Origin of the sequence: Rhizobium sp. Pop5 (genome assembly GCF_024721175.1) — a bacterium.
Classification (GTDB): domain Bacteria; phylum Pseudomonadota; class Alphaproteobacteria; order Rhizobiales; family Rhizobiaceae; genus Rhizobium.
This window is the reverse complement of sequence record NZ_CP099399.1, coordinates 1302343-1414094: the sequence shown is the minus strand read 5'-3', so window position 1 is coordinate 1414094 and position 111752 is coordinate 1302343. Positions and strand designations below refer to the sequence as shown.

The following is a 111752-nucleotide window of genomic DNA, read 5'->3' as shown; positions in this document are numbered from 1 at the left end:
CAGGTTCCGGCTCGGTGACGGCCACTCTCGGCGCTTCCGCAAACACTGGCTCGACCGGCTGTTGTTGGACCGGAGCATATTGAACCGGCGCCGGAGCAACCGGGAAAACAGGCGGTACCGGTTGTGGCTGCCGCTGCGGCGCTGCGGCGCGCGGCGGCTCCGGCATCAGGGCCGGCTGCGGCTCGGGCTGACGGAAGGCGCTCGGGATTTCACGCAGCGCCTGTCCTGCCTGTGCGGCGCTGCGCTCGGAAGCGGCGCGCACGCGGGCGGCGACGTCGGCAAGCGACAGCGCGCGGGCCGGCGCTTCAGGTTCGGGGGCGGTGCCGGCCGAATTGGCGGCGACGAAACGCGGATCGGAAGAGCGCATGGTCGGCTCGGGAAATTCGACGCCTGCATAGGTTTCGTCAACAGTCAGGTGGATCTCGGAACCGTTGTCATCCTCGTCGGCGCCGTAGACCGGCGGCAGTGATGCTGAAATCGCCTTGCCGGCGCCCGGCTCATTGCTTTCGATAATCTGGCGGATGGAGGCCAGAATTTCTTCCATGGACGGTTCACGCGCTACACTTGGCTGAGCCATATCTATCCCCGTTATCCCAAAACAACGACCGGATGGTGTGGAGCGTTCATCCGAATCACCACGACCTTAGAATACCGCAGGCGCGAAAAAAATCATCGCGAATCAAATGAATGCGGCCATGCACAGTTTTGTTACCCAATGTTTGCCACGGCGAAATCTATGGTGATTTCACGGGCGGCGGCAGGCATGAAATGGACGTCGATGCGCACCGCATCTTTCCGGTCCGGCGCGGCAACTTCAGGATAAAGGATGTTTGTGAAGGCTTTCCAGCGGCACAGACAAAAACGGGCGCTGAAGGCGCCCGTCGCTGAATTCATCGATGAAAACGGTCTTAGAAAACGAATTCGCGTGCCTTGGCAAAACCCGGCAGCGGCTTGACGGAAGCATTGAAGAATACGTTTTCCGAAACGGCGCCGCGCTCGGCGACGAAGACCTTGGCGCGGGCGGCATTGCCGTAACCCTCGACCGTCACCAGACGGCCACCATCACGCAACTGACCGAGAAGGGCCGCGGGAACTTCTTCGACTGCGCCATTGATGAAGATCAGATCGTAAGGAGCGCCGGCAGCGTAACCCTTTTCGAGCGGGCCTGTCACGACCTCGATCTTGCCGTAGCCGGCAAGCTGCGTCTTCGCTTCGGTCGCGAGCTGCTCGTCACATTCGAGCGCGATAACCGAGCCGGCAATGATCGACAGCAGCGCCGAGGTGTAACCCGAGCCGCAACCGACTTCGAGGACGAAATCGTCCTTTGTGACCGCCGCGAGCTGCAGCAGCTTGGCAAGAGGCGATGCCTCCATCAGGAAGCGGGCAGGCTTTCCGGGAGCTGCGGCTGATATCTCGACATCATTGTCGATATAGGCCAGCAGCTTCGCCTTCTCCGGCACGAAGGCCTCACGGGGCACCGTGAGAAACGCCGTCAGCACGGAATGCGACGTAACGTCCGTCGTGCGAACCTGGTTGTCGACCATCTTTGCGCGCGCTGCTTCGAAATCCATCATGTCCTCTCGCTCTTTGAAAGCGGTTCCTGTCCCTGCGTCTCTTAATCTCCGCCACGAATGCTTTCAAGGCTTGGCAACCGCCAGCGAAAAGAATCCGACGAGCGCTTCTTTCGCGCCACAGCACGCCCGACGGCCATTGCGACCCGAACGTGGAACCCTCCGCCTTGCGATGTTATTATCCCAAACGGAGGAAATGAGGAGGAGCAGGCCATGTCTGCGATTTTCGAATATTTCACGCTGTTCGATTTCTTCATCGTCGCAGCGCTCATCGGCATATTTTGCTGCGGGCTGCTGGACGGTGAAAGAACCTAATGCGACGGAGTGCCGAGAAGCGCTCGAAAATATCTCCCGCATCGCGTCTGCGCAATCTCCTGCCGGCGAAAACAGGGCCGGCATGCGCGCGGTTGCCTTGATACAGCGGCCCTTTTCCCTCGGTCACCTTATGCGCATTAAGGTTACGTCAACCATTTTGTTGCAGCGCCCTCACCTTTCGCTATGGGTGCGCGCATGCAAACCTTTCTGATCCAATCGCGCGGTATAGAAGCGCTCCGCTACAATGCCGATGTGCAACTGCTGCTGATCAAATACAGCAGCGGCGAGATCCGCAGCTTTACCCGCATTTCGCAAGAGGGCCTGCGGCGGCTGCTCGGCGCCGACACGGAAATCGATGAGGGATCCAAACTGAGCGATTCCGAATATCAGGCAGAATTCCGCAAAGGCGGCCTGAAAGCGCTCTATCACTTCACTGGAATCAATCCGGCGCAGTTCGATTTTTCAGCAGGCCCGCGGATCTGGTAAATGCAACTGAACACATCGACGCCGCTCCGCCGAGCGAGCATCATTCCAGACCGACCATGTCATGTGGGAAATTTTTTGGAGGCCTCGCCCGGAATTGAACCGGGGTACAAGGATTTGCAGTCCTCTGCGTCACCACTCCGCCACGAGGCCTCACGTGCTCGTTATCTGAGCCGTGGCGAGCGTTTAGAATGATCGTAAGGAAATCGCAAGAGGGCATTTCGGAAAAACGCCGTTCCGTCACTGCCGAAAATCGCCCATCGCTCAATTCCGGGACGGCCGCGCGCGGACGAAAATTTCCATGACGGCGACGATGTCCCATTTCCTGGCGACGATCATATTTGAAACAAATCCCAAACTTGACTTCGACCGGGGGCCGGACATGTTATCCACCGGGAGGGCAGGAAAGTTGCATTGGAGCTACTATGAACTGGGCTGCCCTCAAATCGAAGCACATGCGGGCGGCATATGATGCCGAAACTCGTGATCTACTTGTAAAATTTCCCGGTTCCAGGCCGGCGAAATACGCAGACATTCCGGAGCATGTTTACCAGAACCTGCTGGAAACGGATGATCCGCACTTCTACTACACATACTATATCGCTCCGTCTCGCGTGCCACAGCGCCATCGACGACCGTTATCCGCCGTGTCCTACGCATTGAAGCTCGTGTTCTTCCTTATCGCCTGCAGCCTATTGACGGCGAACGACCTCGATCCCAGCCACGACGGGACTTTCGAGGCAAGCGAACTCCGGTCGAACTGAACCCGAATTCGCTGGGGCGTTACGCAGCCTGATCGCCGAGAACAGTATTCAGGCTGAATCAGGTGCTGGATTCTGATCGAATCGGCACGGCCCCGCCGGTCTGCCTGTCGCTTCTTCTTTGATCACGATAGCGACGATTGTCCCGGTCGCGATTTTCTCCGTCGCGTTCGTTCCGGCCATTGAAATTGCGATAGTTTCGAGGTCCGTTGGAGCCGCTTTGGCCGTGCTCGACCACGCATCCTTCAGGGCGGCGGCAGATGCCGCGGGCGTCGAAACCACCGCTATCGACCCCTTGAGCCTCTGCGGGAATTCCTGAGAGAATGGCCGTCGCCGACAGGACGGCCACGAAAAAAGCCTTCATTTCCTCACCTGGCTCATTGCGAAGCGTTTAATCTCCATAAACCACGAATGCGAAAAGCGATCCACCGTCTCGCTCGGCTTCTTGCGGGCCGCTTCAGCCCGCCGGCTTGCCTCGCCTGTGCCACCAGACCGCCAGCCGCCGCCGAAGCCGGCGCGCAATCGGCAGATCGTGCGAGAGAACCAGGAAACCAAGCGGCAGCATCCAGAAACCGAGGATGGGCAGGAAACCAAGGAATCCGCAGAAAATGAGGGCAATGCCGATTGCCATCCTCGCAATCCGCGAACGCGGCAAACCGATGCTGAAGGAGCCGAGCACAAGCCTGCCGCTTGCGTGATCTATGCCGAAGCGTCCCTTCACATTGCGCTCCGCGTCGCCGTTCGTCTCTTCACGATCATTCCCATTCGTCATGCTTCAGAGATGGGCGCGGGCAACCCAAATACAAGTTCATTTCATTTTTTTGAAAAAACCGCTTGGCAAATCGGGCAAGCATTTGTATTAGCCCACTCACACCGCGCCAAGCAGTGATCCCTGGTAGCTCAGCGGTAGAGCATTCGACTGTTAATCGACAGGTCGCCGGTTCGAATCCGGCCCGGGGAGCCATCTTTCAAAATATCGTCCGTTTTGTTGAGAAGTCCGAAACGGCTGCTGCCGCTACTGGTATTCAATAGAAATGCCAGGTTAGCCGCGTATCTCCGCCCAGCGGACGCGCTAGTAGCTGCACGAACGGCCTTCACGGGGTCGGAATCCATCTGCGCAAGCCGGGTTCATTGAATCTCCCGGCACATATCCAGATGCCGAGCCGTATGAATTCGGCGGGGTCGAGCAGGCCGAGGCGATGGCGGCAAGCGTGACTGCTCCAGCTGCTACAAATGCCCGAAATTTATTCATCGATGCTTCTCCAACTTACGCTGCGACTGAGCGACGAGGCACTCCCTGGGATCGTCGGGAGAAATCTTCCCGAAACTCATCCTCCCAGATCACCTTATGCCTCAAGATATATGCATTCTCCTCGGCCGCCGTCAGCTCCGAACGTGCAAGATTCTCATCGATCTATATGGCCCCGCAGTGGCGTCGTATCGGAACGTGTCAGCAACACTCCCGGAGGCAACGTGAGCCAAGGCGGCCGGGAACAAACGTCGCCGTTAAAAGTTGAGTGGCCCGCAAGCACGTAACGTCGGTTTTCGACAGGAGGTCTATCATGGGTCGCGGCATTCTACTTTGGCTGCTCGGTGTTCCACTGCCTATCATCATCCTTCTGGCCCTGTTTATGCGATAGGATGAGATGATGTCGGTTTCAGTGACAGATTCCGGAGAGGTTGTCGCTCCGGTCGAATCCTCCAAATCCGCCATGACGTGGGGCCCCATCTTTGCGGGCGCAGCCGTTGCAATCGGCGTGACCCTCATCCTTCTGCTTCTGGGGTCCGGCGTCGGCCTGACGATGGTTTCGCCTTGGTCGGATCAAAGCAGTTCCCTTGGCACACTCGGCGTCACGGCGGCCATCTGGCTCGTGGTCGTGCAATGGCTCTCTTCCGCGCTCGGAGGCTATATCACCGGCCGGCTGCGCACGAAGTGGGCGGCTGTGCACACGGACGAAGTCTTCTTCCGCGACACCGCGCACGGTTTCATCAGTTGGGCGCTGGCGACGATTTTTGTCGCCGGGTTTCTGACGTCGTCGTTAACATCACTCGCCGGCGCGGGCGCACAGGCCGTAGGTGCGGCCGCACAAACCGTGGGCTCGACCGCAACGGTCGCCGGGACGGTGGCAGCATCGTCGGCAACGGACTTGCCTACAGCCTATTTTACCGACGCAATGCTGCGTCCCGATCAGGCGCGCACGCAGGCAACGTCCAATGACGCCGCGGCGACATCCGAGGTGTCACGGATCCTTCTGAACGGTGCCGCCCAGGGCCAGATTCCGGAAGATGACAAGGCCTATCTCGCTAAAGTCGTGGCGTCGCGTACCGGCCTTTCCGAAGCCGATGCACGAGCGCGTGTCGATACCGTGCTGAAGCGCATCGATGAGGCCAAGGTCGCAGCGCAGAAGGCCGCCGACGAGGCGCGCAAAGCTGCCTCCACGACGGCATTGCTCGGCGCATTGTCCCTTCTGATCGGAGCTTTCATCGCCTCTGCCGCCGCAGCGCTTGGCGGATCGCAGCGCGATGAAGAGGAAGACCTGATCGTTACCTCGCGGCGCTAATGACGAGCCGGACATGGGCGGCCAGCACGCGGCGGGCCGGGCGGCAGGCGGCCTGCTGGCGGATAACGGCGGCCCAACAGATTCCGGGTAGCCAAGCCGGCCGGAGAACCTTCGACCCGGCGTGATTGCCGCTATCGCTTTTGAGATTTGGCGACCGCCCGCTTTTCGTGGCTCAGGACGAGTTCAATCTGGACATCTTCCTGGAACTGCATCACCCGCTCGCCGGCATCGCGCTCCGACATTCCGGCCGCCAGAAGCTGATCGGCGAGCCGGCGGCATTCGGCCTTCCAGAACTCTATTGCATCCGCGCCATGCCGCCGGCCGAGTTCACGGGCACAGCGCTCAACATTGGCGGTTCCGGTACCGGAGGGAAACGCGATAATCCGGCCTTCATTGGAGACGGGGCGGCGGGTCATTTCACTAGCCATCGAACACGGGTTCCTTTGATCCTGTTCGTTGTCTACGGGAGTATGGTTAATGCTTTCTATTCGTTTCGTATTCGTGTCCGTTCAAAGTGTCCACCGCGGTCAATCTGCCTCGCCTTCGACCTTGACGCGGGTACGCCGATGCGCTGACAGTCCGCAGCACGACCGATAGCCGAGGCAGACCACGATGACGATCTCCGCCCCCCGCGATTTTCTGAAAAGCCTGTTCGATGCAGCGGTTCGCGCTGCCGATCCGCTGACCGGGATCAAGGCGCATCTGCCCGGCAAGCCGAAGGGAAGAACCGTGGTGATCGGCGCCGGCAAGGGTGCGGCACAGATGGCGCGAGCGCTCGAAAACGTCTGGGACGGAAGGCTCGCGGGCCTGGTCGTCACTCGCTACGGCTATGGCTGCGAGACACGTGACATCGAGATCATAGAGGCCGCACATCCGGTGCCGGATGCCGCAGGACTTGCCGCGGCAAGGCGGTTGATGGAAACTGTGCGTGACCTTTCAGAAGACGATCTCGTCATCGCGCTGATCTGCGGCGGCGGCTCGGCGCTGCTGCCCTCCCCGCCGGAGAAATTGACGCTCGAAGACGAAATCTCATTGAACGAGATGCTACTCGCTTCCGGTGCGCCGATCTCGGCGATGAATGTCGTGCGCAAACATCTCTCCACCATCAAGGGCGGCAGGCTTGCGGCGGCGACCAAAGCAAGGGTGGTCAGCCTCATTGTCTCGGACATCCCGGGAGACAACCCGGCCCATGTCGCCTCCGGACCGACGGTGCCCGATGGTTCGACGCGGCACGATGCCCTGGAGATTGTCCGGCAATACGGGCTGAAGCTACCGCAGGCGGCGCTCGATCATCTGAACTCATCGAAGGCAGACGCACCGCAGCCGGGCGATCCGGTCTTTTCAAGGCACGAGCACCACATCATCGCCTCGGCTGGCGTCTCGCTTGAGGCGGCGGCCGCCGTCGCAGCATCACAAGGCATCACGCCGGTTATCCTTTCGGATGCGATCGAGGGGGAATCGCGCGACGTGGCGCTGGTGCACGCGGCAATCGCCCGCGAGGTGCTGGGCCGCGACCGGCCGTTTTCCAAGCCCGTCGTCATTCTTTCCGGCGGCGAGACGACGGTGACGCTGAAAGCCAAGGGCGGCAAGGGCGGACGCAACGGGGAATTCACGCTTGCCACGGCGCTGGCGATCGATGGCCAGGAGGATATTCATGTGCTGGCAGCCGATACGGACGGCATCGACGGTTCGGAAGACAATGCCGGCGCCTTTGCCGACGGAAGCACCGTGAGGCGCCTGCGCGCCGCCGGCCTCGACCCTCGCCGGCAGCTCGACGGCAATGACAGCTATTCCGCCTTCAAGGCCATCGGCGACCTCTTCGAGACCGGCCCGACCGGAACCAACGTCAATGATTTCAGGGCGATCCTGATCCGTTAAGAGTTCGATCGGGTCCTGATCTTCCCCTGCCCGATCAGCCAGCCGACCGATTCTTGCACCGCCTGCAGGGACGTATATCGCGGGGTGTAACCAAGAAGCCGCCGGGCTTTGGCGATCGAGCAATTCGGGCTGCGGGCGATATGCTCCCATGTCGCCGTCGCATCCTCCTGTGTCTGGCCTTCGGCCCAGATGTCGAATGGCGCGAAGCTGAGCTTCGGCTCATGCCCGAACCATCGCGACATGGCTTCCGCGTAACCGCGAAGCGTCAGCGCCTGTTCCGAAACCGCGTGAAAACTTTCGCCGATCGACGCATTCCAATTGGCGATCGCCCCCATGAACATCGCTGCGACGTCATCGGCATGGACGTGGTGCACGGTCTCCAGGCCGAAATTGGGCAGCGCCAGAGCCTCGCCGAGGGCAAGCGTCGAGAAGACCTGCGGATTGAAATTGCCGGCTGGATTGAGCGGCGCCCATCCAGAGCCGACAATGTGGCCGGGATGGATGATGGTTGCCGGAAATCCTCGAAGTCTGGCCTGCTGCAAGAGATAGGTTTCGATCGCGGCCTTCTGTATGCCGTAGTCACCAAAAGGAGACTTTGGTGCCTCCTCCACCGTCGGCACGGTCATGGGATAGCCATGCGTCCATATCGTGCCGGTATGCAGGAAATGTCCGACATGCCCCGACAGGGCCGTCGCCAGATGCTCCGCGCTTTCCAGCGTGAAGCATATCATGTCGATGACGATGTCGGCCTTCAATGCACGCACGGCCGGACCGAATTCACCGGTCCGCTCCATCTCCGCACGGCCCATCTGCCGCTGATCGACAGCCCCCCAGGCGCCGTTTGCCGCATAGGGCTTTGCCACGCCGCGGCTGATCGTGACGACGTCATGACCGGCCTCCACCAGGCGGGGAACCAAATAGGTTCCGACATGGCCCGTCGCCCCGATAACCAGAACCCGCATGATCGTTCCTCCCTTTTCATTTTCGCGCCGAATATGATGCGCCATCCCGCGATCCTGCAAGCGAACTTTTCGTCATCGAAAGCGGGCGACAAGCCGTTATCGATTCTGAAAACCAGACAGCTGCCGCCGCGCTTCCTGATCTGGCTGCAGACATCATTGGCTTCCACGCGCGTCTGGCGAGCGATGCGGGCCGCATAACGCGGTCGAAAACCGAAGCTGCGGTCCCGCTGACGCAGGATCAGCGGCTGCTCCGCATTCAGCGGCGCGGGCAGATCCTGGACGGCATCGAGAAACAGACGCCGGGCGACCGCGACATCCGCATTCGCCGCAAGCTGGACGCCCCAGGGGGCCCAGATGCCCTCCTGTCGCCAGGGCGTGTCCTTCAGCGTCCGCCTCTCTGCAAGGGCCACGCAGCCATCGAGAAAGGGCTTGTCCTTGTCGAGCGGAGCTGCCGCGTCTTCCGGCGGGTTATCCTTCCATTCCTCGACCGTATGTGCGGTGATCGCCATCACGTAGCTGCGCGTCTCGTAAGGTAATGTGCCTGCTGTAAGGTAAGTTGCGAGGCCGTTTTCGCCGGCATTATAGGCGGCGGCTGCCAGGCCGAGATTGCCGAAACGATTGCGCAATTCATCGAGATACTGCGCCGATTTCCGCAGCGCTTCCAGCACCTGGTAACTGTCTTCAAGGCCGCGGAGTTTGGCCGTTCCCGGCATGAATTGCGCAATGCCCAGCGCTCCCTTGATGCTGACCGCGTCGGGGCGAAAGGTGCTTTCCCGCCAGATGAGGCGGGCGAAATAATCAGGCGGCAATTGGTTGGCCTCGGCGAAATGCTCGATCGCGACGCAGAGATCGCGGTTGAAACTCTCCTTACGAATGCAAAGCGTCTCGCCCGATGGCGACGCCGAAGGCCCGGAATAGAGACAGGCCGGTGTCGCAGTGCTGCCCTCCGGCTGGGCCCTTGTCGTCTCCGCTTCAGAAAACAAAAGGCAGAGCGAAAGCATGGCCTTCGCCAATCTCCTCCCAATGCCGGACTGATGCTTTCGCCCTATCATCGGATCTCAGGTTCGAACTTCCATCGCGACGCTGAATTCTAGATAGCATCGATGGGGGCGCAAAGCTTCCCCCAATCAACGTCGGCATTCGAATTGGTGCTCTGACAGCGCATTCTCCGGCATACCCATGAAAAAGCCGCCGGGCCATATGGTCGCGGCGGCGCGAGGAGCAGCTGAAGCCGACGATCAGGCCGTCGGCTGCTTGGTCTTGCGGAGATACGGCAGAACCGTGTCGAAGGAGCCGAAACGGGTGATCGCGTCTTCGTTGGAAACCGCGGCTGTGATGATGACATCCTCGCCCTGGTTCCAGTTCGCCGGTGTCGCCACCTGGTGTTTCGCCGTCAGCTGGATGGAATCGATGGCGCGCAGGATCTCGTTGAAATTCCTGCCCGTCGTCATCGGATAGGTCAGGCTCAGCTTGATCTTCTTATCGGGACCGATGATGAAAACCGAACGCACCGTCGCATTGTCGGCGGGCGTGCGGCCTTCCGAGCTCTCACCGGCGCCGGCCGGCAACATGTCATAGAGCTTGGCGACTTTGAGGTCCTTATCGCCGATCAGAGGATATTCGACGTCGAAGCCGGTTGCGGTCTTGATATCGTTCTTCCACTTGCCGTGGCTTTCCACGGGATCGACCGAGATGCCGATGATCTTTACGCCGCGCTTGGAGAATTCCTTCTCCAGGCCTGCCATGGCGCCGAGTTCGGTGGTGCAAACGGGCGTGAAATTCTTCGGGTGCGAGAACAGGACCGCCCAGCCGTTGCCGATCCAATCATGGAAGCTGATCGGTCCCTGCGTGGTGTCGGCGGTAAAATCGGGGGCAATGTCGTTGATACGCAAGCTCATGGTCGGCCCTCCAAGCCTTGTGTTAAATGTTATTCATCTCAAATCGAGGCCATGGGACCTGCCCGCCGGAAGCGGTCACAAGATTGCGGTCATCGCGATCGCGCCAGCCAAATGTAAAACTTCCCATCCCAGGATTTTAACTAGGTTATATACCACGATAACCAAAGGCATGCTCTTTCGATTTCCGGCCTGCCGCCGCATTATTTTTCCCGCGGACACCTGCACCAAAAGACTGATGGTTCTCCGCCGGCGCTATCGGAAGCAGGTGCAATAGTCGGCTCCCGCTCCGAAGAGCCGGATCGGGATCGGTCCGGTCCATGCCACGTCCGGCATGCGGCTGTGCCAATGCGTGGCCTCCAAAGTCCCTGCCCTAAAAGCGGCAAGTTGATTATTTTTTAGGCGACTTTATTCATGCACACTTTTCAGGCGAACACCTTGCAAAAATTGCTGCGGCGCGTCATAAATATGGGCATGACGCATCGCGATCTTACAATTCTTGTGATCGATGAAAATGCCATTCGCGCCTCCATCATCGAGGAGGGCTTGCGCGAGGCAGGGCATGCGCGCGTGACCGTGGTGCATGAGGTCCACGGCATTGCGCGCACCATCGAAACACTCATGCCCGACGTGATCATCATCGATATCGAAAATCCCAACCGTGACATGATGGAGCATCTTTTCCAGCTGACGCGGACAGTCTCCCGCCCGATCGCCATGTTCGTCGATCGCTCCGACACGGCCTCCATCGAGGCTGCGGTCGATGCAGGCGTCTCGGCCTATATCGTCGACGGCCTGAAGAAGGAACGCGTCAAGCCAATCCTCGACATGGCGGTCAGCCGGTTCAATGCCTTCAACCGGCTGCGGCGGGAACTTGCCGATGCCCGGTCGGCGCTGGAGGAGCGCAAGCTGATCGAGCGCGCCAAGGGCATACTGATGAGGATGAGAGGCCTGCCAGAGGAAGAGGCCTTCGCACTGTTGCGACAGACGGCGATGAACGAAAATAAGAAGATGTCGGAAATCGCCCAGAGCGTTGTCACCGCCGCGGGACTTTTGATGTGATGGCCGGCTTGGCGAATTTCCGGAGGAAACCGGAGTGGATATGATGACTGATATCGCCGATGTTAGCGGTGGGCTGCCCTTGCCCGCGCGCGTCAACAGCGAAGGCGCAAAAGTGCTGCGGGCGGGCTTCATTCCGCTGGTCGACGCATCGGTGCTGATCGCAGCCGCGGAATTCGGATTTACCAGGAAAGAAGGCCTGACCCTCGATCTCGTCAAGGACGTTTCCTGGGCCAATGTCCGCGATCGCCTGGCGTTCCGCCAATACGATATCGCCCATATGCTGTCGCCGATGCCCATCGCCTCCATGCTCGGCCTCGGCTCCAATCCCTCGCCGACGATCACACCGTTTTCCCTTGGGCGCGGCGGCAATGCAATCACGCTTTCGACACGGCTCTTCGAGAGGATGCGGGACGATACCGGCCTATCGGAATCGGCAAGCGCGCTCGACAACGCTCGCGCCCTCGCAAAAACCATCGCGGCGATGAAAGCGCACGGCGAGCCGCTGCCGACATTCGGCGTCACCTATCCTTTCTCATCCCACAATTACGAATTCCGCTACTGGCTGGCGGCCGGCGGCATCGATCCCGACAAGGACGTCAAGTTCGTCGTGGTGCCGCCGCCGCTGACGTCGGAGGCGCTGGAGGCCGGCGCCATCGATGGCTTCTGCGTCGGCGCGCCGTGGAACATGATTGCCTCGGAACGGGGCGTCGGCCGCATCGTCGCAGCCAAGCAGGACATTTGGCCCTCGGCCCCGGAAAAGGTGATCGGCATGCGGCCGGATTGGGCGGAAAGCCGTCCGGAAACCGTTTCACGATTGATCGTAGCGCTCGACGCTGCGGCCCGCTGGTGTGACCGGGCTGAAAACCACGACGCGCTGGCAGCCGCCCTCGCCGATCCCCGCTATATCGCCGCTCCCGTCGATATCCTCCGTCGCGTGCTCGCCGGCGAATTCAGCCTTGACGCCAGGGGCAACCGGCGCGTCATCGCCGATTATTTCAAGTTTCATTCCGGCTTTGCCAATTATCCGAGGCCGAGCCAAGCGCTGTGGATCTACAGCCAGATGCTGCGTTGGGGACAGGCGGAGGCCAGCCTCAACCACGCGCGGGCCGCCGCCTCGGCCTATCGTCCGGATCTCTATCGCGCCGCTCTCGGCGACAAAAACGCGCCCGAGGATGCCGATATCCGCATCGAGGGCGGCGACGAGGGCGACCGCTTCATGGATGGCCACGTCTTCGATCCCACAACATTGCCGGATTATGTCGCAGGCTTTGCCGTCAGAAGCGCCCTGTCCTTCGCTTGCGGCAGCGACGAGATTTGATCCCGCGCTGCTTAAAACGCCAGCACGGATCTGCGCGCAGCCTATCGCAACGCACAAAAGATTTGCATGACCGTCGAGCGCCCGAAAAGGTGCAGACACGATACTTGTGAAAAACCTTTTAAATTCAACGCACTGAAACAGACGGAGCGAATTGGCACGGCATTTGCTTCGTTATTATTATACCGATCAAAGACGATCGGAGCAGAGTGAGCGCGGGATGGCTCACGAAACATAGAGATGTATCCTTGAACAATCCGGCATAGGGATCGCTTCAAGGCAAACGGCCGGAAGGCCATGAGTTCGGCGTCCAACGGCGGACGCCACCAGCAAAGCCGCTGATCAGGATATTTCGCGCGCCTCGTGCAAGCGCGTCCTGACCAGCGGCTTTTTGTTTTAACCCTCAGCAATGGATCGGCACGACCTTGTCGGGCCACGGAGAAGCCATGTCTGTCATCGAAAAAGCGCAGCCCATGTCCGCCGGCCAACCAGCCAAAGCACTGTGGATATCCACGGTGGCCTTCACCCTCTGTTTTGCCGTCTGGACGATCTTTGCGATCATCGGCATTCGCATCAAACAGGATCTCGGGCTGAACGAGGCCGAGTTCGGATTGCTGATCGGAACCCCTGTCCTCACCGGCTCTCTCGTGCGCATCGTTCTCGGCATCTGGACCGAACGCTACGGCGGCCGTCTCGTTTACACCCTCACGATGCTGGCCGCCGCATTGGCGACCTTTCTGCTCTCCTATGCCCAAACCTATCCGCAGATGCTGATCGCCGGCCTCGGCGTCGGGCTTGCCGGCGGCTCCTTCGCGGTTGGCGTCGCCTACGTTTCGCCTTTCTTCCCGGCGGAAAAGCAGGGAACGGCGCTCGGCATATTCGGCGCCGGCAATGTCGGCGCGGCCGTGACCAAATTCGCAGCTCCTTTCGTGCTCATCGCATGGGGCTGGCAGGCGGTCGCCGAGATCTGGGCTGCCAGCCTGGCGCTGATGGCCGTCGTCTTCTGGCTCACCACGACTGACGATCCGGCCTTCCGTCTTCGCCGCGAACGCGGTGTCGCTTCGAAGAGCCTTGCCCAGGAATTCGCGCCGCTGCAGAACATTCAGGTCTGGCGCTTCTCGCTCTACTACTTCTTCGCTTTCGGCGGCTTCGTTGCCCTGTCCCTGTGGCTGCCGCGTTATCTGGTCGGCGTCTACGGTTTCAATCTCGAAACTGCAGGCATGATCGCGGCCGCCTACTCGATCCCGGGCAGCATCTTCCGCGCCTTCGGCGGCATGGTGTCGGACAAGAAGGGTGCGCGCAGCGTGATGTATGCGATGTTCGCCGTATCGGCCGTGGCCACGCTCATCCTGTCGCTGCCTGCTGCCACCATCACGCCTGTGATCTTCATCGCCGTCATCTTCGTGCTCGGCTTCTTCATGAGCCTCGGCAAGGCCGCCGTCTACAAGCACATTCCGGCCTATTACCCCGAAAGCGTCGGCGCCGTCGGCGGCATCGTCGGAATGATGGGCGGTCTCGGCGGCTTTATCCTTCCGATTGCCTTCGGCTTCCTCAAGGACATGACCGGCCTTTGGTCGAGCTGCTTCCTGCTGCTCTTCGCGATTGTCGCGATCTCGCTCATCTGGATGCACCTGTCCGTCAAGCAATTGTCGCGCCAGAGCCATTCCGCACCCGTGGCTGCAACCTAATCTCTAAGGACCTGGAAGCATGACCGAAAAACTCGTCATCATCGGCAATGGCATGGCGCCCGGGCGCATGCTGGAGCACCTCCTCGAACGGGCGCCCGGACGCTATGAAGTTACGATCTTCAATGCCGAGCCGCGCGTCAATTACGACCGCATCATGCTGTCGCCGGTTCTGTCAGGCGAAAAGGACTACGAGCAGATCATCATTCATGGTGACGGCTGGTACATCAAGCACGGCATCATGCTCTACAAGGGTCACAGGATCGTCAACATCGATCGTGACGCCAAGACCGTCACCTCCGATCACGGCGTCACCGAAAGCTACGACAAGCTGGTGATTGCAACCGGCTCCGTTCCCTTCATCATCCCCGTTCCGGGCAAGGATCTGCCCGGCGTCATCACCTATCGCGACCTCGACGACGTGCAGGCCATGCTGCTTGCCGCCCAGTCACGCGAAAAGGCCGTCGTCATCGGCGGCGGCCTGCTTGGCCTCGAAGCGGCGGCGGGCCTCGCGCAGCGCGGCATGGACGTCACCGTTCTGCACGTCATGCCGACGCTGATGGAGCGCCAGCTCGATCCGGCCGCAGGCTATCTCCTGCAGAAGGCGGTCGAAGAACGCGGCATCAAGGTCATCTGCAAGGCCAATACCAAAGCGATCATCGGCAATGGCAAGGTCGAGGGCATCGAGCTCGACGACGGCCGCATCATCCCGGCAACGCTTGTTGTGATGGCCGTCGGCATTCGCCCGAGCGTCGGCCTGGCAAAAGACGCCGGCCTTGCGGTCAATCGCGGCATCGTCGTCGATTCCGGAATGCAGACCTCGGACGGCGATATTCTGGCGCTCGGCGAATGCGCCGAGGTGGGCGGCATGGTCTACGGCCTCGTCGCGCCGCTCTATGAGATGGCCCGCATCGCCGCCGCGCATCTCTCCGGGGATCGCTCGCCCGCTTTCGTGCATGCGGATACGCCGACGAAATTGAAGGTCACAGGCATCGAGCTCTATTCCCTCGGCGATTTCGCCGATGGCGACGACCGCGAGGAGATCGTGCTGCGCGATGCAAGCGCCGGCGTCTACAAGCGCCTCGTATTGAAGGACAACAAGATCATCGGCACTGTGCTTTACGGCGAAACCGCCGATGGCGCCTGGTTCAATGATCTGAAGAAGAAGGCCACCGATATTTCGGAGATGCGCGAGACGCTGATCTTCGGACAGGCCTACCAGGGAGGGTCGCCGCTGGACCCTATGGCGGCCGTTGCAGCCTTGCCGGATGACGCGGAGATCTGTGGCTGCAACGGCGTATGCAAGGGTAAAATCACGTCGACCATCACCGGTAAGGGACTGACGTCGCTCGACGACGTGCGCGCTCATACGAAGGCATCTGCCTCCTGCGGCTCCTGCACCGGCCTCGTCGAGCAACTGATGGCACTGACGCTCGGCGATGGCTACAATCCCGCTGCCGTGCAGCCGATGTGCACCTGCACCGAGCTCGGCCATGACGATGTCCGCCGGCTGATCAAGGCGAAGGGGCTGAAGACCATTCCGGCCGTCATGCAGGAGCTGGAATGGAAGACCTCCTGCGGCTGCGCCAAATGCCGGCCGGCGCTCAACTATTACCTCGTCTGCGACTGGCCGGACGAATATGCCGACGACTACCAGTCGCGTTTCATCAATGAGCGCGTCCACGCCAACATCCAGAAAGACGGCACCTACTCCGTCGTTCCCCGCATGTGGGGCGGCGTCACCAATTCGAGCGAGCTGCGCGCCATCGCCGATGTCGTCGACAAGTTCGAAATCCCGATGGTCAAGGTGACCGGCGGCCAGCGCATCGACCTGCTCGGCATCGAGAAGGAAGACCTGCCGGCCGTCTGGGCCGATCTCGGCAAGGCCGGCTTCATCTCCGGCCAGGCCTATGCCAAGGGCCTGCGTACGGTGAAGACCTGCGTCGGCTCCGACTGGTGTCGCTTCGGCACCCAGGATTCCACCGGTCTCGGTATCCGCATCGAGAAGTTCATGTGGGGCTCCTGGACACCCGCCAAGCTGAAGATGGCCGTCTCCGGCTGCCCGCGCAATTGCGCGGAAGCAACCTGCAAGGACATCGGTGTGATCTGCGTGGATTCCGGTTTCGAGATCCATTTCGCAGGAGCGGCCGGTCTCGATATCAAGGGCACGGAAGTGCTCGGTCTCGTGAAGACCGAGGACGAAGCGCTGGAGCATATCGTGGCGCTGACGCAGATGTACCGTGAGCAGGCCCGCTACCTCGAGCGCATCTACAAGTGGGCCAAGCGCGTCGGCCTGGACGAAATCCGCCGCCAGATCATGGACGATGCCGACAAGCGCAAGGCCTATTACGACCGCTTCGTCTTCAGCCAGAAATTCGCCCAGGTAGATCCCTGGTCGGAGCGCGTTTCCGGCAAAGACAAGCATGAATTCAAGCCGATGGCGACGATCGGCTATCCGCAGGCCGCCGAGTAAGGAGATGACTATGAATTGGATTGCAATCGGCGACATCTCCGACATCCCTTTACGCGGCGCACGCTGCGTGAAGACGCCGCAGGGCAAGATCGCCGTCTTCCGCACGGCCGAGAACGAGGTCTTTGCCATCGAGGATCACTGCCCGCACAAGGGCGGCCCGCTCTCCCAGGGCATCGTGCATGCCAAGGCCGTCACCTGCCCGCTGCACAACTGGGTGATCTCTCTTGAAACCGGCAAGGCGCTCGGCGCCGACGAGGGCGAGGTCAGGACCATCCCGGTCCGCAATGAGGACGGCGCCCTCTTCATCGCGCTCGAAAGCATGATGATGGCGGCGGAATAGATGATGGCCGAGGTCAAGACCACCTGTCCCTATTGCGGCGTCGGCTGCGGCGTGACCGCCGCGGTCGACGAGGCCGGCACGGTCAGCGTCAAGGGCGATCCCGAGCATCCGTCGAATTTCGGCCGGCTCTGCTCGAAGGGCTCGGCGCTTGCCGAAACGATCGATCTCGACGGCCGGCTTCTCTATCCCGAAATCGCTGGCGAACGGAGCGGCTGGGACGAGGCGCTTGATCTCGTTGCCCGGCGTTTTTCCGAAACGATCGCCGAACATGGGCCTGATTCCGTCGCCTTCTACGTCTCGGGTCAGTTGCTGACCGAAGACTATTACATCGCCAACAAGCTGATGAAGGGCTTCATCGGCTCGGCCAATATCGACACCAATTCGCGGCTCTGCATGTCCTCATCGGTGGCGGGACATCGCCGCGCCTTTGGCGCAGATACCGTGCCCGGCACCTATGAGGATATCGAGCTGGCGGATCTGGTGGTCTTGACCGGTTCCAACCTCGCCTGGTGCCATCCCGTCATCTATCAGCGGCTCGCTGCCGCGAAAACGGCGCGGCCGAGCATGCGGGTCGTCGTCATCGATCCTCGCCGGACGATGACATGCGACATCGCCGACCTGCATCTGGCCATCCGCCCGGATGGCGACGTCGCGCTTTTCATGGGGCTGCTGGCTCATCTCGCGACGAGCCCGGCGATCGACCAGAACTATATTGCCGCCCATACGGAAGGGTTTGCCGCCGCCTTTGCGGCGGCCGCAGCACTCGATATCAACGAGCTCCTGGAACGGACCGGCCTGCCGGCCATGCAGATCCGGGAATTTTTCCGGCTGTTCGAGACGACCGAGAAGGTCGTCACCTGCTACAGCCAGGGCGTCAACCAGTCCTCCTCCGGCACCGACAAGGTCAATGCCATCCTCAACTGTCATCTGGCGACCGGCCGCATCGGCCGCCCGGGCATGGGACCGTTCTCGCTGACCGGCCAGCCGAACGCCATGGGCGGGCGCGAGGTCGGCGGTCTCGCCAATATGCTTGCCGCCCACATGGCGATCGAAAACCCTGAGGACCGGGACCGCGTGCAGCGCTTCTGGAACTCGCCTGTTATTGCCGCAAAGCCCGGCCTGAAGGCGGTCGACATGTTCCGTGCGGTGGCCGACGGGCGCATCAAGGCGCTCTGGGTCATGGCCACCAATCCCGTTGTCTCGATGCCGGCTGCCGACAGCGTCGAAAGCGCGATCGCCGCCTGTCCCTTCGTCGTCGTGTCCGACATCCTGAAAGAGACGGATACGACCCGGCACGCGCATGTGCTTTTGCCCTCGCTCGGCTGGGGCGAGAAGAACGGCACCGTCACCAATTCCGAGCGGCGCATCTCAAGGCAGCGGCCTTTCCTCGACATCCCCGGCGAGGCGAAGGCCGACTGGTGGCAGCTTGCGGAAGTCGCCCGCCGCATGGGATTTGCCGATGCCTTCGACTTCGATGCGCCGGTCGATATCTTTGCGGAACATGCCGCGCTTTCCGCCTTCGAAAATGACGGCAGCCGCGATTTCGATATCGGCGCCCGCGCCGATATTGCCGGTGCCGCCTATGATGAACTGTCACCTTTCCAATGGCCGCAGGCGGCAGGGACCGCAGGCGGCGTCACCCGTTTCTTCGCCGAGGGCGGTTTCTTCCATCCCGACCGCAAGGCACGCTTCGTCGCGGTGGAGCCGCCCGCAACGGATCGCACCAATGCCGACTTTCCCTTCACCATGAATACCGGACGCATCCGCGACCAGTGGCACACGATGACGCGGACCGGAAAGAGCGCGCGGCTCTCAGCCCACATCGCCGAGCCTTTCGCGGAAATCCATCCGCGCGATGCGATCGAGACCGGCATATCAAGCGCCGGTTTGGTGGAGATCGAAAGCCCGCACGGCAAGGCTGTCGTCCGTGCCTTGGTGACCGATCGCCAGGCGCGCGGCGGCATCTTTGCGCCGATGCACTGGAACGATCAGTTCGCGGCAAAAGCGCGGATCGACGCCATGGTTGCGCCGATCACCGACCCGTTTTCCGGTCAGCCGGCGTCGAAGAACGTCGCCGTCGCCGTCCGCCCCTTCCGCGCTACGCATTATGGTTTCGCCGTCTCGGCCGTAAAACCCGCCACGCCCGACGCGGGCTATTGGGCGCTGGCGAAAGCTGTCGGCGGCTGGCGGCTGGAGCTTGCCTTCAGCGAGGCCATTGAAGACTGGGTCTCTTGGTGCCGCGCGGTTTTCGCCATTCCTGATGAAATCGAGCCGCTCGGTTATGCCGACCGGCAATCCGGCGACCTCAGGCTTGCCTTCTTCGATGGCGAGACCCTGCTTGCCGCGCTGTTCCTCGCACGCGAGCCGGTCGCCGTCGCGCGCAACTGGGCGATCTCGCAACTTACCGCCTCGCATGGCGACCTCAGGAAACGCTTTGCGCTGGTCGCCGGCCGCCCCGGGGCCGGCAGGCCGGACCCGGGCGCGACCGTCTGCTCCTGTTTCAGCGTCGGAGTGAATCAGATCGCCGCCGCCGTGCGCGGCGGGTGCCACAGCGTCGAGGCGGTCGGCAAGGAAACAAGCGCTGGAACCAATTGCGGCTCCTGCCGTGGCGAAATCGGCAAGATCATCGACCGCTGTCTTGCCGCAGCCGCGGAATGAAGGGCCGGAAACCGCCGACGCGGCCCAGCGGTATCAGACCGCGCTGGGCACGATGAATATCTTATGGTCGGCGGAAATGCGGACCGAGATTTCGTCATAGGATGCCAGGCTCGGATGCACCGTCTCCATCTTGTGCTGATGGGTCGCGGTGACGACCATGACATCGGCACCGGCCGCCTCGCCGGCGGCGATGCCGGCTGCAACATCCTCGAATACAAGGCAATCATGCGTGCTGACGCCAAGGCGCTCGGCGCCAAGAATATAACATTGCGGATCGGGTTTCCCGACCGTCACGTCTTCCGCCGTCACCATGAATTTAGGCCGCGGCAGACCAGCCGCCTCCAGCCGCCGGTGAGCAAGGCGCAGCGGCGAGGAGGTGACGATCGCCCAGCGGTCCGGCGGCAGCGAACTTAGGAATGCTGCGGCACCCGGAATGGCACCGACATCATTGACATCGGCAATTTCGGCCTCGGTCACCAGTTTTGCTTCGTATTCAGGATCGACGCCGGGCAGGTTCAGCCGGGCGATCGTGTCGATGCCGCGCGAGCCGTGCATCTTCGGCAAGAATTCAGCGACATCGAGCCCATGACGCCTCGCCCAGTCGCTCCGCTCAGCCGCCAGGATCGAATTGAGGATGGTGCCGTCCATATCGAACAGGAAGGCGGCATAGGGCTTCTCGAAGCCGCGGGGCATCGGCAGGGACAAAGGCGGATCCTTTTGGGAAGAGCATCGGTGGTTGTCGCTATCGTCCGATCAGACGGCAAATCATCGCCTTTTGCAAGCTTTGGCCAGGAGATATCTCCCATGTCTCCGCTCGGCGACATCCATCAACGCAGCAGCTTCAACGAGCCCGTCAGCGAGCGGATCCATTTCGTCGGGCCGGCGAGACCAACGCCGTCGATGGTTTCCGAGGAAAGGTCGCGCTCAGGCATCGAAGCCTCGTAGTCGGCATAGACATGCAAGGCGCGGGCGAAACGCGGGAACGGCACGACGAGCGCACCTTCGGGCGCCGGCAAAGCCTTCAGCAACAGCGATCTAAGATCCATGGCCGCCGCCTGCAGCACCGGAACCGGCTTGTTGGCGCTGATATGAAATGTCCGGCCCCCTTGATCGGTGAGCCGCGCGCCGGCAAGCGCGGGAGCTGCCGCGCCAAGGCCGATCGACAGTACTGCAACGGTATTGGCGAGTTCGCCGGCCGGCAGCCCCGGCTCGACAATCACCGCGACACGCCAATCCTCACTTGTCATCCATCGCCTCCGTTTTTCGTTCGTTTTCCGAACTTATCGAAAGCCGGAGAAATATCCTGCCTATTCCTGTCGCCAGACCCGCCAATTTGGTAGGACTTACCTAATTGCAAGCAATAATCGAAAGGACATGCCGATTATGGAATTCGAGCCGGGAGATATCCGCATATTGAAGGCGCTACAGAGCGAGGGCCGGCTGACCAACCAGGAGCTTGCCGAGCGCGTGGGAATGTCGACCTCTCCCTGCTGGCGTAAGGTGAAGCGGCTGGAGGAGGCCGGCGTTATCCGCGGCTATCAGGCCGTCGTCGATCGCCGCGCCGTCGGCCTCGGGGTTCTTGCCTTCGTGCGTGTGCAGATCGACACACATTCTCATGACGAGGCCGAACGGTTCGAGCGTGAGGTCGGAGAACTGGAGGCGGTCATCGCCTGCTATTCGGTCGCCGGCGAAGCAGATTTCCTGCTGCAGGTGGTCGCGGCCGATCTCGACAGCTATGCCGAATTCGCCATGACAGTCATCCGTCGCCTGCCCGGCATCAAGGAGATGCATACGATGTTCGTGCTGAAGGACATCAAGGCGTCGACGATCCTGCCCGTACAGCTATCGACCGCCGGCCGTTCGCGCTGAGCTGCCTAGAAGGCCGTGCCGGTTGCCATCAAGTCGCAGGAGAGGCGAAGGCCGATCTGGTCGTGACACAGCCCATCGGCGCCATCGGCAAGTAGCAACCCGGCGGGAGCATCGGCGCGCAGATAGGCCTGCGTTGCCGGGTCGACGCGCATCGGGACGGCCGTCCATAGCGAGGGACGGCTGACGTCGAGCGCCGATATCGTAACTTTCTCGCCGCCCATGGCAGAAGATGCGATCGCCATGCCGGCTACCGTCAAGGCGAGTGCAATCGCGATCTGGAGACCGAGATCTGCGGCCTCGCGCGGGGAAACGAACATAGCGGCCTCATGCTGCGGATTGGCGTTTCGCCATGCCACTAAGGCAGACGGCGACACCGATCCAGCGGCTTCGGCCGTTAAGGTTTATCCGTAACCACGCCGACAGGCCGCGGGGGGATCGGCAGGTTTTCGATAAATTTCGGAACAATGATTCCAAAGGGCAGTTACCCAGAGGTCATCCAAGATGAAAATCAAAGGAGGGTATCCTTATGACCAAGTCCCTTATCGCCGCTTCGCTACTTGCGATCGGCATGGCATCGTCGGCATTTGCCCAGTCGAATCCGGACCCGATCGGCCCGACCAACGGCGGCTCGACCGATCCCAGCTCGGGCACCTATTCGTCCGATTACACCAACAGCGACAACGGCATTCATCCGGTGCCCATCTCGCCGGTCGATCCGACAACCACGCAGAGCATCGGCCAACCGCAGTCGATGGAATGCCCCGGCATGCCGCAGCAGATGTCCGGCGTCGACACGCGCGGTGGTGAAAGCGGCGCGTCTATCAGCGAGGCCTGCCGCGAATACGACAATTAAGCGGCAATCTTCCGTTGAGAGAAAAGGCCGGTTCATGCCGGCCTTTTTCATGCCGTGGCGCAGACAAAAGCTTTTCCCGTCGATGAAACTTTTGATCCGGCCGTTCCGTACATCCGTAGCAAGTGAAAGAACACGGACGGGGGAACGGCTTCATTGACTAAGGACGCGACAAAACCTGTCATTCTCTGGTTTCGCAAGGATTTGCGCCTTGGTGACAACAAGGCACTCGATGCAGCCCATCTCTCCGGGCGGCCGATCATCCCCTTCTACATAAGGGAGCCCGAAGCAGCAGGCACGGGGCCGCTGGGCGCTGCGCAGTGCTGGTGGCTGCATCATTCTCTGGATGCGCTCGACAGCTCGCTGCGCGAGCGGCAGGGACGGTTGGTGCTTGCCGGCGGCAGGGCCTTGGAGGTGCTCCGCGCCGTCATCGGGACAAGCGGCGCCGACGCCGTCTTTTGGAACCGACGCTACGATCCGGCAGGAATGTCCATCGACATTCGCATCAAGCATGAACTGGAGAAGCAGGCGATCGAGGTCCAAAGCTTCGGCGGCCAATTGCTGCACGAACCTTCGAGGCTGGTGACCGGCGGCGGTACCCCCTATCGCGTCTACACGCCGTTCTGGCGCGCGCTGGAGAATGCCGGCGAACCGGAGCCGCCCATGGACGCACCGCCGAAGCTGCATCTGGCTCAGGAGCTTCCGGCATCGGACATGCTGGACAGCTGGGGGCTGCTGCCGAAAAAGCCGGATTGGGCACGAGATTTCGCCGACCTGTGGACGCCGGGCGAGCAAGGCGCGCGGGAGAAGCTTCGCGCCTTCGTCGAGCACGGTCTCGCCGGCTACAAGGAAAACCGCGACCATCCGGCGAGGGACGCGACCTCGATGCTGTCGCCGCATCTGGCGCTCGGCGAGATCTCCCCTGCCCGCATCTGGGATGAGACGCGCGGCCTGTCCAAGCAAGTGCCGGCAGCCGACATCGTGCATTTCCGCAAGGAAATCGCCTGGCGCGAATTCTCCTATCACCTGCTCTTCCATTTTCCGCACCTTGCCTCGGCCAACTGGAACGATCGTTTCGACGGCTTCGAATGGCGCAACGACGGCGAAGATTTCAAAGCGTGGCGCCGTGGCATGACCGGCTATCCGATCGTCGATGCCGGCATGCGCCAGCTCTGGCGCCACGGCTGGATGCACAATCGCGTGCGCATGATCGTCGCCTCCTTCCTGATCAAGGACCTGATGATCGACTGGCGCCGAGGCGAGGCCTGGTTCCGGGATACGCTGGTCGATGCCGATCCGGCCAATAACGCGGCAAGCTGGCAATGGGTCGCAGGCTCCGGAGCCGACGCCTCGCCATTCTTCCGCATCTTCAATCCGGTGCTGCAAGGCGAAACCTTCGATCCCGACGGCGACTATGTCAGAAACCACGTGCCGGAGCTTCGGGGACTTGACGCGAAATACATCCATCGGCCGTTCGAGGCGCCGAAGAGCGTCCTTAACGAGGCCGGCGTCACCCTTGGTGAAACTTATCCGAAACCGATCGTCGACCATGCCAGCGCCCGCGACCGCGCGCTCGCGGCCTACAGAGCCATAAAGGACGCCGCATGAACGCGCATTTCCGCCCTGCTCCGCGCCGCCTGAAGATCGCCGTCATCGGCTCCGGCATTTCGGGCGCCGCTGCAGCCTGGGCACTCAATCCCGTGCATGACGTTATGCTCTATGAGAGCCAAGCCCGCGCCGGAGGCCATACGGCGACGGTCGACGTGGACTACGACGGAGTTCGGATCGCAGTCGATACTGGCTTCATCGTCTATAACGAAGCGAATTATCCGAACCTGACGGCGCTCTTCGCCGAGCTCGGCATCGCCACGCATGCGAGCGACATGAGTTTTTCGCTCTCGCTCGATCGCGGCAGGCTGGAATGGAGCGGCGGCGGGCTATCCTCCATCTTTGCGCAGAAGCTCAATCTGTTGCGGCCCTCCTTCCTTTGGATGATCCGCGAAATTCTGCGCTTCAACCGCATGTGCCTCGAAGACCGGGCCGCCGGCCATCTCGCCTCGCGCTCGATCGGCGATTATCTCGACTGGCGCGGCTTCTCGCCCGGGTTCACCAACAACTATCTCGCACCGATGGCAGCGGCGATCTGGTCGACGCCATCAGCCCGCATGCTGCAGTTTCCGGCGGAGCATTTCGTCAATTTCTTCGACAATCATCGCCTGATCTATCGCCGGCAGCAACAGTGGCGCACGCTGACCGGCGGCAGCCGCACCTATCTCGACCGGCTGCTGCAGCCGCTCGGCGAGCGGGTGAAGCTTTCCTGCGGCGTGCGCGGCGTGATCCGCGGCGAACACGGCATCACGATCATCGACGAAACGGGCAGCGAGCGCCCATTCGACAAGGTGATCTTCGCCTGCCACAGCGATCAGACGGCACGGCTGCTCTCCGATGCCACCGACGGGGAAAGCAGGCTTCTAGCCGCCATCCCCTACCAGCCGAACCGCGTCGTCCTTCACCGCGACGAGGCGCTGATGCCGCGGCGGCGCAAGGTCTGGGCCTCGTGGAATTATCTACGCTCCAGCCGCGAGGATGGAAAGGCAGGCGTGGCCGTCACCTACTGGATGAACCGGCTGCAGAACATCGACCACAGGTTCCCGCTGTTCGTGACGCTCAATCCCGACCGCGAGCCCGATCACCGCAAGGTGTTTGCCGAATTCACCTACGAGCATCCGCAATTCTCGGCCGAGGCCATGGCGGCGCAGCGGGCGCTTGCAGCCATTCAGGGACAGAACAATTGCCATTTCGCCGGGGCCTGGATGGGATATGGATTTCACGAGGATGGACTCGTTTCCGGCTTGGCGGCCGCAGAGGCTCTCGGCGGGTTCATACCCTGGCGAGCGCCTCGAGCTTCTTGGGAAACCCAATCGGACGTGGCGGCATGAGGACGCGACGGAAAGGACGTGGCGTCAACGCCGCCGACAATGGGGCTCCGCCAGGTGCTGCGGCAGCACTCTATGTCGGTGAAATCATGCATCAACGAATAAAACCATTCGGCCATCGCTTCCGCTACCGCGTGTTCGCACTGCTTGTCGATCTCGACAGGCTGGACGAGGCCTCTGATCTCTCGGCACTTTTTTCCGTCAACCGGCGCAATCTTGTCTCGTTTCGCGAAAAGGATCATGCCGATGCGGAGAGCTCGACACTGCGCGCTTACGCCGATCGGCTGCTCTCCGAGGCGGGCCTCGAGCGCGCCGAAAGGATACTGCTCGTCTGCTATCCCCGCATACTCGGCTATGTCTTCAATCCGCTCTCCGTCTACCATGCCTATGATGCGAAAGGCGTGCTCGTCGCAATGATCTACGAGGTGCGCAACACTTTCGGCGAGCGGCATAGCTACGTCTGTCCTGTCGGCCATGGCGAGATGTCCGAAAGCGGACTTCGCCAGAGTTGCGACAAGCTCTTCCACGTCTCGCCTTTCATGGCCATGACCGCGCGTTATCATTTCCGCATGTTGCCGCCCGGTGAGGAAATTCGCTGGCGTATCCTCGAAACCGACAGTGAAGGTCCGCTTCTCTCGGCAACCTTTTCAGGACGACAGGTGCCTTTGACCAGCGCTTCGCTGCTGGCGCTGACGGCGCGCATTCCCTTCCTCACCTTCAAAATCCTGGCGGGCATCCATTGGGAAGCGCTGAAGCTCTGGTTGAAGGGAGCGCGTTATGTCAGGCGCCCGGCGGCTCCACCTGAAGTCAGCATCCACCAGCCACACGCGCTTGCGGACGCAGCGGAATAACATTAGCTTTTTGCCTAATGGCCGGAGGCCGCCCGAGCACATCGTCACTGATGATGTGTCGTCGTCCTTAACCGGCAAGAAAATGCTGGAGGAGGAAAGATGAGCAAGGCGCAGGATTGGAATCTGCTGGCACGCGACGCTGTGACGCTGACGGCCGAAAACATATCCCGTCTGGTGAAGGGTCTACCGTTCAAGGCGAAACTGGCGCTGCGCGGACTTCTGCGCATGCAGCATGGTTCGCTTGCCGTCACCCTGCCCGACGGTCGCAGGCTTCTCATAGAGGGCGAGAAAGCTGGGCCGAAAGCGGCGCTCAGCCTCAATAACTGGAACCTCGCCTATCGGGCGCTGACCAGCGGCACGATCGGGGTTGCGGAAACCTATATGGACGGCGACTGGGACAGCCCCGACATCACCGCTTTCCTGGAACTTTTCCTCGTCAACGGCGAGGCCGCGTTCAGCTATGCGCACGGCAAGAGTGGTGTCGGCCGCCTCTTCGAACGCGTCCGCCACTGGATGAATGCCAACACCAAGACAGGCTCGAAGCGCAACATCTCCGCCCACTACGATCTCGGCAACAACTTCTACCGGGAATGGCTCGACCCGAGCATGACCTACTCCGCCGCGCTCTATTCGACCGGAGCCAACGATCTGCAATCGGCACAGAATGCCAAATACCGCGCGCTCGCCGAGGCGACCGGCATCCGCCCGGGGGATCACGTGTTGGAGATCGGCTGCGGCTGGGGCGGTTTTGCCGAATTCGCCGCAAGCGAGCTGAACTGCAAGGTAACCGGGCTGACGATCAGCCGCGAGCAGCTCGCCTTCGCCGAGGAGCGCATTCGCAAGGCAGGCCTCGAGGACCGCGTCGAATTCCGCTTCCAGGACTATCGCGACGAAGCGGGACTCTACGACCGGATCGTCTCGATCGAGATGTTCGAGGCGGTCGGCGAGAAATATTGGCCGTCCTATTTCTCCAAGCTCAGGCAATGCCTGAAGCCGGGCGGCAAAGCCGGCCTGCAGATCATCACCATCAGGCCGGAGTCTTTCGACCAGTATCGCAGCAATCCCGATTTCATTCAGAAATATGTCTTTCCCGGCGGTATGCTGCCGACGCGCAATCATCTCGCCGAACTTGCGGGCAAGGTTGATCTGTCGTTGGTCAAGGATTTCGGCTTCGGGCTCGATTACGCCCGCACGCTCGCCGAATGGCGCGAGCGCTTCTGGTCGGTCTGGGAACGCATCCGCTCTATGGGCTTCGACGAACGCTTCAAGCGGCTTTGGGAATTCTACCTGTTCTATTGCGAGGCAGGCTTCCGCGCCCGCAACATCGATGTGCGCCAGGTCGTCTTCTCGCGCAGCTGATCATTCCGCCGGATGCGGTGTCACCGGATGGTGACTCGTTTCCGACGATCGCTCCTGCCAGCCGGTCACGCGGTTCACCAGCGCGAAATAGGCGCCGTAGGGAAGCAGCCGCGCCAGCTTCAGCATGAGGGTGAAGCGCTTCGGGAAGCTGATCTCGAACGCTTGCGATTTCAATCCAGCGGCAATGTGCCTGGCGGCGTCTTCGGCCGATACCAGGGCCGGCATCGGAAAAGCATTCTTCCTCGTCGCCGGCGTATCGACGAAGCCGGGGCTGACGAGTTGGATGCGGATGCCCATCTTGTCGAGGTCGAATTTCAGGCTTTCGGCCATATTGATCAGCGCAGCCTTGGTGGCGCCGTAAGCGGCCCCCGTCGGCAGGCCGCCATAGCCGGTGACGGAAGAGACGATGGCGATCTGCCCCTGCCCTTTCGTCTTCATATGGCGGATCGCCGGCAACAAGCAGTTGACGACGCCGGAAAGATTGACGGCAAAGCTCTTCTCGAAATCGGCGCGGTTGAGATCCTCGGCATGAACAGGCAGATAGACGCCGGCATTGAGGATCGCCATGGCAAGTGTCCCGTGCTCATATTCGATCGAGGCCATGACATGCTCCATGTCCTCTGCATCGGTGACGTCGCCGTCGAGAACGATGATGCTGCCGGAAAGGTCGCTGGCCTCGACCTGAAGCTCGACCAGCTTTTCATGGTTTCTGGCGGTGACGGCGACCTTGTATCCTTCGCCGGCGAGCGTCAGCGCAAGCGCGCGGCCGATACCCGAGCTCGCGCCCGAGATCCAGACAATTCCATGTTCGGGACGGGCGATGAAATCACGCATGACATGTTTCTCCAGGACTGCCTATCAACATCGAAAACAGCGCCGGAAGTCCCTCTATCCCTCCGGATTTATGGCTCTATCACACCATTGTGGCTGCTTTCAGCCGATCAGGTCGATCATCATCTGACGAAAGGATCCCGTGAGCCTGACCGGTCCGTCCGAAACGGCGAAGGCGATGCAGGGCCGGTCCTTTTCGGCGACCGGTCGATGATCAACCGTCTCGTCGGCAATGGAGATGTCGCCGGGCCCAAAACGGCCGCGTTCATCGTTGAAGGCGCCGTCGAGGATGAGGATCAGCTCCATGCCTTTGTGGGTGTGAGCCGGCAAGGCGCGGCCCGGACGGATCCACATCAGGTTGACCTCGCAGCCGTCCATGTCGAGCGAATATTCCTTGAAGCCCGGCAACCGCTTGCGCCAGGGCACGTCCTCGACCTCGAAGCCGACGAAATCTCGCAATGCCCGTGGAAACAGGGTGTGTCGCGGCCGCGCGACGGGCGCCGGGACAGAAGAACTGGAGGCAAAAATTGCCTGCAGCCGCCGCTCCCGGTCGGCGATGGCAACGCCAGGCGCGTTTTCCAGCGCCTCTCCGGCCAGCAGTTCGAGGCCGTTCACAAAGCTTCGATTGTCCGGCTTCATTTCGAGGTGGGACTGAACGAGCACGCGCGCCGGCTCAGGCAAGGAGCCGGCGACGTAGTGCGCCATCAATGCATCGATCGTGTCGATATGCTCGTGAACCATCCGGCTTTCGGTCACGCCCTGTTATCGCGCTCCGTTTCGCTTTTTCGTCATCCGTACGGGGAAAGTCAATCTTCGGATCACCCTAACGGGGAGCGATGGCGGACGGTACGCCATTTCAACTGGGGAAAGCCAAATTTTATCGCGTCCGCCACGGGCATGGAATAGCATTTCTTGCCAACACAGCCTTGTGAAGGGAAAAGACCGTTCCTAAAGTAAGAGTTCGAAAGAGGCAGATTCCATGACCTTCCATCCTTCCGTCCTTGAAGCCATCGGCAACACGCCCCTGATCAAACTCAAGGGAGCCTCCGCGGCGACCGGCTGCACCATTCTCGGCAAGGCGGAGTTCCTGAACCCCGGCCAGTCGGTGAAGGATCGCGCCGCGCTCTACATCATCCGCGACGCCGAGCGGAAAGGCTTGCTTCGGCCGGGCGGCGTCATCGTCGAAGGCACGGCCGGCAATACCGGCATCGGGCTGACGCTGGTCGCCAAGGCGCTCGGCTACCGCACGGTCATCGTCATCCCGGAAACGCAGAGCCAGGAAAAGAAGGATGCGCTGAGGCTGCTCGGCGCCGAACTCGTCGAAGTGCCTGCCGTTCCCTACAAGAACCCGAATAACTACGTGAAGGTATCCGGGCGGCTCGCCGAGCAGATGGCGAAAACCGAGCCGAACGGCGCAATCTGGGCGAACCAGTTCGACAACGTCGCCAACCGCCAGGCGCATGTCGAAACGACTGCTAGGGAAATCTGGAAAGACACCGACGGCAAGGTCGACGGCTTCATCTGCTCCGTCGGCTCCGGCGGTACCCTGGCAGGCGTGGCTGCCGGTCTTAAGGCCTTCAAGCCGGACATCAAGATCGGCATCGCCGATCCCGACGGCGCGGCCCTTTATGAGTTCTACCAGAACGGCACGCTGAAATCCGAAGGGTCCTCGATCACCGAAGGCATCGGTCAGGGCCGCATCACCGCTAATCTCGAAGGTTTCACGCCTGATTTCTCCTATCGGGTCTCCGATGCCGAAGCGCTTCCTTATCTCTTCGACCTCGTCGAGAACGAAGGCCTGTGCCTCGGCGGTTCGACGGCGATCAACATCGCCGGCGCCGTCAAGCTCGCCCGAGATCTCGGGCCTGGTCACACGGTGGTGACGATCCTCTGCGATTACGGCAACCGCTATCAGTCGAAGCTCTTCAACCCGGATTTCCTGAAGTCGAAGGGCCTGCCCGTTCCGGGCTGGATGGCCACGTCGACCGAGATAGACGTTCCCTACGAGCCCGCGTGAGACCCCATGCCCGTCAATGCCCTCTATCGTGACGACTTCTACCTCTCGACGTGCGAGGCGGTCGTCACAGCCGTTCACGAAGATGGGGGCATTGAACTGGACCAGACGTGCTTTTACGCGACATCGGGCGGACAACCCGGTGATATCGGCGAGCTTGAACGCGCCGACGGCAGCAAGATCGCGCTCGGCCAAACGAAGCATGGTGCCAGCAAGGATATCATCATCCATGTCCCGCTCGACGGCGCTCCGCGTCCGCAAGTCGGCGAGACGCTGGTGCTGCACGTCGACTGGCCGCGCCGCTACAGGCTGATGCGCATGCACACGGCCTGCCACCTGCTTTCCGTAATCTGCTCCTATCCGATCACCGGGGCAGCCGTCGGCGAGGAGGAAAGCCGCGTCGATTTCGACATGAGCGAGACGATCGACAAGGACGAGGTGACATCAAAACTGATGGAACTGGTGGACCAGAACCATCCCGTCTATCTGCAATGGATCACCGACGAAGAGCTTGCGGCCAACCCCGATATCGTCAAGTCGAAGAATGTGCGCCCGCCGATCGGCCTCGGGCGCGTCAGCCTCGTCTGCATCGGCGAGAACTCCTCGATTGACAGCCAGCCTTGCGGCGGCACACATGTTTCGGAAACACAGGAAGTCGGCCAGATTCACATCGCCAAGATCGAGAAGAAGGGCAAGGAGAACCGGCGCTTTCGCATCCGCTTCGGCACGCCCGGCGACGAATCCTGACCATCAAGGGAGACCACAATGAGTGAGACCAAGAGCCGTTTCGTCGTCTCGGCCGACTGGCTGCAGGCCGAACTCGGCAAGCCGGATCTGCGCGTGCTGGATGCCTCCTTCTATCTGCCGGCGCAGAAGCGCGACGCCGATGCCGAATATGCGGCCGGCCATATTCCCGGCGCCATCCGCTTCGACCAGGACAAGATCGCCGATCATTCGACGTCACTGCCGCATACGATCCCCTCGCCCGAGTATTTCGCCGCGGAAGTCGGCAAGCTCGGCATCAGCGAAACCGATCGCATTGTCGTCTATGACGGCATCGGCGTGTTCGCTTCGCCGCGCGTCTGGTGGCTGTTTAGGGTGATGGGCGCAAAGAACGTCTTCGTCCTCGACGGCGGCCTCGACGGTTGGAAGGCCGAGGGCCGTCCGCTGGAAACCGCCGCACCCAACTATGCACCGGCGACCTTCACACCCGACTTCGACGAGAGTCGCGTGGTGACGCTCGAAACGATGCGCGACATTGTCTCGAGCGGCGCGATGCAGATTGCCGATGCCCGCAGTGCCGGCCGCTTCGCAGCCGCCGAGCCCGAGCCGCGCCCCGGCATGCGCTCCGGCCATATGCCCGGCGCCCGCAGCCTGCCGTCAGGCGTCTTTGCGAACCAAGGCCGGTTCAAGTCGCTGCCCGAACTCCGGCAGACGATCGAGGATGCCGGCATCGATCTTTCGAAGCCCGTGGTGACATCCTGCGGCTCCGGAATTACCGCCGCGATCATTACGCTGGCGCTGGAATCGCTCGGCCATCACGACAACAAGCTTTATGACGGCTCGTGGAGCGAATGGGGCAGCCGTGAGGATACGCCTATCGTTACCGGCCCACCGACGCCAGTCAAAGTCTGATCGCCATGGGGAAGACACCAGCTTCGCTCAAAGCCCATATTACCCGGCTCGAAATGACGGCGCCGCCGAAGACGAGCCTGCCGGTGCCCGTCAATATCCAGACCGCGATCATGCGCGCTCCCGGAATCCCGCTGCCTTTCTATCGCTACCTCTACCGGCAGGTGGGCGCGCGCTGGCAATGGGTGGACCGGCTGCGCATGGGCGACGAGCAGCTTGCCGAAATGCTGAACGACAAGCGTAACAATATCAGCGTCCTCTATGTGAACGGCGCGCCTGCCGGCTTCTACGAATATTTCTGCGAGGACGAAGATACGATCGAGCTCTGCCATTTCGGCCTGATCGAACATGCGCTCGGCCTCGGCATCGGCAAATGGTTCATGCTGCAGGCGCTCTACGCCATCTGGGCGCTCAATCCGAAGCGCGTCACCACCACTACCAACAATCTCGACCATCCGCGCGCGCTGCAGCTCTACCAGATGTTCGGCTTCTCTCCGGTCTCGACCGGCACCGGCATCGTCCGGCCGCTCAGCGACAAGGAACTGCTGGAGATTGCGCGGAAAAGCTGACAGCTTGCCGACGTAAAGGAAGGCGATTGACGCTCCGCCGCCAAGCCGGCAAGGCGATCATTCACAAGCGACGGCTTCGCAAGAATCGGGTGGCTTGCGCGGTCGTCAGGGTGCATCTCATGGCAATCACAACGGAGATTTGCCATGACCGCCTTGCGTTTTGTATCCATGCCGACCGCCGACGCCGAACATTTGTGGAACGGCGGCCGCGACGCCAATGACAGGTTGCCGGAGACCATGGTTTCCGATGGTCCAGGCCACCCCTGCCGCCATTGCCTTGAGAATATCGATGAGGGCGAGGAATTGCTGGTCTTCGCTTACCGGCCTTTCCCGGAACTGCAGCCCTATGCCGAAACCGGGCCGATCTTCCTGCACAAGCAGCCTTGCCGGCGCTATGCCGCCGAGGAGATCCTGCCGCCGGTGCTGATGACGAGCCGCGACTTCATTCTTCGCGGCTACAACGAGGATAACCGCATCGTCTATGGCACCGGTGCTGTGACCCTTATCGGCGAGATTGCGACCTACGGCGAAAAGCTGCTGGCGCGGCCCGACATCGCCTATGTGCATGTGCGCTCTGCACGTAACAATTGCTTCCAATGCCGGATCGACAAAGTAAAGGCGCCGGCTCTTGCGGAGGCCGACGCCTGACCTAGGGTCAGTTGTTTTACGCTACGTTCAGCACGCTCTCCGGCGCGAAGGCCTCGTAGCCCAGCGCCTCGGCGACCGGCCTGTTGGTGATGCGGCCCTTGTGCACGTTAAGGCCGTTTCTCAGATGCTTGTCTTCGGCAATGGCGCGCAGGCCGCGATCGGCAAGCGCCAGGCCGTGGACCAGTGTGGCATTGTTCAGCGCATGCGCCGAGGTGACGGGCACTGCGCCCGGCATATTGGCCACGCAATAATGCACGACGCCATCGACCTCATAGGTCGGGTCGGAATGGGTGGTCGCATGCGAGGTTTCGAAGCAGCCACCCTGGTCGATGGCGACGTCGACGATGACGGCGCCTTTCTTCATGCCGGAAAGCATTTCACGGGTGACGAGCTTCGGCGCGGCAGCGCCAGGGATCAGCACGGCGCCGATAACGAGATCGGCCGAGAACACCTCCTCCTCCAATGCCTGAATGCTGGAATAACGGGTGTGGACGCGGCCCGCGAAGATATCGTCGAGTTGGCGCAGGCGCGGCAACGACTTGTCGAGAATGCTGACATCAGCACCGAGGCCAGCGGCCATCCGGGCGGCGTGAAGGCCGACGACACCACCGCCGATGATCGCAACCCTGGCCGGCAATACGCCCGGCACGCCGCCAAGCAGGACGCCGAGACCGCCATTGGCCTTTTGCAGAGCGGTCGCGCCCGCCTGGATCGACAGGCGTCCTGCCACTTCCGACATCGGCGCCAGCAGCGGCAGGCCGCCGCGCTCGTCGGTCACCGTCTCATAGGCGATCGCGGTGACACCGGAAGCAAGCAGGCCCTTGGTCTGCTCGGGGTCTGGCGCCAGATGCAGATAGGTATAGAGAAGCTGACCGTCTCGAAGCTGAGCCCATTCGGAGGGCTGTGGCTCCTTCACCTTGACGATCATGTCGCACTTTTCGAAAATATCCTTGGCGGAGGCGGCGATCTTCGCGCCAGCCGCGGCGTAGGCGGCATCATCGGCGCCGATGCCGGCGCCCGCTTTGGTCTCGACCCAGACCTCATGGCCGTGGGCCACATATTCGCGCACCGAAGCCGGCGTCAGGCCGACGCGATATTCATGATTCTTGATTTCCTTCGGGCAACCGACACGCATTTGCGTTCCTCTCATATTGTCTCCGCGGTCGCGGATCTCCTCTGACGATGAATCCAACCACCAAGAGCGCGAAATGTCCTTGCAAAGAGGATTTGCCAAACGGCCTCTTTTCGACGATTATTGCGTCATTTCTCTCCTTTTTCGAAGGTACTTCGAATGGCCGATCTCGATACCATCGATCTTACGATTCTGAAGGTGCTGCAGGCCAATGCCCGCATCACCAATGCCGAACTCGCCGAAAAGATCGGATTGTCGCCTTCGGCCTGCTCGCGACGGCTCGACATCCTCGAGCGAAGCGGCGTCATCGCCGGCTATCATGCGCGGCTTTCGCATAAGGCGCTCGATTACAAGATGATCGCCATCGTGCATATCTCGCTCTCCGGCCAGTTCGCCAAGACGCTGGCGGAATTCGAGGCGGCGGTGAAGCTCTGCCCCAATGTGCTCGTCTGCTATCTCATGTCAGGCGAATACGACTATATCCTCAGGGTCGCCGCCCGCGACCTCGAGGATTACGAGCGCATTCACCGCGACTGGCTGTCGGCCCTTCCCCACGTCGTCAAGATCAATTCCAGTTTCGCCCTCAGAGAAATCATCGACAGGCCGAATGTCGGGCTTTGAGGCCTTGCATATTCGCGGAAAGCCTGACCAGACTTTCGGTGCGCGCGGGCGTTTCCCGCTTTTTGGCATGTGATGAAATCGAAGACCCAAGGCTATATTTTCGCCCTGCTGGCGCTCACCATCTTTTCGCTGCAGGACGCTATCTCGAAACATCTGGCATCGACCTACCCGCCGATCTTCGTGACGATGATCCGCTACTGGGCCTTCGGGCTTTTTACGGTCATTCTCGCTTCGAAGATGCGCGGCGGTCTCAAGGCGACGGCCCGCACCAAACGCCCCGCCCTGCAGGTGGCGCGCGGTGTGCTTCTTTCCGTCCAGGTGGTTCTGGCCATCACCTGCTTTGCCGTGATCGGCCTTGCCCGTTCGCAGGCGATCTTTTCCGCGACGCCGATCCTGATCGCTCTGCTGGCGATGCCGATCCTCGGAGAGCGGGTTGGGTGGCGGCGGTGGACGGCGATCGGCGCCGGACTTTTCGGGGTCCTGCTGATCCTGAAGCCGGAAGGCGATTTTTTCGACGTCAAGCTGCTTCTCGCCGTCCTTTCCTGCTTCAACTTCGCCTTCTACGTCATCATCACCCGTCTCGTCAGCCGCGACGATTCTTCGACGACCAGCTTCTTCTATACCGGCATCGTCGGCGCCGTCGCGATGACGCTGATCGGGCCGTTCTACTGGAGCTGGATGTCACCGGGCGATTGGGGCTGGATGGCGCTCGTCTGCATGACCAGCATTTCCAGCCATTATTTCCTCATCCGCGCTTACGATATCCTCGATGCCGCCGCCGTCCAGCCACTGACCTATCTGTCGCTTGTCTATGCCTCGGTCATCGGCGTGACGATCTATGGTGAAACGCTCAGCTCCAACATGATCATCGGCTCGGCGATCGTGGTGGCTGCCGGCATCTTCACGGTCTGGCGTGAGCATGTGGTGGGACGCAGGACTGCCGCCGCAAACAACTGACGTTTCGCTGCAATTTTAGCCAAGCTCCTAAAACCATTTCAATTTTCGACTGCTATGTTTCTCCGGCGATGTCCGAGGGAGACAGTATGACGCGCAATCTGAACATTACGGCCCGGAAAGCCGACCGAAAAAACTGCCGTGTCTTCGGCAATATGAAATATCTGAACACCGAGGTGGATGTCCGTATTCTCAACCTGTCGGCAACAGGCGCCGCTGTGGAGACGAAGGGACCCGTCCACGCCGCCTCCGGCAGCAAGGTGCGGATCGAGGCCGAGAACCTCGGACTGCTGGAAGGCATCATCCGCTGGAAGCACAACGGCCGCATCGGTATCCAGTTCGACGTGAATTCCAACGCACGAGCGCAGGTCTTTTCCTATTTCCGGTTTTTCCATAAGGAAATACGGCCGGTGCTGGCGGTACGCCAGTTGATGCGACCCGCGACCAGCGGCGACCGTAGGCCTCATCTGGCGACGTCGACGCTGAAATCGTAAGGCTGCACCGCCTTTGCACCGAAAGAACGGCTCAGATCGTTCCAGTAGCTGCGGTTGACGTTGACATCGAGAGTGACCGGGCCTTGCGTCTGCGGCAACTTCTTGCCGAGGCTCCTGACGTCGATGGCAGCGCTGTTGGCGTTGGCGCCGGACAATACGATCGTCTCCGTACCCAAGGGAACGTTGACCGCGCCGGGCGCCGGGCTTGCCGAGAGCGGCTCGCTGGAGATGATCTGACCGTCGCCGCTAAGGAATTTGATATCGCAGGTCTGGCACTCCCCCTGCGTCCAGCCCGGATTGACCTTCAGCTCGACACGGGGCGGCAGCGAGCGGTCGCCGTCCTGGGCGTAAGCGGTGCCGACGATGGAAAACAAGCTGGCGGACGGCCCGATCTCGATCGGCTTCGGGTTGGCTGAATTGCCCTGTGCCGCCGCCATGATGAGCGCCGGAGCGCCGATGCCGAGAAGAAGCGCCTTCTGCAGCTGCTGCTCGCGATAGATCAAAGCGATCGCGCCCCCGATGACGAAGAAGACCGAAATCGCGCCAAGCGCGCAGGCGACGGAAATCCAATGATTTGACGGCGTCGTCAGCCACTTCTCAACATCGCCGCTGTAAAGCGCCTGCGCCTTATCGACCAGACTGGGCGCCGTTCCCCCGAAACCTCCAACCGCGCCGATAACGATCCTGTTCATGATCCCGTCCCCCATGGATTTTCAGCAGGGACTGTACCATAAATTGCATTTCAAGACCATGTCGCCTCGCCGGGCGATTGTTTTGCGGTTCTGTCATTTTCGCAGTGTACTGCTGGCCAAATCGTCCTAATTCTGACGGGCCGGGCGATGCAGTTCTTTGAAGGAGAGTTTTCCATGTCTTCCATTTTCGACGTTGGCGTGATGAGCCGCCGTTCGCTTCTTGGCGGCCTCGCCGCTACTTCCGCCCTGGTGCTGCTGCACCCTTTCAGCGCGCGCGCCAGCGCCAACCAGGCGCATCTCCGGCTGATGGAAACGACCGACATTCACGTCAACGTCTTCCCTTATGACTATTATGCCGACAAGCCGAACGACACGATGGGCCTCGCGCGCACCGGGACGATCATCGACAATATCCGCGCGGAAGCCGTCAATTCGCTGCTGATCGACAATGGCGACGTGCTGCAGGGCAATCCGATGGGCGACTACATGGCCTACCAGCACGGCATGAAGGACGGCGACGTCCATCCCGTGATCAAGGCGATGAACACGCTTGGCTATTCGGTCGGTACGCTCGGCAATCACGAGTTCAACTACGGCCTCGACTTCATGTTCAAGGTGCTGGCGGGCGCGAACTTTCCCTTCGTCTGCGCCAACCTGACCAAGGGTCAACTCGCCTCGGACCCGAAGAAGGACGATCTCTTCTTCAAGCCCTACATCATCCTGGAAAAGCAGATCAAGGACGGTTCCGGCAAGGAGAGCCCGGTCAAGATCGGCTTCATCGGTTTCGTGCCGCCGCAGATCATGCTCTGGGACATCAAGAACCTCGAAGGCAAAGCACAGACGCGCGACATCGTCGAGGCGGCCACGGCCTGGGTACCCGCCATGAAGGAAGCCGGCGCCGATATCGTTATCGCGCTCTCCCATTCCGGCATCGACGGCAGCGCACAGTCCGAAAAGATGGAAAATGCCTCGCTGCATCTTGCCGCCGTCGAGGGGATCGACGCGATCTTCACCGGCCACCAGCATCTCGTCTTCCCTGGACCGAAGAGCTGGGACGGCATTGCCAACGCCGATCCGGTCAAGGGCACGCTACATGGCAAACCGGCCGTGATGGCCGGCTTCTGGGGCTCGCATCTCGGCCTCATCGACCTGCTGCTCGAAAAGGACGGTAACAGCTGGAAGATCGTCGACTTCACCTCTGAAGCGCGGCCGATCTATCATCGCGACGACAAGAAGAAGGTGGTTGCCGACTACGCCGACAAGAAGGAAGTGGTCGAGGCTGCTAAATCAGAGCATGAAGCAACGCTCACCTATGTCCGCACGCCCGTCGGCAAGACGTCCGCGCCGCTCTACTCCTACTTCGCCCTCGTTGCCGACGATCCTTCGGTGCAGGTCGTCAGCCAGGCCCAGACCTGGTACATCAAGCAGATGCTCGCCGACACCAAGTACAAGGACCTGCCGGTGCTTTCAGCCGCAGCGCCCTTCAAGGCCGGCGGACGCGGCGGCGCGGACTACTACACCGACGTTCCGGCAGGCGACATCGCCATCAAGAACGTCGCCGACCTCTACCTCTATCCGAACACGGTGCAGGCCGTCGCCATCACCGGCGCGCAGGTGAAGAACTGGCTCGAAATGTCGGCCGGCATGTTCAATCACATCCCCGCCGGCTCGAAGGATGCGACCCTCCTCAACAACGACTTCCCATCCTATAATTTCGATGTCATCGACGGCGTTACCTACCAGATCGACCTGTCGCAGCCGCCGAAATACGATTCATCAGGCAAGGCGATCAGTCCGGATGCCAACCGCATCCAGAATCTGGCCTTCGACGGCAAGCCGATCGATCCCGCGCAGAAGTTCGTCGTTGTCACCAACAATTACCGCGCCGGCGGCGGTGGCAATTTCCCCGAGATCGCCGCGGACAAGGTGATTTTCCAGGCGCCGGACACCAACCGCGACGTCATCGTCCGTTATGTCCACGACCAGGGCACGATCAATCCGTCGGCCGATGCGAACTGGACCTTCAAGCCGCTGCCGGGCACGACGGCGACCTTCGAAAGCGGGCCGAAGGCGAAGCAGTTCCTCGCCGCGGTCAAGAGCGTCAAGATCGAGGACGCTGGCGACGGAGCCGACGGCTTCTCGAAGTTCAGGCTGGTTCTCTAAAGCGTGTCGCGATCTTTCAGGTTCGCTTGTCACGCTTTAGGTCCTTGTTTTGCGCATGTCTTTATCGCAAAACCGCACACACTTTTGCGAGACATGCTCTAAGCGAAAGCATATCAACGAAGGCGCGGCTCCGCGCCTTCGTCATTCGGCCGCAAGCGGCGGTGTGGTGTCACGCAGTTCCGCCATCTCGGCATGGAAATCGGCCTGGTTCGGGCAATGGGAAAGCCGTGTGCGGAAGGCGTCAATCATCCAGCTGGCGGCCGGTCCGGGCGGGTTGGCGAGCTGTCGCATCGAATAGATGGCATACTCGCCCTGTTCATAGGCATCCAGATCGAGATGGATAAGCGCGCCGCTGCGCAGATCGTCATGGATGACGGATGCAGGAAGGCCGCCCCAGCCAAGGCCGGCTTTGATGAGCTGGTGCTTCATCGCAATATCGCTGACGCGCCACGTCTTGTAGGACAGTACATTGAAATCCCGCCCCTTCGTCCGGCCTGACGCATCGGTGACAACGAGCTGCACTTCTTCGCGCACGTCGCCAAGCGAGAGCGGCCGGTCTATTTGGGCAAGCGGATGGTTGGGTGCGGCAACGGGCAACATGAAGGAATGGCCGATCCGCTCGGTGACGACGGAATCGTCCGGCTTGAGGACTGCGCCTCCAATGCCGATCGTCGCCTTGCCGCTGAGGACGAGGTCCATCACCACGCCGAGCTCGCCGACATTGAGGTTCAACGCAACGGATGGAAATCTTTCGCGGAATTCGTGCAGCACGTCCACGACGGCCCGCGATGGCACCATGACGCTGATGGCGACGGAAACCTCGGCTTCGAGGCCCTCCCTGAGGCTCTTGACGCGCGCTCGCATGACCTGCAGGTCACCCAGTATGCGGCGCGCATCCTCCAGCATCGCCCTGCCCGCTTCCGTCAGCTTCGGCTGGCGCGCGCCGGAGCGCTCGAAAAGCGGCATTTCGAGCTGGGCTTCCAGATTGGCGATCGTATAGCTGACAACCGATTGCGCACGGTTCAGCGCCCGTGAAGCGGCCGAGAAGCTGCCGGTCTCGGCAACCGTCAGAAACACCTGCAATTGGTCCAGAGTCGGGTTGGGAAGCATCTTCCATCCATTCCATCGATAGTTTCGATCGACATTATCACCGTTTTTTCGATAGCAGGCCAGACCTATTTTCCTCATCGAGACGGCGGTTCACCTCCTAACAACGGGCCGTCAAATTCAATTCGAAAGGAAATGCACCATGTCGTCCATCCTCCTCCTGACGTCCAGCCCGCGTGCCGACTCGCTCTCGACGCCGATCGCCGTCGATCTCGCCGAAAAGCTGAAGAACCAGAAGCCGGGCAGCGTCGTCGTCCGTCGCGACCTCGCCTCCAACCCGCTGCCGCATATCGATGACCTCTTCACCGGTGCGATCCGCAAGCCGGCCGAAGCCCGTACCGCCGAAGAAGTTGCAGCCATCAAGACCTCCGACGAACTCATCGCCGAACTGTTTGCCGCCGACACGATCGTCATCAGCACCGGCCTGATCAACTTCAACATTTACTCGTCGCTGAAGACCTGGATCGACAACGTCGCCCGCGCCGGCGTGACCTTCAAGTACACGGAAACCGGCCCGGTCGGCCTCGTAACCGGCAAGAAGGTTTACGTGGTGCTCACGTCCGGCGGCGTCTACTCGCAAGGCCCGGCCGCTCCGTTGAACCATGCCGTTCCGTACCTGAAGTCGGTTCTCGGCTTCCTCGGCATCACCGATATCGAGACCATCTATGTCGAAGGCCTCGCATTCGGTCCGGAAGCCGCCGAAAAGGCTATCGACGCCGCCAAGTCGCGCGTCCAGGAAATCGCGCTCGCCGCCTGATCGGCTTTCGAACGTTCTCTGAACGGCCGGCCTTCGCCGGCCGTTTTGTCATTTGTCGATGTCGGCGACGAAATCGCGGATTGTCGCCAGGATTTCAGCTGAGAGATCCTCATCCGAGGAAACCCTGGCAAGGCCAACGCCGCCTGCCATCATCGCGAAAGCCATGATCGCCTTGCGCCGTCTTTCCCGATCGTCTGCTCCAGCGGCCTTGCTCGCCAGTGCTTCGAAATTGCGTTCGAGCCGCTCCGTTGCGATCACCCGCGCCTTCTCGCCGCTGCGTGACAGATCGGAGGTCAGCGCGGCAAAGGGGCAGCCCTCGCCGGGATTGTCGCGGTGATAGGCGCTGACATAACGATCGGCGATATCTGCAGCCGTCATCTTCGCCGGGTCCACTCCCTCGGCCTCCAGCCTGCGCCCCCACGAATCGAAGGCGGACCGGATCGCCTCGGCAACGAGATCGTCACGGGAAGCGAAGTGCTTGTAGAAGCCGCCGACAGTCAGTCCTGCATCCTTCATCAGGTCGGCGACGCCGATGCCCTCGAGCCCCTCCTCGCGCAGCCGCTTCGAGGCAGTCTCGACAATCTTCTCGTGCGTCTTCTGTTTTTCCAGCTGCGAACGTCCCATCGGAATTCTCCCGGCACTGCCTCTTGACTTATCAGGATTACAATCATAATCCTTATAGATAGCGATCATAATCTAGATCGTTGCCAATTCCAAGAGGAGCATGAATCATGCGTCTAAGAAACAAGATCGCCCTGATCACCGGCGGAAACAGCGGCATCGGCCTTGCGACCGCCAAGGTCTTCATCGACGAGGGCGCCAGGGTCGTCATCACCGGCCGTAATCCGGAAACACTTGCTGCCGCCGAAAAGGCGCTTGGGGCCGGCGTCCTGGCGGTGAAGGTCGATGTCACCGATACCGCGGCCACCGAGAAGGCCTTTGCGGAGGCTGCTGCGAAAGTCGGCAAGTTCGACATCGTCTTCGCCAATGCCGGCATCGGCGGCGCGACACCGCTCGGCGACACATCGCCGGAGCAATTTAACCAGATCATCAGCACCAATCTCACGGCCGTTTTCTTCACCGTGCAATCGGCCCTGCCGCATCTCAATGACGGCGCTTCGGTGATCCTCAACGGTTCGGTGCATGCCGTGCTCGGCACGCCCGGCTGGACGGCCTATGCGGCGACCAAGGCGGCGGTCCGGGCGATGACGCGCAATATGGCCTCCGAGCTCGCGCCACGCGGCATCCGCGTCAACCAGGTGACCCCCGGCGGCACGAAGACGCCGATCTGGTCGCCGATGGCCCAAACGGAAGACGCAATGTCGGCGCTCGAAGCCCGTCTCGGGGGAATGAGCCCGCTCGGCCGTATGAGCGAAGCCGAGGAAATCGCCAAGGCGGCGCTCTACCTGGCCTCGGATGATTCGAGCAATGTCACCGGCATCGAGATCACCGTCGACGGCGGCATGACGAGCGCACCCTCCGGCGCCAAGATCTTTCGCACCGCCTGAGCAAGAAGAGCCGGGCAAGTCATACCTGCCCGGCCCACAGATGCTTTGGCTCAACTCATGCGCGTGGCGCGATAGGCAACACGAAACAGGACGATTGCAAAATTCAGGACGGCAAGCAGGAGCACGACATACAGCATGGCCTGGATACCGGACGAAACAATGAGCTTGCCGGCGATCAGCGGAAAGCCGAAGACACCGAGGAAATAGGCCAGCGAGAATATCAGCAGCGATTGCGGCATAAGGCCGGCCGGAGCCTCATTTGCGGCAAGGCCATTGATGACTGAATAGGTTAGCCCATAGCCCAGCCCCAGCATCGCCGCCGCACCCAGGTAGACCAGGTGATTGGACGTCACCATCAAGAACAGCAGGATCGATGCCAGCGTCAGGCTTGTCAGGACCAGAAGCGAGGTCCTTCTTGACCACATATCCCGCCACGAACAGCCGGCTCAAAATCGCGGAGGACATGAAGCCGATAAAGAAGAGGGAGTAATCGAACCCATGTGCCTTGGCGTAGCTGGTCTGAAAACTGGACAATCCGCCGAAAATCGCTCCGCCGATGCCAACCATGACGATGGAGTACATTGCCCGCGACGCGATCACCTGACGGACCGCGCCAAACGAGATTTTGTTGACATGGGGCAAAATCTTGCCGGTGGTGGTCAGCCTGATGTGGAGCAGGAAATAAAGTGCGCCGCCGGCGAGGCTGGAAAGAGAGGCAAATAGAAAGGCCGTCTCGATCGGTATGGACCAGCCGGTCGCAATGCGGCCGATGATCGGCCCGGCGCCGATGCCTGACATCATCGATCCCGACAGCAGCGCAAAAAATCTGATCCGATGCTCGGGTTCGATGATCGCGGCGACCAAAAGAGGGCCGAGTGCATAGAACGTGCCCCAGCCTATGCCGAGGATGAAACCGACAGCCATCAGGCTCAGCCCGGCGGATGGGGCCATGGCAAATCCCAATCCGGATGCAGCAAGAAACAGCCCCGAAACCGCGACCGCCCGCGCAGAGCCGATGGCATCCGCGATGTGGCCGGACAGAATGACGAGAATGACCGTACTGACCGTCGCCGCCGAGATGATCAGGCCGGCCAGCGCCTCGTCTCCACCACGCTGGCCCACCAGCACGGGGATCAGGAAAGTGACGCCATAGGCGATCGAGAGAAGAAACCCTCCGATGCACAAAACGGCAAACTCGCCGCCATCGACCCTCTGCTCTGCAATTGCATCACTCATGTCTCCACGCCCCTTACAAGACAATTCGTCAGAATGTTGCGGCAATGGAGATCACGTTTGAATTTTCCAAACAAGACGTTTTCATTGCATCGATAACCTATTGAAAAACATACATACCTTAGAATCAAATTTCTGTTTACTCAACATCACCAACACACACGACGAGAGCATTGCATCTGATCGACGGCATCCAGAGCCGACTCGTTCGCAAGAGGCAGCGCGCCATTTTTGACGGAATAGCTGTCGGGCAGGCGGAATTACCACCAGAAGAGACGAGCTTTGCCGGGGCAAGCGGCTCGCCTGGGCAAGGGGCTCGCCTGGGCAAGACAAGCTTGCCTGGGCTAGCTGACTTTCACCACGCCGGAGCGGCCGACGACGCAGTTGCGGCCGCTTTTCTTGGCTGAATAAAGCCTGCTGTCGGCCGCCGAGAGCACGGTGGTGAAGCTGGTGCCGTCCTCATCGGCGGTCGCAACGCCGACGCTGACCGTCACGGGCTTGTCGTCCGGTGTCTGGACGCTGGTTGCGATCGTCCAGCGCAGGCGTTCGGCAAGCAGTAGCCCTTCCTCATGATTTGTGCCGGGACAGACGGCGACGAATTCTTCACCGCCGAAGCGGAAGACGCGGTCGCTGGAACGCAGCGTCGTGCCGAGCCGGGCGGCGATGGCCTTCAGCACCTCGTCGCCCTGAAGATGGCCATAGCCGTCGTTGACGTCCTTGAAGTGATCGGCGTCGATAATGAGCACCGTGGCGAACAGCCCCTGCCTCAATGCCTCGCGCAGCATCAGCGGCGCCTCCAGCTCCATTCGCGTGCGATCGTACACGCCGGTGAGCATGTCACGGCCCGTCCGCTCCAGAAGGTCGTTGTAGCGCTCACGGAACGTCAGGTCGCCGAACACATCGCTGATTGAGCGTGCGGCGCCGGCAGAACCGACGCGGCGGATGCGATATTCATAGACCGCAAACATTGCCGCATAGAGGCAGACGGCAAGCATCTTGGCCTTCCAGCCACCCCAGAATGCGGCGAGCGGCACATCAAGGAAATAATGCAGCGCCGCGAAGAAGCCGATCTGGTCGAAGGTCAGCAACGCAAAGCCGGAGACCATGAAGCGCAGGACGACGCGGCGGCGGAAGAAATCCCCGAGTTTTTCGTAAAGCAAGATGATGCCAAGCGAATCGACATAGAGCAGCGCCGTGCCCCAGACCATCAGCCAGCCCATCTCCTTGAGGAAATCGACGTCGGGCGCGTGATCCGGCGATATTTGCAGCGGCTGGTGCAGTTGCAGCACCCAGGCGATACTCACGGTCAAGAGGTTGCCGAGGAACAGGCCGTAGATCGGCTGGCGCACCGTCGCGGCATCTTCCTGTAGGTAGAGCATCAGGATCATCATCAGCTTGCCGGAGAAGAAGACGGATGAGCCCGGCGATACGTCTCCGAACGGCAGCGAGACGTAGAAGACCGCAGCAAGATAGGTTTCCATGAAATGCATGACGCCGAGCGCCGTCAGAAAAACCCCGAGACCGAGCCGATTGCGGAAATGCAGAAGCATTACCATCAGCACGAAATAGGCGACGGCCTCGACGACGAAGAGAGCAAGGTTGAGTGTCTCCATTACGAAACCTTGCCTCCGGGCCAGCGCTCCCCGAACTCTGCGGGCGCGGCGATCGCAACGGCGGATCCTTTGGTCGATCGTCCGAAAAAGTGAAACACGAGGGAGCCCTGCAAATCCTGCAGGCGATAGCTTTCACCGCAATCCTTTAAGATTAGGTTTGCAAGATCGTGCACCGAATGAGCGCCGAGGCCATACGATTGAAAGGTAGGGAATTTCCCGCCGAAATCCGATCCCAGGTCTAGCCCGTGATCCGGATTTCAGACCTGACGAACCTTCTCGCCGTCACCAAAGAGCGACGTGCCGTGCTGATCGATGATTTGCTGCGCCTTGCGCACCGTGCATTCAATCGCGTCATCGGAGGAGGAAAACATATCGGCGCGGATGAAATTGCGCACCAAAACCTCGTCGCCGACCTTCTTTTCGATGCGGCCGGCAAGGCGATACTGGCCACCTTCCTTACGCGGCTCGGCATAGATCGTGCAATCACCGTAAAGCTGCGGCTCGCCCGAGGGGCCCGCCGCTTCCGCTGCCGGTTTTCCACCGCCGGAGAACATCGAAAAAAGATTTGAAATGAATGAAGCCATGACCCGCCTTTAGCACGAGGGCAGCGTTTCCGCCAAGTCAAATGATCAGGTTGGCGAGGATCTCATTTTCGGTGATATCTTCGTAACCCATGCCGGAAGCTTCGAAATTTCCGATCAGCCGGGCGAAATTCTCCGGCGCCTTGGTTTCGATGCCGATCAGAATCGAGCCGAAATTGCGCGCTGATTTCTTCAGATATTCGAAACGCGCGATATCGTCGTCGGGACCGAGCAGATTGAGGAAATCCCTGAGCGCCCCGGGACGCTGTGCCAACCGCAGGATGAAGTATTTCTTCAGCCCTGCGTAACGCATGGCTCTTTCCTTTACGTCAGGCAGGCGCTCAAAATCGAAATTGCCGCCGGAGACGACGGCGACGATGGTCTTGCCGTGGATCGTCTGCCGATCCATCGCAGCGATTGCCGTCAACGACAGGGCGCCGGCCGGCTCCAGAACGACACCCTCGACATTCAACATCTCCTGGATGGTGACGCAGATGGCGTTCTCCGGCATCAATTGCACTTGGCTTGCCGGGAAATCGCGCAGCGCGGCGAAGTTCAGGTCACCGATACGCGCTACGGCGGCGCCGTCGACGAAATTGTCGACCTTGGCAAGCGTCGTCACCTCGCCCGCCTCGATGCTGCGCCTCAGGCTCGGCGCGCCCGCGGGCTCGGCGAAGACGAAGGCGGATTTCGGTACCGTGCCGTCGAGATAACCGGTGATGCCGGCGGCAAGTCCGCCGCCGCCGACCGGCAGGACGACCATGTCGGGCACCGTTCCTTCCGGCATCTGCTGCATGATTTCGGCGGCAACCGTCGCCTGCCCTTCGATGATATCCGTATGGTCGAAAGGTGGCACCATGACGCCGCCGACCGCTTCCACATGCTCTCGCGCCGCCTGGTAGCACTGATCGAAAAAGTCGCCGAACAGCCGGATGGTGATGAATTCGGCGCCGAACATGCGGGTCTTGTCGATCTTCTGCTGCGGTGTCGTCACCGGCATGAAGACGACGCCCGGCACGCCGAAATGGCGGCAGACATAGGCGAAGCCCTGGGCATGATTGCCGGCGGAGGCGCAGACGAAGATCTTTCCGGCGGCACCCTGCCCGATCGCCTTGCGGAAGAAATTGAAGGCGCCGCGGATCTTGTAGGAGCGCACCGGCGACAGATCCTCTCGCTTCAGCCAGATATCGGCGCCGTAGCGGGCCGAGAGATGATCGTTGAGCTGCAGCGGCGTTGCCGGAAAGAGGCTGCGCATCGCCTCTTCGGCGCTTTCGACATCAAGTCTCGTCACGGGTGTCGTCCATTCTCACGATTAGCCACCGCCGCTATGGCACAGGCGGACCGGCAAAAGAAAGCCCGCTTCGGCCGTTTCCGGTTCGCCGTCGGATCCGTTTGCTCCGCGAACCGGTTATGCTACGGGAAATCTTTCGTAAGCCAACCCGCGAAATTGGCGGCACATGAACTGATTTTAACTGTCAATGAAAAAGCCGACCAGTATATGAAGCTATGATGATCTCCAAATTCGCAAGACCCCTCGCCTGGCTGCTGCTCGCCTTCATCATCTTCGTCACCGTTTCGCCGATCGGGCTGCGGCCGGAAACGGTCACGACGGTCGATACAGACCGCGCCGGCGCCTACGTGATCCTTGGGCTCACCTTTGCACTCGCCTATCCGAAACAATGGAAAACGGTGGCGGCGCTGCTGGTCGTTGGCGCGGTCGCCATCGAATATCTGCAATACTTCGCGCCAACGCGCCATGCGCGCCTGCATGACGCCGGCATCAAGGCAATGGGCGCGGCCCTGGGGCTTCTGGCCGGTTGGGTGATCAACAGATGGCGCGACACGAAAGCAGCGACCGCCCTGCCGCTCACAGAACGCTGATTGTTGTCAGCAGCAAACGACCGTGTCATCCCGAAAATCGAATTCGGGATAGGTGAAGATCCGAAAGTGATAAAGTGTCCTGAGCGCGTCTTCCCGGACGCGCTCAGGACACTCTAGTAATCACGCAATTGCATCGCCCAGAAGAGCAGTGGGATCGCGGCCATCGCAGTTCCCAGAACAAGTGCGACACTGGCCTTGAAGATGCGGATGCGCCGAACCTTGGTTCCACTCCAATCGTAAACCATCGTCTTACTCCCACAAGACAACACTTACTCAACCGCCGCGGCGCAATACTTGCACCAAAAATGCCCTTGTCAAGGGTCAACCGCTTTTATGCACAAAATACGAGCATATTTGAACAGGATTATGAAGGTGGTGCGGGCGACGGGGATCGAACCCGTACAGCCAAGGCCGAGGGATTTTAAGTCCCTTGCGTCTACCAGTTTCGCCACGCCCGCTTGCGGCGTTTTCAATAACTTGCGTCATTGGCGATGGGAAGAGCCGCGAGGCGTAAAAATGACGCCTCGTTTACAGGCACCGCGCGGAGCGATGGCCGCCGGTCCGTCGCGGGACAAAGCAAAAGGCGCGGCGGGCTCAGGCCTGCCGCGCCTTTATCATTCAGGCATCAAAGATCAGGCGAGCTTGGCGGCGAGCCGGGCGATGTGGGCGCCCTGATATTTTGCGCCTTCCAGTTCGATCTCGGAAGGCTGGCGCGAGCCGTCGCCGTTGGTGATGGTGGACGCGCCGTAAGGCGAGCCGCCCTTGACTTCCTCGGTGCCCATCTGGCCCTGGAAGGCATAGGGAAGGCCGGCAACGACCATGCCCTGATGCAGGAAGGTCGGGATGAAACCGAGGATGGTCGATTCCTGGCCGCCGTGCTGGGTTGCCGAGGAGGTGAAGACCGAACCGAGTTTGCCGACGAGCTTGCCGGCGAACCAGAGGCCGCCCGTCTGATCCCAGAAATTGCGCATCTGAGAAGCGACGGTGCCGAAGCGGGTGCCGGCGCCGACGATGATTGCATCATAATCTGCCAGTTCGTCCACGGTGGCGATCGGAGCGGCCTGGTCGACCTTGTAGTAGGAAGCCTTGGCAACTTCTTCCGGCACCAGTTCCGGGACGCGCTTGACGGTGACCTCGGCGCCGGCCGACTTCGCGCCTTCGGCGACGGCATACGCCATGGTTTCGATGTGGCCGTAAGCCGAGTAATAAAGGACGAGAACCTTCGCCATCTTCTATCTTCCTTGGAAAAGTGGGGTGAACTTCGTGGATGAGAATTTCTATCAGCGGATATGGCCGAACACAGCCCAGCCTTGAAGAACTCAGTGTTCACTGTCCATAGACGAAAATTCACTTGTCTCTTTCATGCAACCGAAACGAACCATCGGCCGCCTGTTTGCAAAGCGGCCGAAGGGCGCTACCTATTCATGAGCCTCACATCACGGAACATTCCATGAGCCACGACATCGTCACCGCCGCCATGCTCGCCATCGGCGACGAACTCCTTTCCGGCCGCACCAAGGACAAGAATATCGGCCACCTCGCCGATTTGCTCACCCTTTCCGGTATCGATCTCAAGGAGGTGCGCATCGTCGCCGACGACGAGGAGGCGATCGTCGAGGCGCTAAATGCGCTTCGCGGCAAATATGACTACGTCTTCACATCAGGCGGCATCGGACCGACGCATGACGATATCACCGCCGATGCCATCTCGAAGGCTTTCGACCTGCCCTGCGAATATGACGAAGCGGCAATGACGCTGCTTGCCGAGATGTATCGACGCCGCGAGATGGAATTCACCGAAGCGCGCCAGCGCATGGCGCGCATGCCGCGGGGGGCTCTCCATATCGGCAATCCGGTCTCGACAGCGCCGGGCTTCATCATCGGCAATGTTTATGTCATGGCCGGCGTGCCGCAGGTCTTCCAGGCGATGGTCGACAATGTGCTACCGACGCTTCGAACCGGCATGCCGGTGCTTTCGCTTGCCATCGCCTGCCCTTATGGCGAGGGCGAGATTGGCACGCCGCTGACGGCGATCCAGAAAGCACATCCGGAAACCAGCATCGGTTCCTATCCCAGATATATCGGCCAGAAATTCTCGACCGAGATCGTCGTTCGCGGCCGATCCCAGGCGGCGATCGATGCGGCCGGCGCCGATGTGCATGCGATGATCGAGGCCATCCGTCAAAGGAAGGACATTGCCGAAAACCATTCCGCCGAGGCTTGAGAGGAACGCCGGAATTTGGGGCCGTCCTTGATCGCCATCAAGGAACAGGAGAAGGGTCCGGTGCATTCCTTCCCTCGCGCAAACGATTTCAGCGCAAGGAGAATTGATATGTCTTACAAAACCATTCTCGCCATTCTCGATACGGCAGACAATAGCGCCGCCGTCGCCGATTTCGCCTTCGCCATCGCCGCCGAAAGCGGCGCCCATGTGATCGGCCTGCATGCCGAAACCGTCTCTGCCGTGCCGCTCGTAGCGCCGATGGAAATTCCCGATCCTGTTGCCGTGCAGGCGCTGCAGGACATGGCGCATAGCGAAACGATCGCGGTGGAGCGGATCTTTCGGGAGAAAGCGGACGCTTCAAGTGCTTCCTCGGAGTGGCGCAGCTTTGCCACGGCAACCGGTTACGGATCCGCACCGCTGATCGAAAGCGCGCGCAGCGCCGACCTGCTGATCGCCTCGCAGGCCGACCCGGCCAACCCCTCCGACAGTCATGTCGATGTCGACAGCTTTCTCTTCGAAACCGGCCGGCCAGTGCTGATGATCCCCTATATCATCCGCCAGCCGAAACCGATCAGGCGCGTGCTGATCGCCTGGAACGGCTCGAAGGAGGCGGCGCGCGCAACCTTCGACGCGCTGCCGATCCTCAAAGCCGCCGACGCGGTGGAGATATTTTCGGTCGATCCGGCCGAGACGGCGCTGCAATCGCCGTTGACATCGGGCGCCGAGATCGCCGCGACGCTTGCCCGCCACGGCGTGAAGACGACGCTTTCGACGGCGGAGAGGATCGACAAGCACACATCCCATGTCATTGAAAACCGGCTTTCGGACAGCAGCATCGATCTTCTCGTCATGGGCGCCTACACCCATTCCTGGCTCTGGCAGACGATTTTCGGCGGCACGACGAAGACCTTGCTGCAATCGATGACGGCGCTGACCTTGCTGTCGCGATAACCGGTAGCTCTTGCGTTTTGCCGGCAAATCCCGCTAATTGCGGCGACCGATGACGGCTTCGAGCCTCGGCCACGTCTCGCGCGGTTTCGGCTGCGCGATTTTTCGTTTCGCCGATTGCTGCTCCAGCCCGTCCGGTCGCCTGAAAACGGCGCGTCGTCTCTATCATGCCGCGGAGCAGCCCCGATGTCCCTTCCCGATAAAGCCTTTCCCGTTTCCTGGGATCAGTTCCACCGCGATGCCCGCGCGCTTTCCTGGCGCCTTGCCGGCCTCGGGCAGACCTTCAAGGCGATCGTCTGCATCACCCGTGGCGGGCTCGTGCCGGCTGCAATTATCTCACGCGAACTGAACATCCGGTTGATCGAGACCGTCTGCATCGCCTCTTATCATGACTATGTAAACCAGGGCGACATGGTGCTGCTCAAGGGGATCGCGCCCGAGCTCACCGAGAATGAGGGCGAAGGCGTGCTCGTCATCGACGACCTGACGGATACGGGCAAGACCGCCGCACAGGTGCGCACCATGCTGCCGAAGGCGCATTTCGCCTGCGTCTACGCCAAGCCGAAAGGCGTGCCGACCGTCGATACCTTCGTCACCGAGGTCAGCCAGGATACCTGGATCTACTTCCCCTGGGATATGGGCTTTACGTACCAGGAGCCGATCGCCAAGGGCGCCCGCTGATCGCCAACCGCGCGAACCTCAAATTTACCGCTTGAAATTCTTTCGCAATTCGCCGGCAGGTTTCCTCATCGAACCTGGCGGCGGAGAGCAATGCGAGGTTGTCCGCTGCCGGCACCCCTCGAAAGCCCGCGGATTTTCCTCGGCAGATCGGCATGCGCATTTGCTCCGAAAATGCCATCACAAGATTTGCCGCAGGGCGCTTTTTTGTGGTTGCGCCTTTTTCCTTAGCCGGCAACGCCTGCAAGCCATTGTAATTTCAGCGCTCCCAGGCTTTCCCCAATCTCCACAAGCGCATCCACAAGATGTTGTGGTTACCATTCAATTAAAAGCCAGCCCTTGACGGAATCAGCTGTTTCAAACTTTACTATTCCTGATGTTGCGGCGGCGACAGGACCGGAGGTAACGAGCCCGGTTCCCTTTTGAAAAACAGGACGCAGGACCAGGGCCTTGTACCGGAAACGGTTGAGGACCAGTACATTCCTTGCGCGTTTTTCAGCCTCCAAAAAAAGCGGCGTCAGGACTGGCGATAATAAGCTGTTAATACTATATTTAGTGTTTGCAGCCACCATCACCACAAGATACAGGAAGGACATCTCTCCGGATGACACCCCTGTCACGATACGGAAACGAGGCTGGCTGCACGAAGAAAAAGTGCCGCCGGATAGGAAATTTGCGCTTGAGGTCGCGGGGACCGGGCGCCAACGCGAGGTCAAGACTATGCGCATCGAACGTCGTTTCACGAAGGCCGGCCAAGGCGCCTATGCGGATATTGAATTCCGTAAGGCGACGAGCGAGATCAAGAACCCCGACGGCTCGATCGTGTTCCGCCTCGAGAATATCGATGTTCCCGCGCAGTTCTCTCAGGTCGCAACCGACGTTCTGGCCCAGAAGTATTTCCGCAAGGCCGGCGTTCCCACCCGGCTGAAGAAGGTTGAGGAAAACGACGTTCCTTCCTTCCTGTGGCGCTCCGTTCCCGACGATGCCGCGCTGAAAAACCTGCCCAAGGACGAGCAGACCGGTTCCGAAGTCGATGCGCGCCAGGTCTTCGATCGTCTCGCCGGCACCTGGACCTACTGGGGCTGGAAGGGCGGCTATTTCTCTTCCGAGGAAGATGCGGCAGCCTTCAAGGACGAGCTTGCCTATATGCTCGCCACCCAGCGCGTCGCACCGAACTCGCCGCAGTGGTTCAATACCGGCCTGCATTGGGCCTATGGCATTGACGGCCCGGGCCAGGGCCATTTCTATGTCGATCCGTTCACCGGCAAGCTGACCAAGTCGAAGTCGGCCTACGAACATCCGCAGCCGCATGCCTGCTTCATCCAGTCCGTCGAGGACGATCTCGTCAACGAAGGCGGCATCATGGATCTCTGGGTGCGTGAAGCCCGCCTCTTCAAGTATGGCTCCGGCACCGGCTCCAACTTCTCCATGCTGCGCGGCGAAGGCGAGAAGCTTTCGGGCGGCGGCCGCTCCTCCGGCCTGATGAGCTTCCTGAAGATCGGCGACCGCGCCGCCGGCGCCATCAAATCGGGCGGCACGACGCGCCGCGCCGCCAAGATGGTAGTCGTCGACATCGACCATCCCGATATCGAGGAATACATCAACTGGAAGGTCAAGGAAGAGCAGAAAGTCGCCGCTCTCGTCACCGGCTCCAAGATCGTCGCCAGGCACCTCAAGGCGATCATGAAGGCCTGCTTCAATTGCGAAGGCGATAACGGCGATTGCTTCGATCCGGCCAAGAACCCTGCCCTGAAGCGCGAAATCCGCGCCGCCAAGAAGGACCAGGTTCCGGAAAATTACGTCCAGCGCGTCATCCAGTTCGCCCGCCAGGGCTACAAGGATCTCGAATTCAAAACCTACGACACGGATTGGGATTCGGAAGCCTATCTGACGGTATCGGGCCAGAACTCCAACAACTCCGTCTCGATCAAGGACGACTTCCTGCGTGCCGTCGAGAATGACGGCGAGTGGAAGCTGACCGCCCGCAAGGACGGCAAGGTCATGAAGACGCTGAAGGCGCGCGACCTCTGGGAAACGATTTCCTATGCCGCCTGGGCGTCTGCCGATCCGGGCATCCACTTCAACACGACGATGAACGACTGGCACACTTCGCCGGCCGGCGGTCCGATCCGCGGCTCGAACCCGTGCTCGGAATACATGTTCCTCGACGACACCGCCTGCAACCTCGCCTCGCTGAACCTCTTGCAGTTCAAGGACAAGGCCACCAAGCGCATCAATATCGGCGACTACGAACACGCCGTTCGCCTGTGGACCGTCGTGCTCGAAATCTCGGTCATGATGGCGCAGTTCCCGTCGAAGCGCATTGCCGAACTCTCCTACGAATACCGCACGCTCGGCCTCGGCTACGCCAATATCGGCGGTCTCTTGATGTCGTCGGGCATTCCCTACGACTCCACTGAGGCCCGTGCCATCGCCGGTTCGCTGACTGCGATCATGACCGGCATCTGCTATGCGACCTCGGCCGAGATCGCCGGCGAACTCGGCCCCTTTCCGAACTTCGCGCCGAACCGCGAGAGCATGCTGCGGGTCATCCGCAACCATCGCCGCGCCGCCTATGGCGAAACCTCCGGCTATGAGGCGCTCTCGATCGACCCTGTGGCGCTGATCCATTCGGAAAATCCGGATCAGGACCTCGCCGCCCATGCCAAGTCGGCCTGGGACAAGGCGCTCGAACTCGGCGAAAAGCATGGCTACCGCAATGCCCAGGTTTCGGTCATCGCCCCCACGGGCACGATCGGCCTCGTCATGGATTGCGATACGACGGGCATCGAGCCCGACTTCGCCCTCGTCAAGTTCAAGAAACTCGCCGGCGGCGGCTACTTCAAGATCATCAACCGCGCCGTGCCGGAAGCATTGCGCACGCTCGGTTATTCCGAAAGCCAGATCGCCGAGATCGAGGCCTATGCCGTCGGCCACGGCAACCTGAACCAGGCGCCGGCGATCAACCCCTCGACGCTGAAGTCCAAGGGCTTCACGGACGAGAAGGTGGAAGCCGTCAACGCTGCGCTGAAGAGTGCCTTCGACATCAAGTTCGTCTTCAACCAGTGGACGCTCGGCGCCGACTTCCTGAAGGACACGCTGAAGGTTTCCGACGAACAGCTCGCCGACATGAGCTTCAACCTGCTCGACCATATCGGTTTCTCGAAGAAGGACATCGAAGCCGCCAACATCCATGTCTGCGGCGCGATGACGCTCGAAGGCGCCCCCTTCCTCAAGAAGGAGCACCTGCCGGTCTTCGATTGCGCCAATCCGTGCGGCAAGATCGGCAAGCGCTACCTCTCGGTGGAAAGCCATATTCGCATGATGGCGGCTGCCCAGCCGTTCATCTCCGGCGCGATTTCCAAGACGATCAACATGCCGAACGAGGCGACCGTCGAGGATTGCAAGAACGCCTACATGCTGTCCTGGAAGCTCGGCCTCAAGGCGAACGCGCTCTATCGTGACGGCTCGAAGCTGTCGCAGCCGCTCAACGCCTCGCTGATCGAAGACGAGGATGATGAGGACGCGCTGGAGGAACTGCTGCAGGCGCCCGTCGCCGCACAGGCCGTCACCATCACGGAAAAGATCATCGAGCGTGTCGTCGAACGCGTTTCGCGCGAACGCGAGAAGCTGCCGAACCGCCGCCAGGGCTATACCCAGAAGGCCGCCGTCGGCGGACACAAGGTGTATCTGCGCACCGGCGAATTCGGCGACGGCCGCCTCGGCGAGATCTTCATCGACATGCACAAGGAAGGCGCTGCCTTCCGTGCGATGATGAACAACTTCGCCATCGCCATCTCGCTCGGCCTGCAGTACGGCGTGCCGCTCGAAGAATATGTCGAGGCCTTCACCTTCACCAAGTTCGAGCCGGCCGGCATCGTCATCGGCAATGATGCGATCAAGAACGCCACGTCGATTCTCGACTACGTCTTCCGCGAATTGGCCGTCTCCTATCTCGGCCGCCATGACCTCGCGCATGTCGATACGTCGGATTTCTCGAATACGGCGCTCGGCAAGGGCATCCAGGAAGGCAAGACCAACCTGCTTTCCACCGGCTGGACCCGTGGCTACAAGCCGACGCTGGTATCCGGTACCGGCAGCGAACGCCAGGCTAGCGAGCCCAAGGGTGCGGCAACCGCCGCCCCTGCCCGCGCCGCCTCTACCGGGACCGTGACCGCCTTTGCCGGCAGCGCGGCCCGCAAGCTGGAGCCAACCGTTGCCATCTCCACGTCCGAAATCGTCGCCTTCAAGCGCGATTACGAGGAGCGAGCCAAGGAATTGGCGGAAGAGATTGCCGAAGAGGTGACCGAGGAAATTACCAGCGACGCAACCGCCCTCTTCTCCGACAAGGCCGCAGCCGACGCTGCCTCGGCCAAGACGGAAGCCAAGAAGATGGAAGCCGAACGCCGCCAGCGCTCGATCATGCAGGGGTATACGGGCAACATGTGCTCGGAGTGCCAGAACTTCACGATGGTGAGGAATGGGACTTGCGAGAAGTGCGATACTTGTGGGGCTACGAGTGGGTGCAGCTGATAGCTGAGCTTGCCCTTCATATCTGAAAACAACATCATGAGAGGTCCGGGCAGCCGGGCCTCTTATATTTTGCGAACCGGGCTGATCGCCTTTCGCGATTTCATCGACAAGATCGATTCCTTGTCACTGAGCGCACCATAGGGCCGTGCCGCATAACACAAGCATAGCGTTCATAATTGGGCCGATATTGTTATGTCCATGGAATTCGAAGTCCCCATCGGGAGAGGCTCTGATGACCCTGGTTCACTATCTCTACGCCGGAATATGTCTGCTTGCCTTGACTGCTCCGACCACGGCCTTTTCTCAGGAAAAGGTTTCGAGTTTGAATGGCGAGTGGACAAGCGATTGCCTGCCCATCGTGAAAAACAATCGGCATGGCTACATCGCAGCGGATCATTTGACCAAAGAGACATTCCGTGACCTCTATTTATGACAATCACGCCCTCGACCTCAGGAACGACGCGGATTTCTTCTCCCTCCTCACCGGAAGCTATGCCCGCATCGTCGGCCGTCCGCTCCTCCACGGCGGTCAAGGCCCTGACTGGCTTTACGATGACGCGCCCTTCGTGGTTCTCGCTCACAATACCGAGCCCGACCCGCGCTTCATCTACGCGAACCGGACCGCGCAGACCTGTTTCGAATATAGCTGGGAGGAATTCACCGCGCTGCCTTCGCGGCTTTCGGCCGAGCAGCCCGATCGGGCCGAGCGTCAGCGGCTGCTGGATGCGGTCACGCGCGATGGTTTTGTCGAGAATGGGCGTGGTGTCAGGATCGCGAAATCGGGACGTCGTTTCTGGATCGAGAATGTGACCGTCTGGCAGCTCATCGATGAAACCGGAAAACGGTTGGGCCAGGCTGCGATATTCTCTTCATGGCGGGACGCATAATCACACCGTCCAGCCGTCGGACTCGCTCTAATGAGTTGCTGCCGGCAATGAATTCTCTGCTGCTCGATCGGGATGCGCCGCCTGGAAGGCCGGCAGTTCGGCGCATCTGCCGTCGATGTCGTCGATGCGCTTGAAATCGGTCATATCCACGCCCCAGCGGCGAGCGTTGTAGACCTGGGGAACAAGGCAGAGGTCCGCCATGGTCGGCGCGTCGCCAAAGCTGAATGTGTCATCGCCGTCCCCGATCATGGCTTCCAGTTTGCGCAGTCCGTTCGCGATGAAGTGCTTCATCCAGTCCTCGCGGGCGTCAGCCTTCTCGGTCATCGTCGCGATATGCGACACGACATGCATGTTGCAGATCGGATGGATGTCCATGGCGACGGCATATGCGAGGGCGCGGACTTTCTGGCGGTCGACGATGTCAGGTGGCAGCAATCCGCATTCAGGCCGGGCCTCGGCCAGGTACTCGATGATTGCCAACGACTGCGTCAGTATCCTCCCGTCGATCACCAATGTCGGCACGAAGCCCTGCGGATTGATCTTGAGATAATCCGGCTTCCGATGCGCCCCTTCCAGCAAGTTGACGGGGACCGTCTTATAGTCGATGCCCAAGAGATTGAGCGCGATGCGGACGCGGTAGCTCGCGGACGATCTCCAGTAATCGTAGAGAACGACCTCGCTCATTTCCCTCCGGCTCCCGCGTATTTTTCGACCGTCTGCTCGATCGCCCCGAAGATGGAATGGCCGGCATGATCCTTCATTTCGATGCGAACCCGATCCCCGAACCGCATGAAGGGTGTCTTCGTCGATCCGGTCTCAATGGCCTCGATCACCCTGAGTTCGGCAATGCAGGAATAGCCGTCTCCGCCCTCCTCCACCGGCCTGCCCGGGCCGCCGTCCAGCTTGTTGGAAACCGTTCCCGAGCCGATGATCGTGCCGGCGACGAGATTGCGGGTCTTGGCGGCATGGGCGATCAACTGGCGGAAATCGAAGGTCATGTCGATGCCGGCATTCGCCTTGCCGAATGCCGTACCGTTCAAGCTCACGAGCAGTGGCAGATGCAGTTTGCCGCCGTCCCACGCCGCGCCGAGCTCATCCGGCGTAACCGCGACCGGAGAAAATGCCGATGCGGGCTTCGACTGGAAGAAACCGAATCCCTTGGCCAGTTCATCCGGTATGAGGCCGCGTAGCGAGACGTCGTTGACGAGCATCACCAGGCGGATCGCGTTGCGCGCTGCTTCCGGCCCGGAGCCCATCGCCACGTCGCCGGTGATAACGGCGACCTCGCCCTCCATGTCGATCCCGTAGGCCTCGTCGGCCGCCAGGATCGGGTCGCGCGGCGCGAGGAATCCGTCCGAACCGCCTTGATACATCAGCGAATCGGTCCAGAAGCTTGCCGGCATCTCGGCGCCGCGTGCCCTACGCACAAGTTCGACATGGTTGACGTAGGCCGAACCGTCAGCCCACTGATAGGCCCGCGGCAGAGGCGATGCGGCGTCATGTTCGTGAAAGCGCGTCGTCGGCTGGGCGCCGGTCTCGATGCCTTCGGCGACCTGCTCAAGTCTTGGAGCCACATGCTCCCAGTCATCGAGCGCCGCCTGCAGAGTGCGGGCGATGTGACCGACCTCGGAGCAGCGCGTGAGATCGCGGGACACGACGACGAGCCGGCCGTCCCTGGTGGAGTCCTTCAAAGTCGCGAGCTTCATATCTCAATTCCAGTGCCGGAGGATGCCATCACTTGATGCCGGGGGTTCCGTCGAACCTGCGCTCCAGGCCGTCCCAGCACTCGAGATAATCATCCTGCAGCGTTTCAAGCTCGGCGGCATACTTCGTCAGTTGCTGCGGGTATCGGGTCTCGAACATGAAGGCCATGGTATTATCGAGTTTCACGGGCTTGAGTTCGGCATTGGATGCCTTTTCAAAGGCAAGCGCGTCCGGCCCGTGCGCAAGCATCATGTTGTGCAGGCTCATACCACCAGGCACGAAGCCCTCCTCCTTGGCGTCATACTGACCGTGGATCAGGCCCATGAACTCGCTCATGATGTTGCGATGATACCAGGGCGGACGGAAAGTGTGCTCGGCCACCAGCCAGCGCGGCGGAAAGATGACGAAATCGACATTGGCCGTGCCGGCATCTTCGGTCGGGGCGGTCAGCACAGAAAAGATCGACGGATCGGGATGGTCGAAGCTGATCGCGCCGACGGGAGAAAAAGTCCTGAGGTCGTATTTGTAAGGCGCATAGTTGCCGTGCCAGGCCACCACATCGAGGGGCGAGTGACCGATCTCGGTGACATAGAACTTCCCGCACCATTTCACATGCACGCGGCAAGGCTGTTCCTTGTCCTCGAAGGCGGCAACGGGCGTCTTGAAATCGCGCGGGTTCGCCAGGCAGTTCGCGCCGATCGGCCCGCGATCCGGCAATGTGAATTTCGCGCCGTAGTTCTCGCATATATAGCCGCGCCAGACCGCCTGCTCGCCATTGCGCATAATCTTGAACATCATGCCGCGCGGGATGAGGCATATTTCCAGAGGCTCGACGTCCATGATGCCCATCTCGGTGAACACCCGGATAGCGCCGAGCTGCGGCACGATCAGCAGCTCGCCGTCGGCGTTGAAAAAGTAGTCGTCGACCATGTCTTCATTAAAGATGTAGGCATGCGCCGACATACCGACCTGAGTTGTGACATCGCCTGCCGTCGTCATTGTCCGCGCGCCTTGAAGAAAGGTCAGCTTCTCATCAGGCGCCGGGATGGGATTCCAGCGGAGCTGGCCGAGCGGAAGCGAATGATCATCCAGGCAGGGCGCGCTTTTCCAGAACGGATAGGAAGCATTCGAAAAGCGACGGGTGTGACGCACGCTCGGGCGAATGCGATAAAGCCAGGATCTTTCGTTCGTCCCGCGCGGCGCGGTGAAGGGCGAGCCGGAAAGCTGCTCGGCATAAAGACCGTAATTGCATTTCTGCGGGCTGTTCTGGCCCTGCGGCAAGGCGCGGGCAAGCGACTCCGTTTCGAAGTCATTGCCGAACCCCGGCATATATCTCAGCTTGTTTGTTGTCGCGGCTTCGCCCTCGGAAGCCTGGATCGATGTCTGGTCCATTGCTCAACTCCTCCCCGAAAACTCCTGAACGCCGCGCGCCCTTTCGGACGCGCGGGATTGTTCGAGAGTTTACTCCGCTGCAGTACCGATGACACCACGCTTGATCTGATCGGCTTCGATCGACTCGAAAAGCGCGCGGAAATTGCCCTCGCCGAAGCCCTCGTCGCCCTTGCGCTGGATGAATTCGAAGAAGATCGGGCCGATCACGGTCTTGGAGAAGATCTGGAGCAGGATTTTCGTCATGCCGCCATTCACCACGCCTTCACCGTCGATGAGAATGCCGTGCTTCTTCATGCGTTCGATTGGCTCGCTATGGCCGTTCACCCGTTCATAGGACATATCGTAATAGGTCTCCGGAGGACCCGGCATGAAGCGCAGACCATTATCGGCAAGCCGATCGGTCGCCGCGTAGATATCCTCCGTGCCAACGGCGATGTGCTGGATGCCCTCGCCGTTATACTTCTTCAGATATTCCTCGATCTGGCTCGTATCGTCCTTCGATTCATTCAGCGGAATGCGGATCTTGCCGCAGGGCGACGTAATGGCACGGCTCACCAGACCGGTGATACGCCCATCGATATCGAAGAAGTGGATCTGCTTGAAATTGAACAGGTTGCGGTAGAAGTCCCACCACTTGTCCATGTTGCCACGGAAGACATTGTGCGTCAGGTGGTCGAGATAATAGAAGCCGATCCCCTCCGGGCGCGGGTTGCGCTCGCCGAGCCAGTCGAACTCGACATCGTAGGCTGATCCCTTTGCCCCATAGGTCTCGACGAAATAGAGCAGCGAGCCGCCAATGCCGACAATTGCCGGGACATCGAGCACCTTGTCGCCCCCCTCGTAGGGAACGGCGCCTTTCGACACGGCGTGATCGAAGGCGTGCCTGGCATCGACAACGCGCCAAGCCATTGACGGGGCGCAGGGACCATGATTGGCGACGAAACGTGCGCCGTGGCTGCCAGCTTCAGCGTTCAGGACATAGTTGATGTCACCCTGGCGCCAGACGGTGATGTCCTTCGTCTTGTGCCTGGCGACCTCGATATAGCCCATGCGTGTGAAGAGCTCGCTGAGCTTTTCGGGCTCAGGATGAGCGAATTCGACGAATTCGAAACCGTCGGTGCCGGCCGGGTTATCGGCGGTGATTTCCGACGGCGGCGCATCATGCGGGAAAGGGCCCATTTTCTCCTCCTCGAAGACTGGACTTTGACTGCGCAAAGTGTGGCCCAAAACGCGTGCAAAGTACTTGCATTCTTTACGCGCTAAGAAGATATTATGCACGGTTCGTGAGCATATTTAGGATTTTGCGCAATGGATGAACAGCTCGATAAACTGGATTTGCGCCTGCTTCAGGAACTCCAGAAGGACGGCCGTTTGACGAACAACGAGCTGGGCGAGCGGATCGCACTTTCACCCTCGCAATGCTCGCGCCGGCGCACGAGATTGGAGTCCGAAGGATATATTCGCAGCTACCGGGCTTACCTCGATCAACAGAAACTGGGCCTCGATATGCTGGTGGTCATTTCCGTGACCCTTGCTACCCATAACAGAGACAATGCCCGCCGGTTTTCGCAGTTGATCAATGGGTTGCCGGAAGTTCTGGAAGCCTATGCGCTGACCGGCGAAATGGACTATCACCTGAAGGTCGCGACCCGTGGGCTCGCCGACCTTTCAAAATTCGTCAACGATGTTCTGTTGCCCCATGAATCCGTGCAGCACGTGAAGACGTCGATCGTGCTTGATACGCTCAAGACATTCGAAGGCTTTCCGATACACATGCCGGGCAGCTCTCGTGGCGACCATGCTCGATAAATGCGCGCGCAGTCGGGCGACAAACGTCAGAGCGGCAGTTCGGTCGAGAATTTCAGCTCGCGCAGCACGAAGCTCGATACGACGGTGCGCACATGCGGGTTGCGCATGAGGTAGCGGGTCATGAAGGCCTCGTAGCTTTCCACGTCCCTCGCCCTGATCTTCAGCATGTAGTCGAAGGCGCCCGACAGGGCGTAACACTCCATGATCTCAGGCCGCTCCAGCACCACAGACGCGAAAGAGGCGACCGCCTCTTCATGGTGATCCTCCAGCGTCACATGAGCGATCACGCAAAGCTTGAGATCGAGTTTTCCGGGATCGAGCAGCGTCACGCGCTTGCGGATGACGCCGTCAGCTTCCAGCTCCTGGATCTTCCGCCAGGCCGAGCTCTGCGACATGCCGGCCTTTTCCGCCAGGTCTGCCAGCGACAGGCTGCCATCGGCCTGGATGAGTTGCAGAAGCTTGCGGCGAAAATTCCCAGGTTCTTTCATTTTTCGCATCTCATTCGGGAATATTTGCCACCAGCATGGCAAAATCCAGCACGAAAGAAAAGAAAATCCTCCAAACCCGGATCATAATGGCAGAAATATCGCCACGTCTGGGAGGATCAGATATGACCAAAGAAAGCAGTTACACCGCCAAACTACCCGGCCCGGATGGTTTGTATCCCTATACTCCTGAGGAAGATGCGATTTGGGGTGAACTCTACCGGCGTCAGATGAAGCTGCTGGCCGATACCGCCTGCCGCGAATATCTGGACGGCGTCGAAATGCTGGGGCTGACGCCGGACAAGGTGCCTCAGCTCCTCGATGTGAACCGGCGCCTGGCCGAGACCACCGGCTTCGGCGTCGAAGGCGTGCCGGCGCTCATTCCGCCCTCGCGCTTTTATGAACTTCTGTCGCAAGGCAAATTCCCGCTTGCAACCTTCCTGCGCAGGCGCGAGCATATCGACTACATCGAGGAACCGGACCTGTTCCACGAGGTTTTCGGCCACTGCCCGATGCTGACCAACCAGAGCTACGCCAATTTCGTCCGGCATTTCGGCGAGACCGCGGTCCGCCTCGGCAAGGGCTATTCATGGCATCTGTTCCGGATCTTCTGGTTCACCGTCGAATTCGGCCTGATCAACACGCCGCAGGGCCGCCGTTGCTTCGGCGCAGGCATCGTCTCGTCTCCGAGCGAAGCGAAGGCTGCAATGGAAGGCAAGGCATGCGAATTCCGCCCATTCGATCTCTTGAGCGTGCTCCGGACACCCTACCGGATCGATATCCTTCAGCCGATTTATTATGTCATCGACAGCTTCGCCGATCTCGAAGCGATCGTAGAGCAGGATATCGAGGGCATGATCCTCAAGGCAAAATCGCTGGGTGATTTCGCCCCGACTTTCGAGGCCAAGGCGTCGTGAATCGCTGATAACAGCGCGGCTGCGGAAATTCGAGTTTTGCCGGTTTTCCAGGAGACTCTGGACGACGTCTCAGTGAATTGTCTTCGGCGTGTGCGGGATGCCGTTGAGCGTCGCCATGAGCTTTTCGAACTCGTTCAGAACGCGATTGAATTCGCCGTCCTGCATGTTGGCGATTTCGGATATGGTCGAAGAAACGGAAGCGATCAACCTGTCGATCCAGACGCAGCGCTCGGCGGGCACGTTTCCGAGAACCTCCTGCCGATGCGTCTTCAGTTCGTGGAGGATGCGGATGATCAGGGCTCCCCGCTCCGCCCGGCTCAAGAGCCGAAGCCTTGTCTGTGCCTGCTGGATGTCTGTGATCAGCGTCGCCATCCCTTATCTCCCAACCTTCTAATGCAACCGACTATCACAACCGCAGCGTTTGCGACATGGACTTTGGTCTGACCGTCCAAAGGGTGCGTTTTGGTACCCATCTCGCCGATCGCCGCCGATGATCAATTTCTCGTCGCGACCAGGTTCTGACCGATGCCCGGAGCATCGCAGACGCGCCGCGGTCCGTCCCATGGCTGGTAGGTATTGTCTTCCGGACGATAGGACTTATAGCGAGCGGCACACCAGGCTGCCGCCTTCCCATTTGCCGTGCCGATGTGCTCATCGGTCTCAGCGACATTCCGCTGGAACGGCGAAGAGCATTCGCGGATCTCGCCGCGATAGGATCGATAGCTGTTGGTTGCGGGATCGAAGGAGTGGAAGCGTTCCGCGCACCAGACAAGGTGGTCGTCGGAAAGTTTCGGCGTCGATGTCATGGGCTCGCTCGGCGTGGAGACAGGCTCCGGCTTCGCCTTTGATCTCGTGACAGCCGACGCTTCGGTGACATAGCTGGAATACAGCGGCGGAATTCTTTCATAGTGCTGCTGCCGAGGATCGATTTTCACCGGCTTCGTTGTCCAGAGATCACGCGCCGAGAGATCCGTGAAAGCAGGAGGTTCGGAATCCGCCACCACGTGGGATGCGACGGATGCGGCGGCGATACAGGCGCCAACCGAGCTGACGACGCCAAAGGCAACGGATGCGACGGCGTTCATTTGACCGAACCCTGATGTTGAGCCTGCGGAACCCAGACGCGGCCGGCGGCACTGTCATGGCCGCCGCCGGTGGCGACAAGCGCGGCAAGAATGCCGGCGATTGCCAGCAGGATGGCGATCAGCGGAACCGCGAGACCACCGGATTTCTCTTCGGAATAGATCATGGTCCTTCTCCCCGTCCCGGCGGCGAAGGTGCCACCGGGGACGCTGGCGCGACGCTTTACGCCGAGATGATGTAGACGATTGTGAATGCGGAAGGATCGACGATGACGATCCGGCCATCCGCGAGAATGAAGAAGCGGTAGGCCTTGTACTGCGGTACGATCTTGATGATCTCGGGCGGCAGCGGCTCGAGCCTGATCTTCTTCGGGATGGTGGTGCCGACCGAGACCGTGAAATCTGTTTCTTGAACCGGCTCGACGTGAACTTCCTTCACAACCTTGCGGATTTCCGTCTTCTGCTCGACCGAGATGTTCACATTGGTCGTGTTGGTCGTCTCGGTCTTCGTGTTATTTTCGACGTTCGTCTTGCTGTTCGACTGGGTCTCGGTCGAGCCGCTCGGAGACTTTGCCGCGTCGCCGGACTTCTGGGTCTCGCCGGAGCCCGTCGATGTGCCTGTGTCCTGGCTGCCGGCCGGCTTCTGGCTTTCCGTCGAAGACTGTCCAGAATTGGACGTCTTCGAGCTGTCCGTGCCCACAGTACCCGAACTGGTCGAGCTTCCAGACTGCGCCTTGGCCTTGGGCTGCGTTTCAGTCTGACCGGAAGATCCGTCGGTGGTGGTGCTGGAGGATGCGCCTGACGAGCCTCCCTCGGAGCCGGAAGACGGCTGCGTGGCTTGGCCGGTTCCCGAGGCGCCGCCGGAATCCGGCTGCTGGGTCGCGCCCCCGCTGGACTGGCCGCTTTGGGCGGCACCCTTCTTCGGGAGAATCGGCGCATCCTGCGCCGAGGCGGACATAATGCAGATGGGCGAGACGCCGAGGGAAAGCGCAGTCATCACGACAGCGAGTGTGTTGATTTTCATAACGATCTCTCTGTTTTTGGCCGCACGACGACATTGCCGTGCGTCGTGCGGCGGTCTCAGGCTTTAAACGATGATTTCCGGAAGGGTGACGCGGCAGCAGCCGCGTATGGGATCAGGTCACTTGACAACCTGGATCACCTTGCGTGACGACGGCTCGACGATGATGCGCTCATCGTTGACCACCGCATAAGCATATTTCGGGCTATCCGGAATAGGCGTAACAACGACTGTCTCCGGCAGCGGCTGGCCGACGACGATCTTTTCCTTCACGACTACGCGCGCCGAAGGCGCCGGAGCCTCGCGGACATAGGTGACGACCTTCTGCGGCGGCGGATCGATTGCGGTACCGACGACGGCGCCCGCAACGCCACCGACAGCCGCACCAACCGGTCCACCTACGATCGCTCCGGTAACTGCACCGCCGGCCGCACCGTTGACGGTCGAAGATTGGGCGAATGCGACGCCCGACATGAGGGTCACGGCAGTTGCCGCACCTACGATAAGCTTGGAGAGCATTTTCTCCTCCTTCTGTTTGACGCGGCCTTCCCGACCGCTGCAAACCCAACGACCTGAATGCGGGGTCGTTCCCCCACCCGGACCACAGTCCGATGGGGCCCGGTCTTTGGTCCTAGATCCCATTTCAATGTCTGTTGCCGGCGCTATTTGCAGATCGAGAAGCCCTCTCGTCGCGGGCACGGCAGGAGACTGAGGATATGGTACGTTCCAACCGCCGGGAGGCTGGGCGCAAGCGCCTTGCGATGCGTCTGCCGCAAATGCGGACACTGATCATGGAATCCCGCGATCCGTGGCAGCTTGAGCTGTTCGAGGCCTACCAGATGGCAGCAGAGGCCCGCGACCTGATCCGAAGGCAGGCATTCAAGCAGAAGCTGATACGGGAATATGACGAGACCTGCTTCGAGATCGAGCAGCATGTCATCCGCGCGATGGACCAGTTTTCCTACGCGCGGGCTTCAAGGTGACACGGCGTCCCTGGCACGCAAACCAGGCGAGCAGTCATGCCTCGGCAGATAAGAGCTTCCAGACGCTCCATTTGGAAAGCATGCGAGCAGAATCATCAGGTCTCCCAAAGAGATAGCCCTGCCCCATCTCGCATCCAAGCCGATGCAGCGCTTCAGCTTCCGCTTCGTTTTCGATACCTTCGGCAACAACCTGCAGGTTCAAGCCGTGCGCCAGGGAAATTATCGCCCGCACAATCTCGAAGGCGTTGGGATTGCCGTTCATTCGCCTGACGAAAGATTGGTCGATCTTGAGCTTGTCGAGAGGAAGGTCGGCGAGATAGCTCATCGACGAGTAGCCGGTGCCGAAATCGTCCAAGGCGATGACGACTCCTGTTTCGCGAAGCGCGCCTATCTTTGCGATCGACGGCCCACCTTGATCGAGGAACGTTGATTCCGTCAGCTCAAGGCACAATCGCGAAGAAGGAAGCCCGCTCGAGGACAGTGCCGCCCTGACGTCGGCTTCAATGTCGGAGCGCTCGAACTGAAGCGCCGAGACGTTGACGGCGACGCTGAGTTCGGCAGGCCAGGCGGCCGCCTCGGTGCAAGCTTCGAACAGCGTCCAGCGGCCGATATCGCAGATCAGGCCGGACGATTCGGCGATCGGGATGAATTCGGCCGGAGATATCAATCCGAACTCGGGATGGTTCCATCGGATCAAAGCCTCCGCGCCGACAAGCCGTCCATCCGCGAGTTCGATCTGCGGCTGGAACAGCAAGAAGAACTGCCGGTTCTGCAGAGCGTCGCGCATATCCTGTTCCAGCCGGCGCGACCGGGCCTGGCGAACGGCAGTGGAAGGATCGAAAGAGCACCATCTTAGGCCTGGCGAAGCCCTCGCGGCATCCAGCGCCGATTCAGCGGCGTTCGGGAGAGCGCGGGGATCGGCTTCGCCCGAGCGAGCTATTCCGAGGCGGACCGAGATCGGCACAGCCGCACCGCGGATCGGCACGGGCTCTTCGAACAGCGCGAGGAGACTATCCGCGAAGCCTTCGATCGAACCTTCGTCCATCGCCGAGGTGGCGACGCCGAAATGGCCGCCGTCTAGCCTGGCCAAGAGATCGCCGGCGAACGCATTTTGCAGCCTGGCCGCCACGGCCTCCAGAAGCTCGTCCCCCACGTCGCGCCCGAGAGTGGCGCAAAGCGACGAGAAACGGTCGATATCCAGTACACAGACGAAGACTTTGCCACGGAGGGCGGTCAGTCGAGACGCAAACTCCCGACGGTTGAGCAGCCCGGTGAGTTCATCCAGTTCGGACAGCCTCTTAAGCCGCTCTTCATATTCATGTCGTGCGCTGACGTCGCGTATGATCAGGCAGCCGGCAAACCGTCGGCGTGCCGCCGACGGCTGCGCATTGGTCCGCTCGACTGGTGCAATCGTGACGGACGCCTCGTAGTGCGCGGCCTGCGAACCGCTGTTATCGAAGAAATTGACGAGGCCCGTATGTATCTTGCCCGGTTCGGCATCGTGTTCTGAAATCAGCCTGCCCACGATATCGATGACGGCGGTGTGAACAGCACCGAGAAGGGAGGCACCGACACCGGCTCGCAATACGGCCTTCGCGGATTCGCTTGCCTCGACGATCTTGAGATTACTGTCGAATGCGACGACGCCGTCCGAACTGTCGGCGATGATCCGCCGCATCAGACGCCTGGTGTTGCGAGTCTCCGTATTGGCGATGGCCACAAGCATCCGGCCGAGATCGACCCGCTCGTTCAGGGCCAGCATCCAGGCAAGCATCAGCATCGCCCACGGCACCGCGGTCCCGATAAGCAGGCCATAGCGCCACTGCAACAGAAATGCGCCGACCTCACCAACAATGACGATGATCAGCCCGGTCGCCATGATCGTGATCAGTCCGGCCGAACGGCGCCAGACCACTGCAATGATAAGGATCGCTGCAAACAAGAGTTCCAGCGGCGCCTGATCGAAGGTTCTGAGGAAACGGTTCTGGAGCAGCGTCTCGGCGGCGAGGACATGGATGAGCGGGCCGGCGATCGCTCCATACACGGGAACGGCGAAAATATCCTTGAGTTCCGCTGCCGATGCTCCGACCACCACCGAGCGGTCTCTGATTGCTTCGGCCGGCACGGTGCCGTCAAGCACTTGGGACAACGAGAACGTCGGCACGGTGTCCGGCCTTATCGAGTAATCGACCGGCAAGGAACCGTCGCTGCGGTCTATCCTGCCGAGGGCGGCCGCAGCGGACTGGGTAGGGTTTCCGTCAAACTGACTTCCCAGATCGAAACGACGGACGATCCCGTCCGTATCCATCGCCACGTTGGCAAATGCCGGCCAGGCATTTTGAAGAAAACGCGAGATTGGCCTTGTCACCGCCGTTTCAGACGATGACGCCGTCTGCTGCTGCCGGAATACGGGCAGAAGAACGCCTCCCCCGGCTCTCTCCAGCGCCGCAGCAAGACGGTCGTCCTCCTGCTTGCTGGAAAACGCACTGAAATCGACGTCGAGGAAGATATCCCTGGCGCCCGACGCGATCAGCTTGTCGAGCAGGCTCGCATAGACGCTTCGCGGCCACGGCCATGTTCCGACGGCATCAAGGGACCGCTTGTCGATTGCAACGAAAACGATATTGCCGCTGGCCTTGCGAGGCGCCCATTCGAATCTCTTGGCGAAAAGGCTGTTGTTCGACCCCTGGATGAAGTCGCTGCTGGGGCCAACCAGGGGCAGCGCCAGCATCGCGGCGATAAGCAAAATTCGAACCGTGATAGTGCCGATGCTACCGGAGACATAGTCTCCGGCCGCCTTAGCCATGCCTTTCACTTGTCCTTGCCCTTGCCGTTTCCGCCGGAATTGCCGTTACCGTTTCCGCCGCCATGATTATTGTCATTCCCGCCGTTGCCATTGCCATTGCCATTGCCATTCCCATGGCCGTTGCCGTTGCCATCGGAATTGCCGTTACCGTGGCCACCACCATTTCCGTTTCCGTTGCCGCCGCCGTTTCCATTACTGCCGCCGTTACCGTTGCCGGTGCCGCCGGAATTACCGTTACCGTTTCCGCCGGAATTGCCATTACCGCTATTGCCGCTTCCGCCGGAATTGCCATTACCACCGCCGCCGCCATTGCCGTGTCCACCGCTGCTGTCAGCGCTGTCATTGCTGCGGCTGCTGCTATCGCTGCCTTTGCCCTTCCCGCTATTGCCGTCGTCCTTCGCGCTGGAGCTGGTGTCCTTGCTCGTAGCCGAGGATTTGTTCTTGGCCTCGGACGCTTCGACTGCGCCCGCGAGTTGCGTGGCGCCGACGGCCGGAACCCTTGCGACCGAAGGGGAAACCGACGTGATCTCGGGCTTGGATACTTCGCCCTTCACCGTCATGCCGGCCTTGCTGTCGACGGACGCGCTCTGGTGCGGCCCGACATTCGACAACTGGCCACTTGCGAAGGAAGTGACCTGCACCAGGCCGCGATCGACAGAAACGGATGCCTTCGTCTTGCCGACCGTCACGTGGAAGATCGTCCCTTTCACGACGGCTGCGAGATAGGGCGTCTGCACGGTCGTATGAGGCTGGCTTCGCTTCTCGATTTCGAGATCGAGAGAGCCGACCTGCTGGACGATCTGCGTCTGCGGTGCCAGAAAACCTCCATATCCGGTGATGGAGGCGAGTGTGTTCGGCTGAAAGGTGATGCTCTCGACGCCTCTGGCAAGCTGAGCTCGCCCACGCGGACCGGTCGAGACCCATGCCCGGTTAGGGACCACATCGCCGGCGTGCAGGTCCAGCCAATTCGTTCTGTCGACGGTATATTTCGCTTGATCTGTCGCCTTGACGACCCGCCAGTCGTCGGCAGCCGCAAACGTAGCGGCCGACAGCAGGATCAGTGCTGCGGTTGAGATGCGGAATATTGTCGGCATGGATGCAGGCCCTCGAACTTTCAAGGGCAAGTCAACCACGTTCGAATTAAGAATGATTATAAGAACCGACGACGATTGTCGGAATCTTGCGATTGGTACGCGAGCGTACGCCAAATGGCGTCATTCCGTCGATGCTGAAATATGACTGAATCTGGCGATGTCTACGGGCATCGGACCTTGGTCCCGGCGCTTTCCGACTGAAGCCCGTTTGATGGAACGGGTCATCGAACGGCTCCGTTTCGAACGAAACCGAAGGAGGTCCGAACATGGCCCAGAGTAATAGATCCAAAGTCGATGAGGCCTGGAATGCGTCCGTCATCGCCCTCGTTATCGTTCTGGCCGGTCTTCTTTACATGTTCGGCGCAGCCATGTCCGGCGATAGCCTCCCCTTGACAGAGAGCATAAGAGGCGCCGAAATCTTCGATACACGGGACGTGCCGTGATACCGTCTGGAAAAACTCTGAAGACGCGATAGGTTAATCGAGAAGTTTCATGCCGGTATCAAAATGATTTGGCTTCGCCGCTGGAATGCCCGCTCGCTCGCCTCCCAGTTCTTCATCGCGGGTGGGTTCATATCGATCGTCGCCATGTTCCTGGTGGGCCTTCTCGTCACCCACCTCATACAGGACGCCGTCATCCACAATTCCGCCGCAGCGACGGCGCTATACGTGGACAGCGTGGTCGCGCCGCTGCTTCCGGACATGCAAACGGAATCCCTGCTGGACGAGGGCAGCGCCCAGGCTCTAGACGAGACGCTCGGTCAAGGCGCGCTCGGCAAGCGCCTTGTTTCGTTCAAGCTTTGGCGAAGCGACGGCACCATCCTCTATTCGAACGAGAAGGAGCTGGTGGGCAGAAAGTTTCCGGTAAACGACAAGCTCCAAAGGGCCTTTACAGGGTCCCTCGTCGCGCGTTACGAGATCGCCAGCGACCCGGAAAGCACAGAGGAGCGTGCGCTCGGCAAGCCGCTTGTGGAAATCTACAATCCGGTGCTCCAGCCGTGGTCCGGACAGGCGGTCGCCGTACTCGAATTCTACGAGACGGCACAAGGGCTCGAGGACAGCCTGGCGCATGCCAGGCTCCAGAGCTGGGGCGCCGTCGCCGCCCTCACCGCAATCTTTTTCCTTGTTCTCTCCGCCCTGGTATTCCGGGGCAGCCGTACGATAGAGGCGCAGCGCAAGGATCTCAAAGAACGGGTCAATGAACTATCCAGGCTGCTGGCGGAAAACCGCGGGCTGCAGCGGCGGCTGCAGCGCGCTTCCCAGCGGGCGGCGGCGCTGAACGAAACATATCTGCGCGGCATCGGCGCCGATCTGCACGACGGCCCGGCCCAACACATTGCATATGCATCGCTGCGCCTGGACAGCGACCTGTTGGTCAACGCCAGCACACCGCCCGAAGCACGCGAAAAGGAGCTTGCCTGGATACGCTCCAGCCTTGCCGAAGCCATGACGGAGATCCGCAACATTTGCGGCGGGCTGGTGCTGCCGCAGATCGAGAAGTCCTCGATCACCGAGATCGTGACACGTGTCGTCGAAGCGCATCAGCATAAGACCGAAACCCGCGTCGAAACGATTGTTGACGAAGATGGGCCAGAGCTTGCTCCCGCCGTGAAGATCTGCATCTATCGCTTCGTTCAGGAAGCCTTGAACAACGCTTATCGCCACGGCGGCGGCGTCCAACAGGTTGTCAAGGCCGTCTCGCACAATGGTCATGTCCGCGTCGAGGTCAGCGACCGCGGCGACGGCTTCGATCCGAGCGAGGTAAGGCCGTCGAGCCTCGGCCTGGTTGGCCTTCGGGAACGCATCGACAGCCTGGGAGGATCCTTCGACATCAGGACAGGCGAAGGGGGAACGACCGTGACCATGATCTTCGAGCCTATGGAAGTGGGAGACGAGAGATGACAGCAATCACCATCGGCGTCGTGGACGACCACCCTCTTTTTCGTGAGGGCGTAACCCGCAGCCTGTCGGAGATCAGCAACTTCGTCGTCGTCGGGGAAGGCGCCAGTAGCGATGATGCGGCCATGATCGCTGCAAACAGCCGCCCCGATGTCATGCTTCTCGATGTCTCCATGCCCGGCGGCGGGCTCTCCGCAATCGGTGAGGTTCTGGCGCTCAGCCCTTCCACGAAGGTCCTGATGTTGACCGTATCGGAAGAAGTGGACACCTTGCTTGGGGCCTTACAGCGGGGGGCGATGGGCTATGTTCTCAAAGGCGTAGGCTCGCGCGGCCTTGCCGAAGCGATCCGCACCATTCTCAGCGGAACGCGATATATCTCGCCGACGATGTCAGCAAAGGTCATGGAGAGCTCGCTGCAGGGCGGAACCTCCGACAAAAACGGCTTGACGCCGCGGGAACGCGAGGTGATGGATCTCGTCGCCCAAGGCTTGTCGAACAAGCATATCGGCTTGCGTCTCGGCCTGCAGGAAAAGACTGTCAAGCACCATATGACACAGATTCTGAGCAAGCTCGGCGCCTCGAACAGAACCGAGGCGGCTCTGCAATGGCGCGAACGGCACTAACATCGGACGCAAAAAGCGGCCGCACAGATCTCGTTGAACTTGCTCTACCGCAAGAAGCGGCTCAGCCGACGGGTATCGCTGATGGTCCCTTGCCGGCTTATAATCGTCCTGCCTTTGCCGTCCTTCATGATATAGCGACCACCTCGCAGGGTTTCAGTGATACCGTTCGCGTGACGGACGTCGATCGAGCCATCGGAAGCTTCGGTCGCTCGCGCTCCAGAGGCTTGCGACGAGCCTGCCGCAGAGGAAGAGGATCCCGAATCGCGGTTGGAGTTCCCGCCGGCGCTATTTCCGGAATTCCCTCCCCCATTGCCGCCGCCATTGCCATTTCCTCCTCCATTGCCACTTCCTCCTCCGTTGCCGCTACCACCACCGTTGCCGCCGCCGTTCCCATTCCCTCCGCTATTGCCGTTCCCGCCACCGTTGCCGCTATTGCCGCTATTGCCGTTTCCGTTCCCGCCACCGTTGCCATTGTTGCCGTCTTTTGCCTGGGCGCGTTTCATCGCCAGAAGAGGAAAGGAACCGTCGAAATTCAATGTCGCTGGAGATGCGGCAGCTATGAAGGCAGCGGCTGCACCGCCACCCAATCTCAGAAAATCGCGTTTCGAGATACTCATTGCCAGCCTCGTTCATCCTTCTTCGACGCTCCCACACAGTTATGGGACGCATGAGATTTGTCGCTGTTCCGAAGCCATAATGCAACCGGACCTAGGTACCAAAACAACCGGGACCTTGGTCCGACCTATTTAATTGCCACGCCTAAGACTCCAGAAAAAGTCCGTGCGATGCCGACTTGCCAGTACTGCGTAGCGAGCCGCTTGGTCTTCTCATCGACAAATTGTGCCAAGTGGGACGGCAACGCATTCCTACGGAACTTCTTTCCCCGTCATCGCTTTGATTATTCGAAGTGCAATGGAGGAAATCCCGATGGCAAATCCTAACGAATCCCCCGCAGTCCAATCCATGCGCAAGGAGCAGGCAGAACAGCGCAGGCAGGCTCGAAAAGGCAACCTCGACAAAGGCATCGAGGACAGCTTCCCCGCCTCCGACCCGGTGTCAGCCACACACACCTCGATTCCTGCCGGCCGCACCGACACCGAGGAGGCTGCGCGCGTGAAGCGGGAGCCGGACCCCACCAGGCTTGACGATGACTATCCGCTCGTGGATCGCGCTCTGCGATCGACCTCCGGGGCGCGTGACGTCAATCGCGAAGAAATGCGCGCGCTTCAAAAAGAAGCCGGTCGGATCGCCGAATCCGCTTCGGAGCTGGCTTCGGGAACAGCGCGCCTGGCAAAAGCCGAAGCAAACAGCTTCGTCCGCGATCTCGAAGACCGAATACGACGGCAGCCGTTGACAGCCGCAGCGATCGTCGCCGCCATCGCCTTCGTCTTCGGCGCAACGCGCTGAGGAGCCAGCCGTGGCAAGGCGATAGACCGAGGCCTAACAGCGGGCTCGCTCACTACCCAGAAAAAAATCGACTGGCGGGTGGCCGGGGACTTCCCGAGGAGGAAAGCCAGGAGCATTTCTAGAGCATAGCGGCACCTCGACTTGGGGGTCTCATGAAAATCGCAACCTACAACGTCAACGGAATCAATGGGCGGCTGGATAACCTGTTGCGTTGGCTAAAGGAGGACGCTCCCGATGTGGCCTGCCTCCAGGAACTCAAGACAGACGACACCAGGTTCCCCCAAAGGGAGATCGAACAGGCCGGCTACGGCGCCGTCTGGCACGGACAGAAATCCTGGAATGGGGTTGCGATACTTGCGAAGGGCAAGACACCAATCCTGACGCTGCGCGGTCTTCCCGGCGATCCCGACGACAGTCATAGCCGATATATAGAAGCTGTCGTCGACGGCATCGTCATCGGATGCCTCTATCTTCCGAACGGCAATCCCTTCCCGAGCCCCAAGTTCGGGTACAAGCTCCGCTGGTTTCGTCGTCTGCATAACTATGCCGCCGATCTGCTCGAGCTCGAAATCCCTTCGATCCTCGCCGGCGATTTCAACGTCATGCCGACGGAGATCGACGTCTACAAGCCGGAACGCTGGCGGGACGATGCGCTTTTCAGACCGGAAGTCCGCAAGGCCTATGCCGATCTCGTCGCCCAGGGCTGGACAGACGCCATCAGGCATCTGCATCCCGGGGAACGCATCTATACGTTCTGGAAGTACTGGCGGAACAGCTTCGAACGTGACGCCGGACTTCGGATCGACCACTTCCTGCTCAGCCCGGCCATTGCTCCGTGGCTCCGTTCGGCGAGCGTAAGAAGAAAACCACGTGGCTGGCAGCATACGAGCGACCATGCACCCGTGATGATCGAACTCGACGTGCCCTAAAGCGATCGCGATCCTGGCATCGCCTCATTCATCCGCCTTCAGATTGTAAATGCGGCCTGTCAACCAGGCCGGCCAGTCCCGTTCGAAAAAGGACCTGGCACTCTCATCGAAAGTGCGATTCTTACGCGTGGAAAGCCTGATTTCATCCCCATCGAGCCGAGCGACGATCTGCTCTTCCCGATGCGCCGGGCGTTCTTTCCGGAACCGAAATTCCTGCAATGGACCGGAATGCGCCAGCGGAAGGCATTCGCCTTGCTCATCGCATATTGCTCGCGCGCCACGGCTGCCGCCTCCATTGCGGATGAAGAAGTCAAGCGCGCTGAGCACGGCTTCCGACGCGAGTGCCATGTGCCGCCACTGCACACCGCGAGCCGCTTCCGCTCCGCGACCATAGGCGATGCCCTTGTCGCGAATCTCCGCATTCAGCTTGCGCGCTTCACTCAAGGCGCCGCTGACACTCTCCCGATCGCAGATGATGCCGGCCTTCTCGCTCATGCGCGTCTGCACTTCCGAACGAATCGATTTGACCGTGAGTGGGCTATCCGTCCGGAGAGCGCCCAGAAGATCAGTAATGCCCGCCTCCGCCGTCGCGGTGATCTCCTCCGCTGTGGCCTGTCTTGCCCTGCCGCTCGCGCTGATGTGCTCGGCTGCCCGTGTGCCGAAGACCTGCCCGGCATTCAGCGCCGCTCCGCCCGGTCTGGTCACGCCATGCGTGCCGGCGGCCTCGCCGACCGCGTAACAGCCCCTGAGATTGCTGCGGCCCCAGGTGTCCACCATGATGCCGCCGTTCATGTGCTGGTTGTTGACCGCGAATTCCAGCGGCTCCTCGGCGATGTCGATCTTGTAGCGGCGATAGAGCTCGATCGCGAGCGGGTTCATATGCTTCAACCGGTCGATCGGTTTGTCCTGATCGGCGCCGGCATTGCCGAGATAGAGGCGGACGTCCTCGTCCAGTCTCTCCAGGCTGAACGTCAGATCGCCCGGCACTGGCAGAGGATTGCGCTTGAAGTCCATAAACACACGCCGCCCTGCGGCGGTTTCGCGATAGATGGCGAGATCCACCAGGCTCGAGCCGAAATCGAGCATACGCGTCGCGTGAAACGGCCACTGATAGCCCTTGCGGAAGACATTCGACGCCAATTCCTGGGTGCTGCGGTAATACTCCGCCAGGAAATGATGTTCGCCACCTTCAGCATCGACCGAATAGATATGCGGGATCGCCTGGACGTAGGTGCCGGAGAGGTTCCATGGAAAGCCTTCCCTGCGCGTTCCGATGCCGAACTGGCTTTCGGTCAGGTTGACGAGCGCGATGCCCGCCTCCAGGGCCAGGCCGAGCGAGCCGAAACAGCCGTTGGGATAGACGCTGTCGCGATAAAGTTCGCCCGGCCCGCCGGCTGCAAGCACCATCACCCCGCTGACAAATACCGCGATGCCGAGCGGGTTCTCGTCCGTACGGTCTCCGGCGCGCATGACGAGGAGGCCGACGACACGGCGGTCAGCTCCCTCGCCCTCGGTGAGGATCTTGACCGCGGTGGTCTGATTAAAGAACGGCACACCGAGCCGGATCACTTCCTCGGCCAGCACCTTGACCATCAGCCGCGAGGTGCGCGGGCCGCAGCTGGTGGCGCGACCGACCTCGTCGTGGTCGGTCTGATATCTCAGCGTCCCACCCAGAGGGTCCTGAGGTAGCGGCAGGCCCAGAAATTGCAGCGACGCCATCATCCGCGACGAACCCACCGCCTCGACATAGGCCGTGTCCTCGTCCATGGCGCCGCCGCTGCGGATGGCGCGGGCCATCGCCTTGTAATTGTCGCCCTGATCGGCCGTGTTTGCGGTGTGAAGGGTCTGCTTATCCGATCCCGAGCAGGCCGAGGTTCCGCCCCATGCGCTCTGACTTATGATGACGACGTCATCGCCACGCCGCTTCAGTTCCACCGCAGCCCGCAGACCTGCCGCACCGGATCCGATGACGACGCAGCCGGCTTGGTAGATTGGCACGTCGATGCCGGCGAGCCGGGCCATTGCGGAAGCAGCAGCCTCCGGCGGAAGCCGCGGCATATCGACATCGGTCAGTGCATCAAGGATTTCCTGCGGAACGTCTGCGGTCATCGGCTCGTCACAATCAATTGAGCGGGATATCGACCCAGCACCTCTGCCGGGAGGACTCCATACATGCATCGACGATCTGGCAGATGTGGTGGCCGGTTTCGAATGTCGGCCACATCGGTTTCATTGCGACGATCGAGCGAATGACCTCGGCCACCTCGATGATCTTGCTTTCGTTGTAGCCTATGCCGAAGTTCGGTAGTGGAAGGAAAGCGCGGAAGGTGGGGTTTTCAGGACCGACATCGATCTCGCGGAAACCGCGCCGTCCCGTCCGGTCGTCGTTCGAATAAAAGCGCAGCCGGTTTATCTCGTCATAGGTATAGGCAATGCTGCCTTTCGTTCCATAGACTTCGTAAGTCTGCATGAACTTGCGGCCAGTCGCGACACGGCTGAAATCGACGATTCCGCCGGCGCCGTTTTCGAACCGGCACAGCAGGTTCGTTGCGTCGGGATTGGTGATTTCGGCCCAAGACTCATTGCCTGACAGTTTTACCTGCTCGCCATAGGCAAGGCCCTCGACGACGGGCCTGCGCGGGGTCACAATCAGATTGTCGGCGATCAGGGAACTGACGCGGCCGACCAGAAAATCCATGAAGCTGAAAATGTGCGAGCCGGTATCGCCGACGATGCCGGTCGGCGCAAGCTTACCATCGGCGCGCCACATGAAGGGCGCTGTGGGATCACCATACATGTCGACGTGCTGGCAGCCGCGGAACAGTTTGATCTCGCCGATTTCGCCGGACTGAATGATGTCCTTCGCCAGATCATGGACGGGATTGCGCGGAAAGGCGTGTCCGACGCGGGTGATGACACCTTTTTCCCTGGCGATATCGGCGAGTTCCCGCGCTTCCTCGGCAGTGTTTGCCAAGGGCTTCTCGCAATAGACATGCTTGCCCGCCAGCAGGGCCGCCTTGGCCACCTGGTAGTGAAGATGGTCGGGCAGGCAGATATCGATCAGATCGACATCGGGATCGGCGACCGCTTGCTGCCAATCCGGAATGATTTTTGCGCCGGGCGCTCTGACGGCAAGATCCTCAACGGCCTTCTGATTGCCTTCGACGAGAGCCACGATCCGCGCCGTTCCATCAGATACGCCGAAGAAATGGGGAAAGGTCTGATAGGCCATGGTGTGGACCTTTCCCATCCAACCCGAGGCACCAAGTACTGCAACTCTCACTTCAGACATTGTCGTGCTCCTCTCGAAAGGCTTACCGGATTTCGGCGCGGGCTCGGGGCCTCGCATCGTTGCGCTCGTAGGCGAAGATGGTGGGCGCAAGCGGTGGCAACCCTCGAATGAGGTCCGATCCCTTTTCGCCGACCATGATCGTCGGAGCGTTGGTATTGCACGACGGCACGCGCGGCATGACCGAGGAATCGCAGACCCTGAGCCCCTCGAGGCCCTGAACCTTGAGATCCAGCCCGACAACTGCATCAGGCCCTATTCCCATCTTGCAGGTGCCGACGGGATGATGGTCGGTCTTGGCGTTGGCGCAGCCATAGTCGAATAGCTGCTCGTCAGTCACGACCTTCAGCCCGGGGAGCCTTTCGGCCAGGACAAAGGGCTTCAGCGCCGCCTGCTGCATGATCTCGCGCGCGATCTTGAGCCCCTCCAGGGACATGTTTCTGTCGTGGGGATCAGACCAGTAGTTGGGATCGATCAGGGGCGCGTCACTCGGGTCGGATGACGACAGACGCACCGTCCCTCGCGAGCGCGGATGCAGATAGGCGGAGTTGAGCGTGACACCCGCGTTCTTGAGCCGCTCGACGCCCGCCTCAATGCCGGAGCCCAGGCCGAGATGGAACTGGATATCGGGAGAACGTGCATCGGGATCGGCGTACCAGAACCCGCCCGTTTCGAAGAGCGACGATGCGACCGGACCGGTGCGGAACAGGACATATTGTATCCCCGCCCAAAGCGTGCGGTGAAGCTTCGCCACGCCGTCATAAGTGTGGTCGCCCGTGCATTCGGCGATGACGAAAAGATCCAGGTGATCCTGGAGATTGCCGCCGACACCAGGCAGATCGTGGAGCACCTTGACGCCCACCGACCTGAGATGATCGGCCGGTCCGATGCCGGATTGCAGAAGGAGCTTCGGCGAGCCGATCGCCCCCGACGAAACCAAGACTTCACGGTCGGCGCGCACGATATCCGGTCCACGCGAGGTCGCGATCTCGACGCCGACCGCACGTGTTCCCTCCAGGATAATGCGCGCGACGCGCGCACCGGTGCGCACCGTCAGGTTCTTCCGGTTCTTGATCGGCGAAAGATAGGCGAGCGAAGCCGATGACCGGCGACGATTGCGCTGCGTCAGCTGATAGAACCCGACTCCCGCCTGCTGGCGGCCGTTGAAGTCGTGATTATAGGGGATGCCAAGTTCCTGCCCCGCGCGGATATAGGCATCGCAGATCGGCAGCGGCGCAGCCGGCATCGAGACGCCGAGCGGACCACCATAGGCGTGGTAATCATCGGCGAAACGCTGGTTATCCTCCGCACGCTTGAAATAGGGCAGGATCGAACGGTAGTCCCAACCCTCGCAGCCGTCTTCACAGGCCCAGAGATTATAATCCGCCGCGTTTCCGCGGGTGTAGAGCTGAGCGTTGATCGACGAACCGCCACCGATGACCTTCGCCTGCGTATAGCGAAGCACCCTGTCCTTCATGTGCTTCTGGGGAACGGTCTGCCATCCCCAACTGGCCACACCCTTGGTCATCTTGGCAAAGCCGGCCGGCATGTGAAAGAGAGGATTCCAGTCGCCGCCGCCGGCTTCGAGAAGCAGGACCTTCACATCGGGATCTTCGCTCAGCCGGTTTGCAAGCACGCATCCTGCGGGACCGGCGCCGGTGATGATGTAGTCGAATGCCATCTTACTTTCCTGTTGCTGCGACCTGGCGACCAGTGGCCGGTGGCGCGTTCAGAGTTTTGAGCGGTTTTCGGCAGGTGCCAGCGGTTCCGACCCCGGCACAGAGGTCTGCAAGTCCTTGGATGCAATGTGATCTGCGACGCGGAGCGCCTGGCTCGCAACAGTCAGCGCAGGGTTGACCGCAGCCGACGTGGGCAGGAAGCCGGCGTCGACGACGAAGAGGTTTTGGTGGTCGTAGGAACGGCAGTAGGTGTCCAGCGGCGCCGTCGCCGGGTCGTTTCCGATGCGGATCGTTCCGCATTGGTGGGAAGGCGTGCGCTTGTCGAAAGGTCTTGAGAGCACAATCGGAAACCCGATCGATTTCAGGATCGCCTTCAGCTTGGCGACGAGGGCAAGATGGGCGTCCCAGTTGGTTCGCTGCCATTGGAGAATGATCCTATCTCCATCCACCATGACGCGGCTTTCGGGATTGGGAACATCCTCACTCATCGCGTAGAAGTCGATGGCATGGCTTGTGATGAACCGCAGAAGCCATTCCGGCGTTTGCGGCAGGGAGCCCTTGAGGACCTTTTCGGAGATGCGGCCCAGAAGCTGGACGTTGCCGAGGGGTGGTCCTCCCTCTCCGTCCGAGAGGTAGAAATCGTTGAAGGCAAAAGTCTTCTGGTAGATGGCGGTGTTTTTGAACCTCGGCGAGACGCCGATGACGGCGGACGCGTTGTGGTTCATGAAGTTGCGGCCGACCTGGTCGGAAGAGTTCGCGAGCCCCCTCGGGAAGCGGTCGTTTTTCGAGCGCAGCAAAAGCACTGACGACTGGACGGCGCCGGCGGAAAGGATCACGAGCTTCGACGAAATGGTCACCGCCCGCCCGTTTTTGACATAGGTGACTCGGTCGATCCGGCTGCCTGCTCCCGTCTCAAGCTTGGTTACGCGAGCATTGGTTTCGAGGCTCACATTCTCGTGCCTGAGCGCCACCGCTAGCGCCGCAGTCTCGGCGTCCATCTTGCCATCGCGGGCGTTCGGATGCGCATCCCACGGCGTTTGTGCCTTGGAGAGCCAGGCGTCCAGATCCAGGCCGAGCGGCAGGGAAAATGGATGCAGACCCTTCCCCTTGAGCCGCGCCCTGACATCGGCGATCGGCGGTTCATCGGGAACGGCTGGGTATTCGTAGGCGGCCGAATGGTAGGGTTCCGTGGGGTCGTCGCCGAGGCTGCTGCGCACCTGATAGAGATGTTCCGCCTTTGAGTACCACGGCTCCAGTTCCTCATAGGGAAACGGCCAGGCCGGCGACACGCCCTCCCGGTGTTCGATGACGCCGAAATCTTGCCTGCGATAGCGCGACAGGACGGCGCCGTAGAATTTCGAATTTCCGCCGACATTGTAGTAGTTGCCGGGATTGAAGCCCTTGCCGTCGGCTTCGTACCACGTCTCCTTCGGCCGGAAATGGCCTCGCTGAAAAATGGCGCGCTGGTCTCGATTGACGGGAAGGTCTGTGATGTGGTCGCCGGCTTCGAGGATCAAGATCCGAGCACCCGTCGCGGCGAGACCGGCGGCGACCGTGGAGCCGCCGATGCCCGAGCCGATGATGGTAATGTCAGGCGAATTGCTCATTTTAGCACCTGACCTCACGCGATCCTTGCCTGTGTTTCGGGATCGAAGAAGACGGCCTTGTCGAGATTGAAAGCGAGGCGAGTGTGCTGGCCTGGAGCGATGCCGGCATCGGCGCGCAGGCGGGCGACGACTTCCTTGCCGCCGAGCTTGGTGACGGCGAAGGTGTCGGAGCCGGCCGGTTCGACGACCTCGATCAGGCAGTCGCCTTCGGTGAGCGAGCGGGCATTGCGGTCGGCGCCGTCGGGATCGGTCAGCGCCTCGGGCCGGATGCCGAAGATCACCTGCCGGCCGGCATAGGAGGAGAGGCCGTTGGCGCCTGCCGTAACGGGCAGCGTCAGCGGCGCGGCATTCGGCCGCTCGAGCGAGACGGCAAGGCCGGCTGCGCCGTTCTCGACCGAGGCCTTGACCAGGTTCATCGCCGGTGAGCCCATGAAGTCGGCGACGAACATGTTGGCGGGATTGTTGTAGATCTCGGCCGGCGTGCCGAACTGCTGGACGATGCCATCCTTCATCACGGCGATCTTGGTCGCCAGCGTCATCGCCTCGATCTGGTCGTGGGTGACGTAGACGATGGTCTTGCCGGTCGCCTGATGCAGCCGTTTGATCTCGATGCGCATGTCGACGCGGAGCTTGGCGTCGAGGTTGGATAAGGGTTCGTCGAACAGGAAGAGCTTGGGATCGCGCACGAGCGCCCGGCCCATGGCGACGCGCTGGCGCTGGCCGCCCGACAGCTGGCTCGGCTTGCGGTCAAGCAGATGGCCGATCTGCAGCACCTTGGCGACCTTGTCGATCGCCTGCTTGCGCTCTTCCTGCGGCACGCCGCGCATCTCCATGCCGAAGGCGATGTTGCCCGCCACCGTCATGTTCGGATAGAGCGCATAGGACTGGAACACCATGGCGATGTCGCGCTTGGAAGGATGCAGGCCGTTGACGGCGCGCCCGTCGATCCTGATCTCGCCTGAGGTGATCGTCTCCAGTCCGGCAATGGTGTTGAGCAGGGTCGACTTGCCGCAGCCGGACGGGCCGACCAGCACCAGGAAGCCGCCCTTTTCGAGTTCGAGATCGATGCCCTTGAGGATGTCGACGGCGCCGAAGCGCTTTCTGAGGCCGGAGATTTCCAGGAAAGCCATGGGTTACCCTTTGACTGCGCCCGCCATCAGGCCACGCACGAAGTAGCGGCCGGCGAGGATATAGACGATGAGCGTCGGCACGGCGGCGATCATCGCCGCCGCCATGTTGACATTGTATTCGACCACCCCGGTCGAGGTGTTGACGACATTGTTGAGCGCCACCGTCATCGGCATGGAGTCACCGGTGCCGGCATAGGCCGAGGCAAACAGGAAGTCGTTCCAGATGTTGGTGAACTGGTAGATGACGGTGACGACGATGATCGGCAGCGAGTTCGGCAGCATGATGCGGCGGAAGATCTGGAAGAAACTGGCGCCATCGACCTGGGCGGCCCGGACCAGCTCGGTCGGGAAGGCCTCGTAGAAATTGCGGAAGAACAGCGTCGTGAAGCCCAAGCCATAGACGACATGGACGAAGACCAGATTGACGGTGGAATTGCCGAAGCCGAAACTGAGGCCGGTGGCGTTCTGCAGCGTCACCCCGAAGCGGCCGAGCGAGCCGAGGATGGTCGCCATCGGCAAGAGCACCGACTGGAACGGAATGAAGCAGGCAAACAGCATCAGCCCGAACACCAGCGTATGGCCGGGGAAGCGCCACTTGGTCAGGACATAACCGTTCAGCGCGCCCATGAAGGTGGAGATCGCCACCGCCGGCACCACCATTTTGATCGAGTTCCAGAAGTAGCCCTTGATGCCGGCGCAGGTGAGCCCGACGCAGGCCTCGCCCCAGGCCTTGACCCAGGGATCGAAGGTCGGCGCCTGCGGCAGCGCCAGCATGTTGCCGTTCTGGATCTCGTCCATCGTCTTGAACGAGGTCGTCAGCATGACGAAGAGCGGCATCAGGTAGAGGATGGCGAAGATCACCAGCAGGCCGTAGATGACGATGCGGCCGATCCAGCGGGCGCTGTTGCCGCGCTCGAGAGCTTTGGCCGCCGCTGCCGATGAGGACGTGCCGATCGCAGAGGTGACGCCGCTCATCGGGCCTTCTCCTTCAGTTCGGAATAGAGATAGGGAACGATGATCGCCGAGATCGTCATCAGCATGATGATGGCGCTGGCCGAGCCGACGGCCATCTCGTTGCGCTTGAAGGTGTATTCATACATGAAGTTCGACGGCAGCCAGGCCGAGCCGCCGGGACCGCCCGAGGTCAGCGCCACCACCAGGTCATAGGACTTGATCGCCATATGGGCGAGCACGATGAAGGCCGACAGGAAGATCGGGCGCAACAGCGGGATGATGATGCGGCGATAGAGCTGAAAGGGCGAGGCGCCATCGATCTGCGCCGCCTTCATGATCTCGCCGTCGATGCCGCGCAGACCGGCGAGGAACATCGCCATGACGAAGCCGGAGGCCTGCCAGACACCGGCGATGACGACGGTATAGATGACGAAGTCCTTGTTCTTGATCCAGTCGAAGTGGAAGCTCGTCCAGCCGAAGTGGTGCAGCGTCTGTTCCAGCCCGAGGCCGGGATCGAGGAACCACTTCCAGGCGACCCCGGTGACGATGAAGGAAAGCGCCATCGGATAGAGGAAGATCGGTCTGAGCAACCCCTCGCCGCGGATCTTCTGGTCGAGCAGGATGGCGAGCAGCAGGCCAAGCGCCAGGCAGATGCCGACATAGAGGAAGCCGAAGATCGCCATGTTGGTGATCGAGGTATACCAGGAAGACGGCGGATCGTTCTCGAAGGTCCAGCGCCACAGCCGCTGATAGGCGCGCGCGCCGGTCAGTTCATAGGAGGGAAAGGTCTTGGAATTGGTGAAGGAGAGATAGGCCGTCCAGACGATGAAGCCGTAGACGAAGATCAGCGTGATGACGAAGCTCGGCGCCAGCACGATCTTCGGCAGCGCATCCTGCAGCCGGCTTCTGATCGACATCCCGCCCGCTTGCTCCGGCGTCAGAACCGGATCGGTGGTGGCAACTGTGCTCATCGAATGCATCTCCTCCCTGCATGTCGTCATGGGCTTCTGGCCCGCATGCCGTCCCCGCATGATCGCCCCCACATATCCGTCAGGGGCTGAAGCCTCCCCGCGCAGGACGCGGGGAAGCCGTGTTCATCGGCAGAACTCAGCGGGCGTCGTCGATCGCCTGGACGAGCTGCTTGACAGCTTCGTCGGAGCTCTTGATCTGGCCGTGGACGAACTTCGAGACGACGTCCTTATAGGCATTGGCGATTGCCGGAGGCGCGCCATACCCTTGAGCGAGCGAACCGAACAGCGTGCCGCCCTCGTTGGCCGCCTTCAGATCGGCGATGCCCTTCTTGCCGCAGGCGTCGAAGTCGGTGTCGGGAACGTCGGTGCGGGCCGGGACCGAGCCCTTGACGACGTTGAAGGCCGACTGGAAGCTCTTCGACAGCGTTGCCGTCGCCAGCGCCACCTGGGCGGCCTTGCGGTCGTCGGGAACGTTGAACATGCCGAACATGTCGGAGTTGTAGATCACGCTGCCTTCGGTGCCGGGGAAGCGGTAGCAGAGGAAGTCGGCATCCGGCTTCTTCTTGGCGGCGACGAATTCGCCCTTGGCCCAGTCGCCCATCACCTGCACCAGCGCGTCACCCTTGATGACCATGGCGGTCGCCAGGTTCCAGTCGCGGCCGGAGAAGTTCGGATCGACATATTTGACGATCTTCGCCAGGTTGTCGAAGGACTTCTTCATCGTGTCCGACTTCAGCGACGCCTCGTCGAGATCGTTGAAGGCCTTCTTGTAGAACTCCGGGCCGCCGGTCGACAGCACGATGGAATCGAACATCGTCGCTTCCTGCCAGTTCTGGCCGCCGAGCGCCAGCGGGATGACACCGGCGGCCTTCGCCTTGTCGAGCAGCGCGATCAGGTCGTCGAAGCTCTTCGGCTGCTTGCCGCCGATCTTGTCCATCACGGCCTTGTTGATCCACAGCCAGTTGACCGAGTGCACGTTAACCGGGGCTGCGACCCACTTGCCGTCATAGACGGAGAATTTCTGCAGCGCTGCCGGCACCGACTTGTCCCAGCCTTCCTTCTTGGCCGTCTCCGTCAGATCACCCATGACGCCGGCCTGGGCATAGTCGAGCACGGTATAACCCAGCATCTGCGAGGCTGTCGGATAGGTGCCGGCCGCCACCATCGCCTTCAGCGCCGTCATCGCCGCATCACCGCCGCCGCCGGCAACCGGGACGTCCTTCCAGGCAAAGCCTTCCTTCGACAGATCCTGCTTCAAGACGTTCAAGGCCGCAGCCTCGCCGCCAGACGTCCACCAGTGCAGCATCTGCACTTCCTTCACGTCGGCAGCATGAGCCCCACCCAAACCAGAAACCATCACGACAGCAATCGCCGCCGAGCTTAAAAACCTATTCATCGAAGAACCTCCCAGTTCCCGTTTGAAGGATGCGGAACCCATTCCCGCACCCGATCACCCGCCCTCCTCAGGCGTAGCTTTAATGCCGGTTAGACCGGCTTTACCTCTGCGGCATCCACCAATTGGTGCGCTTGCCGATATGCATGTTCAGCGTCTTGGTCTCCGTATAGTCTTCGACCGCATGGCGACCGAGCTCACGGCCGAGGCCGCTCTGCTTGTAGCCACCGAAGGGAAGTTCCGAGGCGCCGTCCATAAAGGTATTCATCCAGACCGTGCCCGCCCGCACCGACCGGCCGATGGTCAGGCAGGTATCGAAATCGCGGCTCCAGACCCCGGCCGACAGACCGTAGTCGATGGAATTCGCGATCCTGATGGCCTCGGCAGTCGTTTCGAATGTCAGGACCGACAGGACCGGACCGAAGACTTCCTCGCGGGCCACCGCCATGTCAGGCGTGACCGCTTCGAGGATCGTCGGCGACATGAACTGTCCCATGCCGAGATCGAGCCTCTCCCCGCCATGGGCGATATGGGCGCCGCTGCTCCTGGCACCGGCGACATATCCGGATATCTTCTCCAGATGCTGCGGCGTGATGATCGCGCCGACCTGCGTCGAAGGATCAAGCGGGTCGCCGACCTTCACGCTCTTCGACAGTTCGGCAATCCGCTTGACGACATCGGAAGCGATCGATTTGTGCAGGATCAGCCGCGAGCCGGCATTGCAGCATTCGCCGGCATTGAAATATGCGCCGAAGACGGCGGCATCGATGCAGGCATCGAGATCGGCATCCGGGAAGACGATCTGCGGGTTCTTTCCACCCAGCTCCAGCGAGACCTTCTTCAGCGTCTGCGCGGCATTCGACATGGTCAGCTTGCCCACACCGGTCGAGCCGGTGAAGGAGACCATGTCGACGTCGGGATGAGAGGTCATGACCGCGCCGACCTCAGGTCCCGTGCCGGTGACAATGTTGACGACGCCCTCCGGGACGCCCGCTTCCTGCAGGATTTCACCCAGGACGAGCGTCGATCCCGAGGTCAGTTCCGAGGGCTTGACAACGGTCGTGCAGCCTGCGGCCAGAGCGAATGGCAGTTTCTGGCCGACGATCAGGAATGGAAAATTCCAGGGCGTGATGATCGATACCACGCCGATCGCCTCGCGCAGGACGATACCAAGCGTGCCGTCGCCGAGCGTGTTGTAGCTTTCGCCGTGGAGGTCGCGGGCCAGGGCCGCCGCATAGCGCCATATGTCGACAGAGCCTGCAACTTCCCCCCGTACCTGCGCGATCGGCTTTCCTGCCTCGATGGCGTCGAGAAATGCCAGCTCTTCCGCACGTGCCTCTATCAAATCCGCCGCCTTCAAAAGGATGGCGGAACGTTCGGAAGCAGTCATTCGCGGCCACGGCCCGAGATTGAAGGCTTTGCGTGCGGCGGCGATGGCGCGCTCGGCGTCCGTCCTGCTGCCAGTTGGGAACCGGCTGACCACGACGCCGTGGCTCGGCGCGACACGCTCGATCGGATCGGAAACACCGGCCTCCCATTTGCCGTCGATGAGCATCCTGAAATCGCGCGCTCTATGGTCGCTCAGCGCAGTGGGGTTTACGAGAACCGTCATTACCATTCTCCCTTGAATGTTGCCGGGCGCTTCTCGCTGAACGACGCGACGCCCTCTTTCAGATCGCCGGTCTTGGCGGCGAGGATCGAGCCGAGGGCTTCGACCGCGGTTCCATTGTCCTCACCGTTCGCCGACGCGATCATCAACTTAACGATCTCGATGGCGGCCGGTCCCCGCGCGGCAATCCGCTCGGCATATTTCCTGGCGGATGTCAGCGAAGTTCCCGAGGGAACGACCGCGTCGACGATACCGAGCAGGCGCGCCTCCTCGGCGGTGAATATTTCGCCGCCGAGCGCCATACGTCGGACGACCTGCGCACCGAAGCGGCGCACGAGACGCTGGGTTCCGGACCAGCCCGGCACCATGCCGAGGCCGGTCTCCGGTAGGCCGATCTTGATCTGCTCCTCCGCAAGGCGAATGTCGGCAACGCCCGCCAGCTCAAGCCCTCCGCCGAGGGCGTGGCCGTTCAGCGCCGCGACCAGCGGCACTCGCAACGTCGCCAGCCTTTCGAATATGCGATGGCCGTGCCGCACCCAGGCGTGACCGAACTCCTGCGGCAGCATTCCGCCCCAGGCCTTGATGTCGCCTCCGGCGGAAAAGCCCTTCCCTTCACCGGTGAGAACGGCGGCGCGCACATTCGGGTTCGCCTCCACCAAGTCGACTGCGCCGGCCAAGGCTTTCAGCATGTCGAGGTCGAGTGCATTCAGCTTCTCCGGCCGAGAGATCGTCAGCGTCGCGACGTGGCCTTCGATATCGACCTTAACCGTTCCGCTAGCCATTGAAGGTGCCCTCCAATGTCCGAGCCCTCTTTGCTGGAAGCGACAGGCCGATCCCAGCCTCGCGAAAGAGTCCGGCCTCCATGACCTTGAGATCAGGAGCGACGATCAGCGGGAATTCGGACTGGTCGAGGATATGAGCTTGAAGATCGACGCCGGGAGCGATTTCGGTCAGCACGATGCCGCCAAGTGTCAGCTTCATCACGCACCGCTCGGTGACATAGGTGATGTCCTGCCCCTGCTCTATCGCGCGCCGGCCGCTGAAGGTGACATGTTCGACCTCGTTCACCAGCTTCTTCAGCTTGCCTTCCTTTTCGATGAGCAGAGCTCCGTCGGCGATCGACAGCTTCGCGCCGGCATTGAACATGCCTGAGAAGACGATCTTCTTGGCCCGCGCCGTGATGTCGACGAAGCCTCCGGCGCCGGCGGTGACATGCGGCCGGAACGACAGCTTGGAGACATTGACCGAACCGTCCCTACCGATTTCGAGGAAGGACAAGAGCGATGCATCGAAGCCGGCGCCCTGGAAATAGGTGAACTGATAAGGAGACGGCATGTAGGCGTCAGCGTTGGAGGCGCAGCCGAAGGCGAAGTCGAGCAGCGGCACGCCACCGACCGCCCCCTGCTCGATGACCCAGGTGACGGCGCCGTGGAGCCCCTCCTCCAGCAGGATGCGCGGCACGTTGGCCGAGATACCGAAGCCCAGATTTACGCAGCTTCCAGCCTCCAGCTCCTGCGCGACACGGCGCGCGATGACCTTTTGAACATTGAATTCCGGAACGCGGAAGCTATCGAGCGGGCGGAAGATCTCCCCTGATATTGCCGGATCATATCCTGTCTGTGTCGTCTGCTTCTGATCGGGGTCGACGATCACATAATCGACGAGCATTCCCGGCACCCGGACGTCATGCGGCTTCAGCGAGCCTTCCTTGGTGATCCGCTTGACCTGCGCGATGACGACGCCGCCGTTGTTGCGTGCGGCAAGCGCCTGGTCGAGGCCGCCGAGATAGGCGCCTTCATGTTCATAGGTGAGGTTGCCGCGTTCGTCGGCAGTGGTGGCGCGGATGATGGCGACCTGAGGGACGATCGAGGGGAAGAACAGCCAATCATCCCCTTCGAAGCTGACACGCTTGACCACCGGGTCTTCCGACGCCCGTTCGTTCATTGCGCAGCCCTGCCGCCGGGGATCGACGAAGGTGTCGATGCCGACCTTGGTCAGGACGCCCGGCCGCTTTGCGGCGGCTTCGCGATGGATGTCGAACAGGATGCCGGAGGGAATGTTATAGGCCGGGATCTCGTTGTTGGTGATCATCTGCCAGATCAGCGGCGGCTCTGATGAGGACGGACCTGACGGATAGGAACCGCCGATGATACGCTTGAGCAGGCCCTTCCTGGCGATATAGTCGACTCCCTTGATGCCGCTCATGTCGCCGGCCGCGATCGGGTGAAGGGTGGTGATATCGCGAGGATGGCCGGTCGCATCGAAACGCTCGCCGATCGCCTTAAGCATGAGATCGGGACAACCCAGACCGCTCGAAGACGACACCGTGACAACGGCGCCGTCCGGGATCAGCGACGCCGCTTCGGCTGGGGTGAGATGCTTCTTCATGTGCGTCACTCGGAATCCTGTTTCGACTATCACGCTCTGCCGGCCGCCGCCGGCACGGCCTTGCCGGCTCCGCAGCTGTCGCGGACAACCAGCCGAACGGCCGTCGTCACCATTTCCGCCTCGGCCTTGCCGGCATTGATCTGCTTGAGAAGCATCTGTGCGCCCCTGCGCCCGATGCCCTGCGGATCAACGGAGACCGTGGTCAGCGCGGGAACCGCCGCCTGCGCCTCGATGACATCGTCGAAGCCAACGACGGCGAAGTCGGCGCCAGGCTCCAGTCGGCGTGCGCGCAACCCGTCGCAAACACCGAAGGCGACGGCATCGTTAAAGCAGACGGCCGCGGTGGGCTGATTGACAAGAGCAAGTGCCTTTCCGATCGCCTCCACTCCGCCTGCCCGCGAGGGCGCGGACGCAACGACGAGATCTTCGTCGTAACCGAGCCCGGCCGTCTCGATCGCGCTTCGGTAGCCGGCAAGACGATCGTCGAAGACGGCGGTATCGGGAAAGCCGCCGAGAAAGGCAATGCGCTTGTGACCGAGCTCCACCAGGTGTCGAACGGCTGATGCCATGCCGGCACGGTTATCGGAGACGATCGACGAGACCTTGGCCCCCGGCAGGTTTCGCACGACGACCACAACAGGAATTCCTGCCGCCACGAGCGGCTTGAAGTCGGCGGCATCGGTAGCGCGCGCCGGCGAGACGATCAGGCCGGAAATGCCATGCTCGCGCATCGATGCGACAACCTCGCGCTGCCTGTCGATGCTCTCACCGGTGTTCGACAGGAACTGCACGAATCCGGCCGACTGAACGACCATATCGACGCCGACCGCGAGCTCAGCAAAGAAGCTGTTCGTCAGATCGTTCACAACGACGCCGATGATCCTCGACTTGGCGCCGGCCTGCCGGAGATTGGCTGCGCCGCGATTGTAGACGTAGCCAAGCTCCCGCATGACGGCATTGACCTTCGCGCGCGTTGCTTCGTTGACGAGAGACGAGCCTTGAAGCACCAGCGACACTGTCGACTTGGAGACGCCGGCGGCCTTCGCAATGTCGATGACGGTCACTCGCGCCTTTGTCACTTCCCCCTCCTGACGTCATCGTTTCTTGCCTCATCTATTTGGAACGTTCCAATTATGTCAAGAGAAATTTGTGAATTCGCCGAAACAGCGCCAGTTTATTGATCAATTTTTGAAATTCATTCGATCGAAATCCCATCAATTTATTGGAACGTTCTAAGAAGCAGGTGCGACTTGGCTGACGTGGGAAACGATCAACGAATCCCGCTTTCATGGAGCAAACAAACTGAAGGCACGCACGTGACCGGCAGTGCGGCTCGCATCAGGCGAAGTGCGAAACATCCATTCCGTCACCAATGACTATCGTGGCGCGCCGCCCGATTCTGATCGTCAGAATGTCGTCGCCTCGGCAAAAATCTTTGCCAGTCGTTCAATACCCGCTTGGTCATCCGTATCGAAACGGGATGGGATCGGGCTGTCGAGATCGATGACGCCGATGATGTCGCTGCCGTTCCTGACCGGAACCACAAGCTCGGAGCGGGAGGCGGCGTCGCAGGCGATATGGCCCGGAAAAGAGTGAACGTCCTCGACGAGGATCGACGCGCCCTCCTTGACCGCCGTGCCGCAAACTCCACGGCCGACGGGAATACGCACGCAGGCGGGCTTGCCCTGGAAGGGGCCGAGGACGAGTTCGCCGCCTTTCAGGAAATAGAAGCCGGCCCAGTTTAAGTCCGGCATCATCTGAAACATCAGTGCCGAAGCGTTTGCGGCATTTGCGATCATATCGGACTCGCCGGCAAGCAGCGCCTCCAATTGCTGGGCGAGCTGACGATAGAATTCAGCCTTGTCATCACTCTCGATCGCCGCTGCCTGGAACATCGCCTGATCCGCCTTCCACTTCCGATATCGCTGATATAGGCAGGCGCGCCGCCGTTGCCAATCAGCCGAAGACGATTGAATTGGGGCAGCGAATCCGTTCAGATCTGCGCATGACGAAAACGATCCGCATATCTGCCGCCCTCGTGGTGCGCGACGATGGCCATGTGCTTCTGGTGCGCAAGCGCGGCACGCCGGCCTTCATGCAGCCGGGCGGCAAGATCGAGCCGGGTGAGACGGCTGAGGAAGCGCTGATAAGGGAGCTTTTCGAGGAAATCGGGCTCGTTGCGACGATAGCCGAGCTCGAATTTCTCGGGCAATTCGAGGCACCGGCAGCCAACGAGCCGGATCATGTCGTCGTCGCCGATATCTTCCAGCTGCATATCGATGGCCACGCGGTCAGCGCGGTGGCGGAGATCGAAGAAATCCGCTGGGTATCGCCGGCGGAGCCGGGTGACATTCTGATGGCGGCACTGACGGAGCATCATATCCTGCCGCTCAACCGGCAACTGCGGGCTGCGATTGGAGATTAGATAAGTTCGGGCTGCCAGCCTGTGGTCGAGGGCAGATTGATGTCGACGGCAGTCGCTCTAATTCTCCCAGCAGATCAAGGGAGGGTAGCGCCATGGCTTTCATTCACACCCCGAATGCATCCGCCAACGAGAAGACGACGTCGATGTATGCATCGGCGGAGGCAAGCTACGGCTATCTGCCGAATATGTACCGCGCCTTCGGTTACCGACCGGAAGTGATGGAGAATTGGGGAGCGCTGCTTTCGAGCATTCGCAGCCATATGAGCCTCAGGCGCTACGAACTGGTGACGTTGGCGGCGGCCAAAGAGCTGAAATCCTCCTATTGCATGCTGGCGCACGGCTCCGTGCTGCTGCGCGAGGGATTCACCAGCGACGGGCTGACGGCGGTCGTCAACGAAACGGAAAGGGCGCCGATCGACGCCGGCGAACGCGCGATCATGGCCTTTGCCGCGAAGGTGGCGCGCGATGCGACATCGATCACGCAGCAGGATATTGACGGGCTGAAGAAACACGGACTGAGCGATGCCGATATCTTCGACGTCACGGCGGCTGCCGCTGCACGGTCCTTCTTTTCAAAGGTACTGGATGCGCTAGGGGCTGCTCCCGACCACGCTTATGTCGAGCGGCTGGAGCCGAATGTGCGCAAAGCGCTGAGCGTCGGCCGGGAGGTCGAACAGCCCTTGGCATCCTCGCCATCCGGCAACGCACCGCAATGACGCGAGCCTGGCCGCTCAGTCTTCCGTGCTATTCCTTCGGCTTGTCCGCAAAATGCCGGACCGCGAATTCGGCGATGTTCTGGCTCGCCCGATCGGCATCATCGAGTAGCGAGGGAAACAGCTGCCACTGGTGAGGCATGCCAGGCCAGACCTCGGTGGTGACATCCACGCCGGCCTGGCGCGCCTTGTCGGCGAGCCGTAGCGTGTCATCAAGCAGGGCTTCGCCGGAGCCAACCTGCAGCAGCAGTGGCGGAAAGCCTTTCATGTCGGCATAAAGCGGCGACGCCTGGGGATCGGTCGGCGAGCGGCGGCCGAGATAGGCTTTGCGGAGGGTTTCGATCCAGGCCTTATCGACCAACGGATCGCCATCGGCGTTCGACGTCATCGATCCGCCCGTCGCGGCCAGGTCGGTGATGGGGCTGAGCGCCACCACACCCGCCGGCAGCGGCTTTGCCGCCTGCATCTGCCGTAGCACGGTCTCGATCGCGATATTGCCGCCGGCGCCGTCTCCTGCCACGACGACGTTCCCATTGTCATAGCCGTTGTCGAGAAGCCATCGATAGGCTGTCAGCGCATCGTTGATCTGGGCGGGATAACCATATTCCGGCACCAGCCGATAATCGATGAGAAGCACGTCGCTCGATGCGGCCTTGGCGAGCGAGCCGGCAAGCAGGCTGTGGGTGCGGATGGAACCGCTCGAGAACCCGCCGCCATGGATGTAGAGGATCACCCTTTGACCGATCGGGTGATGAAGACGGGCCGGCCACATCAGCTCGGCATTGACGCCGTCCGCATCGATCTGGCGAAGCTGGATGCGCGTCGGCCCAGGCATCGTCTCCATCAGCGCCTTGAAGGCGGTCCGCCGCTGCTGCAGGCTATCGGCCCCGGCAAAATGATCCTTCCAGAGGCCGACGAGTTTTTCGACCTGCTCGCGCGAAGTCTGGCTTTGCGGCCCTAGGTCCTGCCCGACCGCCACCGTTGTCAGCAGCAGTGTTGCGGCCAAGGCGGCGAAGAGATGTACGAACCGCTTAGGGGCTCGAATACCAGCTGGCGAAATCCGACCGTTCATCAACCTCTCCCGACGACCTGGCCACGGCGGCATCTTTGGCCGGTTCGTCTGCCGGAGTCAAAAGGGTGACAGATTGAAGCACGCCGCTTCTCAAAAAATCGGCCGACTGGCGCCGGCACGGCTTGCCATTTGCGATGCTTCCGTCGGAAATGGATTCCGTGCCTGGCTGCCCTTGCCTGGCATTTCGTTTCGCATGTGAGTGAAAGATACCGATGACCACCATCTACCTTGCCGGCCCTGAAGTCTTCCTTCCGGATGCCATGCCCATCATGGCCGAAAAACGCCGCCTGGCGCGCCAGTTCGGTTTCGAACCAACAGGTCCCGGCAGCGATGAAAACCAGACGCCGGTGAAGCGGACGGCTGCAGAGATCTACGCGCGCAACGATACCGCCATGCGTCGTGCCGAGATCTGCCTTGCCAACATCACGCCCTTCCGCGGCGTCAGCGCCGACCCCGGTACGGTCTATGAGATCGGTTTCATGATTGCGCTGGGAAAATCGGTCTTTGCCTATACCAATCACCCCGACGACTACGGCCAGCGCGTTCGCTCGATCTGGTACGCGGGGTGCGAAATCGATGAGACGAGCGGGCGCCCGCGCGGACCGGATGGCATCGCGATCGAAAATCACGGCATGTCCGACAATCTGATGATCGACGGCGGGATCGAGGCGACGGGAGGCAAGGTGTTCCGTGCGGCAGCGCTCCCGGCGGATCCCGCCCGCGACCTGGCAGTTTATTTTGAAGCGCTTCAGACAATCGCCGGCATGCGTGCTGAGGGTGGCACTGGTTCCCTGACTGTCAACCCTACACCGCGCGCATCGCCTCGATGACCGCCCTGAAGCCCGCCGACATATGGCGGCGGCTCGGATAGTAGAGATAGAGCGGTTCTTCCGGCTGGCACCAGTCGTCCAGCACCTGGATCAGGTCGCCGCCGGCAATCGCCTTCTCCGCGCGCGGTTCCCAGATATAGGCAAGGCCGGCGCCGCTAAGCGCTGCCTGCAGCATCAGCTCGTGATCGTCGAGCGACAGCGGTCCCGCCGGCTGAAAACTCACCGTCTGACCATCCTTCTCGAATTCCCAGGCATAACGCGCGCCTGACGGAAACATATTCTGGATGCAGAGGTGGCGCTTGAGTTCGTGCGGCGTTTCCGGCTTCGGGCGGGTCTCGAAATAGGCGGGAGAACCGACGACGACCAGGCGCATACGCGGCTTGATGCGCAACGCGATCATGCCTTCGGTAACGCGCTCGCCGAAGCGGATGCCGGCATCGAAGCCCTCTTCGACGATATCGACCAGCCTGTCCGTGGCGTTGATTTCCAGCTGCAGGTTGGGATTTCTCTTGAGCAGCGGACCGATGACATGGCCGATGACGAAGGGGCCGATCGAATTCGGCACATTGATCCTCACCTTGCCGAAGGGTGTGTCGCGGTAGCGGTTCAGCGCGTCGAGCGCGGCTGTCATCTCACCGAAGGCCGGATCGAGATGCGAGATCAGGAGTTCACCGGCCTCGGTCAACGAAACGCTGCGCGTGGTGCGGTTGAGCAGGCGGATACCGATCCGATCTTCGAGATTGAGCACGGCATGGCTGACCGCGGAAGCCGTGACGCCGCGCTCTTCGCCTGCCTTGCGGAAGCTCTTATGCCGCGCGACGGCGGCAAAGGCCGCGAGTTCGGATAGTTCGGTGGCGCGCATTGCTGAATTTCACTCATCATAGTTTCAATAATAACAAATCTTATACATCAGCGGATTTTCGATCAAATTCAACCCGTCAGCACAGAGATGCGACGCCAACGCTCGAAAGGAATTCGTCATGAAAGTCTGGTTCATCACTGGTGCATCCCGCGGCTTCGGCGCGCTGATGACCAAAGAGGCCCTTGCCTCAGGCGATGCCGTCATTGCCACCGCCCGCAACCCGAAGACCATCACCGAGCAGTTCAGCGATCATCCTAACCTGCTGGTGGTTGCCCTCGACGTCACCGACGAGGCGCAGGCGAAGGAAGCTGCCGCCGCCGGTATCGCCCGCTTCGGCCGCATCGACGTTCTCGCCAACAATGCCGGCTATGGCCTGCTCGGCGCCGTCGAAGAAGCCACGGTCGAGGAAATCGAAAAGCTCTACGCCACGAACGTCTTCGGTCTCCTGAAGGTGACACGCGCCGTTCTGCCCTATATGCGCCGCCAGCGTTCCGGCCACGTCCTGAACTTCTCCTCCATCGGCGGTTACTTCGGCTATCCCGGCTGGGGCGTCTACGGCTCGACGAAATTCGCCGTCGAGGGCCTGTCCGAATCGATGGCCGCCGAACTCGAACCCTTCGGCATCAAGGTAACGATCGTCGAGCCCGGCTTCTTCCGCACCGATTTTCTCGCCGACACGTCTCTGGCAGTAAGCCCGGCCTCCATTCCCGATTACGAGGGCACCCCAGCCGGCAACATGCGCATTTTCGCCGCCGATGCCAATCATGCCCAGCCCGGCAACCCCGCCAAGCTTGCAGCCGGCATCATGACGATGGTCAATTCGGCAAACCCGCCGCTGCGCATGCCGTTCGGCAGCGATACGGTGGCGAAGATCGAAGAGCAGCATGCGAGCGTCGAAAAGGAGCTAGCCGTCTGGCGCGAGCTTGCTCTCTCAACCGACTTCCCCAGCGATGGAACGGCTGCGGCCTAAGGCCCCAAGACCCATGCGGCCGCATCGGCAAAATCGGCGCGGCGGCAGAGGAAAGAAAAGCGGCCGGGAAAAGCCCGGCCGCATCTTCTATTTTCCGACCTGCTCCGCCCAGTTCGGCGCTTTGCCGCCGCCATCGAGAAAAGTCATCGCCATAGTCGCCATCAGCGGCGAGGCGAAGGTCTCGTAGTGGGTGAGATCGGGCAGGATCGCCAGCCGGTTCTTCGACATGTTTTCCCGCATCCAGCCCGCATCGCGCAGACCACCGCCGAGCTTGTGATAAAAGTCGATCATATGCTCGGGACGGATCATGTCAGCATCACCGTACATCAGCATGACAGGCATGGTGAGCTTCGCGACCGCATCGCCATAGTCGTTGGGTTCACGCATCAATGCCCCCATGGCGTCGAGCAGCTTCGGGAACTCGGAGACATCGGGCGCAACCGCCTTGTAGGAGAGGAACATCGGCGTGTCCTTCATCATCTCGGCCATGCCAGCGCCGACGGCCGCCTGCTGCGGCAGCATCTCTGGGAAGAAACCGTCCTGTGCATAGGGGGCCGAGAGTATCACCAGCCGGCGCACAAGGTCGGGCGCATTCGCCGCCATGTTCAGCGCCACTCCGCCGCCGAAGGAATAGCCGAAGACATCAACCTTCTCGTAGCCGAGTTGCTTCACCAGGACCGCGAGATCGGCGCCGATCGCCGGGAGCTCGATCGGGCGCTTGCCGAGGGACGTGCGGCCATGGCCCTGAAGATCGACGGCGATCACCTGCCGGTGATCCGTGAAAATAGGCATGACGGGCGTAAACATCTCAATCTGACCAAGACCACCGTGCAGCAGAAGCAAAGGTTCGCCCTCGCCGCGGATCTCGTAATAATAATCAATGCCGTTGACGGGCATCCTTCCCGTACGGACGATCGGCGCGATGGCCTTGCTGTCCTCGACAACAGGCGTAGCGCCGCCGGCGCCCGCCAGATCCGGCGCAGCCAGGAATGCGGCAGCCGTTGCGATCATCGAAATCAGTGTCATCTGCGACATGTCCTTGCTCCGTGTTGGCCTCGATACCGCAAGGACGGCGGTGATCATTTCTTTCCGACACCGCGCGACGAAATTTCTCCGATCGGCCTTTATGCCATACCTATGTTTTCGCCCTTCGCCCCGAATGGATTTCCTATCGCAGCCGGCAGTAGACTCCCGCCATCATTGCAAAGGTCAAATGCCATGCGACATGTCATGTCCTCCGCTTTCCACCCGCTTCGCCCGCACAGGATCACGCGCAGCAGCCGGCAAGTGCGCGAGAAGCGAACCGCCCGGGCGCTGATCGTCTTCGGCGTCGTGCTTGCCTGCGTCGAGCTTTACATCGTCTACTCCGCGCTCTGAGGTCTCTGTTGGAAACGGCAAAGTCGAACTCGCCCTCTTTGCGCGGCAATATGCGTATCCGCCAATTCTTGCCGTTCTCACGCGGCGCGAGAACGGCGTCTGAGGCGGAGGGACCATTTCCAACTTTTCATTAACTGACATGCTGGTAATCTCGTCGTAGACATTTCAGACTCCGCGAGACCGATGCCGAAACCGAACTTCCGCTTCACCCATTACGATCTCAAGGAACAACGCGCCGGGACGATCATCGAGGTGTCGTTGAATGCGGTGAACAATGTTCGTCTGATGACCGCGCCGAATTTTCAGCGCTTCACCGAGGTTCTCGACTTCAAATATATCGGCGGCGTAGCGCGCAAATCGCCGATCAAGCTCGCCGTCCCTGAAAGCGGCCACTGGCATGTCGTCGTCGACATGGAAGGTCATCACGGGCTCGCGGAATCCGCCGTCAAGGTGATCGCGGCGCCCGCAAATCAGAAGGCGCAGCGGCCCTCCTGAGCTTTGCAGCACCGCACATCTTTCGGACCCGCAAGGGCAGACGCAAACGTGCTCTGCCGAAAACCGTTGATCACGAAACGCCCAACCGTTCCGATCTTTGATCGCGATCAATGAATCAAACCGCGAGGTCGGTCACAATTCTCCGGTCGCGAAGCTTACCCCGTGCCAGCTGCAAGTGGGCTCCCATTCACGCTCTGATCGCGGAGTGACGAACAGCAGACTCCGATCTTCATCCCCTGGGGGCGGCCCATGACTTCGAGCCCGATCGATCGTATCACCGATATCATCGATCCCGGCGACGCACTCGGCGAAGTCCTGTTCGGATTGATCATGGCGCTGACATTGACGGTAGGTTCGAGGCTTGTTCTGCGGTCGCCCTTGGTGGTTGAGGCTCCGTTCGCCGACTAGACAGGCACAACGCGTCAGCGGGAATTGCGCTCCTTGCGAAGCTTCGCCCACCATTCCAGCCGCTTGCGGATATCGCGCTCGAAGCCGCGCTCCGGCGGATCATAGAAGGTCTGTCGGCCCATCTTCTCCGGGAAATAATCCTGGCCGGAAAAGGCGTCCGGCTCGTCGTGATCGTAGCGATAGCCTTCGCCGTATCCCTCGCCTTTCATCAGTTTCGTCGGCGCATTGAGGATATGTTTCGGCGGCAGCAGCGAGCCGTTCTGCTTTGCGGCTTGGCTCGCGGCCTTGAAGGCGGTGTAGACGGCATTCGATTTCGGCGCTGTGGCGAGATAGACGCAGGCTTGCGCCAGCGCCAGTTCGCCCTCCGGCGAGCCGAGATACTCGTAGGCATCCTTGGCTGCGTTGCAGATCACCAGAGCCTGCGGGTCGGCAAGGCCGATATCCTCCACCGCCATGCGGACCAGCCGCCGACCGAGATAGAGCGGATCCTCGCCGGCATCGAACATGCGGGCGAGATAATAGAGCGCGGCATCGGGGTCCGAGCCGCGCACGGATTTATGCAGCGCCGAGATCAGATTGTAGTGGCCGTCCTGCGCCTTGTCGTAGACCGGCGCGCGACGCTGGACGATGCGCGTCAGGCCTTCGGTATCGAAACTCTCGCCCTCGCGCGCCGCACGCCAGACCTCCTCGGCAAGCGTCAGCACGGCACGGCCGTCGCCGTCGGCCATGCGGATCAGGCTGATACGCGCCTCTTCCACCAGCGGCAGCGGCTTCTGCTCGATCGCTTCGGCCCGCTTCAGCAGCTCCTCGAGGCTCTCCTCGTCATGCGACTTGAACGTCAGGACCCGGGCGCGCGACAAGAGCGCGGCGTTGAGCTCGAAGGACGGGTTTTCGGTGGTGGCGCCGACGAGGATGACGGTGCCGTCCTCCATGACAGGCAGGAAGCTGTCCTGCTGTGCGCGGTTGAAACGATGGATCTCATCGACGAAAAGCAGCGTCTGGCGGCCGTCCATGCGGCGCATGCGGGCTGCCTCGAATACCTTCTTGAGATCGGCGACGCCGGAAAATATCGCTGATATCTGCTCGAAGGCCAGTCCCGCCTCGCCAGAAAGCAGCCGTGCCACCGTCGTCTTTCCGGTGCCCGGCGGCCCCCAGAAGATCATCGAGCCGAGCGAACCGCTCTCGATCATCCTCTTCAGCACGCCATCCTCACCGGTCAGATGTTCCTGACCGGTGACATCGGCGAGCGTCTTCGGCCGCAGCCGGTCGGCAAGCGGCCGCCTGGCGGCAACCTCCTCCGGAATACGCGGCGCGAAGAGATCATTGCTCATCGGAAGAACTGCCTGATCCGCTGGCCGTCGCGCTCGATCTCCACCCGCCAGAGGCCGGGATCGCTATCGGCGATCTCGGACAGCTCGCTGGTTGACTTCACTTCCGTGCCGTTGATCGAGACGATGATATCCTTGGGCTCGAAGCCGAGACGGGCGGCCGGAGAATCCTCCTTGACATCAGAAACGACGACGCCAGCCGATTCCGCCGGCATACGCAGCTCGTCGGCGACACGCGGCGAGAGATTCTCCACGACCGCACCGGTAAACGGCGTGTGCCCACCAATCGTACGCTGGTCGCGCGGCGAGGTTTCCGGCGCACGGGCAAGCGCCAGCGACAGCTGCTGCTCGCGACCGTTCTCGATAACGGTAAGGTTGACCGATTTGCCGAGGCCAGCCGTCGTCAGGCGATACAACAATGCATCGGGATGCTCGACGGAGATCCCATTGACAGCGGTGACGATCTGGCCAGCTTTCAGTCCGGCTTTCGCCGCTGGCCCGCCGTCGGAAACCTTGACCACCAGCGCGCCGCGCACCTTGTTGAGCCCAAGGGCTTCGGCGACTTCCGACGTCACGGCATCGAAACTCGCGCCGACATAGGGCCGCTCGAAGGATTTGACGCCGGCATCGGCGGAAGCGAGAAATACCTTGACCAGATTGGCGGGGATGGCGAAGCCGATACCGTTCGAGCCGCCGCCGCGCGAGAAGATCGCGGTGTTGATACCGATCAGCTCGCCCTTCATGTTCATCAGCGCGCCCCCGGAATTGCCGGGATTGATCGAGGCGTCGGTCTGGATGAAGAAGCCGAACTCGTTCTTGACCACCTGGTTACGGGCAAGCGCCGAAACGATACCGCTCGTCACCGTCTGTCCGACGCCAAAGGGATTGCCAATCGCCAGGACGAGATCGCCCACCTCGACGGTATCGGAATTGCCGATCGGCAGTGTCGGGAAGCTTTCCTTGGTATCGATCTTCAATACGGCGAGATCGACACGGTCGTCGCGCAGCACCACCTTGCAGGGGAATTCGCGGCCATCCGACAGCGCCACCTTGATATCGTCGGCGCCTTCGACGACGTGATTGTTGGTCACGACAGTGCCATTCGCCTCGACGATCACACCGGAACCGAGCGAGGACTGCTTTTCCGAGCGGTTCGGCATCTGCTGGCCGAAGAACTGCTCGAAGAAGGGATCGCCGGCAAAGGGCGACTGGCGCTGGATGATCTTTTCCGCATAGACGTTGACGACGGCGCCTGAGGTCTGCTTGACCAATGGCGCGAAGGAGAGCTGCATTTGCATCTGGCTCTCCGGCACGGTCTTTGCCGTCTGCGCAACGGCCGCGGCCGGCAGAGCGAGCATGAGTGCGAACAGCGGGATGGAGGCGCGCTTGATCAGGCCTTGCATAGGTATCCTTTTTGAATCCTCTTGAGCAACGTTGTAGCGCCCGACGCTAGAAAGGAAAGAGGGCGGAAGCATGGAAGAACACGGCGAGGGAATGTCTTGAAGTCGCTGTGGATTTGATTCAGGAAGATTGGCCATGCAACTGATATCAAAAGCCAAAACCTGGGCGAAGTCACTGAAGCGTGACATCGTCGCCCTATGGCTTGCCGCCGGGGACCGGCGCGTGCCCCGGTACGCGAAAGGGGTGGCCGGCGCCGTTGCCGCCTACGCGCTGTCGCCGATCGATCTCATCCCAGATTTCATTCCCGTGCTCGGCTATCTCGATGATCTCGTCATCGTGCCGCTCGGCATCCTGCTGGCAACGCGGCTCGTTCCGGCCGACGTCATGCGCGAATTGCGCGAGGAAGCCGCACGACGCATCGAGCGCCCCTCCGGCCGGTCCGGACTGATCTTCATCCTTGCCGTCTGGCTCGTCTGCATCATCTTCCTGGCTCTGGCCTTGCGCAAGCTGGCCTGAACGACGGCAACAGGGACACTTGGATGATGACGACAAAAGCGATGACGGCGGCCTTTGGTTTGGCGATCCTGATTTCCTCATCGAATGTGACCGCGGCCGCCAGCTTCGATTGCGATGCGAAGGAATTGAAGGCCGATGAAAAGGTCATCTGCGACACTCGTGCGCTCAATGATGCCGATGTGAAGATGGCGACGACCTTCGAACTTCTCTCCGGCCTGCTTGCGATGGGCTCGCGCGGAACCCTGCAGGACGAACAGACGGCATGGCTGAAGAAGCGACAGGAATGCGCCGCTGATGCCGCCTGCCTGAAGGCCGCCTATGACGAACGGCTTAAGCAATTGGGCGAGACCTATAAAAACATCAACCGGCCGCTGTGAAAGCGACCGGCTGGATAAGCAACCGACTTTTAATCAGTGGGTTCGCCGTAGGTCAGCGGGCGTTCAAATCACGCACGGCGCCGCGGTCGGCGCTGGTTGCGAAGGCTGCATACGCCTTCAGCGCGGTCGTGACATTGCGCTTGCGGACTTCCGTGGGATGCCAACCCTTGCCGTCCTGCTCGACGCGGCGGGTGGCGAGCTCGGCTTCGCTGACGCGCAGGCTGATCGTGCGGTTCGGGATGTCGATATCGATCATGTCGCCTTCGCGCACCAGACCGATCGTGCCGCCGTTTGCCGCTTCCGGCGAGACGTGGCCAATCGAAAGGCCGGAGGTGCCGCCGGAGAAGCGGCCATCGGTGATAAGCGCGCAGGCCTTGCCGAGGCCCTTCGACTTCAGATAGCTCGTCGGATAGAGCATTTCCTGCATGCCTGGGCCACCCTTCGGGCCTTCGTAGCGGATGACGACGACGTCGCCTGATTTGACCTCATTGGCGAGAATCGCCTTGACGGAGGCATCCTGGCTTTCGAAGACGCGAGCGGGGCCGGAGAATTTCAGGATCGATTCATCGACGCCAGCCGTCTTGACGATGCAGCCGTCGATCGCGAGATTGCCCTTGAGCACAGCAAGGCCGCCGTCCTTGGAGAAGGGATGCTCGACCGAGCGGATGACACCGTTCTGGCGATCGGTGTCGAGTTCGTCCCAGCGGGCTTCCTGGCTGAACGCGACCTGGGTCGGGATGCCGCCGGGGGCGGCGCGATAGAAGTTGCGGACCGTTTCGCTATTGGTGCGGGTGATATCCCAGCGATCGATCGCATCGCCAAGCGTCTCGGCATGAACGGTCGGGCAATCGCGGTTCAAGAGGCCGCCCTTGTCGAGCTCTCCGAGGATCGACATGATGCCGCCGGCGCGGTGGACGTCCTCCATATGCACGTCGCTCTTGGCGGGCGCCACCTTCGACAGGCACGGCACGCGGCGCGACAGCGCATCGATATCGGTCATGGTGAAATCGACTTCGCCTTCATGGGCGGCGGCAAGGATGTGCAAGACCGTGTTGGTCGAACCGCCCATGGCGATATCGAGCGCCATGGCATTCTCGAAGGCCTGCTTGGAGGCGATGGTGCGCGGCAGCGCCTTGACGTCGTCTTGCTCGTAATAGCGGCGGGCGAGATCGACGATCAGGTGGCCGGCTTCGACGAAGAGGCGCTTGCGATCGGCATGGGTGGCGAGCGTCGAGCCGTTGCCGGGCAACGACAGGCCAAGCGCTTCCGTCAGGCAGTTCATCGAGTTTGCGGTAAACATGCCGGAGCACGAACCGCAGGTCGGACAGGCCGAACGCTCGATGACCTTGACGTCTTCATCGGAGATCTTGTCGTCGGCAGCGGCGACCATGGCATCGACAAGGTCCAGCGCATGCGTCTTGCCGTGCAGCACGACCTTGCCGGCTTCCATTGGACCGCCCGATACGAAGACTGTCGGGATGTTGAGGCGCAGGGACGCCATCAGCATGCCGGGCGTGATCTTGTCGCAGTTGGAAATGCAGACCATGGCGTCGGCGCAATGGGCATTGACCATGTATTCGACGCTGTCGGCGATGAGTTCGCGCGAGGGCAGCGAATAGAGCATGCCGTCATGGCCCATGGCGATACCGTCGTCGACGGCGATCGTGTTGAATTCCTTGGCGACGCCCCCGGCTGCCTCGATTTCGCGAGCGACGAGCTGGCCGAGATCCTTCAGATGCACGTGGCCGGGCACGAACTGGGTGAAGGAATTCACCACCGCGATGATCGGCTTGCCGAAATCCGAATCCTTCATGCCCGTGGCGCGCCAAAGGCCGCGCGCGCCTGCCATGTTGCGTCCGTGGGTCGTGGTTCTGGAACGGTAAGCTGGCATCGGTGTCTTCCTCGATATCTAGGAATTGTCAGGCGAAGCGGGCCGCTGTGGAGCTTGCCGGCCAGGCGATCGCTGCTTTTTGGAATTGTCCTAATCCAATCGATGGAGACTGTCACTACCGTGAAGGCCAAATCCGGTACGCTGCCGGATGGAGCGATGTGATGCGCATCGATCATATTCGGTTCGAGAAGGCATCTGGTTACAGCTTATTCCTCACGACCGAACACAAAAAATTGGCTTCCCGTCGCTGATATTCAGGGCATAGAGATTGATCCGAATATGCGGGTGGTTCGTTTAAGACTATATTCGGAAAGCCGCGCTGGAGGTTTTGACATGCCAAGCTACCGCCCACCGAAGATCGCCTCATCGGAGATCACGCCGCGCCAGGTCTATGTGCGCCGCCGTGAATTCCTGGGCGCTGCAGCGCTTGGCGCCATGGCGCTCTACGGCGCCGGCAAGGCGAGCGCGGCTGCGCTTTCCGCCGTCCAAAGCAAGTACAAGGTTGATGAGAAGACGACGCCGCTCAAGGATGTGACGACCTACAACAACTTCTATGAATTCGGCCTCGACAAGGGTGATCCTGCCGCTCTTTCCGGCGATTTCAAGCCGCTCCCCTGGACGGTCAAGGTCGACGGCATGGTCAACAAGCCCGGCACCTTCGACATCGAAGCGCTGATGAAGGAGTTCCCGATCGAGGAACGCACCTATCGGATGCGTTGCGTCGAGGCCTGGTCGATGGTCATTCCCTGGAACGGCTTCCCTCTGGCATCGCTGCTCGACAAGGTGGAGCCGCTCGGCAGCGCCAAATACGTCGCCTTCGAAACCGTCGTGCGGCCAGAGGAAATGCCGGGGCAGAAGGGTTTCTTCCAATCGCTCGACTGGCCCTATGTCGAGGGGCTGCGTCTCGACGAAGCGCGCCACCCGCTGACGCTGCTTGCTGTCGGGCTCTACGGCGAAACGCTGCCGAACCAGAACGGCGCGCCGATCCGCCTTGTCGTGCCGTGGAAATACGGCTTCAAGGGCATCAAGTCGATCGTCCGGATCACACTCACCGACCAGCAGCCGAAGAACACCTGGCAAGTGACCAACCGGCAGGAGTATGGCTTCTATGCCAACGTCAATCCGGCCGTCGATCATCCCCGCTGGAGCCAGGCCACCGAACGGCGCATAGGCGAAAGCGGCTTCTTCGGCGCCAGCCGCCACCCCACCCTGCCCTTCAACGGCTATGCCGATGAGGTGGCGAGCCTTTATGCCGGCATGGACCTGAAGGCGAATTTCTGATGGCGGAATTGTCGCTTGCCATCCCGAAGCGCTGGCAGCCCGCCTCCGTCTGGCTGCTTTATGCCGTGGGGCTCGTGCCTGCAGCCTGGACCTTCTATCTAGGCGCAACCGATCAGCTCGGCGCCGATCCGGTCAAGACCTTCGAGCTCTTCCTCGGCATCTGGACGATCCGTTTTCTGATCGCAACCCTTGCCGTCTCCCCTGCCCGTGAGCTTTTCGGCTGGAACTATCTGCGCTATCGCCGCGCGCTCGGCCTTTTGACCTTCTACTACGCGCTGATGCATTTCACCGTCTATATGGTGCTCGACCAGGCAATGGATGTCCAAGCCGTCATCAACGACGTGCTGAAGCGCCCCTTCATCATGTTCGGCATGGCGGGGCTGGCGATGCTCGCGCCGCTGGCGGCGACATCCAACAATTTCTCCATCCGCCGGCTCGGCAATAACTGGATCTGGCTGCATCGCCTCGTCTACATCATCGCCGCCTGCGGAGCGCTGCATTTCGCGCTCTCGACCAAGATCCTCGACCTCCAGCAATATATCTATGTCGGACTGATCATTGCGCTGATCCTCTACCGCTCTTATCGGCCGATTGCGCGCAGCCGAAAGAAAGGTCAGGGGCGATCGCGCCAGAGGGCGGTGGCTCCAGCCTCGTGAAGACCGGTTATCGGCGGGATCGCATTGCCGGCCGCGCCTGATCGAGCACGCAGGCCATGGCGATTCCAATCACGTAGGCCAATATGTTCCAGAGCGAGAATATACGGCCGAGCAGCAATGCGCCCGCAGTGGTCAACCGAAACGCATCGAGCCAGGGCGTGTGATAGAGCCGGAACAATTCGACTGAGATCGTCACGAACAGCGCCATGGCGACAATTGCCGCCGGTCGCAATCTCCCGAAAAACAGCGCCAGCAGCAGATAGACCATCGCGCCCCACAGGGCCGATCCGCCGTATTTGACGACAATGAACGGCAGATCGATTGCGTAGCCAAAGCGCCTCAGCGCCAGTCCGAGGGCGATGACGAAAAGCAAGGTGGCGAGACGGCGGAGCTGTGGTCGAGGCCCGGTTTGAATCATTTTACGCAATTGAGCTTGTCCCGTCACCATCTCGGCCAATTGACCGCCCGAGATGCAGATATGGCATTGTAGGTAGGCCGGTCGCCCAGCCAATACACAAACGAAAACAGCCGGGCTTTGCAGCACCGGCTGTCCTGTTTCCGGCGAAGCGGAAAATCTTAGGCTGCTACGGCCTGCTCTTCGGCAGCGACGCGGGCCTTGTCGGCTGCGCCCTTGGCATAGGTGTCGCGGTCAACGAATTCGACGACGGCCATGGCGGCATTGTCGCCCTGACGGAAGCCGGCCTTCATGATGCGCAGGTAGCCGCCGTTGCGGGTGGCGTAGCGCGTTGCGATCGTGTCGAACAGCTTCGAGACGACGGCGACGTCGCGGATCTGCGATATCGCCTGACGGCGAGCGTGCAGGTCGCCGCGCTTGCCGAGCGTGACGAGCTTCTCGACGATCGGGCGGATTTCCTTGGCCTTCGGCAGGGTCGTGACGATCTGCTCGTGGGTGATCAGCGAAGCCGCCATGTTGGCGAACATCGCCTTGCGGTGGCTTGCAGTTCTGTTCAGCTTGCGGCCGGCCTTTGCGTGGCGCATTGCTATTCTCCTTTAATGCAGAGCCCTTACTTCGTTACCGGGCCTGCCGTTTCCTGGCACATGCAGGCGATATGCCTGCTGTTTGACGGGGAAAGGCAGTCGAAAGAGCCTGCCTTTTGTTTTCTCAGTATTGGTCTTCGTAACGCTTGGCGAGATCTTCGATGTTCTCGGGCGGCCATGCCGGCACTTCCATGCCGAGGTGCAGGCCCATGGAAGCGAGAACTTCCTTGATTTCGTTCAGCGACTTGCGACCAAAATTCGGTGTGCGGAGCATTTCTGCTTCGGTCTTCTGAATGAGGTCGCCGATGTAGACGATGTTGTCGTTCTTCAGGCAGTTTGCCGAACGGACCGACAGTTCGAGTTCGTCCACCTTCTTGAGGAGAGCCGGGTTGAAAGCGAGTTCGGTGACTGCTTCCTCTTCGGTTTCCTTCTGCGGCTCGTCGAAGTTGACGAAGACGCCAAGCTGATCCTGGAGAATGCGCGCCGCGAAAGCGACGGCATCTTCGCCGGTGATCGAGCCATCGGTTTCGATGGTCATGTTCAGCTTGTCGTAGTCGAGAACCTGTCCTTCGCGGGTATTTTCAACCTTGTAGGACACCTTCTTGACCGGCGAGTAGAGGCTGTCGACCGGGATGAGGCCGATCGGAGCGTCTTCCGCACGATTGCGTTCGGCCGGAACGTAGCCCTTGCCGTTGTTGACGGTGAATTCCATACGGATTTCGGCGCCCTCGTCGAGCGTGCAGATGACATGCTCGGGGTTGAGGATTTCGATATCGCCGACCGTCTGGATGTCGCCAGCGGTGACAACGCCCGGGCCCTGCTTGCGCACGACCATGCGCTTTGCGTCGTCGCCATCCATCTTGATGGCGATTTCCTTGATGTTCAGCACGATATCCGTGACGTCTTCGCGGACGCCCGGAATCGAGGAGAATTCATGCAGCACGCCATCGATCTGCACCGCCGTGACGGCAGCACCGCGCAGCGAGGAGAGCAGAACGCGACGAAGCGCATTGCCGAGGGTGAGGCCGAAGCCGCGCTCCAGGGGTTCGGCAACAAGCGTCGCCTTGGTGCGCGAGCTCGAAGAGAACTCCACCTTGTTCGGCTTGATCAGTTCCTGCCAGTTCTTCTGAATCATGAGTTTGCCTTCCGTTCGTTGCCACCATCCAATCGTGGCAACCGAGCTTGAAAACCACCGGGAGCGCGAAGGCGCTCACCGGTGACGAGAGCGATGATCAGACGCGGCGCTTCTTGCGCGGACGGCAGCCATTGTGCGGGATCGGGGTCACGTCGCGGATGGACGTGATCATGAAACCCGCAGCCTGGAGCGCGCGCAGAGCCGATTCACGACCCGAACCCGGGCCGCAGACTTCGACTTCCAGCGACTTCATGCCGTGCTCCTGGGCCTTCTTGGCGCAGTCTTCGGCAGCGATCTGGGCAGCGAACGGGGTCGACTTGCGCGAGCCCTTGAAGCCCTTGGCGCCAGCCGACGACCAGGCAATCGCATTGCCCTGCGCATCGGTGATGGTGATCATCGTGTTGTTGAAGGTCGAGTTGACGTGAGCGACACCCGACGAGATATTCTTGCGCTCACGACGGCGAACGCGGACGGCTTCCTTAGCCATGGTATTCCTTTCGTTGATCTCTTCACCGCCGTAATGCCAGCGGCTACACCGGAACGGCGCCTATTTGACCCCGCTCCAAACTCAAAAGAGGCCGGCGCAGACCGCCAGCCTCCCTACTCCGGCTTCCCGGAAATTACTTCTTCTTGCCAGCGATTGCCTTTGCCGGACCCTTGCGGGTGCGGGCATTGGTATGCGTGCGCTGACCGCGGACCGGAAGGCCGCGGCGATGGCGCAGGCCGCGGTAGCAGCCGAGGTCCATCAGGCGCTTGATATTCATCGCGGTTTCGCGACGAAGATCACCCTCGACCTGATAGTCGCGGTCGATGGCTTCGCGGATCTGAAGGACTTCAGCATCCGTCAGCTGATGCACACGACGTTCAGCCGGGATACCGACCTTCTCGACGATTTCCTGTGCGAATTTCGGACCGATCCCGTGAATGTAGGTCAGCGCTATAACAACGCGCTTTGCAGTCGGGATGTTGACGCCAGCGATACGTGCCACGCCTGTTCTCCTTGCATTCCAGTTGCCATCCGGCAAGTGGGCTTCGTTATGCGGTCCTTAGAACCGCCCGTTCAAATTTAGGTCCGCAACATGTCAAAACGACCGAACCCGGACTTCCCTGGGAAATCCGCGCCGATCGCATGGAATGTCGCGAGTTGGCGCGGTGTTTAGCGGAATCACTGCTGAAAAGCAACCGTTCCGCCAAGTTTTATTTTCAAAGCCTTAAAGCTTGGAAAGAATGCTTTCGACTTCGGCGGTCACCTGATCGATCTCCGCCATGCCGTCCACGGACCTGAGCTTGCCCTTGGCATGGTAGTAGCCGATCAGTGGCGAGGTTTCCTTGTAGTAGACCTGCAGCCGGGCCGTCATCGTCTCCGGAGTGTCGTCCGGGCGGCGTTTGAAGTGCGTGGAACCGCACTTGTCGCAAACGCCCTCGTTCGCCGGAACCTTGTCGGTGTCGTGATAGACGCTGCCGCACTGCGCACAGGAGTAGCGACCGGCAACGCGCCGAACCAGTTCGGCGTCATCGACACGGAATTCGATGACGACGGAGAGATCCAGACCCTTTGCCTTCAGCATCGCCTCGGTGGCATCCGCCTGGACCAACGTCCTGGGAAAGCCGTCGAGAATGAAACCGTTGGCGCAATCCGGCTGATCGATTCGCTCAGAAACGATGGCGATGACGATCTCATCTGAGACGAGCTTGCCGGCGTCCATGACAGCCTTGGCGCGCCTGCCGATTTCAGTACCAGCCTGAACGGCTGCGCGCAGCATGTCCCCCGTGGAAAGCTGCGGAATGCCGTGCTTTTCCACGATCCGCTGGGCCTGGGTTCCCTTACCCGCGCCCGGCGGCCCCAAAAGGATAAGTCTCATCGCCCCCTCTTTCCTCCACGCAACTTCGATTTCTTGATCAGGCCTTCGTATTGCTGCGCGATCAGGTGACCCTGGATCTGTGCAACCGTATCAAGAGTTACGCTAACCACGATCAAAAGCGAAGTCCCACCAAGGGATAATGGGATGCCGGTTTGCGACACCAGAATCTCCGGCAGGATGCAGACGAAGACGAGATAGATTGCGCCGATCATCGTGATGCGGGTCAGCACGTAGTCGATGTATTCGGCGGTACGTTCACCCGGACGGATGCCGGGAATGAAGCCGCCATGCTTCTTCAGATTGTCCGCCGTGTCCTTCGGATTGAAGACGATGGCCGTATAGAAGAAGGCGAAGAAGGCGATCAGCGCGGCATAGAGCACCATGTAGAGCGGCCGGCCGTGACCGAGCGCCGCGACAATGGAAGTCGCCCAGCCCGGCATCGAGGTCGTGCTGGCGAAGC

At 60.9% G+C, this 111752-nt stretch carries 115 protein-coding genes, 3 tRNA genes and 3 pseudogenes (2 of these 121 only partly in view); 54 read left to right on the top strand and 67 right to left on the bottom strand.

Annotated features, from left to right (window positions below):
• The 3 genes from NE852_RS09170 to NE852_RS09160 form a co-directional block, all read right to left on the bottom strand.
• Positions 1 to 577, bottom strand: the 5' portion of a protein-coding gene (locus NE852_RS09170) for a PopZ family protein (RefSeq protein WP_258156426.1). Its footprint begins 305 nt before the window's first position; the window shows 577 of its 882 coding nt (coding positions 1-577); it begins with the start codon at positions 575 to 577; the stop codon falls past the left edge of the window.
• Between the two features lie 131 nt (positions 578 to 708).
• A complete protein-coding gene (locus tag NE852_RS09165) occupies positions 709 to 894 on the bottom strand; it encodes a hypothetical protein (protein ID WP_008527252.1) in 186 nt (61 codons plus the stop codon).
• A 14-nt stretch (positions 895 to 908) separates the two neighbouring features.
• A complete protein-coding gene (locus NE852_RS09160; RefSeq protein WP_205621938.1) occupies positions 909 to 1574 on the bottom strand; it encodes a protein-L-isoaspartate O-methyltransferase in 666 nt (221 codons plus the stop codon).
• Positions 1575 to 2069: 495 nt separating this feature from the next.
• Here NE852_RS09160 and NE852_RS09155 point away from each other — a divergent pair, with 495 nt between their 5' ends.
• Positions 2070 to 2372, top strand: coding sequence for a hypothetical protein (locus NE852_RS09155; RefSeq protein ID WP_008527257.1), 303 nt, complete (start codon positions 2070 to 2072; stop codon positions 2370 to 2372).
• A gap of 76 nt (positions 2373 to 2448) precedes the next feature.
• Here the strand turns inward: NE852_RS09155 and NE852_RS09150 are convergent.
• Positions 2449 to 2522: transfer RNA gene (locus NE852_RS09150), tRNA-Cys, on the bottom strand.
• Positions 2523 to 2794: 272 nt separating this feature from the next.
• Here NE852_RS09150 and NE852_RS09145 point away from each other — a divergent pair.
• Positions 2795 to 3133 carry a KTSC domain-containing protein gene (locus tag NE852_RS09145; protein WP_008527259.1) on the top strand — a complete coding sequence of 113 codons (339 nt, stop codon included), beginning with the start codon at positions 2795 to 2797 and terminating at the stop codon, positions 3131 to 3133.
• 58 nt (positions 3134 to 3191) lie between these two features.
• Here NE852_RS09145 and NE852_RS09140 read toward each other — a convergent pair whose 3' ends face one another.
• Positions 3192 to 3494 (bottom strand): hypothetical protein, encoded by a 303-nt coding sequence (locus NE852_RS09140; RefSeq protein WP_008527262.1) that lies wholly within the window; start codon positions 3492 to 3494, stop codon positions 3192 to 3194.
• Between the two features lie 93 nt (positions 3495 to 3587).
• Positions 3588 to 3902: a hypothetical protein gene (locus tag NE852_RS09135; protein ID WP_258156424.1), complete on the bottom strand. Its 315-nt coding sequence runs from the start codon at positions 3900 to 3902 to the stop codon at positions 3588 to 3590.
• Between the two features lie 117 nt (positions 3903 to 4019).
• Between NE852_RS09135 and NE852_RS09130 the strand changes: the two genes are divergently transcribed.
• Positions 4020 to 4094 (top strand) — tRNA-Asn (locus NE852_RS09130).
• Positions 4095 to 4202: 108 nt separating this feature from the next.
• Here the strand turns inward: NE852_RS09130 and NE852_RS09125 are convergent.
• Positions 4203 to 4382, bottom strand: a complete 180-nt coding sequence (locus NE852_RS09125; RefSeq protein ID WP_128623542.1) for a hypothetical protein — start codon at positions 4380 to 4382, stop codon at positions 4203 to 4205.
• Between the two features lie 397 nt (positions 4383 to 4779).
• Here NE852_RS09125 and NE852_RS09120 point away from each other — a divergent pair, with 397 nt between their 5' ends.
• Entirely contained in the window at positions 4780 to 5691 is a 912-nt protein-coding gene (locus NE852_RS09120) for a membrane protein (protein WP_008527264.1), read from the top strand.
• Between the two features lie 131 nt (positions 5692 to 5822).
• On the opposite strand, the gene NE852_RS09115 is transcribed toward NE852_RS09120, so the two are convergent.
• Entirely contained in the window at positions 5823 to 6119 is a 297-nt protein-coding gene (locus tag NE852_RS09115) for a DUF6074 family protein (RefSeq protein ID WP_258156423.1), read from the bottom strand.
• A gap of 184 nt (positions 6120 to 6303) precedes the next feature.
• Between NE852_RS09115 and NE852_RS09110 the strand changes: the two genes are divergently transcribed.
• Entirely contained in the window at positions 6304 to 7569 is a 1266-nt protein-coding gene (locus tag NE852_RS09110) for a glycerate kinase (protein ID WP_008527270.1), read from the top strand.
• Here NE852_RS09110 and NE852_RS09105 read toward each other — a convergent pair.
• The 3 genes and pseudogenes from NE852_RS09105 to NE852_RS09095 all read right to left on the bottom strand — a co-directional run bounded on the left by NE852_RS09105 (position 7566) and on the right by NE852_RS09095 (position 10429).
• Complete coding sequence (locus NE852_RS09105; RefSeq protein WP_037171607.1) at positions 7566 to 8531, bottom strand: NAD(P)-dependent oxidoreductase; 966 nt, start codon at positions 8529 to 8531, stop codon at positions 7566 to 7568. The genes NE852_RS09110 and NE852_RS09105 overlap by 4 nt on opposite strands.
• Before the next feature lie 614 nt (positions 8532 to 9145).
• A pseudogene (locus tag NE852_RS09100) lies at positions 9146 to 9532 on the bottom strand (lytic transglycosylase domain-containing protein); the annotation flags it as partial.
• Positions 9533 to 9769: 237 nt separating this feature from the next.
• Entirely contained in the window at positions 9770 to 10429 is a 660-nt protein-coding gene (locus tag NE852_RS09095) for a peroxiredoxin (protein ID WP_008527276.1), read from the bottom strand.
• A 471-nt stretch (positions 10430 to 10900) separates the two neighbouring features.
• Here NE852_RS09095 and NE852_RS09090 point away from each other — a divergent pair, with 471 nt between their 5' ends.
• From NE852_RS09090 to NE852_RS09065, 6 genes are all read left to right on the top strand, one after another.
• Positions 10901 to 11488: an ANTAR domain-containing response regulator gene (locus NE852_RS09090; RefSeq protein ID WP_008527277.1), complete on the top strand. Its 588-nt coding sequence runs from the start codon at positions 10901 to 10903 to the stop codon at positions 11486 to 11488.
• A gap of 43 nt (positions 11489 to 11531) precedes the next feature.
• Complete coding sequence (locus tag NE852_RS09085) at positions 11532 to 12806, top strand: CmpA/NrtA family ABC transporter substrate-binding protein (protein WP_374992006.1); 1275 nt, start codon at positions 11532 to 11534, stop codon at positions 12804 to 12806.
• 443 nt (positions 12807 to 13249) lie between these two features.
• Positions 13250 to 14491: a nitrate/nitrite transporter gene (locus NE852_RS09080; RefSeq protein WP_258156421.1), complete on the top strand. Its 1242-nt coding sequence runs from the start codon at positions 13250 to 13252 to the stop codon at positions 14489 to 14491.
• A 19-nt stretch (positions 14492 to 14510) separates the two neighbouring features.
• A complete protein-coding gene (gene nirB, locus NE852_RS09075) occupies positions 14511 to 16961 on the top strand; it encodes a nitrite reductase large subunit NirB (RefSeq protein WP_008527288.1) in 2451 nt (816 codons plus the stop codon).
• Between the two features lie 4 nt (positions 16962 to 16965).
• A complete protein-coding gene (gene nirD / locus NE852_RS09070) occupies positions 16966 to 17301 on the top strand; it encodes a nitrite reductase small subunit NirD (RefSeq protein ID WP_128623543.1) in 336 nt (111 codons plus the stop codon).
• The gene (locus NE852_RS09065) at positions 17302 to 19959 is read left to right on the top strand and encodes a nitrate reductase (RefSeq protein WP_258156420.1); all 2658 of its coding nucleotides are present in this window, start codon (positions 17302 to 17304) and stop codon (positions 19957 to 19959) included. It abuts the gene before it with no gap.
• A gap of 33 nt (positions 19960 to 19992) precedes the next feature.
• On the opposite strand, the gene NE852_RS09060 is transcribed toward NE852_RS09065, so the two are convergent.
• Positions 19993 to 20664: an HAD-IA family hydrolase gene (locus NE852_RS09060; protein ID WP_037171619.1), complete on the bottom strand. Its 672-nt coding sequence runs from the start codon at positions 20662 to 20664 to the stop codon at positions 19993 to 19995.
• A 122-nt stretch (positions 20665 to 20786) separates the two neighbouring features.
• Complete coding sequence (locus NE852_RS09055; protein ID WP_008527305.1) at positions 20787 to 21206, bottom strand: DUF2000 domain-containing protein; 420 nt, start codon at positions 21204 to 21206, stop codon at positions 20787 to 20789.
• Between the two features lie 136 nt (positions 21207 to 21342).
• Between NE852_RS09055 and NE852_RS09050 the strand changes: the two genes are divergently transcribed.
• Complete coding sequence (locus NE852_RS09050) at positions 21343 to 21828, top strand: Lrp/AsnC family transcriptional regulator (RefSeq protein WP_008527307.1); 486 nt, start codon at positions 21343 to 21345, stop codon at positions 21826 to 21828.
• Between the two features lie 5 nt (positions 21829 to 21833).
• Here the strand turns inward: NE852_RS09050 and NE852_RS09045 are convergent, their stop codons facing one another.
• Entirely contained in the window at positions 21834 to 22145 is a 312-nt protein-coding gene (locus NE852_RS09045; RefSeq protein ID WP_008527310.1) for a hypothetical protein, read from the bottom strand.
• Between the two features lie 209 nt (positions 22146 to 22354).
• Between NE852_RS09045 and NE852_RS09040 the strand changes: the two genes are divergently transcribed.
• The 5 genes from NE852_RS09040 (at position 22355) to NE852_RS09020 (ending at position 27824) form a co-directional block, all read left to right on the top strand.
• Positions 22355 to 22681 (top strand): hypothetical protein, encoded by a 327-nt coding sequence (locus NE852_RS09040; protein ID WP_008527311.1) that lies wholly within the window; start codon positions 22355 to 22357, stop codon positions 22679 to 22681.
• A 153-nt stretch (positions 22682 to 22834) separates the two neighbouring features.
• The gene (locus NE852_RS09035) at positions 22835 to 24286 is read left to right on the top strand and encodes a deoxyribodipyrimidine photo-lyase (protein ID WP_258156419.1); all 1452 of its coding nucleotides are present in this window, start codon (positions 22835 to 22837) and stop codon (positions 24284 to 24286) included.
• On the top strand, positions 24283 to 25617 hold the full coding sequence (locus tag NE852_RS09030) for an NAD(P)/FAD-dependent oxidoreductase (protein ID WP_008527322.1): 1335 nt from the start codon (positions 24283 to 24285) through the stop codon (positions 25615 to 25617). Before NE852_RS09035 ends, NE852_RS09030 begins: the two co-directional genes overlap by 4 nt.
• Positions 25614 to 26465, top strand: a complete 852-nt coding sequence (locus NE852_RS09025) for a DUF1365 domain-containing protein (RefSeq protein ID WP_008527323.1) — start codon at positions 25614 to 25616, stop codon at positions 26463 to 26465. Before NE852_RS09030 ends, NE852_RS09025 begins: the two co-directional genes overlap by 4 nt.
• Before the next feature lie 99 nt (positions 26466 to 26564).
• Positions 26565 to 27824 (top strand): cyclopropane-fatty-acyl-phospholipid synthase family protein, encoded by a 1260-nt coding sequence (locus NE852_RS09020; protein WP_258156418.1) that lies wholly within the window; start codon positions 26565 to 26567, stop codon positions 27822 to 27824.
• On the opposite strand, the gene NE852_RS09015 is transcribed toward NE852_RS09020, so the two are convergent.
• On the bottom strand, positions 27825 to 28658 hold the full coding sequence (locus NE852_RS09015; RefSeq protein ID WP_008527327.1) for an SDR family NAD(P)-dependent oxidoreductase: 834 nt from the start codon (positions 28656 to 28658) through the stop codon (positions 27825 to 27827). It lies immediately after the preceding gene.
• 99 nt (positions 28659 to 28757) lie between these two features.
• Complete coding sequence (locus NE852_RS09010) at positions 28758 to 29411, bottom strand: ChrR family anti-sigma-E factor (RefSeq protein ID WP_205621940.1); 654 nt, start codon at positions 29409 to 29411, stop codon at positions 28758 to 28760.
• Positions 29412 to 29634: 223 nt separating this feature from the next.
• Here NE852_RS09010 and NE852_RS09005 point away from each other — a divergent pair, with 223 nt between their 5' ends.
• From NE852_RS09005 to NE852_RS08985, 5 genes are all read left to right on the top strand, one after another.
• Entirely contained in the window at positions 29635 to 30672 is a 1038-nt protein-coding gene (locus tag NE852_RS09005; RefSeq protein WP_008527331.1) for a cysteine synthase A, read from the top strand.
• Between the two features lie 6 nt (positions 30673 to 30678).
• On the top strand, positions 30679 to 31416 hold the full coding sequence (locus NE852_RS09000) for an alanyl-tRNA editing protein (RefSeq protein WP_008527333.1): 738 nt from the start codon (positions 30679 to 30681) through the stop codon (positions 31414 to 31416).
• A gap of 18 nt (positions 31417 to 31434) precedes the next feature.
• A complete protein-coding gene (sseA, locus tag NE852_RS08995; RefSeq protein WP_008527335.1) occupies positions 31435 to 32304 on the top strand; it encodes a 3-mercaptopyruvate sulfurtransferase in 870 nt (289 codons plus the stop codon).
• 5 nt (positions 32305 to 32309) lie between these two features.
• Positions 32310 to 32870, top strand: a complete 561-nt coding sequence (locus NE852_RS08990) for a GNAT family N-acetyltransferase (RefSeq protein ID WP_008527337.1) — start codon at positions 32310 to 32312, stop codon at positions 32868 to 32870.
• Positions 32871 to 33014: 144 nt separating this feature from the next.
• Positions 33015 to 33518 (top strand): DUF1203 domain-containing protein, encoded by a 504-nt coding sequence (locus NE852_RS08985; protein WP_008527338.1) that lies wholly within the window; start codon positions 33015 to 33017, stop codon positions 33516 to 33518.
• 16 nt (positions 33519 to 33534) lie between these two features.
• Here the strand turns inward: NE852_RS08985 and ald are convergent, their stop codons facing one another.
• Entirely contained in the window at positions 33535 to 34653 is a 1119-nt protein-coding gene (gene ald / locus NE852_RS08980; RefSeq protein ID WP_258156665.1) for an alanine dehydrogenase, read from the bottom strand.
• 156 nt (positions 34654 to 34809) lie between these two features.
• Here ald and NE852_RS08975 point away from each other — a divergent pair, with 156 nt between their 5' ends.
• The 3 genes from NE852_RS08975 to NE852_RS08965 all read left to right on the top strand — a co-directional run bounded on the left by NE852_RS08975 (position 34810) and on the right by NE852_RS08965 (position 36719).
• Positions 34810 to 35271 carry an Lrp/AsnC family transcriptional regulator gene (locus tag NE852_RS08975; RefSeq protein WP_008527352.1) on the top strand — a complete coding sequence of 154 codons (462 nt, stop codon included), beginning with the start codon at positions 34810 to 34812 and terminating at the stop codon, positions 35269 to 35271.
• Between the two features lie 72 nt (positions 35272 to 35343).
• On the top strand, positions 35344 to 36228 hold the full coding sequence (locus NE852_RS08970; protein WP_037171634.1) for a DMT family transporter: 885 nt from the start codon (positions 35344 to 35346) through the stop codon (positions 36226 to 36228).
• Positions 36229 to 36314: 86 nt separating this feature from the next.
• Positions 36315 to 36719 carry a PilZ domain-containing protein gene (locus NE852_RS08965; protein ID WP_008527356.1) on the top strand — a complete coding sequence of 135 codons (405 nt, stop codon included), beginning with the start codon at positions 36315 to 36317 and terminating at the stop codon, positions 36717 to 36719.
• Here the strand turns inward: NE852_RS08965 and NE852_RS08960 are convergent.
• Positions 36689 to 37411: a hypothetical protein gene (locus tag NE852_RS08960; RefSeq protein WP_037171636.1), complete on the bottom strand. Its 723-nt coding sequence runs from the start codon at positions 37409 to 37411 to the stop codon at positions 36689 to 36691. The genes NE852_RS08965 and NE852_RS08960 overlap by 31 nt on opposite strands.
• Before the next feature lie 174 nt (positions 37412 to 37585).
• On the opposite strand from NE852_RS08960, the gene NE852_RS08955 reads away from it, so the two are divergent.
• Entirely contained in the window at positions 37586 to 39574 is a 1989-nt protein-coding gene (locus tag NE852_RS08955; RefSeq protein WP_008527361.1) for a bifunctional 2',3'-cyclic-nucleotide 2'-phosphodiesterase/3'-nucleotidase, read from the top strand.
• 141 nt (positions 39575 to 39715) lie between these two features.
• Here NE852_RS08955 and NE852_RS08950 read toward each other — a convergent pair whose 3' ends face one another.
• Positions 39716 to 40684 carry a LysR family transcriptional regulator gene (locus tag NE852_RS08950; protein ID WP_258156417.1) on the bottom strand — a complete coding sequence of 323 codons (969 nt, stop codon included), beginning with the start codon at positions 40682 to 40684 and terminating at the stop codon, positions 39716 to 39718.
• Positions 40685 to 40823: 139 nt separating this feature from the next.
• Between NE852_RS08950 and NE852_RS08945 the strand changes: the two genes are divergently transcribed.
• Positions 40824 to 41438: an FMN-dependent NADH-azoreductase gene (locus NE852_RS08945; RefSeq protein WP_008527374.1), complete on the top strand. Its 615-nt coding sequence runs from the start codon at positions 40824 to 40826 to the stop codon at positions 41436 to 41438.
• 48 nt (positions 41439 to 41486) lie between these two features.
• Here NE852_RS08945 and NE852_RS08940 read toward each other — a convergent pair whose 3' ends face one another.
• Positions 41487 to 42062: a TetR/AcrR family transcriptional regulator gene (locus NE852_RS08940; protein WP_008527376.1), complete on the bottom strand. Its 576-nt coding sequence runs from the start codon at positions 42060 to 42062 to the stop codon at positions 41487 to 41489.
• A 107-nt stretch (positions 42063 to 42169) separates the two neighbouring features.
• On the opposite strand from NE852_RS08940, the gene NE852_RS08935 reads away from it, so the two are divergent.
• Positions 42170 to 42946, top strand: coding sequence for an SDR family oxidoreductase (locus NE852_RS08935; protein ID WP_258156416.1), 777 nt, complete (start codon positions 42170 to 42172; stop codon positions 42944 to 42946).
• Between the two features lie 50 nt (positions 42947 to 42996).
• Here the strand turns inward: NE852_RS08935 and NE852_RS08930 are convergent.
• The 4 genes and pseudogenes from NE852_RS08930 to ilvA form a co-directional block, all read right to left on the bottom strand.
• Positions 42997 to 44182 (bottom strand): annotated as a pseudogene (locus tag NE852_RS08930) (MFS transporter).
• A gap of 341 nt (positions 44183 to 44523) precedes the next feature.
• Complete coding sequence (locus NE852_RS08925; RefSeq protein ID WP_008527388.1) at positions 44524 to 45792, bottom strand: diguanylate cyclase; 1269 nt, start codon at positions 45790 to 45792, stop codon at positions 44524 to 44526.
• A 257-nt stretch (positions 45793 to 46049) separates the two neighbouring features.
• Positions 46050 to 46376 (bottom strand): HlyU family transcriptional regulator, encoded by a 327-nt coding sequence (locus NE852_RS08920; protein WP_008527390.1) that lies wholly within the window; start codon positions 46374 to 46376, stop codon positions 46050 to 46052.
• A gap of 37 nt (positions 46377 to 46413) precedes the next feature.
• A complete protein-coding gene (gene ilvA / locus NE852_RS08915; protein WP_008527392.1) occupies positions 46414 to 47664 on the bottom strand; it encodes a threonine ammonia-lyase in 1251 nt (416 codons plus the stop codon).
• Positions 47665 to 47879: 215 nt separating this feature from the next.
• Between ilvA and NE852_RS08910 the strand changes: the two genes are divergently transcribed.
• Complete coding sequence (locus tag NE852_RS08910) at positions 47880 to 48254, top strand: VanZ family protein (RefSeq protein WP_008527394.1); 375 nt, start codon at positions 47880 to 47882, stop codon at positions 48252 to 48254.
• 113 nt (positions 48255 to 48367) lie between these two features.
• Here the strand turns inward: NE852_RS08910 and NE852_RS08905 are convergent, their stop codons facing one another.
• The 3 genes from NE852_RS08905 to wrbA form a co-directional block, all read right to left on the bottom strand.
• A complete protein-coding gene (locus NE852_RS08905; RefSeq protein ID WP_008527431.1) occupies positions 48368 to 48499 on the bottom strand; it encodes a hypothetical protein in 132 nt (43 codons plus the stop codon).
• A gap of 128 nt (positions 48500 to 48627) precedes the next feature.
• Positions 48628 to 48712 (bottom strand) — tRNA-Leu (locus tag NE852_RS08900).
• A 174-nt stretch (positions 48713 to 48886) separates the two neighbouring features.
• The gene (gene wrbA, locus NE852_RS08895) at positions 48887 to 49483 is read right to left on the bottom strand and encodes an NAD(P)H:quinone oxidoreductase type IV (protein WP_008527433.1); all 597 of its coding nucleotides are present in this window, start codon (positions 49481 to 49483) and stop codon (positions 48887 to 48889) included.
• 221 nt (positions 49484 to 49704) lie between these two features.
• On the opposite strand from wrbA, the gene NE852_RS08890 reads away from it, so the two are divergent.
• The 3 genes from NE852_RS08890 (at position 49705) to gpt (ending at position 52107) form a co-directional block, all read left to right on the top strand.
• Positions 49705 to 50478: a competence/damage-inducible protein A gene (locus NE852_RS08890; protein ID WP_008527435.1), complete on the top strand. Its 774-nt coding sequence runs from the start codon at positions 49705 to 49707 to the stop codon at positions 50476 to 50478.
• A gap of 108 nt (positions 50479 to 50586) precedes the next feature.
• Positions 50587 to 51429, top strand: coding sequence for a universal stress protein (locus NE852_RS08885; RefSeq protein ID WP_008527437.1), 843 nt, complete (start codon positions 50587 to 50589; stop codon positions 51427 to 51429).
• 183 nt (positions 51430 to 51612) lie between these two features.
• Complete coding sequence (gene gpt, locus NE852_RS08880) at positions 51613 to 52107, top strand: xanthine phosphoribosyltransferase (protein WP_008527439.1); 495 nt, start codon at positions 51613 to 51615, stop codon at positions 52105 to 52107.
• 311 nt (positions 52108 to 52418) lie between these two features.
• On the opposite strand, the gene NE852_RS08875 is transcribed toward gpt, so the two are convergent.
• Positions 52419 to 52700, bottom strand: coding sequence for a hypothetical protein (locus NE852_RS08875; RefSeq protein WP_037171649.1), 282 nt, complete (start codon positions 52698 to 52700; stop codon positions 52419 to 52421).
• A gap of 124 nt (positions 52701 to 52824) precedes the next feature.
• Between NE852_RS08875 and NE852_RS08870 the strand changes: the two genes are divergently transcribed.
• The 3 genes from NE852_RS08870 to NE852_RS08860 all read left to right on the top strand — a co-directional run bounded on the left by NE852_RS08870 (position 52825) and on the right by NE852_RS08860 (position 57524).
• On the top strand, positions 52825 to 56637 hold the full coding sequence (locus NE852_RS08870) for a vitamin B12-dependent ribonucleotide reductase (protein WP_258156415.1): 3813 nt from the start codon (positions 52825 to 52827) through the stop codon (positions 56635 to 56637).
• Between the two features lie 232 nt (positions 56638 to 56869).
• Positions 56870 to 57070: a hypothetical protein gene (locus NE852_RS08865; protein ID WP_008527444.1), complete on the top strand. Its 201-nt coding sequence runs from the start codon at positions 56870 to 56872 to the stop codon at positions 57068 to 57070.
• On the top strand, positions 57054 to 57524 hold the full coding sequence (locus tag NE852_RS08860) for an MEKHLA domain-containing protein (protein ID WP_008527446.1): 471 nt from the start codon (positions 57054 to 57056) through the stop codon (positions 57522 to 57524). Before NE852_RS08865 ends, NE852_RS08860 begins: the two co-directional genes overlap by 17 nt.
• A 27-nt stretch (positions 57525 to 57551) precedes the next feature.
• On the opposite strand, the gene maiA is transcribed toward NE852_RS08860, so the two are convergent.
• The 4 genes from maiA to hppD form a co-directional block, all read right to left on the bottom strand.
• On the bottom strand, positions 57552 to 58208 hold the full coding sequence (maiA, locus tag NE852_RS08855) for a maleylacetoacetate isomerase (RefSeq protein WP_258156414.1): 657 nt from the start codon (positions 58206 to 58208) through the stop codon (positions 57552 to 57554).
• A complete protein-coding gene (locus tag NE852_RS08850) occupies positions 58205 to 59230 on the bottom strand; it encodes a fumarylacetoacetate hydrolase family protein (RefSeq protein ID WP_008527456.1) in 1026 nt (341 codons plus the stop codon). Before NE852_RS08850 ends, maiA begins: the two co-directional genes overlap by 4 nt.
• Before the next feature lie 28 nt (positions 59231 to 59258).
• On the bottom strand, positions 59259 to 60620 hold the full coding sequence (hmgA, locus tag NE852_RS08845) for a homogentisate 1,2-dioxygenase (protein WP_008527458.1): 1362 nt from the start codon (positions 60618 to 60620) through the stop codon (positions 59259 to 59261).
• Positions 60621 to 60689: 69 nt separating this feature from the next.
• Positions 60690 to 61799: a 4-hydroxyphenylpyruvate dioxygenase gene (gene hppD / locus NE852_RS08840; protein WP_258156413.1), complete on the bottom strand. Its 1110-nt coding sequence runs from the start codon at positions 61797 to 61799 to the stop codon at positions 60690 to 60692.
• A gap of 129 nt (positions 61800 to 61928) precedes the next feature.
• Between hppD and NE852_RS08835 the strand changes: the two genes are divergently transcribed.
• Complete coding sequence (locus tag NE852_RS08835) at positions 61929 to 62429, top strand: Lrp/AsnC family transcriptional regulator (protein ID WP_008527460.1); 501 nt, start codon at positions 61929 to 61931, stop codon at positions 62427 to 62429.
• 26 nt (positions 62430 to 62455) lie between these two features.
• Here NE852_RS08835 and NE852_RS08830 read toward each other — a convergent pair whose 3' ends face one another.
• A complete protein-coding gene (locus tag NE852_RS08830; RefSeq protein WP_008527462.1) occupies positions 62456 to 62917 on the bottom strand; it encodes an Lrp/AsnC family transcriptional regulator in 462 nt (153 codons plus the stop codon).
• Positions 62918 to 63039: 122 nt separating this feature from the next.
• Here NE852_RS08830 and NE852_RS08825 point away from each other — a divergent pair, with 122 nt between their 5' ends.
• Entirely contained in the window at positions 63040 to 63831 is a 792-nt protein-coding gene (locus NE852_RS08825; protein WP_008527464.1) for a phenylalanine 4-monooxygenase, read from the top strand.
• A gap of 69 nt (positions 63832 to 63900) precedes the next feature.
• On the opposite strand, the gene NE852_RS08820 is transcribed toward NE852_RS08825, so the two are convergent.
• The 5 genes from NE852_RS08820 to NE852_RS08800 form a co-directional block, all read right to left on the bottom strand.
• The gene (locus tag NE852_RS08820) at positions 63901 to 64203 is read right to left on the bottom strand and encodes a hypothetical protein (RefSeq protein ID WP_008527466.1); all 303 of its coding nucleotides are present in this window, start codon (positions 64201 to 64203) and stop codon (positions 63901 to 63903) included.
• A 122-nt stretch (positions 64204 to 64325) separates the two neighbouring features.
• Positions 64326 to 64916: a BA14K family protein gene (locus tag NE852_RS08815; protein ID WP_008527468.1), complete on the bottom strand. Its 591-nt coding sequence runs from the start codon at positions 64914 to 64916 to the stop codon at positions 64326 to 64328.
• Positions 64913 to 65080 carry a hypothetical protein gene (locus NE852_RS08810; protein ID WP_008527469.1) on the bottom strand — a complete coding sequence of 56 codons (168 nt, stop codon included), beginning with the start codon at positions 65078 to 65080 and terminating at the stop codon, positions 64913 to 64915. Before NE852_RS08810 ends, NE852_RS08815 begins: the two co-directional genes overlap by 4 nt.
• Before the next feature lie 56 nt (positions 65081 to 65136).
• Complete coding sequence (locus NE852_RS08805) at positions 65137 to 65937, bottom strand: DUF1236 domain-containing protein (protein WP_008527471.1); 801 nt, start codon at positions 65935 to 65937, stop codon at positions 65137 to 65139.
• A gap of 117 nt (positions 65938 to 66054) precedes the next feature.
• Positions 66055 to 66453 (bottom strand): DUF1236 domain-containing protein, encoded by a 399-nt coding sequence (locus tag NE852_RS08800; RefSeq protein WP_258156412.1) that lies wholly within the window; start codon positions 66451 to 66453, stop codon positions 66055 to 66057.
• A 197-nt stretch (positions 66454 to 66650) separates the two neighbouring features.
• On the opposite strand from NE852_RS08800, the gene NE852_RS08795 reads away from it, so the two are divergent.
• Positions 66651 to 66917: a hypothetical protein gene (locus NE852_RS08795; RefSeq protein ID WP_008527478.1), complete on the top strand. Its 267-nt coding sequence runs from the start codon at positions 66651 to 66653 to the stop codon at positions 66915 to 66917.
• A gap of 34 nt (positions 66918 to 66951) precedes the next feature.
• On the opposite strand, the gene NE852_RS08790 is transcribed toward NE852_RS08795, so the two are convergent.
• Positions 66952 to 69723: an EAL domain-containing protein gene (locus NE852_RS08790; RefSeq protein WP_205621941.1), complete on the bottom strand. Its 2772-nt coding sequence runs from the start codon at positions 69721 to 69723 to the stop codon at positions 66952 to 66954.
• A gap of 5 nt (positions 69724 to 69728) precedes the next feature.
• Positions 69729 to 70817: a hypothetical protein gene (locus NE852_RS08785; protein WP_008527480.1), complete on the bottom strand. Its 1089-nt coding sequence runs from the start codon at positions 70815 to 70817 to the stop codon at positions 69729 to 69731.
• 266 nt (positions 70818 to 71083) lie between these two features.
• Here NE852_RS08785 and NE852_RS08780 point away from each other — a divergent pair, with 266 nt between their 5' ends.
• From NE852_RS08780 to NE852_RS08770, 3 genes are all read left to right on the top strand, one after another.
• Entirely contained in the window at positions 71084 to 71260 is a 177-nt protein-coding gene (locus NE852_RS08780; RefSeq protein ID WP_008527481.1) for a hypothetical protein, read from the top strand.
• Positions 71261 to 71323: 63 nt separating this feature from the next.
• Positions 71324 to 72718, top strand: a complete 1395-nt coding sequence (locus tag NE852_RS08775) for a sensor histidine kinase (RefSeq protein WP_008527483.1) — start codon at positions 71324 to 71326, stop codon at positions 72716 to 72718.
• Positions 72715 to 73338 (top strand): response regulator transcription factor, encoded by a 624-nt coding sequence (locus tag NE852_RS08770; RefSeq protein WP_008527484.1) that lies wholly within the window; start codon positions 72715 to 72717, stop codon positions 73336 to 73338. The genes NE852_RS08775 and NE852_RS08770 overlap by 4 nt, the downstream gene beginning before the upstream one ends.
• 44 nt (positions 73339 to 73382) lie before the next feature.
• On the opposite strand, the gene NE852_RS08765 is transcribed toward NE852_RS08770, so the two are convergent.
• Entirely contained in the window at positions 73383 to 73955 is a 573-nt protein-coding gene (locus NE852_RS08765) for a hypothetical protein (protein WP_128623545.1), read from the bottom strand.
• A gap of 310 nt (positions 73956 to 74265) precedes the next feature.
• On the opposite strand from NE852_RS08765, the gene NE852_RS08760 reads away from it, so the two are divergent.
• On the top strand, positions 74266 to 74745 hold the full coding sequence (locus NE852_RS08760; RefSeq protein ID WP_008527489.1) for a hypothetical protein: 480 nt from the start codon (positions 74266 to 74268) through the stop codon (positions 74743 to 74745).
• Between the two features lie 152 nt (positions 74746 to 74897).
• Positions 74898 to 75674: an exodeoxyribonuclease III gene (xth, locus tag NE852_RS08755; RefSeq protein WP_258156411.1), complete on the top strand. Its 777-nt coding sequence runs from the start codon at positions 74898 to 74900 to the stop codon at positions 75672 to 75674.
• A 24-nt stretch (positions 75675 to 75698) separates the two neighbouring features.
• Here the strand turns inward: xth and NE852_RS08750 are convergent, their stop codons facing one another.
• The 13 genes from NE852_RS08750 to NE852_RS08690 form a co-directional block, all read right to left on the bottom strand.
• Positions 75699 to 77783: an FAD-binding protein gene (locus tag NE852_RS08750; RefSeq protein ID WP_008527496.1), complete on the bottom strand. Its 2085-nt coding sequence runs from the start codon at positions 77781 to 77783 to the stop codon at positions 75699 to 75701.
• A gap of 13 nt (positions 77784 to 77796) precedes the next feature.
• Positions 77797 to 78966: a Gfo/Idh/MocA family protein gene (locus NE852_RS08745; protein ID WP_258156410.1), complete on the bottom strand. Its 1170-nt coding sequence runs from the start codon at positions 78964 to 78966 to the stop codon at positions 77797 to 77799.
• Between the two features lie 22 nt (positions 78967 to 78988).
• A complete protein-coding gene (locus NE852_RS08740) occupies positions 78989 to 80644 on the bottom strand; it encodes a GMC family oxidoreductase (RefSeq protein ID WP_258156409.1) in 1656 nt (551 codons plus the stop codon).
• Positions 80645 to 80692: 48 nt separating this feature from the next.
• The gene (locus tag NE852_RS08735) at positions 80693 to 82249 is read right to left on the bottom strand and encodes a GMC oxidoreductase (protein ID WP_008527521.1); all 1557 of its coding nucleotides are present in this window, start codon (positions 82247 to 82249) and stop codon (positions 80693 to 80695) included.
• A 14-nt stretch (positions 82250 to 82263) separates the two neighbouring features.
• Positions 82264 to 83379 (bottom strand): ABC transporter ATP-binding protein, encoded by a 1116-nt coding sequence (locus NE852_RS08730; protein WP_258156408.1) that lies wholly within the window; start codon positions 83377 to 83379, stop codon positions 82264 to 82266.
• A 3-nt stretch (positions 83380 to 83382) separates the two neighbouring features.
• Complete coding sequence (locus NE852_RS08725) at positions 83383 to 84354, bottom strand: carbohydrate ABC transporter permease (RefSeq protein ID WP_008521178.1); 972 nt, start codon at positions 84352 to 84354, stop codon at positions 83383 to 83385.
• The gene (locus NE852_RS08720; protein WP_258156407.1) at positions 84351 to 85304 is read right to left on the bottom strand and encodes a carbohydrate ABC transporter permease; all 954 of its coding nucleotides are present in this window, start codon (positions 85302 to 85304) and stop codon (positions 84351 to 84353) included. The genes NE852_RS08725 and NE852_RS08720 overlap by 4 nt, the downstream gene beginning before the upstream one ends.
• A 136-nt stretch (positions 85305 to 85440) precedes the next feature.
• On the bottom strand, positions 85441 to 86700 hold the full coding sequence (locus NE852_RS08715) for an ABC transporter substrate-binding protein (protein WP_258156406.1): 1260 nt from the start codon (positions 86698 to 86700) through the stop codon (positions 85441 to 85443).
• Between the two features lie 100 nt (positions 86701 to 86800).
• Positions 86801 to 88309 carry an aldehyde dehydrogenase family protein gene (locus NE852_RS08710; RefSeq protein WP_037170548.1) on the bottom strand — a complete coding sequence of 503 codons (1509 nt, stop codon included), beginning with the start codon at positions 88307 to 88309 and terminating at the stop codon, positions 86801 to 86803.
• On the bottom strand, positions 88309 to 89088 hold the full coding sequence (locus tag NE852_RS08705) for an enoyl-CoA hydratase/isomerase family protein (protein WP_008521199.1): 780 nt from the start codon (positions 89086 to 89088) through the stop codon (positions 88309 to 88311). Before NE852_RS08705 ends, NE852_RS08710 begins: the two co-directional genes overlap by 1 nt.
• Positions 89081 to 90694 (bottom strand): acyl CoA:acetate/3-ketoacid CoA transferase, encoded by a 1614-nt coding sequence (locus NE852_RS08700; protein WP_258156405.1) that lies wholly within the window; start codon positions 90692 to 90694, stop codon positions 89081 to 89083. The genes NE852_RS08705 and NE852_RS08700 overlap by 8 nt, the downstream gene beginning before the upstream one ends.
• A 29-nt stretch (positions 90695 to 90723) precedes the next feature.
• Complete coding sequence (locus NE852_RS08695; protein ID WP_008521201.1) at positions 90724 to 91773, bottom strand: LacI family DNA-binding transcriptional regulator; 1050 nt, start codon at positions 91771 to 91773, stop codon at positions 90724 to 90726.
• Between the two features lie 327 nt (positions 91774 to 92100).
• Positions 92101 to 92589: a GAF domain-containing protein gene (locus NE852_RS08690; protein ID WP_008521203.1), complete on the bottom strand. Its 489-nt coding sequence runs from the start codon at positions 92587 to 92589 to the stop codon at positions 92101 to 92103.
• Between the two features lie 110 nt (positions 92590 to 92699).
• On the opposite strand from NE852_RS08690, the gene NE852_RS08685 reads away from it, so the two are divergent.
• Both NE852_RS08685 and NE852_RS08680 read left to right on the top strand, forming a co-directional pair.
• Entirely contained in the window at positions 92700 to 93119 is a 420-nt protein-coding gene (locus tag NE852_RS08685; RefSeq protein ID WP_037170549.1) for an NUDIX domain-containing protein, read from the top strand.
• Between the two features lie 92 nt (positions 93120 to 93211).
• Positions 93212 to 93835: a carboxymuconolactone decarboxylase family protein gene (locus NE852_RS08680; RefSeq protein ID WP_258156404.1), complete on the top strand. Its 624-nt coding sequence runs from the start codon at positions 93212 to 93214 to the stop codon at positions 93833 to 93835.
• Positions 93836 to 93863: 28 nt separating this feature from the next.
• Here the strand turns inward: NE852_RS08680 and NE852_RS08675 are convergent, their stop codons facing one another.
• Positions 93864 to 94904 (bottom strand): alpha/beta hydrolase, encoded by a 1041-nt coding sequence (locus tag NE852_RS08675; RefSeq protein WP_008521216.1) that lies wholly within the window; start codon positions 94902 to 94904, stop codon positions 93864 to 93866.
• A 212-nt stretch (positions 94905 to 95116) separates the two neighbouring features.
• On the opposite strand from NE852_RS08675, the gene NE852_RS08670 reads away from it, so the two are divergent.
• The gene (locus tag NE852_RS08670; protein ID WP_258156403.1) at positions 95117 to 95734 is read left to right on the top strand and encodes a nucleoside 2-deoxyribosyltransferase; all 618 of its coding nucleotides are present in this window, start codon (positions 95117 to 95119) and stop codon (positions 95732 to 95734) included.
• Here the strand turns inward: NE852_RS08670 and NE852_RS08665 are convergent.
• Positions 95709 to 96596 (bottom strand): LysR family transcriptional regulator, encoded by an 888-nt coding sequence (locus tag NE852_RS08665; protein WP_008521231.1) that lies wholly within the window; start codon positions 96594 to 96596, stop codon positions 95709 to 95711. The genes NE852_RS08670 and NE852_RS08665 overlap by 26 nt on opposite strands.
• Positions 96597 to 96714: 118 nt before the next feature.
• Between NE852_RS08665 and NE852_RS08660 the strand changes: the two genes are divergently transcribed.
• Positions 96715 to 97566: an oxidoreductase gene (locus NE852_RS08660; protein ID WP_008521233.1), complete on the top strand. Its 852-nt coding sequence runs from the start codon at positions 96715 to 96717 to the stop codon at positions 97564 to 97566.
• Positions 97567 to 97653: 87 nt separating this feature from the next.
• Here the strand turns inward: NE852_RS08660 and NE852_RS08655 are convergent, their stop codons facing one another.
• Positions 97654 to 98649, bottom strand: a complete 996-nt coding sequence (locus NE852_RS08655; RefSeq protein WP_258156402.1) for an alpha/beta fold hydrolase — start codon at positions 98647 to 98649, stop codon at positions 97654 to 97656.
• A gap of 147 nt (positions 98650 to 98796) precedes the next feature.
• Here NE852_RS08655 and NE852_RS08650 point away from each other — a divergent pair, with 147 nt between their 5' ends.
• The 3 genes and pseudogenes from NE852_RS08650 to NE852_RS08640 all read left to right on the top strand — a co-directional run.
• Positions 98797 to 98943, top strand: coding sequence for a hypothetical protein (locus tag NE852_RS08650; RefSeq protein ID WP_164841409.1), 147 nt, complete (start codon positions 98797 to 98799; stop codon positions 98941 to 98943).
• A 183-nt stretch (positions 98944 to 99126) separates the two neighbouring features.
• Entirely contained in the window at positions 99127 to 99438 is a 312-nt protein-coding gene (locus tag NE852_RS08645) for a DUF1883 domain-containing protein (protein ID WP_008521250.1), read from the top strand.
• A gap of 249 nt (positions 99439 to 99687) precedes the next feature.
• A pseudogene (locus NE852_RS08640) lies at positions 99688 to 99804 on the top strand (VIT family protein); the annotation flags it as partial.
• Between the two features lie 56 nt (positions 99805 to 99860).
• Here NE852_RS08640 and NE852_RS08635 read toward each other — a convergent pair.
• On the bottom strand, positions 99861 to 101177 hold the full coding sequence (locus tag NE852_RS08635) for a replication-associated recombination protein A (protein WP_258156401.1): 1317 nt from the start codon (positions 101175 to 101177) through the stop codon (positions 99861 to 99863).
• On the bottom strand, positions 101174 to 102577 hold the full coding sequence (locus NE852_RS08630; protein ID WP_258156400.1) for a DegQ family serine endoprotease: 1404 nt from the start codon (positions 102575 to 102577) through the stop codon (positions 101174 to 101176). The genes NE852_RS08635 and NE852_RS08630 overlap by 4 nt, the downstream gene beginning before the upstream one ends.
• 133 nt (positions 102578 to 102710) lie before the next feature.
• Here NE852_RS08630 and NE852_RS08625 point away from each other — a divergent pair, with 133 nt between their 5' ends.
• Both NE852_RS08625 and NE852_RS08620 read left to right on the top strand, forming a co-directional pair.
• A complete protein-coding gene (locus tag NE852_RS08625) occupies positions 102711 to 103091 on the top strand; it encodes a YkvA family protein (RefSeq protein WP_008521262.1) in 381 nt (126 codons plus the stop codon).
• Positions 103092 to 103114: 23 nt separating this feature from the next.
• Positions 103115 to 103468, top strand: a complete 354-nt coding sequence (locus NE852_RS08620; protein WP_008521263.1) for a lysozyme inhibitor LprI family protein — start codon at positions 103115 to 103117, stop codon at positions 103466 to 103468.
• Positions 103469 to 103520: 52 nt separating this feature from the next.
• Here the strand turns inward: NE852_RS08620 and ilvD are convergent, their stop codons facing one another.
• Positions 103521 to 105359 carry a dihydroxy-acid dehydratase gene (gene ilvD, locus NE852_RS08615; RefSeq protein ID WP_008521265.1) on the bottom strand — a complete coding sequence of 613 codons (1839 nt, stop codon included), beginning with the start codon at positions 105357 to 105359 and terminating at the stop codon, positions 103521 to 103523.
• A gap of 333 nt (positions 105360 to 105692) precedes the next feature.
• Here ilvD and msrP point away from each other — a divergent pair, with 333 nt between their 5' ends.
• A complete protein-coding gene (msrP, locus tag NE852_RS08610; protein WP_008521275.1) occupies positions 105693 to 106640 on the top strand; it encodes a protein-methionine-sulfoxide reductase catalytic subunit MsrP in 948 nt (315 codons plus the stop codon).
• Positions 106640 to 107296, top strand: a complete 657-nt coding sequence (msrQ, locus tag NE852_RS08605; protein WP_008521276.1) for a protein-methionine-sulfoxide reductase heme-binding subunit MsrQ — start codon at positions 106640 to 106642, stop codon at positions 107294 to 107296. Before msrP ends, msrQ begins: the two co-directional genes overlap by 1 nt.
• 7 nt (positions 107297 to 107303) lie before the next feature.
• On the opposite strand, the gene NE852_RS08600 is transcribed toward msrQ, so the two are convergent.
• The 7 genes from NE852_RS08600 to secY all read right to left on the bottom strand — a co-directional run.
• Complete coding sequence (locus tag NE852_RS08600; RefSeq protein WP_374992005.1) at positions 107304 to 107744, bottom strand: DUF2809 domain-containing protein; 441 nt, start codon at positions 107742 to 107744, stop codon at positions 107304 to 107306.
• A 128-nt stretch (positions 107745 to 107872) separates the two neighbouring features.
• On the bottom strand, positions 107873 to 108295 hold the full coding sequence (rplQ, locus tag NE852_RS08595) for a 50S ribosomal protein L17 (protein ID WP_008521282.1): 423 nt from the start codon (positions 108293 to 108295) through the stop codon (positions 107873 to 107875).
• Positions 108296 to 108419: 124 nt separating this feature from the next.
• Positions 108420 to 109430, bottom strand: coding sequence for a DNA-directed RNA polymerase subunit alpha (locus NE852_RS08590; RefSeq protein ID WP_008521283.1), 1011 nt, complete (start codon positions 109428 to 109430; stop codon positions 108420 to 108422).
• Positions 109431 to 109527: 97 nt separating this feature from the next.
• Positions 109528 to 109917, bottom strand: coding sequence for a 30S ribosomal protein S11 (rpsK, locus tag NE852_RS08585; RefSeq protein WP_003547577.1), 390 nt, complete (start codon positions 109915 to 109917; stop codon positions 109528 to 109530).
• A gap of 133 nt (positions 109918 to 110050) precedes the next feature.
• A complete protein-coding gene (gene rpsM, locus NE852_RS08580) occupies positions 110051 to 110419 on the bottom strand; it encodes a 30S ribosomal protein S13 (protein ID WP_008521297.1) in 369 nt (122 codons plus the stop codon).
• 222 nt (positions 110420 to 110641) lie between these two features.
• The gene (locus NE852_RS08575; protein ID WP_008521300.1) at positions 110642 to 111292 is read right to left on the bottom strand and encodes an adenylate kinase; all 651 of its coding nucleotides are present in this window, start codon (positions 111290 to 111292) and stop codon (positions 110642 to 110644) included.
• Positions 111289 to 111752 carry the 3' portion of a preprotein translocase subunit SecY gene (gene secY / locus NE852_RS08570; protein WP_008521302.1) on the bottom strand. 877 nt of this gene lie beyond the right edge of the window, so 464 of the gene's 1341 nt are visible here — the last part of the coding sequence; its start codon lies beyond the right edge, outside the window; the stop codon is at positions 111289 to 111291. The genes NE852_RS08575 and secY overlap by 4 nt, the downstream gene beginning before the upstream one ends.

Bases quoted from the DNA above. Each gene is read 5' to 3' on its own strand.
- NE852_RS08600 (WP_374992005.1), bottom strand. From the start codon at position 107,744: ATGGTGACGGGACAAGCTCAATTGCGTAAAATGATTCAAACCGGGCCT.
- NE852_RS08795 (WP_008527478.1), top strand. From the start codon at position 66,651: ATGGTACGTTCCAACCGCCGGGAGGCTGGGCGCAAGCGCCTTGCGATG.
- NE852_RS08725 (WP_008521178.1), bottom strand. From the start codon at position 84,354: ATGAGCGGCGTCACCTCTGCGATCGGCACGTCCTCATCGGCAGCGGCG.
- NE852_RS08780 (WP_008527481.1), top strand. From the start codon at position 71,084: ATGGCCCAGAGTAATAGATCCAAAGTCGATGAGGCCTGGAATGCGTCC.
- NE852_RS09095 (WP_008527276.1), bottom strand. From the start codon at position 10,429: ATGAGCTTGCGTATCAACGACATTGCCCCCGATTTTACCGCCGACACC.
- ilvD (WP_008521265.1), bottom strand. From the start codon at position 105,359: ATGCCAGCTTACCGTTCCAGAACCACGACCCACGGACGCAACATGGCA.
- rplQ (WP_008521282.1), bottom strand. From the start codon at position 108,295: ATGCGCCACGCAAAGGCCGGCCGCAAGCTGAACAGAACTGCAAGCCAC.
- NE852_RS08905 (WP_008527431.1), bottom strand. From the start codon at position 48,499: ATGGTTTACGATTGGAGTGGAACCAAGGTTCGGCGCATCCGCATCTTC.
- NE852_RS08730 (WP_258156408.1), bottom strand. From the start codon at position 83,379: ATGGCTTTCCTGGAAATCTCCGGCCTCAGAAAGCGCTTCGGCGCCGTC.
- NE852_RS08645 (WP_008521250.1), top strand. From the start codon at position 99,127: ATGCCGAAACCGAACTTCCGCTTCACCCATTACGATCTCAAGGAACAA.
- NE852_RS09140 (WP_008527262.1), bottom strand. From the start codon at position 3,494: ATGAAGGCTTTTTTCGTGGCCGTCCTGTCGGCGACGGCCATTCTCTCA.
- NE852_RS08990 (WP_008527337.1), top strand. From the start codon at position 32,310: ATGGGGAAGACACCAGCTTCGCTCAAAGCCCATATTACCCGGCTCGAA.
- NE852_RS09045 (WP_008527310.1), bottom strand. From the start codon at position 22,145: ATGTTCGTTTCCCCGCGCGAGGCCGCAGATCTCGGTCTCCAGATCGCG.
- NE852_RS08790 (WP_205621941.1), bottom strand. From the start codon at position 69,723: ATGGCTAAGGCGGCCGGAGACTATGTCTCCGGTAGCATCGGCACTATC.
- NE852_RS08665 (WP_008521231.1), bottom strand. From the start codon at position 96,596: ATGCGCGCCACCGAACTATCCGAACTCGCGGCCTTTGCCGCCGTCGCG.
- NE852_RS08815 (WP_008527468.1), bottom strand. From the start codon at position 64,916: ATGAACGCCGTCGCATCCGTTGCCTTTGGCGTCGTCAGCTCGGTTGGC.
- NE852_RS08820 (WP_008527466.1), bottom strand. From the start codon at position 64,203: ATGGCGACGCTGATCACAGACATCCAGCAGGCACAGACAAGGCTTCGG.
- NE852_RS09040 (WP_008527311.1), top strand. From the start codon at position 22,355: ATGACCAAGTCCCTTATCGCCGCTTCGCTACTTGCGATCGGCATGGCA.
- msrP (WP_008521275.1), top strand. From the start codon at position 105,693: ATGCCAAGCTACCGCCCACCGAAGATCGCCTCATCGGAGATCACGCCG.
- NE852_RS08650 (WP_164841409.1), top strand. From the start codon at position 98,797: ATGTCCTCCGCTTTCCACCCGCTTCGCCCGCACAGGATCACGCGCAGC.
- NE852_RS08955 (WP_008527361.1), top strand. From the start codon at position 37,586: ATGTCTTCCATTTTCGACGTTGGCGTGATGAGCCGCCGTTCGCTTCTT.
- NE852_RS09015 (WP_008527327.1), bottom strand. From the start codon at position 28,658: ATGCGTGATTTCATCGCCCGTCCCGAACATGGAATTGTCTGGATCTCG.
- NE852_RS08655 (WP_258156402.1), bottom strand. From the start codon at position 98,649: ATGATCACCGCCGTCCTTGCGGTATCGAGGCCAACACGGAGCAAGGAC.
- NE852_RS09110 (WP_008527270.1), top strand. From the start codon at position 6,304: ATGACGATCTCCGCCCCCCGCGATTTTCTGAAAAGCCTGTTCGATGCA.
- NE852_RS08985 (WP_008527338.1), top strand. From the start codon at position 33,015: ATGACCGCCTTGCGTTTTGTATCCATGCCGACCGCCGACGCCGAACAT.
- hmgA (WP_008527458.1), bottom strand. From the start codon at position 60,620: ATGGACCAGACATCGATCCAGGCTTCCGAGGGCGAAGCCGCGACAACA.
- NE852_RS08870 (WP_258156415.1), top strand. From the start codon at position 52,825: ATGCGCATCGAACGTCGTTTCACGAAGGCCGGCCAAGGCGCCTATGCG.
- sseA (WP_008527335.1), top strand. From the start codon at position 31,435: ATGAGTGAGACCAAGAGCCGTTTCGTCGTCTCGGCCGACTGGCTGCAG.
- NE852_RS08720 (WP_258156407.1), bottom strand. From the start codon at position 85,304: ATGAGCACAGTTGCCACCACCGATCCGGTTCTGACGCCGGAGCAAGCG.
- nirD (WP_128623543.1), top strand. From the start codon at position 16,966: ATGACTATGAATTGGATTGCAATCGGCGACATCTCCGACATCCCTTTA.
- NE852_RS08630 (WP_258156400.1), bottom strand. From the start codon at position 102,577: ATGCAAGGCCTGATCAAGCGCGCCTCCATCCCGCTGTTCGCACTCATG.
- NE852_RS09105 (WP_037171607.1), bottom strand. From the start codon at position 8,531: ATGCGGGTTCTGGTTATCGGGGCGACGGGCCATGTCGGAACCTATTTG.
- NE852_RS08960 (WP_037171636.1), bottom strand. From the start codon at position 37,411: ATGAACAGGATCGTTATCGGCGCGGTTGGAGGTTTCGGGGGAACGGCG.
- NE852_RS08635 (WP_258156401.1), bottom strand. From the start codon at position 101,177: ATGAGCAATGATCTCTTCGCGCCGCGTATTCCGGAGGAGGTTGCCGCC.
- NE852_RS09025 (WP_008527323.1), top strand. From the start codon at position 25,614: ATGAGGACGCGACGGAAAGGACGTGGCGTCAACGCCGCCGACAATGGG.
- hppD (WP_258156413.1), bottom strand. From the start codon at position 61,799: ATGGGCCCTTTCCCGCATGATGCGCCGCCGTCGGAAATCACCGCCGAT.
- NE852_RS08700 (WP_258156405.1), bottom strand. From the start codon at position 90,694: ATGAAGAAGCATCTCACCCCAGCCGAAGCGGCGTCGCTGATCCCGGAC.
- NE852_RS08875 (WP_037171649.1), bottom strand. From the start codon at position 52,700: ATGTCCTTCCTGTATCTTGTGGTGATGGTGGCTGCAAACACTAAATAT.
- NE852_RS08975 (WP_008527352.1), top strand. From the start codon at position 34,810: ATGGCCGATCTCGATACCATCGATCTTACGATTCTGAAGGTGCTGCAG.
- NE852_RS08945 (WP_008527374.1), top strand. From the start codon at position 40,824: ATGTCGTCCATCCTCCTCCTGACGTCCAGCCCGCGTGCCGACTCGCTC.
- NE852_RS08785 (WP_008527480.1), bottom strand. From the start codon at position 70,817: ATGCCGACAATATTCCGCATCTCAACCGCAGCACTGATCCTGCTGTCG.
- NE852_RS09000 (WP_008527333.1), top strand. From the start codon at position 30,679: ATGCCCGTCAATGCCCTCTATCGTGACGACTTCTACCTCTCGACGTGC.
- NE852_RS08680 (WP_258156404.1), top strand. From the start codon at position 93,212: ATGGCTTTCATTCACACCCCGAATGCATCCGCCAACGAGAAGACGACG.
- NE852_RS08770 (WP_008527484.1), top strand. From the start codon at position 72,715: ATGACAGCAATCACCATCGGCGTCGTGGACGACCACCCTCTTTTTCGT.
- NE852_RS09165 (WP_008527252.1), bottom strand. From the start codon at position 894: ATGAATTCAGCGACGGGCGCCTTCAGCGCCCGTTTTTGTCTGTGCCGC.
- NE852_RS08590 (WP_008521283.1), bottom strand. From the start codon at position 109,430: ATGATTCAGAAGAACTGGCAGGAACTGATCAAGCCGAACAAGGTGGAG.
- ald (WP_258156665.1), bottom strand. From the start codon at position 34,653: ATGCGTGTCGGTTGCCCGAAGGAAATCAAGAATCATGAATATCGCGTC.
- NE852_RS09065 (WP_258156420.1), top strand. From the start codon at position 17,302: ATGATGGCCGAGGTCAAGACCACCTGTCCCTATTGCGGCGTCGGCTGC.
- NE852_RS08865 (WP_008527444.1), top strand. From the start codon at position 56,870: ATGACCCTGGTTCACTATCTCTACGCCGGAATATGTCTGCTTGCCTTG.
- NE852_RS08925 (WP_008527388.1), bottom strand. From the start codon at position 45,792: ATGGAGACACTCAACCTTGCTCTCTTCGTCGTCGAGGCCGTCGCCTAT.
- NE852_RS08825 (WP_008527464.1), top strand. From the start codon at position 63,040: ATGACCAAAGAAAGCAGTTACACCGCCAAACTACCCGGCCCGGATGGT.
- NE852_RS09155 (WP_008527257.1), top strand. From the start codon at position 2,070: ATGGGTGCGCGCATGCAAACCTTTCTGATCCAATCGCGCGGTATAGAA.
- NE852_RS08940 (WP_008527376.1), bottom strand. From the start codon at position 42,062: ATGGGACGTTCGCAGCTGGAAAAACAGAAGACGCACGAGAAGATTGTC.
- NE852_RS08950 (WP_258156417.1), bottom strand. From the start codon at position 40,684: ATGCTTCCCAACCCGACTCTGGACCAATTGCAGGTGTTTCTGACGGTT.
- NE852_RS09030 (WP_008527322.1), top strand. From the start codon at position 24,283: ATGAACGCGCATTTCCGCCCTGCTCCGCGCCGCCTGAAGATCGCCGTC.
- NE852_RS08970 (WP_037171634.1), top strand. From the start codon at position 35,344: ATGAAATCGAAGACCCAAGGCTATATTTTCGCCCTGCTGGCGCTCACC.
- NE852_RS08705 (WP_008521199.1), bottom strand. From the start codon at position 89,088: ATGGCTAGCGGAACGGTTAAGGTCGATATCGAAGGCCACGTCGCGACG.
- NE852_RS08835 (WP_008527460.1), top strand. From the start codon at position 61,929: ATGGATGAACAGCTCGATAAACTGGATTTGCGCCTGCTTCAGGAACTC.
- rpsK (WP_003547577.1), bottom strand. From the start codon at position 109,917: ATGGCTAAGGAAGCCGTCCGCGTTCGCCGTCGTGAGCGCAAGAATATC.
- NE852_RS08890 (WP_008527435.1), top strand. From the start codon at position 49,705: ATGAGCCACGACATCGTCACCGCCGCCATGCTCGCCATCGGCGACGAA.
- NE852_RS08685 (WP_037170549.1), top strand. From the start codon at position 92,700: ATGACGAAAACGATCCGCATATCTGCCGCCCTCGTGGTGCGCGACGAT.
- NE852_RS09145 (WP_008527259.1), top strand. From the start codon at position 2,795: ATGAACTGGGCTGCCCTCAAATCGAAGCACATGCGGGCGGCATATGAT.
- maiA (WP_258156414.1), bottom strand. From the start codon at position 58,208: ATGAGCGAGGTCGTTCTCTACGATTACTGGAGATCGTCCGCGAGCTAC.
- NE852_RS08670 (WP_258156403.1), top strand. From the start codon at position 95,117: ATGACCACCATCTACCTTGCCGGCCCTGAAGTCTTCCTTCCGGATGCC.
- NE852_RS08760 (WP_008527489.1), top strand. From the start codon at position 74,266: ATGGCAAATCCTAACGAATCCCCCGCAGTCCAATCCATGCGCAAGGAG.
- NE852_RS08735 (WP_008527521.1), bottom strand. From the start codon at position 82,249: ATGAGCAATTCGCCTGACATTACCATCATCGGCTCGGGCATCGGCGGC.
- NE852_RS08920 (WP_008527390.1), bottom strand. From the start codon at position 46,376: ATGGCTTCATTCATTTCAAATCTTTTTTCGATGTTCTCCGGCGGTGGA.
- NE852_RS09120 (WP_008527264.1), top strand. From the start codon at position 4,780: ATGTCGGTTTCAGTGACAGATTCCGGAGAGGTTGTCGCTCCGGTCGAA.
- NE852_RS08740 (WP_258156409.1), bottom strand. From the start codon at position 80,644: ATGGCATTCGACTACATCATCACCGGCGCCGGTCCCGCAGGATGCGTG.
- NE852_RS09115 (WP_258156423.1), bottom strand. From the start codon at position 6,119: ATGGCTAGTGAAATGACCCGCCGCCCCGTCTCCAATGAAGGCCGGATT.
- xth (WP_258156411.1), top strand. From the start codon at position 74,898: ATGAAAATCGCAACCTACAACGTCAACGGAATCAATGGGCGGCTGGAT.
- NE852_RS08830 (WP_008527462.1), bottom strand. From the start codon at position 62,917: ATGAAAGAACCTGGGAATTTTCGCCGCAAGCTTCTGCAACTCATCCAG.
- gpt (WP_008527439.1), top strand. From the start codon at position 51,613: ATGTCCCTTCCCGATAAAGCCTTTCCCGTTTCCTGGGATCAGTTCCAC.
- NE852_RS09005 (WP_008527331.1), top strand. From the start codon at position 29,635: ATGACCTTCCATCCTTCCGTCCTTGAAGCCATCGGCAACACGCCCCTG.
- NE852_RS08575 (WP_008521300.1), bottom strand. From the start codon at position 111,292: ATGAGACTTATCCTTTTGGGGCCGCCGGGCGCGGGTAAGGGAACCCAG.
- NE852_RS08800 (WP_258156412.1), bottom strand. From the start codon at position 66,453: ATGCTCTCCAAGCTTATCGTAGGTGCGGCAACTGCCGTGACCCTCATG.
- NE852_RS09090 (WP_008527277.1), top strand. From the start codon at position 10,901: ATGACGCATCGCGATCTTACAATTCTTGTGATCGATGAAAATGCCATT.
- NE852_RS09160 (WP_205621938.1), bottom strand. From the start codon at position 1,574: ATGATGGATTTCGAAGCAGCGCGCGCAAAGATGGTCGACAACCAGGTT.
- NE852_RS08885 (WP_008527437.1), top strand. From the start codon at position 50,587: ATGTCTTACAAAACCATTCTCGCCATTCTCGATACGGCAGACAATAGC.
- NE852_RS08620 (WP_008521263.1), top strand. From the start codon at position 103,115: ATGATGACGACAAAAGCGATGACGGCGGCCTTTGGTTTGGCGATCCTG.
- NE852_RS08765 (WP_128623545.1), bottom strand. From the start codon at position 73,955: ATGAGTATCTCGAAACGCGATTTTCTGAGATTGGGTGGCGGTGCAGCC.
- NE852_RS08750 (WP_008527496.1), bottom strand. From the start codon at position 77,783: ATGACCGCAGACGTTCCGCAGGAAATCCTTGATGCACTGACCGATGTC.
- wrbA (WP_008527433.1), bottom strand. From the start codon at position 49,483: ATGGCGAAGGTTCTCGTCCTTTATTACTCGGCTTACGGCCACATCGAA.
- NE852_RS09080 (WP_258156421.1), top strand. From the start codon at position 13,250: ATGTCTGTCATCGAAAAAGCGCAGCCCATGTCCGCCGGCCAACCAGCC.
- NE852_RS08690 (WP_008521203.1), bottom strand. From the start codon at position 92,589: ATGTTCCAGGCAGCGGCGATCGAGAGTGATGACAAGGCTGAATTCTAT.
- NE852_RS08625 (WP_008521262.1), top strand. From the start codon at position 102,711: ATGCAACTGATATCAAAAGCCAAAACCTGGGCGAAGTCACTGAAGCGT.
- NE852_RS08660 (WP_008521233.1), top strand. From the start codon at position 96,715: ATGAAAGTCTGGTTCATCACTGGTGCATCCCGCGGCTTCGGCGCGCTG.
- NE852_RS08935 (WP_258156416.1), top strand. From the start codon at position 42,170: ATGCGTCTAAGAAACAAGATCGCCCTGATCACCGGCGGAAACAGCGGC.
- NE852_RS09125 (WP_128623542.1), bottom strand. From the start codon at position 4,382: ATGAATAAATTTCGGGCATTTGTAGCAGCTGGAGCAGTCACGCTTGCC.
- NE852_RS09085 (WP_374992006.1), top strand. From the start codon at position 11,532: ATGACTGATATCGCCGATGTTAGCGGTGGGCTGCCCTTGCCCGCGCGC.
- NE852_RS08805 (WP_008527471.1), bottom strand. From the start codon at position 65,937: ATGAAAATCAACACACTCGCTGTCGTGATGACTGCGCTTTCCCTCGGC.
- msrQ (WP_008521276.1), top strand. From the start codon at position 106,640: ATGGCGGAATTGTCGCTTGCCATCCCGAAGCGCTGGCAGCCCGCCTCC.
- NE852_RS08910 (WP_008527394.1), top strand. From the start codon at position 47,880: ATGATGATCTCCAAATTCGCAAGACCCCTCGCCTGGCTGCTGCTCGCC.
- NE852_RS08775 (WP_008527483.1), top strand. From the start codon at position 71,324: ATGATTTGGCTTCGCCGCTGGAATGCCCGCTCGCTCGCCTCCCAGTTC.
- NE852_RS08810 (WP_008527469.1), bottom strand. From the start codon at position 65,080: ATGATCTATTCCGAAGAGAAATCCGGTGGTCTCGCGGTTCCGCTGATC.
- NE852_RS08675 (WP_008521216.1), bottom strand. From the start codon at position 94,904: ATGAACGGTCGGATTTCGCCAGCTGGTATTCGAGCCCCTAAGCGGTTC.
- NE852_RS09020 (WP_258156418.1), top strand. From the start codon at position 26,565: ATGAGCAAGGCGCAGGATTGGAATCTGCTGGCACGCGACGCTGTGACG.
- NE852_RS09055 (WP_008527305.1), bottom strand. From the start codon at position 21,206: ATGACAAGTGAGGATTGGCGTGTCGCGGTGATTGTCGAGCCGGGGCTG.
- NE852_RS09050 (WP_008527307.1), top strand. From the start codon at position 21,343: ATGGAATTCGAGCCGGGAGATATCCGCATATTGAAGGCGCTACAGAGC.
- nirB (WP_008527288.1), top strand. From the start codon at position 14,511: ATGACCGAAAAACTCGTCATCATCGGCAATGGCATGGCGCCCGGGCGC.
- NE852_RS09135 (WP_258156424.1), bottom strand. From the start codon at position 3,902: ATGACGAATGGGAATGATCGTGAAGAGACGAACGGCGACGCGGAGCGC.
- NE852_RS08965 (WP_008527356.1), top strand. From the start codon at position 36,315: ATGACGCGCAATCTGAACATTACGGCCCGGAAAGCCGACCGAAAAAAC.
- NE852_RS08710 (WP_037170548.1), bottom strand. From the start codon at position 88,309: ATGACGGTTCTCGTAAACCCCACTGCGCTGAGCGACCATAGAGCGCGC.
- NE852_RS08850 (WP_008527456.1), bottom strand. From the start codon at position 59,230: ATGAAGCTCGCGACTTTGAAGGACTCCACCAGGGACGGCCGGCTCGTC.
- NE852_RS08715 (WP_258156406.1), bottom strand. From the start codon at position 86,700: ATGAATAGGTTTTTAAGCTCGGCGGCGATTGCTGTCGTGATGGTTTCT.
- NE852_RS08745 (WP_258156410.1), bottom strand. From the start codon at position 78,966: ATGTCTGAAGTGAGAGTTGCAGTACTTGGTGCCTCGGGTTGGATGGGA.